This is a genomic window from Ideonella sp. (assembly GCF_041918995.1).
In the GTDB taxonomy this organism is placed as follows: Bacteria; Pseudomonadota; Gammaproteobacteria; order Burkholderiales; family Burkholderiaceae_C; genus Ideonella.
This window is the reverse complement of sequence record NZ_JAYRUN010000008.1, coordinates 1-110,128: the sequence shown is the minus strand read 5'-3', so window position 1 is coordinate 110,128 and position 110,128 is coordinate 1. Positions and strand designations below refer to the sequence as shown.

The 110,128-nt window shown below is 72.9% G+C and carries 100 protein-coding genes, 1 tRNA gene and 2 pseudogenes (1 of these 103 cut by a window edge); 50 read left to right on the top strand and 53 right to left on the bottom strand.

Annotated elements, in window-relative coordinates; genetic code table 11:
• A protein-coding gene (locus ACE3UN_RS09120) for an MgtC/SapB family protein (protein WP_374674616.1) crosses the window boundary here: on the top strand, positions 1–678 show its 3' portion. 21 nt of this gene lie to the left of the window's left edge; 678 of the gene's 699 nt are visible here — the last part of the coding sequence; the start codon falls outside the window, past its left edge; its stop codon occupies positions 676–678.
• Positions 679–701: 23 nt separating this feature from the next.
• Here the strand turns inward: ACE3UN_RS09120 and ACE3UN_RS09115 are convergent, their stop codons facing one another.
• The 6 genes from ACE3UN_RS09115 to hutC are packed head-to-tail and all read right to left on the bottom strand — an operon-like array spanning position 702 to position 6,026.
• On the bottom strand, positions 702–1,109 hold the full coding sequence (locus ACE3UN_RS09115; protein ID WP_374674615.1) for a DUF805 domain-containing protein: 408 nt from the start codon (positions 1,107–1,109) through the stop codon (positions 702–704).
• 55 nt (positions 1,110–1,164) lie between these two features.
• Positions 1,165–2,559 (bottom strand): formimidoylglutamate deiminase, encoded by a 1,395-nt coding sequence (locus ACE3UN_RS09110; RefSeq protein WP_374674614.1) that lies wholly within the window; start codon positions 2,557–2,559, stop codon positions 1,165–1,167.
• Positions 2,556–3,374: an N-formylglutamate deformylase gene (hutG, locus tag ACE3UN_RS09105; protein WP_374674613.1), complete on the bottom strand. Its 819-nt coding sequence runs from the start codon at positions 3,372–3,374 to the stop codon at positions 2,556–2,558. The genes ACE3UN_RS09110 and hutG overlap by 4 nt, the downstream gene beginning before the upstream one ends.
• Before the next feature lie 8 nt (positions 3,375–3,382).
• On the bottom strand, positions 3,383–4,651 hold the full coding sequence (hutI, locus tag ACE3UN_RS09100; protein WP_374674612.1) for an imidazolonepropionase: 1,269 nt from the start codon (positions 4,649–4,651) through the stop codon (positions 3,383–3,385).
• Positions 4,648–5,313, bottom strand: coding sequence for a HutD family protein (locus ACE3UN_RS09095; protein WP_374674611.1), 666 nt, complete (start codon positions 5,311–5,313; stop codon positions 4,648–4,650). Before ACE3UN_RS09095 ends, hutI begins: the two co-directional genes overlap by 4 nt.
• Positions 5,310–6,026: a histidine utilization repressor gene (gene hutC / locus ACE3UN_RS09090; RefSeq protein ID WP_374674610.1), complete on the bottom strand. Its 717-nt coding sequence runs from the start codon at positions 6,024–6,026 to the stop codon at positions 5,310–5,312. Before hutC ends, ACE3UN_RS09095 begins: the two co-directional genes overlap by 4 nt.
• 74 nt (positions 6,027–6,100) lie before the next feature.
• Here hutC and hutU point away from each other — a divergent pair, with 74 nt between their 5' ends.
• Entirely contained in the window at positions 6,101–7,801 is a 1,701-nt protein-coding gene (gene hutU / locus ACE3UN_RS09085) for a urocanate hydratase (protein WP_374674609.1), read from the top strand.
• Between the two features lie 45 nt (positions 7,802–7,846).
• On the opposite strand, the gene ACE3UN_RS09080 is transcribed toward hutU, so the two are convergent.
• Positions 7,847–9,070, bottom strand: a complete 1,224-nt coding sequence (locus tag ACE3UN_RS09080; RefSeq protein ID WP_374674608.1) for a DUF4185 domain-containing protein — start codon at positions 9,068–9,070, stop codon at positions 7,847–7,849.
• A 32-nt stretch (positions 9,071–9,102) separates the two neighbouring features.
• Between ACE3UN_RS09080 and hutH the strand changes: the two genes are divergently transcribed.
• Together hutH and ACE3UN_RS09070 are read left to right on the top strand one after the other, a co-directional pair.
• Positions 9,103–10,728 (top strand): histidine ammonia-lyase, encoded by a 1,626-nt coding sequence (hutH, locus tag ACE3UN_RS09075; RefSeq protein WP_374674607.1) that lies wholly within the window; start codon positions 9,103–9,105, stop codon positions 10,726–10,728.
• Positions 10,729–10,878: 150 nt separating this feature from the next.
• Positions 10,879–12,444 carry a methyl-accepting chemotaxis protein gene (locus ACE3UN_RS09070; RefSeq protein ID WP_374674606.1) on the top strand — a complete coding sequence of 522 codons (1,566 nt, stop codon included), beginning with the start codon at positions 10,879–10,881 and terminating at the stop codon, positions 12,442–12,444.
• 6 nt (positions 12,445–12,450) lie between these two features.
• On the opposite strand, the gene ACE3UN_RS09065 is transcribed toward ACE3UN_RS09070, so the two are convergent.
• On the bottom strand, positions 12,451–13,776 hold the full coding sequence (locus ACE3UN_RS09065; protein WP_374674605.1) for a winged helix-turn-helix domain-containing protein: 1,326 nt from the start codon (positions 13,774–13,776) through the stop codon (positions 12,451–12,453).
• 94 nt (positions 13,777–13,870) lie between these two features.
• Between ACE3UN_RS09065 and ACE3UN_RS09060 the strand changes: the two genes are divergently transcribed.
• The gene (locus ACE3UN_RS09060; protein WP_374674604.1) at positions 13,871–14,500 is read left to right on the top strand and encodes a hypothetical protein; all 630 of its coding nucleotides are present in this window, start codon (positions 13,871–13,873) and stop codon (positions 14,498–14,500) included.
• Between the two features lie 24 nt (positions 14,501–14,524).
• Here the strand turns inward: ACE3UN_RS09060 and ACE3UN_RS09055 are convergent, their stop codons facing one another.
• Positions 14,525–15,571 carry an asparaginase gene (locus tag ACE3UN_RS09055; RefSeq protein WP_374674603.1) on the bottom strand — a complete coding sequence of 349 codons (1,047 nt, stop codon included), beginning with the start codon at positions 15,569–15,571 and terminating at the stop codon, positions 14,525–14,527.
• Between the two features lie 99 nt (positions 15,572–15,670).
• On the opposite strand from ACE3UN_RS09055, the gene ACE3UN_RS09050 reads away from it, so the two are divergent.
• The 5 genes from ACE3UN_RS09050 to ACE3UN_RS09030 all read left to right on the top strand — a co-directional run bounded on the left by ACE3UN_RS09050 (position 15,671) and on the right by ACE3UN_RS09030 (position 19,645).
• Positions 15,671–16,810 (top strand): choice-of-anchor tandem repeat GloVer-containing protein, encoded by a 1,140-nt coding sequence (locus ACE3UN_RS09050; protein WP_374674602.1) that lies wholly within the window; start codon positions 15,671–15,673, stop codon positions 16,808–16,810.
• Positions 16,811–16,956: 146 nt separating this feature from the next.
• The gene (locus ACE3UN_RS09045) at positions 16,957–17,850 is read left to right on the top strand and encodes an EamA family transporter (protein ID WP_374674601.1); all 894 of its coding nucleotides are present in this window, start codon (positions 16,957–16,959) and stop codon (positions 17,848–17,850) included.
• Between the two features lie 110 nt (positions 17,851–17,960).
• The gene (locus tag ACE3UN_RS09040) at positions 17,961–18,599 is read left to right on the top strand and encodes a hypothetical protein (protein ID WP_374674600.1); all 639 of its coding nucleotides are present in this window, start codon (positions 17,961–17,963) and stop codon (positions 18,597–18,599) included.
• A 2-nt stretch (positions 18,600–18,601) separates the two neighbouring features.
• Complete coding sequence (locus tag ACE3UN_RS09035; RefSeq protein ID WP_374674599.1) at positions 18,602–19,246, top strand: glutathione S-transferase family protein; 645 nt, start codon at positions 18,602–18,604, stop codon at positions 19,244–19,246.
• 45 nt (positions 19,247–19,291) lie between these two features.
• Positions 19,292–19,645 (top strand): cupin domain-containing protein, encoded by a 354-nt coding sequence (locus ACE3UN_RS09030; protein ID WP_374674598.1) that lies wholly within the window; start codon positions 19,292–19,294, stop codon positions 19,643–19,645.
• Positions 19,646–19,661: 16 nt separating this feature from the next.
• Here ACE3UN_RS09030 and ACE3UN_RS09025 read toward each other — a convergent pair whose 3' ends face one another.
• Positions 19,662–20,609: a LysR substrate-binding domain-containing protein gene (locus ACE3UN_RS09025; RefSeq protein ID WP_374674597.1), complete on the bottom strand. Its 948-nt coding sequence runs from the start codon at positions 20,607–20,609 to the stop codon at positions 19,662–19,664.
• A 186-nt stretch (positions 20,610–20,795) separates the two neighbouring features.
• Between ACE3UN_RS09025 and ACE3UN_RS09020 the strand changes: the two genes are divergently transcribed.
• Together ACE3UN_RS09020 and ACE3UN_RS09015 are read left to right on the top strand one after the other, a co-directional pair.
• The gene (locus ACE3UN_RS09020; protein WP_374674596.1) at positions 20,796–21,056 is read left to right on the top strand and encodes a DUF2917 domain-containing protein; all 261 of its coding nucleotides are present in this window, start codon (positions 20,796–20,798) and stop codon (positions 21,054–21,056) included.
• Positions 21,053–21,661 (top strand): N-acetyltransferase family protein, encoded by a 609-nt coding sequence (locus ACE3UN_RS09015; protein ID WP_374674595.1) that lies wholly within the window; start codon positions 21,053–21,055, stop codon positions 21,659–21,661. The genes ACE3UN_RS09020 and ACE3UN_RS09015 overlap by 4 nt, the downstream gene beginning before the upstream one ends.
• Positions 21,662–21,687: 26 nt before the next feature.
• Here the strand turns inward: ACE3UN_RS09015 and ACE3UN_RS09010 are convergent, their stop codons facing one another.
• Positions 21,688–24,150, bottom strand: coding sequence for a YgiQ family radical SAM protein (locus tag ACE3UN_RS09010; RefSeq protein ID WP_374674594.1), 2,463 nt, complete (start codon positions 24,148–24,150; stop codon positions 21,688–21,690).
• Positions 24,151–24,350: 200 nt separating this feature from the next.
• On the opposite strand from ACE3UN_RS09010, the gene ACE3UN_RS09005 reads away from it, so the two are divergent.
• Positions 24,351–26,288: a PAS domain S-box protein gene (locus ACE3UN_RS09005; protein ID WP_374674593.1), complete on the top strand. Its 1,938-nt coding sequence runs from the start codon at positions 24,351–24,353 to the stop codon at positions 26,286–26,288.
• Here ACE3UN_RS09005 and ACE3UN_RS09000 read toward each other — a convergent pair.
• The 5 genes from ACE3UN_RS09000 to ACE3UN_RS08980 form a co-directional block, all read right to left on the bottom strand.
• Positions 26,266–27,351 carry a DUF748 domain-containing protein gene (locus tag ACE3UN_RS09000; protein WP_374674592.1) on the bottom strand — a complete coding sequence of 362 codons (1,086 nt, stop codon included), beginning with the start codon at positions 27,349–27,351 and terminating at the stop codon, positions 26,266–26,268. The genes ACE3UN_RS09005 and ACE3UN_RS09000 overlap by 23 nt on opposite strands.
• A gap of 43 nt (positions 27,352–27,394) precedes the next feature.
• Positions 27,395–27,940 carry a DUF4256 domain-containing protein gene (locus ACE3UN_RS08995; protein WP_374674591.1) on the bottom strand — a complete coding sequence of 182 codons (546 nt, stop codon included), beginning with the start codon at positions 27,938–27,940 and terminating at the stop codon, positions 27,395–27,397.
• Positions 27,941–27,949: 9 nt separating this feature from the next.
• Complete coding sequence (locus ACE3UN_RS08990; RefSeq protein ID WP_374674590.1) at positions 27,950–28,990, bottom strand: GNAT family N-acetyltransferase; 1,041 nt, start codon at positions 28,988–28,990, stop codon at positions 27,950–27,952.
• Positions 28,983–29,489: a cupin domain-containing protein gene (locus ACE3UN_RS08985; protein WP_374674589.1), complete on the bottom strand. Its 507-nt coding sequence runs from the start codon at positions 29,487–29,489 to the stop codon at positions 28,983–28,985. The genes ACE3UN_RS08990 and ACE3UN_RS08985 overlap by 8 nt, the downstream gene beginning before the upstream one ends.
• Before the next feature lie 177 nt (positions 29,490–29,666).
• Positions 29,667–30,059: a VOC family protein gene (locus tag ACE3UN_RS08980; RefSeq protein WP_374674588.1), complete on the bottom strand. Its 393-nt coding sequence runs from the start codon at positions 30,057–30,059 to the stop codon at positions 29,667–29,669.
• A gap of 459 nt (positions 30,060–30,518) precedes the next feature.
• Here ACE3UN_RS08980 and ACE3UN_RS08975 point away from each other — a divergent pair, with 459 nt between their 5' ends.
• Both ACE3UN_RS08975 and ACE3UN_RS08970 read left to right on the top strand, forming a co-directional pair.
• Complete coding sequence (locus ACE3UN_RS08975; protein WP_374674587.1) at positions 30,519–30,713, top strand: hypothetical protein; 195 nt, start codon at positions 30,519–30,521, stop codon at positions 30,711–30,713.
• A 43-nt stretch (positions 30,714–30,756) separates the two neighbouring features.
• Positions 30,757–31,167, top strand: coding sequence for a YcxB family protein (locus tag ACE3UN_RS08970; RefSeq protein WP_374674586.1), 411 nt, complete (start codon positions 30,757–30,759; stop codon positions 31,165–31,167).
• Positions 31,168–31,190: 23 nt separating this feature from the next.
• Here ACE3UN_RS08970 and ACE3UN_RS08965 read toward each other — a convergent pair whose 3' ends face one another.
• Together ACE3UN_RS08965 and ACE3UN_RS08960 are read right to left on the bottom strand one after the other, a co-directional pair.
• Entirely contained in the window at positions 31,191–32,732 is a 1,542-nt protein-coding gene (locus ACE3UN_RS08965; protein ID WP_374674585.1) for a methyl-accepting chemotaxis protein, read from the bottom strand.
• Positions 32,733–32,848: 116 nt separating this feature from the next.
• Positions 32,849–34,147, bottom strand: a complete 1,299-nt coding sequence (locus ACE3UN_RS08960; protein WP_374674584.1) for a M20/M25/M40 family metallo-hydrolase — start codon at positions 34,145–34,147, stop codon at positions 32,849–32,851.
• 153 nt (positions 34,148–34,300) lie between these two features.
• Between ACE3UN_RS08960 and ACE3UN_RS08955 the strand changes: the two genes are divergently transcribed.
• The 3 genes and pseudogenes from ACE3UN_RS08955 (at position 34,301) to ACE3UN_RS08945 (ending at position 38,298) form a co-directional block, all read left to right on the top strand.
• Entirely contained in the window at positions 34,301–35,170 is an 870-nt protein-coding gene (locus ACE3UN_RS08955) for a DUF429 domain-containing protein (protein ID WP_374674583.1), read from the top strand.
• Positions 35,167–37,665, top strand: a pseudogene (locus tag ACE3UN_RS08950) (ligase-associated DNA damage response DEXH box helicase); the annotation flags it as partial. The gene ACE3UN_RS08955 and the pseudogene ACE3UN_RS08950, both read left to right, overlap by 4 nt.
• A 42-nt stretch (positions 37,666–37,707) precedes the next feature.
• Complete coding sequence (locus ACE3UN_RS08945; protein ID WP_374674704.1) at positions 37,708–38,298, top strand: thermonuclease family protein; 591 nt, start codon at positions 37,708–37,710, stop codon at positions 38,296–38,298.
• Here the strand turns inward: ACE3UN_RS08945 and ACE3UN_RS08940 are convergent.
• The 7 genes from ACE3UN_RS08940 to ACE3UN_RS08910 form a co-directional block, all read right to left on the bottom strand.
• Positions 38,262–39,230: an alpha/beta hydrolase gene (locus ACE3UN_RS08940; RefSeq protein WP_374674582.1), complete on the bottom strand. Its 969-nt coding sequence runs from the start codon at positions 39,228–39,230 to the stop codon at positions 38,262–38,264. The genes ACE3UN_RS08945 and ACE3UN_RS08940 overlap by 37 nt on opposite strands.
• A gap of 122 nt (positions 39,231–39,352) precedes the next feature.
• Entirely contained in the window at positions 39,353–40,615 is a 1,263-nt protein-coding gene (locus tag ACE3UN_RS08935) for an aspartyl/asparaginyl beta-hydroxylase domain-containing protein (RefSeq protein ID WP_374674581.1), read from the bottom strand.
• Between the two features lie 39 nt (positions 40,616–40,654).
• On the bottom strand, positions 40,655–41,569 hold the full coding sequence (gene rocF, locus ACE3UN_RS08930; RefSeq protein WP_374674580.1) for an arginase: 915 nt from the start codon (positions 41,567–41,569) through the stop codon (positions 40,655–40,657).
• 120 nt (positions 41,570–41,689) lie between these two features.
• Complete coding sequence (locus tag ACE3UN_RS08925; RefSeq protein ID WP_374674579.1) at positions 41,690–42,589, bottom strand: LOG family protein; 900 nt, start codon at positions 42,587–42,589, stop codon at positions 41,690–41,692.
• 75 nt (positions 42,590–42,664) lie between these two features.
• Positions 42,665–43,423, bottom strand: coding sequence for a ThiF family adenylyltransferase (locus tag ACE3UN_RS08920; RefSeq protein WP_374674578.1), 759 nt, complete (start codon positions 43,421–43,423; stop codon positions 42,665–42,667).
• A 46-nt stretch (positions 43,424–43,469) separates the two neighbouring features.
• Positions 43,470–44,918, bottom strand: coding sequence for a S41 family peptidase (locus tag ACE3UN_RS08915; protein WP_374674577.1), 1,449 nt, complete (start codon positions 44,916–44,918; stop codon positions 43,470–43,472).
• 147 nt (positions 44,919–45,065) lie between these two features.
• Complete coding sequence (locus ACE3UN_RS08910) at positions 45,066–46,175, bottom strand: ABC transporter ATP-binding protein (RefSeq protein WP_374674576.1); 1,110 nt, start codon at positions 46,173–46,175, stop codon at positions 45,066–45,068.
• A 43-nt stretch (positions 46,176–46,218) separates the two neighbouring features.
• Here ACE3UN_RS08910 and ACE3UN_RS08905 point away from each other — a divergent pair, with 43 nt between their 5' ends.
• Both ACE3UN_RS08905 and ACE3UN_RS08900 read left to right on the top strand, forming a co-directional pair.
• Entirely contained in the window at positions 46,219–47,898 is a 1,680-nt protein-coding gene (locus tag ACE3UN_RS08905; RefSeq protein WP_374674575.1) for an ABC transporter permease, read from the top strand.
• A gap of 5 nt (positions 47,899–47,903) precedes the next feature.
• Positions 47,904–48,395: a hypothetical protein gene (locus tag ACE3UN_RS08900; RefSeq protein WP_374674574.1), complete on the top strand. Its 492-nt coding sequence runs from the start codon at positions 47,904–47,906 to the stop codon at positions 48,393–48,395.
• A gap of 58 nt (positions 48,396–48,453) precedes the next feature.
• Here the strand turns inward: ACE3UN_RS08900 and ACE3UN_RS08895 are convergent.
• From ACE3UN_RS08895 to ACE3UN_RS08855, 9 genes are all read right to left on the bottom strand, one after another.
• Positions 48,454–48,528: transfer RNA gene (locus ACE3UN_RS08895), tRNA-Arg, on the bottom strand.
• Between the two features lie 45 nt (positions 48,529–48,573).
• Positions 48,574–49,119: a hypothetical protein gene (locus ACE3UN_RS08890; RefSeq protein ID WP_374674573.1), complete on the bottom strand. Its 546-nt coding sequence runs from the start codon at positions 49,117–49,119 to the stop codon at positions 48,574–48,576.
• Between the two features lie 144 nt (positions 49,120–49,263).
• Entirely contained in the window at positions 49,264–49,656 is a 393-nt protein-coding gene (locus ACE3UN_RS08885; RefSeq protein WP_374674572.1) for a SirB2 family protein, read from the bottom strand.
• A gap of 11 nt (positions 49,657–49,667) precedes the next feature.
• On the bottom strand, positions 49,668–50,795 hold the full coding sequence (locus ACE3UN_RS08880; protein WP_374674571.1) for a hypothetical protein: 1,128 nt from the start codon (positions 50,793–50,795) through the stop codon (positions 49,668–49,670).
• Positions 50,792–51,139, bottom strand: coding sequence for a metal-sulfur cluster assembly factor (locus ACE3UN_RS08875; protein ID WP_374674570.1), 348 nt, complete (start codon positions 51,137–51,139; stop codon positions 50,792–50,794). Before ACE3UN_RS08875 ends, ACE3UN_RS08880 begins: the two co-directional genes overlap by 4 nt.
• The gene (locus tag ACE3UN_RS08870; RefSeq protein WP_374674569.1) at positions 51,136–51,615 is read right to left on the bottom strand and encodes an Rrf2 family transcriptional regulator; all 480 of its coding nucleotides are present in this window, start codon (positions 51,613–51,615) and stop codon (positions 51,136–51,138) included. The genes ACE3UN_RS08875 and ACE3UN_RS08870 overlap by 4 nt, the downstream gene beginning before the upstream one ends.
• Before the next feature lie 64 nt (positions 51,616–51,679).
• A complete protein-coding gene (locus ACE3UN_RS08865; protein ID WP_374674568.1) occupies positions 51,680–56,167 on the bottom strand; it encodes a translocation/assembly module TamB domain-containing protein in 4,488 nt (1,495 codons plus the stop codon).
• A 2-nt stretch (positions 56,168–56,169) separates the two neighbouring features.
• The gene (locus ACE3UN_RS08860) at positions 56,170–58,269 is read right to left on the bottom strand and encodes an autotransporter assembly complex family protein (protein WP_374674567.1); all 2,100 of its coding nucleotides are present in this window, start codon (positions 58,267–58,269) and stop codon (positions 56,170–56,172) included.
• The gene (locus ACE3UN_RS08855) at positions 58,266–59,435 is read right to left on the bottom strand and encodes a VWA domain-containing protein (protein ID WP_374674566.1); all 1,170 of its coding nucleotides are present in this window, start codon (positions 59,433–59,435) and stop codon (positions 58,266–58,268) included. The genes ACE3UN_RS08860 and ACE3UN_RS08855 overlap by 4 nt, the downstream gene beginning before the upstream one ends.
• Before the next feature lie 140 nt (positions 59,436–59,575).
• On the opposite strand from ACE3UN_RS08855, the gene ACE3UN_RS08850 reads away from it, so the two are divergent.
• The gene (locus ACE3UN_RS08850; RefSeq protein WP_374674565.1) at positions 59,576–60,757 is read left to right on the top strand and encodes a diguanylate cyclase; all 1,182 of its coding nucleotides are present in this window, start codon (positions 59,576–59,578) and stop codon (positions 60,755–60,757) included.
• A 12-nt stretch (positions 60,758–60,769) separates the two neighbouring features.
• On the opposite strand, the gene ACE3UN_RS08845 is transcribed toward ACE3UN_RS08850, so the two are convergent.
• The 3 genes from ACE3UN_RS08845 to ACE3UN_RS08835 all read right to left on the bottom strand — a co-directional run bounded on the left by ACE3UN_RS08845 (position 60,770) and on the right by ACE3UN_RS08835 (position 64,453).
• Entirely contained in the window at positions 60,770–62,809 is a 2,040-nt protein-coding gene (locus ACE3UN_RS08845) for a prolyl oligopeptidase family serine peptidase (RefSeq protein ID WP_374674564.1), read from the bottom strand.
• A gap of 59 nt (positions 62,810–62,868) precedes the next feature.
• Positions 62,869–63,462 (bottom strand): GNAT family N-acetyltransferase, encoded by a 594-nt coding sequence (locus ACE3UN_RS08840; protein ID WP_374674563.1) that lies wholly within the window; start codon positions 63,460–63,462, stop codon positions 62,869–62,871.
• A gap of 148 nt (positions 63,463–63,610) precedes the next feature.
• Positions 63,611–64,453, bottom strand: coding sequence for an AAA family ATPase (locus ACE3UN_RS08835; protein WP_374674562.1), 843 nt, complete (start codon positions 64,451–64,453; stop codon positions 63,611–63,613).
• Between the two features lie 224 nt (positions 64,454–64,677).
• Here ACE3UN_RS08835 and ACE3UN_RS08830 point away from each other — a divergent pair, with 224 nt between their 5' ends.
• The 3 genes from ACE3UN_RS08830 (at position 64,678) to ACE3UN_RS08820 (ending at position 68,492) form a co-directional block, all read left to right on the top strand.
• Positions 64,678–65,352 carry a cytochrome c gene (locus ACE3UN_RS08830; RefSeq protein WP_374674561.1) on the top strand — a complete coding sequence of 225 codons (675 nt, stop codon included), beginning with the start codon at positions 64,678–64,680 and terminating at the stop codon, positions 65,350–65,352.
• 203 nt (positions 65,353–65,555) lie between these two features.
• Positions 65,556–66,815, top strand: a complete 1,260-nt coding sequence (locus ACE3UN_RS08825) for an HD-GYP domain-containing protein (protein ID WP_374674560.1) — start codon at positions 65,556–65,558, stop codon at positions 66,813–66,815.
• Positions 66,816–66,917: 102 nt separating this feature from the next.
• Entirely contained in the window at positions 66,918–68,492 is a 1,575-nt protein-coding gene (locus ACE3UN_RS08820) for an ABC transporter substrate-binding protein (RefSeq protein WP_374674559.1), read from the top strand.
• Positions 68,493–68,523: 31 nt separating this feature from the next.
• Here ACE3UN_RS08820 and ACE3UN_RS08815 read toward each other — a convergent pair whose 3' ends face one another.
• Positions 68,524–68,958: a DUF1841 family protein gene (locus ACE3UN_RS08815; RefSeq protein WP_374674558.1), complete on the bottom strand. Its 435-nt coding sequence runs from the start codon at positions 68,956–68,958 to the stop codon at positions 68,524–68,526.
• Between the two features lie 191 nt (positions 68,959–69,149).
• Here ACE3UN_RS08815 and ACE3UN_RS08810 point away from each other — a divergent pair, with 191 nt between their 5' ends.
• The gene (locus ACE3UN_RS08810; RefSeq protein ID WP_374674557.1) at positions 69,150–69,878 is read left to right on the top strand and encodes a hypothetical protein; all 729 of its coding nucleotides are present in this window, start codon (positions 69,150–69,152) and stop codon (positions 69,876–69,878) included.
• On the opposite strand, the gene kefC is transcribed toward ACE3UN_RS08810, so the two are convergent.
• Both kefC and ACE3UN_RS08800 read right to left on the bottom strand, forming a co-directional pair.
• Positions 69,761–71,710 carry a glutathione-regulated potassium-efflux system protein KefC gene (gene kefC, locus ACE3UN_RS08805; RefSeq protein ID WP_374674556.1) on the bottom strand — a complete coding sequence of 650 codons (1,950 nt, stop codon included), beginning with the start codon at positions 71,708–71,710 and terminating at the stop codon, positions 69,761–69,763. The two genes, ACE3UN_RS08810 and kefC, sit on opposite strands and share 118 nt — an antisense overlap.
• A gap of 7 nt (positions 71,711–71,717) precedes the next feature.
• Positions 71,718–72,344 (bottom strand): NAD(P)H-dependent oxidoreductase, encoded by a 627-nt coding sequence (locus tag ACE3UN_RS08800; RefSeq protein ID WP_374674555.1) that lies wholly within the window; start codon positions 72,342–72,344, stop codon positions 71,718–71,720.
• A 45-nt stretch (positions 72,345–72,389) separates the two neighbouring features.
• On the opposite strand from ACE3UN_RS08800, the gene ACE3UN_RS08795 reads away from it, so the two are divergent.
• The 10 genes from ACE3UN_RS08795 to ACE3UN_RS08750 all read left to right on the top strand — a co-directional run bounded on the left by ACE3UN_RS08795 (position 72,390) and on the right by ACE3UN_RS08750 (position 80,756).
• Positions 72,390–73,046, top strand: coding sequence for an AAA family ATPase (locus tag ACE3UN_RS08795; protein WP_374674554.1), 657 nt, complete (start codon positions 72,390–72,392; stop codon positions 73,044–73,046).
• Positions 73,047–73,050: 4 nt separating this feature from the next.
• Complete coding sequence (locus ACE3UN_RS08790; RefSeq protein ID WP_374674553.1) at positions 73,051–73,506, top strand: MaoC family dehydratase; 456 nt, start codon at positions 73,051–73,053, stop codon at positions 73,504–73,506.
• A 71-nt stretch (positions 73,507–73,577) separates the two neighbouring features.
• A complete protein-coding gene (locus ACE3UN_RS08785; protein ID WP_374674552.1) occupies positions 73,578–74,255 on the top strand; it encodes a response regulator in 678 nt (225 codons plus the stop codon).
• 141 nt (positions 74,256–74,396) lie between these two features.
• On the top strand, positions 74,397–74,660 hold the full coding sequence (locus ACE3UN_RS08780) for a DUF2249 domain-containing protein (protein WP_374674551.1): 264 nt from the start codon (positions 74,397–74,399) through the stop codon (positions 74,658–74,660).
• Positions 74,661–74,688: 28 nt separating this feature from the next.
• Positions 74,689–75,888, top strand: coding sequence for an NnrS family protein (locus tag ACE3UN_RS08775; RefSeq protein WP_374674550.1), 1,200 nt, complete (start codon positions 74,689–74,691; stop codon positions 75,886–75,888).
• Positions 75,889–75,910: 22 nt separating this feature from the next.
• The gene (ccoG, locus tag ACE3UN_RS08770) at positions 75,911–77,338 is read left to right on the top strand and encodes a cytochrome c oxidase accessory protein CcoG (protein ID WP_374674549.1); all 1,428 of its coding nucleotides are present in this window, start codon (positions 75,911–75,913) and stop codon (positions 77,336–77,338) included.
• Positions 77,339–77,474: 136 nt separating this feature from the next.
• On the top strand, positions 77,475–78,278 hold the full coding sequence (locus ACE3UN_RS08765) for a Crp/Fnr family transcriptional regulator (protein WP_374674548.1): 804 nt from the start codon (positions 77,475–77,477) through the stop codon (positions 78,276–78,278).
• A complete protein-coding gene (locus ACE3UN_RS08760) occupies positions 78,275–79,294 on the top strand; it encodes a peptidase U32 family protein (RefSeq protein WP_374674547.1) in 1,020 nt (339 codons plus the stop codon). The genes ACE3UN_RS08765 and ACE3UN_RS08760 overlap by 4 nt, the downstream gene beginning before the upstream one ends.
• An 11-nt stretch (positions 79,295–79,305) precedes the next feature.
• Positions 79,306–80,259 (top strand): U32 family peptidase, encoded by a 954-nt coding sequence (locus tag ACE3UN_RS08755; RefSeq protein WP_374674546.1) that lies wholly within the window; start codon positions 79,306–79,308, stop codon positions 80,257–80,259.
• A gap of 20 nt (positions 80,260–80,279) precedes the next feature.
• On the top strand, positions 80,280–80,756 hold the full coding sequence (locus ACE3UN_RS08750) for an SCP2 domain-containing protein (RefSeq protein WP_374674545.1): 477 nt from the start codon (positions 80,280–80,282) through the stop codon (positions 80,754–80,756).
• 46 nt (positions 80,757–80,802) lie between these two features.
• On the opposite strand, the gene ACE3UN_RS08745 is transcribed toward ACE3UN_RS08750, so the two are convergent.
• The 4 genes from ACE3UN_RS08745 to metG form a co-directional block, all read right to left on the bottom strand.
• Positions 80,803–81,651, bottom strand: a complete 849-nt coding sequence (locus tag ACE3UN_RS08745; protein WP_374674703.1) for a ScpA family protein — start codon at positions 81,649–81,651, stop codon at positions 80,803–80,805.
• An 11-nt stretch (positions 81,652–81,662) separates the two neighbouring features.
• Positions 81,663–81,866, bottom strand: a complete 204-nt coding sequence (locus ACE3UN_RS08740; protein ID WP_374674544.1) for a DUF3460 family protein — start codon at positions 81,864–81,866, stop codon at positions 81,663–81,665.
• Positions 81,867–81,916: 50 nt separating this feature from the next.
• Positions 81,917–83,587 carry a SulP family inorganic anion transporter gene (locus tag ACE3UN_RS08735; RefSeq protein WP_374674543.1) on the bottom strand — a complete coding sequence of 557 codons (1,671 nt, stop codon included), beginning with the start codon at positions 83,585–83,587 and terminating at the stop codon, positions 81,917–81,919.
• Positions 83,588–83,734: 147 nt separating this feature from the next.
• On the bottom strand, positions 83,735–85,786 hold the full coding sequence (gene metG, locus ACE3UN_RS08730; protein ID WP_374674542.1) for a methionine--tRNA ligase: 2,052 nt from the start codon (positions 85,784–85,786) through the stop codon (positions 83,735–83,737).
• A 129-nt stretch (positions 85,787–85,915) separates the two neighbouring features.
• Here metG and ACE3UN_RS08725 point away from each other — a divergent pair, with 129 nt between their 5' ends.
• From ACE3UN_RS08725 to ACE3UN_RS08710, 4 genes are all read left to right on the top strand, one after another.
• Complete coding sequence (locus tag ACE3UN_RS08725; RefSeq protein WP_374674541.1) at positions 85,916–86,407, top strand: hypothetical protein; 492 nt, start codon at positions 85,916–85,918, stop codon at positions 86,405–86,407.
• On the top strand, positions 86,404–86,790 hold the full coding sequence (locus tag ACE3UN_RS08720) for a Spx/MgsR family RNA polymerase-binding regulatory protein (RefSeq protein WP_374674540.1): 387 nt from the start codon (positions 86,404–86,406) through the stop codon (positions 86,788–86,790). The genes ACE3UN_RS08725 and ACE3UN_RS08720 overlap by 4 nt, the downstream gene beginning before the upstream one ends.
• 346 nt (positions 86,791–87,136) lie before the next feature.
• Positions 87,137–88,717, top strand: a complete 1,581-nt coding sequence (locus ACE3UN_RS08715) for a DUF1800 family protein (RefSeq protein WP_374674539.1) — start codon at positions 87,137–87,139, stop codon at positions 88,715–88,717.
• An 11-nt stretch (positions 88,718–88,728) separates the two neighbouring features.
• Positions 88,729–90,171, top strand: a complete 1,443-nt coding sequence (locus ACE3UN_RS08710) for a DUF1501 domain-containing protein (protein ID WP_374674538.1) — start codon at positions 88,729–88,731, stop codon at positions 90,169–90,171.
• Positions 90,172–90,193: 22 nt separating this feature from the next.
• On the opposite strand, the gene ACE3UN_RS08705 is transcribed toward ACE3UN_RS08710, so the two are convergent.
• The gene (locus ACE3UN_RS08705) at positions 90,194–91,702 is read right to left on the bottom strand and encodes an exopolyphosphatase (RefSeq protein WP_374674537.1); all 1,509 of its coding nucleotides are present in this window, start codon (positions 91,700–91,702) and stop codon (positions 90,194–90,196) included.
• 76 nt (positions 91,703–91,778) lie between these two features.
• Here ACE3UN_RS08705 and ACE3UN_RS08700 point away from each other — a divergent pair, with 76 nt between their 5' ends.
• From ACE3UN_RS08700 to ACE3UN_RS08690, 3 genes are all read left to right on the top strand, one after another.
• Positions 91,779–93,509 (top strand): galactose oxidase-like domain-containing protein, encoded by a 1,731-nt coding sequence (locus ACE3UN_RS08700; RefSeq protein ID WP_374674536.1) that lies wholly within the window; start codon positions 91,779–91,781, stop codon positions 93,507–93,509.
• 118 nt (positions 93,510–93,627) lie between these two features.
• Positions 93,628–94,518, top strand: a complete 891-nt coding sequence (locus ACE3UN_RS08695; RefSeq protein WP_374674535.1) for a dienelactone hydrolase family protein — start codon at positions 93,628–93,630, stop codon at positions 94,516–94,518.
• Between the two features lie 107 nt (positions 94,519–94,625).
• Positions 94,626–95,408 carry a ZIP family metal transporter gene (locus ACE3UN_RS08690; RefSeq protein WP_374674534.1) on the top strand — a complete coding sequence of 261 codons (783 nt, stop codon included), beginning with the start codon at positions 94,626–94,628 and terminating at the stop codon, positions 95,406–95,408.
• Positions 95,409–95,444: 36 nt separating this feature from the next.
• Here the strand turns inward: ACE3UN_RS08690 and ACE3UN_RS08685 are convergent, their stop codons facing one another.
• From ACE3UN_RS08685 to trpS, 4 genes are all read right to left on the bottom strand, one after another.
• Complete coding sequence (locus ACE3UN_RS08685; protein WP_374674533.1) at positions 95,445–95,879, bottom strand: universal stress protein; 435 nt, start codon at positions 95,877–95,879, stop codon at positions 95,445–95,447.
• 116 nt (positions 95,880–95,995) lie between these two features.
• Positions 95,996–96,856: a sulfurtransferase gene (locus ACE3UN_RS08680; protein ID WP_374674532.1), complete on the bottom strand. Its 861-nt coding sequence runs from the start codon at positions 96,854–96,856 to the stop codon at positions 95,996–95,998.
• Positions 96,857–96,873: 17 nt separating this feature from the next.
• On the bottom strand, positions 96,874–97,770 hold the full coding sequence (locus ACE3UN_RS08675) for a DMT family transporter (protein ID WP_374674531.1): 897 nt from the start codon (positions 97,768–97,770) through the stop codon (positions 96,874–96,876).
• 26 nt (positions 97,771–97,796) lie between these two features.
• Entirely contained in the window at positions 97,797–98,798 is a 1,002-nt protein-coding gene (gene trpS, locus ACE3UN_RS08670; protein WP_374674530.1) for a tryptophan--tRNA ligase, read from the bottom strand.
• Positions 98,799–98,869: 71 nt separating this feature from the next.
• Between trpS and purN the strand changes: the two genes are divergently transcribed.
• The 3 genes from purN (at position 98,870) to ACE3UN_RS08655 (ending at position 102,185) form a co-directional block, all read left to right on the top strand.
• Positions 98,870–99,520: a phosphoribosylglycinamide formyltransferase gene (gene purN / locus ACE3UN_RS08665; RefSeq protein WP_374674529.1), complete on the top strand. Its 651-nt coding sequence runs from the start codon at positions 98,870–98,872 to the stop codon at positions 99,518–99,520.
• Positions 99,521–99,555: 35 nt separating this feature from the next.
• Entirely contained in the window at positions 99,556–100,815 is a 1,260-nt protein-coding gene (locus ACE3UN_RS08660) for an RsmB/NOP family class I SAM-dependent RNA methyltransferase (RefSeq protein WP_374674528.1), read from the top strand.
• Positions 100,816–100,961: 146 nt separating this feature from the next.
• Positions 100,962–102,185 carry a fatty acid desaturase gene (locus tag ACE3UN_RS08655; protein WP_374674527.1) on the top strand — a complete coding sequence of 408 codons (1,224 nt, stop codon included), beginning with the start codon at positions 100,962–100,964 and terminating at the stop codon, positions 102,183–102,185.
• A 105-nt stretch (positions 102,186–102,290) separates the two neighbouring features.
• Here ACE3UN_RS08655 and rpmG read toward each other — a convergent pair whose 3' ends face one another.
• From rpmG to trxB, 3 genes are all read right to left on the bottom strand, one after another.
• Positions 102,291–102,461: a 50S ribosomal protein L33 gene (gene rpmG, locus ACE3UN_RS08650; RefSeq protein WP_022979437.1), complete on the bottom strand. Its 171-nt coding sequence runs from the start codon at positions 102,459–102,461 to the stop codon at positions 102,291–102,293.
• Between the two features lie 43 nt (positions 102,462–102,504).
• Positions 102,505–102,738 (bottom strand): 50S ribosomal protein L28, encoded by a 234-nt coding sequence (gene rpmB, locus ACE3UN_RS08645; RefSeq protein WP_022979438.1) that lies wholly within the window; start codon positions 102,736–102,738, stop codon positions 102,505–102,507.
• A 162-nt stretch (positions 102,739–102,900) separates the two neighbouring features.
• Positions 102,901–103,857 carry a thioredoxin-disulfide reductase gene (trxB, locus tag ACE3UN_RS08640; protein WP_374674526.1) on the bottom strand — a complete coding sequence of 319 codons (957 nt, stop codon included), beginning with the start codon at positions 103,855–103,857 and terminating at the stop codon, positions 102,901–102,903.
• A gap of 171 nt (positions 103,858–104,028) precedes the next feature.
• Here trxB and ACE3UN_RS08635 point away from each other — a divergent pair, with 171 nt between their 5' ends.
• The 3 genes from ACE3UN_RS08635 to lolA are packed head-to-tail and all read left to right on the top strand — an operon-like array spanning position 104,029 to position 107,684.
• Positions 104,029–104,694 (top strand): Crp/Fnr family transcriptional regulator, encoded by a 666-nt coding sequence (locus ACE3UN_RS08635; RefSeq protein ID WP_374674525.1) that lies wholly within the window; start codon positions 104,029–104,031, stop codon positions 104,692–104,694.
• 1 nt (position 104,695) lies between these two features.
• The gene (locus ACE3UN_RS08630) at positions 104,696–107,053 is read left to right on the top strand and encodes a DNA translocase FtsK (protein ID WP_374674524.1); all 2,358 of its coding nucleotides are present in this window, start codon (positions 104,696–104,698) and stop codon (positions 107,051–107,053) included.
• Positions 107,046–107,684: an outer membrane lipoprotein chaperone LolA gene (lolA, locus tag ACE3UN_RS08625; protein ID WP_374674523.1), complete on the top strand. Its 639-nt coding sequence runs from the start codon at positions 107,046–107,048 to the stop codon at positions 107,682–107,684. Before ACE3UN_RS08630 ends, lolA begins: the two co-directional genes overlap by 8 nt.
• A gap of 31 nt (positions 107,685–107,715) precedes the next feature.
• Here the strand turns inward: lolA and ACE3UN_RS08620 are convergent, their stop codons facing one another.
• The gene (locus ACE3UN_RS08620) at positions 107,716–108,255 is read right to left on the bottom strand and encodes a chemotaxis protein CheW (protein WP_374674522.1); all 540 of its coding nucleotides are present in this window, start codon (positions 108,253–108,255) and stop codon (positions 107,716–107,718) included.
• Between the two features lie 128 nt (positions 108,256–108,383).
• Here ACE3UN_RS08620 and ACE3UN_RS08615 point away from each other — a divergent pair, with 128 nt between their 5' ends.
• Positions 108,384–109,763, top strand: a complete 1,380-nt coding sequence (locus ACE3UN_RS08615) for a replication-associated recombination protein A (RefSeq protein ID WP_374674521.1) — start codon at positions 108,384–108,386, stop codon at positions 109,761–109,763.
• An 87-nt stretch (positions 109,764–109,850) separates the two neighbouring features.
• A pseudogene (locus ACE3UN_RS08610) lies at positions 109,851–110,128 on the top strand (branched-chain amino acid ABC transporter permease); the annotation flags it as partial.

The following is a 110,128-nucleotide window of genomic DNA, read 5'->3' as shown; positions in this document are numbered from 1 at the left end:
CTTGCCATGCTCGCCCACCTGGGCGGCGCGCTGCTGGCCGGGGGCGTGATCGGCCTGGAGCGCAGCTTCCATGGCCGCCCTGCCGGCTTCCGCACGCACGCCCTGGTGGCGCTGGCCTCGGCCATGCTGATGGTGCTGCCGGTCTACCAGCAGGAGTGGGTGCCTGCGGGCCTGGCCGACGAGTTCCGCACCGACCCCACGCGCATGGCGCAGGGGATCATGACGGGCATCGGTTTCCTCGGCGCGGGCGTCATCTTCCGCGACGGCCTGTCGGTGCGTGGCCTCACCACCGCGGCCTCGATCTGGGCCACCTCGGCCATCGGCATCCTGATCGGCATCGGCTTCTGGGTGCCCGCGGCAGTGGCCACGCTGCTGACCCTGGGCACGCTCTCGGCCTTCCTGTGGGTGGAGCGGCGCCTGCCGTCGCACTGCTACGCCCACCACCAGGTGCGCTTCGCCCGTGACCAGGTGATGCCCGAGCCCGAACTGCGCCATTTCCTGGCAGGCCACGGCTTCAGCGTGGCCAACATGAGCTACCGGGCGTCGTCCGACTCGCAGGAGTTCGAGTACCGCATGGTGCTGCGCACGCTGCACGAGGCCAACCTGGCCCGCCTGGCCACCGCGCTGGCCGCCCGGCCGGACGTGCGCGGCTTCCGGCTCTCACCCACCGGCGAGTGAGCGGGCGGTCTCGGCGCGCGGTCTCAGGGCGCGGGGCCGAAGCGGTTGGGCCCGGCGGTGCCGCGCAGGAAGCCGTTGTCGATCAGCGCCCAGAGCGTGCCGATGAGCGGCACCAGCGCGATCAGCACCCACCAGCCGGAGCGGTCGCGGTCGTGCCAGCGTTTCACCGACACGGCGATGGCCGGCCAGGCGATGAGCAGGTTGGCCACCTCTTCGGCGCGTTCGCCGGACAGGCCGGCGATCTCCAGCAGGGCCATGAAGACGATGCCCATCGCCAGCAGGGCCAGCACCCCCCAGAGCCAGAAGTCGCGCCGGTTCAGGCGCCCGCGCAGGCCGCCGTAGAGCTGCCAGGGCGTCATGCGCTCGGCCCAGGGCGGCGTGGGGGCAGGCGGCACGGCAGGCGGCACGGTGGGCGGCGCAGGCGGGGTCATGCGGCCAGTATTTCACGCAGCGGCCTGCGTGGCGCTGACGCGGCGCAGCCGGTGCTCAGGTGTCGTCGCCCGGCCACAGCCGCTGCATGGCCTGCGCGAAGCGGGCCTGCCGCTCGGCCCGGCCGGCCTGTGCATGCGCCTGCACCACCCAGCGCCCGGCCACCATCACGTCGCGCCAGGGCCGGCCAGGGGCCGAGAACACCAGGGCGTCGAGCCAGTGCCCGCGGGGCACGCCGCACAGTGCGCCATCCGCCGGGTCGGCCACCAGCAGGTCGGCCCGTGCGCCCGGGTGCAGGCCCCAGGCGGCCTGCCCGGCCGCCACCGCGCCGCCGACCAGGGCCGTGGACCACAGCCGGTGGGCGGTGGCCGGCTCGCCGGTCTGCGGCGAAGCGGCCACGTTGCGCCGCCGCAGCGCCAGGCGCTGGCCGTAGTCGAGCCAGCGCAGTTCCTCGCGCCAGTCGCGGGTGACCTGGCTGTCCGAGCCGATGGCCAGCGGCACGCCTGCCTGCAGCCAGGTGGGCAGATCGGTGAGGCCGTCGCCCAGGTTGGCCTCGGTGCCGGGGCAGATCACGGCGGTGCTGCCGCACTCGGCCACGGCCTGGATCTCGGCATGGTTCACGTGGGTCGCATGCACCAGCTGCCAGCGGGGGTCCAGCAGCCCCTCCTCGACCAGCCATTCCACCGGCCGGCGGCCGGTGGCGGCCAGGCAGTCGCGCACCTCGGCGGGCTGCTCCGCCACGTGGATGTGGATGGGCCCGTCGAAGGCGTCGGCCAGCCGCTGCAGCCGGCGGATCGCCGCCGGCGAGGCGGCGCGCAGCGAGTGGATCGCCAGGCCGGCGTTGAGGCGGGCATGGCCTTGTGCCTGCACGGCCCGCGCGGTGTCCCACACGCCATCGGCGTCCAGGCGGAAGCGCGCCTGGTCGGGGCGCAGGGCGGGCTGGTCGAAGCCGGCGCGCTCGTAGAGCACGGGCAGCACCGTCAGGCCGATGCCGGTCTCGGCGGCGGCGTCGATGAGCGCCTGCACCAGCGGCATGGGCGCTTCGTAGGGCTGGCCGTCCGCCTGGTGCTGCAGGTAGTGGAACTCGCACACCTGGGTGTAGCCCCCGGCGAGCAGCTCGTCGTACAGCTGGGCCGCGATGGCGCGCAGCAGCGGCGGGTCGATGGCGCCGGCCACGCGGTACATGCGGTCGCGCCAGCTCCAGAAATCGTCGTCGGCGGCATCGCGCCGCTCGGCCAGGCCGGCGAAGGCGCGCTGGAACGCGTGGCTGTGCGCATTCACCAGGCCCGGCAGCACGGGGCCGGGCAAGGCCTGCGCGTCGTCGGGCAGCGGCGTGTCCGGCTGCACCCGGGCCCAGCGCCCGGCGCCGTCGGTCTCCAGCAGCACGGCGTCGCGCCAGCCGCCGGGCAGCCAGGCGCGCGGCGCCCACAGGCGCAGGGCAGGGGTGCTCATGCGCCGGCCCCCGTGGCCGGCGTACCGTGCGCCAGCATCGCGGCGAGCAGGCCGCGCAGCACCGGCTGCAGCCGGGCCGCGCGCGCGGCGTCCACCTCGTAGGGCGGCTGCTCTGCCATGTAGGTGGACCAGCACATCTCCAGCTGCACGGCCTGCACGCCGTCCGCCGGCCGGCCGTAGTGGCGCGTGATGTGGCCGCCCTTGAAGCGCCCGTCCACCACCTGGCTGAACAGCGTCTGGCCGGCCAGCACCTCGGCCAGCGCCTGGCGCAGGGCGGGCGTGCAGCTCGCGCCGTTCGCGGTGCCCAGGTTCAGGTCGGGCAGCCGGCCCTCGAACAGCCAGGGCAGCTCGCTCCTGATGCTGTGGCCGTCGAACAGCAGCGCGTGGCCGTGCGCGGCGCGCAGCCGGGCCAGCTCGCCGGCCAGGGCGTCGTGGTAGGGCCGCCAGTAGCGGGCGCGGCGCTCGGCCATCTCGTCCGGCGTGGGCGCCATGCCGGGGCGGTACAGCGCGTCGCCGGTGAAGTGGCGCGTGGGGCACAGCTCGGTGTTGTTGGCGCCGGCGTACATGGGCGTGTCGTCGGGCGGGCGGTTCAGGTCCACCACGTAGCGCGAGCAGCGCGGCACCAGCAGGCTGGCGCCGAGCTCCTCGTGGGCGAAGGCGTACAGCGCGTCGAGGTGCCAGTCGGTGTCCTCCACCGCGAGGGCGCGCTCGGTCAGGCGCGGTGCCAGCCAGGCGGGGATGTCGCGGCCGGCGTGCGGCACGCTCACCAGCAGCGGGCGGGTGCCGCGCTTCAGCGTGTAGACGGGGGCTTCCATGGGGCCTTTCAGGATGAGGCGTTGGCGCCCACCGGCTCACCGGCGCGCACCACCCCGCGGCACAGGCGCTCGCCGAAGCGGTAGGCCAGCTCACGCGGGTGGGCGGCGTCCCACAGGGCGAAGTCGGCCACGTGGCCGGCGCGCAGCTGGCCATGGCTGGCGTGCAGGCCCAGCGCGCGGGCGGCGTGGCGCGTGGGCCCGGCCAGGGCCTCCTCGGGCGTCAGGCGGAACAGCGTGCAGGCCATGTTGAGCATCAGCGGCAGCGACAGCGTGGGCGAGGAGCCGGGGTTGTGGTCGGTGGCGATGGCCATGGGCACGCCGGCGCGCCGCAGGGCAGCCACCGGCGGCAGGGTGGAGTCACGCAGGAAATAGTAGGCGCCCGGCAGCAGCAGCGCCACGGTGCCGGCCCGGGCCATCGCCGCGATGCCGTCGTCCGAGAGGTGTTCGAGGTGGTCGCAGCTGAGCGCGCCATGGCGGGCCGCGAGCGCCGCGCCACCGCTGTCGCTGAGCTGCTCGGCATGCAGCTTCACGGGCAAGCCGAGTGCGCGCGCGGCCTGGAACACCCGCTCGGTCTGGGCGGGGCTGAAGGCGATGCGTTCGCAGAACGCGTCCACCGCGTCCACCAGGCCCTCGGCATGCCAGGCCGGCAGCCAGCGGCACACGGCGTCGATGTAGTCGTCGGCGCGGCCTTCGTACTCAGGCGGCAGCGCGTGCGCGGCCAGCGAGGTGGTGCGCACGGTGAGCGGCAGCTCGCGCGCCAGCCGCCGCGCCACGCGCAGGCAGCGGGCTTCGTCGTCGGCCGACAGCCCGTAGCCCGACTTCACCTCCACCGTGGTGACGCCCTCCGCCATGAGCTGCCGCGCCCGGGCCGCGGCCAGCGCGAACAGCGTGTCCTCGCTGGCCGCCCGCGTGGCCGCCACCGTGGAGCGGATGCCGCCGCCCGCGCGGGCGATGTCCTCGTAGCTGGCGCCCTGCAGGCGCAGCTCGAACTCGTGCGCCCGCGAGCCCGCGTAGACGAGGTGGGTGTGCGCGTCGATGAGGCCGGGTGTGACCAGCGCGCCGTACAGGTCCTGCGTGTCGCAGGGCGCGTGCGGTGGCAGCAGCGCGCGGCAGGCCGCGTCGGCCTCGTCGGCCGGGCCCACCCATGCGATGCGGTCGCCGTGGGTGAGGATCTCGCCGTCCGGGATCCAGCCATAGGCGGGGGTGCCCGGGGCGTCGGACAGGGTGGCGAGGCGGCCACCGCGCCAGCGGCGCCAGGCGGGCGAGAGATCGGTCATGCGGTGCTCCGGTCAGGGGGCGGCAGATCAGGGGCAGCGTGCGCGGTGGGCCACCACGCCAGCGCCAGGCCCGCCGGGGCGCCCACCGGCGGGGGCGCCTCGCCGGCCGAGGCGGGCGCCAGGTGCCATGCGGTGTCGTCGTGCGCGCTCCAGGCCAGGGCATGGGCGGGCAGCGCGAAGGGCGCTTCGTCACCGGCCCGTCGCAGGACGAGCGCCTGCCGGGCATAGACGGCGCGCCACGCGGGGCCCGCCGCCAGCGCCAGGCCCTGCCCGGCCACGGGCACCAGGGTGCCGCGCCCGCCGGCACGCCGCACCATGAGGTTCAGGTCGCGGGTGGGGCCGTGCCGCAGCCGGCAGGCCGGTGCGGCCTCGCCGTCGAACGACCACGGGGCATCCGCGGCAGTCAGCAGCCGCTCGCCGCCCGCCTCACCCAGCACCACCCCGGCACCCTCGAGCACGGCGAAATGGCGGTCGATGCCGGGGAAAGCGGAGAACGGCCCGTCGCGGTCGATGTCCGCCACGCTGACGCGCAGCGCCCACTCGGCACCTGCGCCGTCGGGCGACCAGGCCAGCAGCTCGCGCGTCACGCCGCCGCCGTTGCGCCAGGGCTGCGCGAGCACCTCGTCGAGGTGGACGAGGTGGATGGCCGGGGCGGGGCTCATGGGGTGAACTGCCCCTCGATGCCGTAGCGGCTGCCCGGGTGCACCAGGCGCGCGAGGGTGATGGCCGCCTCGGTGCTGAAGGTGCGGCGCACGATGATCAGGCAGGGCTCGTCCGGTGCGATGGCCAGCAGCCGCGCCTCCTCCGCCGTGGGACGGCCCGCCTCGATGGCGTACTGCGCCCGCCACAGGGCGGTGGCCTGGAACAGGTAATGCGTGGGCGTGGTGCGGGAGAAGTCCTGCGCCAGGTAGCCGGGCGCGCAGGCCGGGTTCACGTAGCGGTCCTCGCACTGCAGCGGCACGCCGTTCTCGCGGTGCACGATCAGCGTGTGGAAGACCGGCGACCCCGACGCCACGCCCAGCTGCGCGGCGAGCGCCTCGCTGGCGGCCACCTGCTCCTGCACCACCACGCTGGCCTCGTGCCGGTGGCCGCGCTCGGCGATCTCCTCGTGCAGGTCGCGCAGGGTGAGGGTGGACGACACCTTGTGCAGCGCGGCCGCGAAGGTGCCCACGCCCTGCACCCGGTCCACCAGGCCCTCGGCCTGCAGCTCGCGCAGGGCCCGGTTCACCGTCATGCGGCTGACGCCGAACTGCGCCACCAGCTCGGCCTCGGACGGCATGAGCTGGCCGGGCGGCCAGTCGCCCGTGGCCAGGCGCTGCTTGAGGTACTGCTTGACCTGCGCATAGGGCGCCAGCCGGGGCGGGGACGTCGACATGGGCAAAGATGCTACTTGCCTGTACCTGTCTAGACAAGTAGGATCCGCCCCCACCGCGACTGGAGGATCCCCGCATGAACGCCCCGCTGACTGGTTCTGCCACCCATGGCCCCCGCCCGGTGAAGGCGCCCACGGGCACCACGCTGCACTGCCGCCACTGGCTGGCCGAGGCGGCCTACCGGATGATCCAGAACAACCTGGACCCGGCGGTGGCCGAGAACCCGGACGCGCTCGTGGTCTATGGTGGCATCGGCAAGGCCGCGCGCGACTGGGCCGCGTTCGACGCCATCCTGGCCGCGCTGCGCGAGCTGGGCGAGGACGAGACCCTGCTGGTGCAGAGCGGCAAGCCGGTGGGCGTGTTCCGCACCCAAGTGGACGCGCCGCGCGTGCTGCTGGCCAACTCCAACCTGGTGCCCAAGTGGGCCACCTGGGAGCACTTCCACGCGCTCGACCGCCAGGGCCTGATGATGTACGGCCAGATGACGGCCGGCTCCTGGATCTACATCGGCAGCCAGGGCATCGTGCAGGGCACGTACGAGACCTTCGCCGAAGCCGCGCGCCAGCACTTCGGCGGGCAGGCGGCCGGCAAGTGGATCCTTACCGCGGGCCTGGGCGGCATGGGCGGCGCGCAGCCGCTGGCGGCCAGCTTCGCCGGCTTCTCGTCGCTGAACATCGAGTGCCAGCAAAGCCGCATCGACTTCCGCCTGCGCAGCCGCTATGTGGACGAGCAGGCCGCCGACCTCGACGACGCGCTCGCCCGCCTGGCCCGCTACACCGCCGAGGGGCGCGCGGTGAGCGTCGCGCTGCTGGGCAACGCGGCCGAGATCCTGCCCGAGCTGGTGCGCCGCGCACGCGCCGGCGGCCCGAAGCCCGACCTGGTGACTGACCAGACCTCCGCCCACGACCTGGTGCACGGCTACCTGCCGCCCGGCTGGACGGTGGCGCAGTGGCAGGCCGCGCAGGCCGACGACAGCCAGCATGCGGGGCTGCGGGCCGCCGCGGCCCGGGGCTGCGCGGTGCACGTGCAGGCCATGCTCGATTTCCACGCCATGGGCATCCCCACCGTGGACTACGGCAACAACATCCGCCAGGTGGCGCTGGACGCGGGCGTGAAGAACGCCTTCGACTTCCCCGGCTTCGTGCCGGCCTACATCCGCCCGCTGTTCTGCGAGGGCAAGGGGCCGTTCCGCTGGGTGGCGCTGTCGGGTGACCCGGAGGACATCCGCAAGACCGACGCCAAGATGAAGGAGCTGTTCCCGGACGATGCGCACCTGCACCAGTGGCTGGACATGGCCGGCGAGCGCATCGCGTTCCAGGGCCTGCCGGCGCGCATCTGCTGGATCGGCCTGGGCGAGCGCCACCGCGCCGGCCTGGCGTTCAACGAGATGGTGAAGTCGGGGGAACTGAAGGCGCCCATCGTCATCGGCCGCGACCACCTGGATTCCGGCTCGGTGGCCTCGCCCAACCGCGAGACCGAGGCCATGAAGGACGGCTCCGACGCGGTGTCCGACTGGCCGCTGCTCAACGCGCTGCTCAACACCGCCGGCGGCGCCACCTGGGTGAGCCTGCACCACGGCGGCGGGGTGGGCATGGGCTACTCCCAGCACGCCGGGGTGGTGATCGTCTGCGACGGCACCGACGCGGCGGCCCGCCGCATCGAGCGCGTGCTGTGGAACGACCCGGCCACCGGCGTGATGCGCCACGCCGACGCCGGCTACGAGACCGCGCTGGCCTGCGCCCAGCGCCACGGGCTCAAGCTGCCCATGGTGCGCTGAGGCGGACGGGTGGGCAGGCGACGGCGGGCGGCGCAGGTGCGGGGCTTACTGCGGCAGCGGCACGCGCACGAAGCGCGGGCGGTAGATGTCCGACCCGCCGGCGCGGAAGTTCTCCCAGAAGTCGTTCGTGTTCACGTGGTAGCTGATCAGCAGCTCGCCCGGCGCCGACATGGGGCCGTGCGCCTTCGCGCCGTACACGAAGGTGTTGGGGGTGAGCTGGTTCTCGGTGCTCAGCCACACCGGGATGGCCTTGTCGAACGGCCCCACCGGCGAGTTGCCGTAGCGCACCACCACCTTGGCGCCCAGGGTGTCGAGCTGGTGGGTGACGAGGTAGCGGCCGTCGGGCAGCGGCGTCACGCTCAGCTCGGCGCCCATGCGGTTGGCGATGGGGGCGGACTGCAGCATGTCGGCCACCCACTCGCTGCCGTTCCAGAAGCGGTAGGCGCTGCCGTTGGCCACCTGGCCGGGCTTGACGCGCGCCACGAGCAGCTTCTTGTTCAGGTCGTCGCTGCGCACGCCGTACACGTACAGCCAGCCGTCCGGGTGGGGCGCGCCAGCGGCCACGGTATTGGGCATCGCCGTCACGCCGAAGTAGATGTCGCCCCGCGTGCCGTCGCCCTTGGCGAACAGCGGCATGGCCTTGCGGGTGTACGCGCCGAGGAAGGGCACGGCGTCCGTCGCGGGCGCGCTGAGCAGGTCCACGCCCACCTGGGCGAAGTCGAAGGCGCCGCCGCTGCCGTCGCCGCGCTGCATGCGCGAGGCGAACAGCCGCACCTGGCCGTCGAGCACCACGCCGTCTTGCGGCCAGTACCAGGTGTCCACGCCCTTGGGCACCACCATGGACTGCGCGGCGCCCTTGGCGTCGCGCCGCACCTGGAACGCCAGGCTGCCGGCCAGCGGCTGCGCGCCCGTCTGCAGGGCGGTGGTGTTGTTCACCATCACGGTGCCGCCGATGCGGCTGCCGTCGGCGTTGGTGCCGCCCACGAAGGTGTCGGAGAACCACCAGAGCGTGCGTGCCCCGGGTCGGGCACCCGCGCCCAGCGATTCCACGCCGTCCAGCGGGATGGGATAGAGCCCGTCGGCGCCGGCCCAGCCGTCGGCCGTGCCGTAGGGGGTGTCGAACAGGGCCGTCCACTCCGGCGCGGCGACGCCGCTCCAGGGGACGATGTCGGCCGCGGCGGCGCCGGTGGCGCCCAGGCCGGCCACGCAGGCCACCCCACACGCCGCCACGAGGCGGCGCACCCTGATTGCAAGCAGTTGTTTACGCATCGTCCGATCATAGCCACGGAGGCCTGGAACCCATGACCGCACTGACCCTCACCCCCGGCCAGCTGACGCTGGAGCAGCTCCAGGCCATCCACGCGGGCGGCGTCACCCTGCAGCTCGCCGACGCCGCACGCGGCGCCATCGCCGCCAGCGCCGCCGTGGTGCAGGCCGCCGCCGCGTCCGATCTGCCCGTCTACGGCGTGAACACCGGGTTTGGCAAGCTGGCCAACCAGCGCATCAGCACCGCCGACCTGGCCACGCTGCAGCTCAACCTCATCCGCTCGCACTCGGTGGGCGTGGGCGAGCCGCTGCAGCCGGCGGTGGTGCGGCTCATGCTCGCGCTGAAGGCGGCCAGCCTGGCGCGCGGCGCCTCGGGCGTGCGCCAGGTGGTGGTGGACACGCTGCTGGCGGTGTTCAACGCCGGGCTGGTGCCCTACGTGCCCAGCCAGGGCTCGGTGGGCGCCTCGGGCGACCTGGCGCCGCTGTCGCACATGACGCTGGCGCTGCTGGGCGAGGGCGAGATGTGGGCCGGCGACCGCCGGGTGCCCGCGGCCCATGTGCTGGCCGAGGCCGGCATCCCCCCGCTGACGCTGGAGGCCAAGGAGGGCCTGGCGCTCATCAACGGCACGCAGACCAGCACGGCGCTGGCACTGCACGCCTTCCTCAGCTTCGAGCCGGTGCTCGAATCGGCGCTCGTGGTGGGCGCGCTCACGGTGGACGCGGCGCGCGGCAGCGACGGCCCCTTCGACCCGCGCATCCACGCCCTGCGCGGCCAGCCGGGCCAGATCGACGTGGCGCAGTACTACCGCGCGCTGCTGGCCGGCAGCGCCATCCGCGCCAGCCACGTGCACATGCGCCCCGAGACCGACGCTGCGCGCCGGTCGCCCCCCGGGGGGGATTCCCAGCCCTGGCATAGCCAGATGCTGGACGGCGACGACCGGGTGCAGGACCCGTACTGCCTGCGCTGCCAGCCGCAGGTGGTGGGCGCCTGCCTGGACCAGCTGCGCCATGCCGCGCTGGTGCTGGTGCGCGAGGCCAACGCCGTCACCGACAACCCGCTGGTGTTCGCGGCCGACGGCTCCATGATTTCCGGCGGCAACTTCCACGCCGAGCCCGTGGCCCTGGCGGCCGACGCCATGGCGGTGGCCATCGCGGAGGTGGGCGCCATCGCCGAGCGCCGCATCGCCATGCTCATCGACGCGAGCGTCTCGCGCCTGCCGCCCTTCCTCACCGAGAACGCCGGCCTGAACAGCGGTTTCATGATCGCCCATGTGACGGCCGCCGCCCTGGCCAGCGAGAACAAGAGCCTGGCCCACCCGGCCAGCGTGGACAGCCTGCCCACCAGCGCCAACCAGGAGGACCATGTCTCCATGGCCACCTTCGCGGCGCGGCGCCTGCAGCCCATGATCCAGAACGTCGCGCACATCCTGGGCATCGAGCTGCTGGCTGCGGCCCAGGGGATCGAGTTCCTGCGCCCGCTGGCCAGCTCCCCGGCGCTGGAGCAGGCGCATGCCCTGTTGCGCACGCGCGTGCCCAGCATCCCCACCGACCGCTACCTGGCGCCGGACATCGAGCGCGCGACCGCGCTGGTCACCGGGGGGGCGCTGTCGGCCGTGTTCCGCGCGCTGCCGGACCTGCCGGCCCTGTGGATCCCCGCCTGAGTGCCGCGCCAAGCACAGGATCGGTCGCATTTATTCGCTATCGAGTGGCGTCTTGAGATAGGTCACGCGATTTGTTATTGACCCGATGGGCGAGCGCGCCCGTGCCGAAGATGCGGCCATCACAACAAAGCGGCATCTGTAGTACTTCTTATGAGGGTCAATCTCCCGGTCACCCAGCGCGAGCGCGCGCTCCGCGATGGCCAGACCTTGGTCTCCACCACCGATGCGCAGGGGCGCATCACGCACTGCAACGCTGATTTCATCGAGGTCAGCGGTTTCGCGCTGGACGAGCTGCTGGGCCAGCCGCACAGCATCGTGCGGCACCCTGACATGCCGGCCGAGGCCTTCCGCGACCTGTGGGCCACGGTGGGCCGGGGCCGCCCGTGGTCGGCCGTGGTGAAGAACCGCTGCAAGAACGGCGACCACTACTGGGTGCGCGCCAACGTGACCCCCGTGATGCGCGACGGCAAGCCGGTGGGCTACATGTCGGTGCGCACGCGCCCCACCCGCGACGAGGTGCGCGAGGCCGAGGCGCTGTACGGCCGCCTGGCGGTGCGCGAGCAGTCGCCTGCACTGCGGCTGCATGCGGGCGGCGTGCGCAAGGTGGGCCTGGCCGACTGGCCCTACCGCCTGTTCCGCCTGTCGCTCACCCACCGCCTGGCCGTGGCGCTGACCGCGGTGGGCGCCATGGCGGCGGCGGTGGCGGCCAGTGGCGTGGCCGGTTCGGCGAACGGCTGGGCCACGGGTGGCGTGCTGGCCACGGGCGCGGTGGCTCTGCTGGCGTGGTTCCACCACTCCGTCACCCGACGCGTGGACGCGTGCGCCGCCCTGGCGGCTCAGATCGCCGGCTGCAACCTGGGCGGTCAGGTGCGCTTCGACAACCGCCATCCGCTCGGGCAGCTGATGCGCCTGATCTGGCTGGTGAACCTGAACATGCAGGCCATCGTGGACGACGTGCGGCACGAGGTGCGTGGCGTCAAGCGCGCCGCGGGCGATATCGCCGCCGGCAGCGTGGACCTGTCGCATCGCACCGAGGCCCAGTCCGCCAGCGTGCAGCGCACCGCCAGCGCCATGGAGCAGATCCACCAGGCGGTGCAGAGCACGGCCGCCACGGCCGCGCAGGTCGAGTCCACGGCGCAGCAGGCCTGCCGTGTCGCCACGCGCGGCGGCGACGAGGTACAGGCGCTCGTGGCGGCCATGCAGGCCATCGAGGGATCCAGCCGCCGCGTCGCCGAGGTGATCCAGGTGATCGAACGCATTGCCTTCCAGACCAACATCCTCTCGCTCAACGCGGCGGTCGAGGCCGCGCGGGCGGGCGACCAGGGCCGCGGCTTCGCCGTGGTGGCGGCCGATGTGCGCACGCTGGCCCACCAGTCGGGCAGCTCTGCCCACGAGATCAAGGGGCTGATCACCGACGCCGTGCAGAGCATCCACACCGGCGTCGAGCGGGTCAGCTCAGCGGCCGAGGTGATCCGCGACGTGGTGCGTTCCGTGGAGGACGTGGGCCGCCTGGTGCGCGAGATCTCGCGTGCGACGGCCGAGCAGCACCAGGGCGTGGGCGAGGTCAACGCGTCGGTCAACGGCATCGAGCAGGCCACCCAGCACAACGCCGCGCTCGCCGAGCAGACCTCGGCCGCCTGCGTGTCGCTGCACGGGCGGGCCGATACGCTGGTGCGCGCGGTGCAGATCTTCCGCACCCGCGAGCCGCACGCCTGAGCCGGCTCAGCCGGCCGGGGCGCCGAACACGCGCATCAGCAACGCGCGGCCCACCGGGTGGCCCGGCAGCCAGCCAGCATGGGCCGGATCGCGCAGCACCATGGCCAGCATGCCGCAGCCGTCGTCGGCCGCCTGCTGCAGCAAGGCGGCCGCGCGGTCGGTGTCGCCCAGGCAGGCGAGAGGCGCGGCGTAGAGCGTGGCCTCGCCGCTGCTGGTGCGCGAGCAGATCAGCGCGGCGTCGATGATGTCCAGCGCCGCGTCCCGCCGGTCGAGCCGGGCCAGCACGAAGGACAACACCGTCCACACGAAGGGCGGCGTGTCCGCGCCGTCGGCCAGGCGCCAGGCGGGGGCCTCCAGCTCCGGCCCAGGTGCCGCCATGGCACGTATCGCCAAGGAGAAGGCCGCCAGCAGCAGCTGGCCGGGGTGGTCGTCTCGCGCGGCATCGGCCTCGGCCACCGCCTCGGCGCCCCGGCCGGCCTGCACCAGCGCGCGCGCCAGCGTCATGCGCAGCAGCGGCGTGTGCGGCGACAGGGCGAGCGCCGCGCGCAGTTGGCGCACGGCGTGCTCGGCCTCGCCGCGCATCAGCAGGTGGCGGGCGTGCATGAGCAGGGTGTCCGGGTCGTGCGGCCCGCGCGCCAGGGCGCGCGCATGGGCGGCGGCGGCCTCGTCGAAACGCCAGGCCACGTCCAGCAGCGAGCCGCGCGCGCTGTGCAGGCCGGGCGTGTCGGGGTCGATGGCGGCGGCGCGGTCCAGCACGCCGAGTCCCTCGTCCACCGCCGGCCCCGTGGGCAGCTGGCCCCAGCCGATGGCCGCCCCCAGGGCATCGGCCAGTGCCACGCTGGCCGGCGTGTAGCCGGGCTCCTGGTCGACCAGCGCCCGCAGCAGGCCGATGGCGCGGGCCACCGCCACGGGGGTGCGCTGCTGCGCCAGCTGCCGGGCATGCAGGTAGGCGTCCACGGTGGCCGGGCGGGCCTGCGTGGCAGGGGCCAGGCGCGGGTGGGCGGCCGACGTGCCCGGCGGCGAGTCGGCCGCGACGGGCGCCATGGCGTCCAGCCGATAGCCCGTGCCATACACCGAGGCCACCTGCCAGCCCAGCGGGCCCAGGGCCCGGCGCAGGCGGCTGATGCAGCGCGCCAGGCTCTCGTCGGACATGTCGCCGCCCCAGGCCGCGGCCGCGAAATCATGCTTGCTCACCACCGAGGGGTGGCGACGCAGCAGCAGCGCCAGCACGGCGCGCTCCTTGGGCGGCAGTTCCAGGGGCTGGCCCTCGGCCAGCGGAAATCCGGCGTCGTCCAGGGTCAGGCGGCGCGGTGCCGTGGGGGCAGGGGGCATGGGGGTGGGTTCGTCAGGATCCGATCAAGCTTGCCACAGTCGGCTTCACTAGGATGCGTCGCACCCCATTTCAGGATTCCAGGAGAGCCCGACCATGAACCTGCGCATTCCATCCCTGCTGCTCATCAGCGCCCTGGCGGCGGCCGGCCTGCTGGCCGCTGGTGCCCCTGCCTTCGCTGCCGACAGCGTCCAGACCACCGGCTGGACCAAGACCCAGCCCATCGTCGACACCGCCGGCCCGGGCGGCCTGTTCGGCACCAATGGCTTCGACGTGTTCGCCGAGCAGGCGGTGGGCGCCCGCTTCACCGTGGCCGCCGGCAGCGACATGCGGCTGGCCCGCATCGGCCTCTGGCTCATGAACAACAGCGACACCATGCGCAAGCGCATCCGCGTGACGCTGCAGACCGATGCGCTCGACGAGGGCGGCAGCGAGACGAAACCCAGCGGCGTGGTGCTGGAGCAGTGGGACAGCCGCGTGCAGACGCTGGGCTGGAACCCGGTGGAGCAGCGCTTCGACACCCGCAGCGGCCCGCTGCTGCAGGCCGGCCGGAACTACTGGGTGGTGGCCGAGTCGATGTCACCGCCGTTCGTGGACCCGGTGTGGACCTTTGCCAAGAAGGGCAGCATGGTCACCACCACCACCTCGCAGGGCCAGTGGCAGACGGCCGGCAGCGGCGCGTCGCTCACCCTGCGGGTGGATGCCGCCCCCGTGACGGCCCGCTGAGCCCGGGCCCCGCTTTCCGTTCCCTCAGCCGCGGGGCAGCGCGTCGGTGAGCGCCGGCGCGGGCTGGATCTGCCCCACCTCGATCCCGTTCCAGTTGTTCAGGCGCACGGGCGCCAGGCCGGCGAGCAGCGTCTCGTCGGCCTCGTTTTTTTTCTCCAGCGCGTGCAGCGCCGCGGCCATCACCAGCTCCACGGCACGCGCGTTGTTGCCGTCGTCCATCTTGATGGCCACGCCCAGGCCGTGGGAGGGCAGGGCGGCGCAGTACACCCCTTCGGCCCCCACCTTGCAGAACACCCGCTCGCGGTAGTGGTCCATCACCACCGTGTCGAAGCGGCCGGTGCCGGCCACCATGAACGGCGCCGCGGCCACCGCGCGGCGCAGCCGTGCCGCGGCCTGTGCATGGGCGGGTGAGAGGCCCAGGCCCGTGCCGAAGCGCGCGAAGCCCAGCGCCAGCTGGCGCAGCGGGATGGCGAAGGTGGGGATGGAGCAGCCGTCCGTGCCCACCGGCGATCGCGCCAGGTCGCACCCCGTGGCCGCCTGCAGGGCGGCGCCCACCTCGCGCATCACGGGGTGGTCGGGGCGGACGTAGCCGTGCACGAAGGCGGCCGGATCCTGCCCCTGCGCAGCCGCCATCAGGCAGCCCAGGCAGACGAAGCCGGCGTGCTTGCCCGAGCAGTTGTTGTGCAGTGCGGTGGGCGTGGCGCCAGCGGCCGCCAGCGCGCGGCCGCTGACGTCGTGGTAGGGCCAGTGGGCACCGCATTCCAGCGCCTCGGGCCCCAGCCCGGCGGCCCGCAGCATGCGCGCGGCGGTCGCGGCGTGGGCCGGCTCGCCGTTGTGCGAGGCGCAGGCCAGGGCCAGCGCCTCGTCATCCAGCCCGAAAGCCTCGGCGGCGCCACTGGCCACCAGCGGCAGCGCCTGCAGGCCCTTCACGGCCGAGCGCGGGAACACGGGCCGGTCGATGTCGCCGAGGGCGGTGTGCACGGCGCCATCGGCGTCCACGATGGCCAGCGCGCCGCGATGGAAGGATTCGACCTGGCCGCCGCGCCGCACGTTCACGAGGATGGGGTTCATGCCGGCATGCTAGCGGCCTGCGCCGCGCGGGGTGGGCATGGCGCCGGCCCATCCGCGTCGTTAGCATCGCCATCCTCTTCACGCCACCTTGCACCTGCCATGGCCCACACCCTCGCATCCGACACCCGGCGCCGTCTGCTGCAGGGCGCCGCCGGCGCCGCCCTCGCCGGGGCGGCGCCCTGGGCCGCCGCCCTGCCCCGCCCGGCCGACAAGCGGCCCGCGGTCTACCGCACCTTGCACACGTTCGACCATGCCTCGCCCGACGCCGGCGGCGCGTCGCCCATGTCGCCCCCGGTGCAGATGGCCGACGGGCTGCTGTGGGGCACCACCAATGAAGGCGGCGAGCTGGGCTTCGGCACCATCTACGCGATGACGCCGCAGGGGCGCATCCGCACGATGCACAGCTTCAAGGGCACGAAGGGCGGATTCGGCGACTATGTGAGCGCGACGCCCGGGCACCGCCTGGTGCAGGGGCCCGATGGCGACCTGTGGGGCACGGTCTTCGGCGGCGGCATCGACCAGGGCAACGGCTCCGTGGGCAAGGGAACCCTCTTCCGCTACCGGCGCGGCGGGCGCTTCAGCACGGTCCACCGGTTCGGTGAGGGCTCGGCCACCGGCACCAACCCCGAGGCCGGCCTCATCCTCGCCTCGGACGGCCACTTCTATGGCACCACCGGCTACGGTGGCGTGGGCGGCAACGGCACCGTCTACCGGGTCGCGCCGGACGGGGAGGTCACGGACATGCACGTGTTCCGCCGCGGCCCCGGCGACGGTGCGCGCATCGGCACCGAGCTGGTCCAGGCCAGCGACGGCGGGCTGTGGGGCGTCACGCCCTTTGGAGGCACGGCGGATGACGGCATCGTCTTCCGGCTTGGCCTGGACGGCAGCTTCGCCGTGGTCCATCACTTCGCCGGCGGCGCGCAGGGCGACGTCCCGACCTCTGCCCTCGTGCAGGGCGCCGATGGCGCCTTGTACGGCACCTGCTTCGCCAGCGGGCGATGGGGTACCGGCCTGCTTTACCGCATCACGCTGGATGGCGTCTACACCCAGCTGCACAGCTTCTCAGGCGAGCAGCCGCGCGTCGGCAAGGGGCCGGAGGGCGCCTTGGTGGCCACCTCGGACGGCAGCATCTATGGCGTCACCCGGATCGGCAGCCGTGAGGGCAGCGGCAGCATCTACCGCTACAGCCCCAGTGGCGGCATGCAGCCGGTGCACGCCTTCGCCGCGCATGACCAGTAGGTCTACAAGAGCGGCCTGTCGCAGGGCAGCGATGGGCGGCTCCACGGCACCTTCGATGGCGAGGCGCCGCGCAGTGCCGGTGCCGTCTTCTCGCTGACGCTGCTGCCCGGCTGAACACCACGCGGCGGTGGGCACAATGCCGCCGCATGTCATGGACTGCGCTCGGCCTCGTGCTGCTGGCTGCCCTGTTGCATGCGGCCTGGAACGTGGCCGCCAAGAAGGCGGGCGGCAACCACCACTTCGTGCTCATGGGCGCGGTGCTCATCGTGCTGCTGTGGGCCCCGCTGGGCCTGTGGCTGGCATGGCAGGATGTGCCGCACTGGGGCCTGACCGAGTGGGGCTTCATCCTGGCCAGCGCGCTGGTGCACCTGGTGTACTTCAACGTGCTGCTCAAGGGCTACCGCGAATCGGATCTCACCGTGGTGTACCCCGTCGCACGCGGCACGGGGCCGCTGCTCAGCGCGGTGGGCGCGATGCTGCTGCTGTCGGAGTGGCCCACCGCGGTGGGCCTGGCCGGCCTGGCCGGCATCGTCGGCGGCATCTGGCTGATCGCGGGCGGGCCGTCGCTGTGGCGCAAGGCGCACGATGGCGGGCATGACCCCCATCAGCGCGCCCGTGTGCGCGCCGGCATCGCCTGGGGGGCGCTCACCGGCGTGCTCATCGCAGGCTATACGCTGATCGACGGCTACGCGGTGAAGGTGCTGCTGATGTCGCCCATCCTCATCGACTACCTGGGCAATGCGGCGCGCATCCCCTTCATGCTGCCGGCCGTGTGGCGCGACCGGGACGGCTGGCGCGCCGCCTGGGCGACGCAGTGGCGCCATGCGGTGCTCATGGCGGTGATCAGCCCGCTGGCCTATGTGCTGGTGCTGTATGCCGCGCAGCAGGCGCCGCTGTCGCATGTGGCGCCCGCGCGGGAGGTCTCCATGCTCTTCGCGGCGCTCATCGGCGGCCGGCTGCTGGGCGAGGCGGACCGCGGCTGGCGGCTGGCCGGCGCGGCCCTCATGGCCGCGGGCGTGGTGGCGTTGGCGGCGGGCTGACCCCCCACCTTGACGCGGCGGCTTGACGCGGCTGCCGTGCAGCGGATGATCGACCCGTGTTCCACCCGGGCATGCCAGATGCCTTCCCTGCGATGACACGCGTACTCGCCATGCTGACTTCCGCCACCTTGCTGTGCGCAGGCTGCGCCTCGACGCCGCCCGCGCCGCGCCCCGACGAGGGGGCCCCGCCGAACGAGGCGGCCGCCCGCGCCGTGGCGGTGGGCGACGCTGCGGTGGGCGACGGCGCGGCCGCTCCCCGGGCCGCAGCGGCCGAGCAGGCCGTCACACGCGCCGTCACCTCGCCCCTGGCCGACCTGAACCTGATGCAGACATCCGTGCCGCCCGTGCTCCAGGCGGCGCGCCGGGCGCCCTACGCCCCCGTGCCGCCGGGCTGCGACGGGCTCGCGCAGGAGGTGCTCGCCCTGGACGACGCCCTGGGCCCCGACCTGGATCGCCCCTCCACCGAAGCCGACCCCAGCCTGCTGGAGCGCGGGGCGCAGGAGCTCGGCGGCGCGGCCGCCGGGGCGCTGAAGAGCGCGGCCGAGGGGCTCATTCCGTTTCGCAGCTGGGTGCGCAAGCTCACCGGCGCCGAGCGCCACTCGCGCGAGGTGGCTGCCGCCATCGCCGCGGGGGCGGTGCGACGCGCCTACCTCAAGGGGTTGGGCCAGGCGCGCCACTGTGCGCCGCCCGCCGCCCCGCTGCCGGCAGCGTTGCCGGCGTCTGCCACCCCATCCACTCCGAGGAGCTAGACATGAAACTGATCGGCATGCTGGATTCGCCCTATGTGCGGCGCGTGGCCATCTCGTTGCAGCTCATGGGGCTGCCCTTCGAGCACCGCAGCGTGTCGGTCTTCCGTGGCATGAAGGATTTCAGCGCCATCAACCCCGTGATCAAGGCGCCCACACTGGTGTGCGACGATGGCGAGATCCTGATGGATTCGAGCCTCATCCTGGATTACGCCGAGGCGCTGGCGGCGCCCGAGCGGCGTCTGATGCCGCCGCGCCTGCCCGAGCGCCAGCACGCGCTGCACCGCATCGGCCTGGCGCTGGCGTTGGGCGAGAAGGCGGTGCAGATCGTCTACGAGCGCGGCCTGCGCCCGCCCGAGAAGCAGCACGAACCCTGGCTCGACCGCGTGGCCATGCAGATGCATGCGGCTGCCCGGCTGCTGGACGACGCCGTGGGCCGGCATCCGTTCGACAGCGCCCACATCGACCAGGCCGGCATCACCACGGCCGTGGTGTGGACCTTCGTGCAGCAGGCGCTGCCCCAGTCGCTGGACGCGGCCGCCTTCCCGGCGCTGGGCGCCTGGTGCGACCAGGCCGAGCACCTGCCGGCCTTCCGTGCCGCGCCGCATGGTGAGGCGCCGATGGATCCGGCGGCCTGCCAGCCCGTCTGAGCCCGCGCTGCCCATCCACGCACCCCACCCCACCGCGAGACCGCCATGGCCCTGCCCCACGCCCAGCTCATGGACATCATCAGCGTGCAGCCGCTCGGCGATGCGCTGGTGGACGCCTTCAGCACCAGCCTGATCAAGACCGAACAGATGCAGCTGCTGCACCTGGTGCTGCCGGCCCGCCACGACATGCCCGACCACCACGTGGCGCACGAGTGCTGCATCCACTGCCTCGAGGGCGACGTGGAGGTCACGCTGCCCAGCGGCAGCCGCCGCCTCGCACCGGGCCAGCTGGTGGTGCTGCCCGCCGGGCAACGGCACGGGCTGCGCGCCCGCGCCGATTCGGCCGTGCTGCTCACGCTGCAACTGCGTCAGGGCGACGCCGGCCCGGGGCCTGCCTGAGGCGCGCGGCACGCGCTCAGGCGGAGGGGCCGGGCCCCGTGGCGGCCGCCGGCCTCGCCTGCGCCACCAGCCACTGCACCAGCGCCCGCACGGCCGGCCGCTGCGCCGCGGCCGGGTCGCTCACCAGCACGTAGCCGCGCAACGACTCGGCCTCGGTGCCGAAGGGCGCCACCAGCTGGCCGCTGGCCAGCAGCCCGTCCACCAGCGGGCGCCGGCCCATGGCCACGCCGTGGCCCGCCACCGCCGCGGTGATCGCCTCGGCGTAGTTGGTGAAGCTCAGCCGCGCCACGGGCTCCAGGCCCGCCAGGCCCATGGCGGTGAGCCAGGGCTCCCACTCGATGGGGGCGCCGCCCGGCTCCTGCTCCAGCGCCATGTGCAGCAGCGCATGCCGCGCCAGGTCGGCGGGCGTGCGCAGCGGCGGGTCGCCCGCCGCCAGCAGGCGCGGGCTGCACACTGGCATGAGCGCCTCGCCGAACAGCGGCGTGCCGCGCATGGTGCCCAGCTTGCCGTAGCGGATCGCCACGTCGAAGCCCTCGGCCGCCAGGTTGCGGTTCTCGAAGGTGGCGTCCAGCCGCACGTCGATGCCCGGGTGCTCGCGCGTGAAGCCGGTCAGCCGCGGGATCAGCCACAGGGCCGCCAGGCCGGGCGTGGTGGTGAGCGCCAGCACCTCGCGCTGGCGCGGGTGGCGGATCTCGCGCACCGCGCCCCGCAGGCCGGCCAGGGCGCCGGTGCAGGCCGCGAAGAGGCGCTGGCCGTCCGACGTGAGCGCCAGGCTGCGGTGGCCGCGGGTGAACAGCGGCACGCCCAGGTCGTCCTCCAGCGCCCGCATCTGCCGGCTGATGGCCGACTGGGTGACGAAACGCTCGGCCGCGGCCCGCGTGAAGCTCAGGTGACGCGCGGCCGCCTCGAAGGTGGCCAGCAGGTCCAACGGTGGCAGGCGGTCGGCAGGGGTGGGGGTTGGCATGCGCTGGTGGAATGCGAGATGTTCCAAACCATCGTTTGTCGGCGACGGGGCGGCGGCGGATAGTGGCACCGGTCGGGCAGCGCCGCAAGCGGCGGATCACGGCCCTGTCACGGTCCCGACACCCGCCGGCTGCCATGCCCACGAGGCATGGCAGGCCACCTCACCCTTCACCCGAGGAGCTCCCCCGTGTCCACCCACTGCACCGCCCTGCGCCACCTGCGCCCCGGCCAGAGCGCCCGCATCCAGGCCGACGAGGCCACCCGCCTGGCGGCGGCCCGCGGCACCGTGTGGGTCACGCTGGACCACGACCGCCGTGACCTGCTGCTGGCCCCCGGCGAATCCATGTGGCTGGCCCCCGGCACCGGCGCCGTGGCCGGTGCGCTGCGCCGCGAGGCCACGCTGTGCGTGCGGGCCGGCCTGCACAGCCAGGAGGGAGTGACGGCATGACGGCCCCGAACGACGTGGCGGCCGCCCGGCCGGACACCTTCCACATCCACCGCTACCCCGCCGGCCTGATCGACCGGCTCAACCTGCCCGGTCAGCGCGCGGTGGTGGTCCGCCCGGTGCTGCCGCAGGACGGCCCGGCGGTGCAGCGGTTCGTCTCGGGCCTGTCGCTGGCCAGTCGCCACCGCCGCTTCCACGTGGCGCTGCGCGCGCTGAGCGAGGCCACGCTGCGCCACATGACGCACATCGACTACCGGGACCACCTGGCCGTGGTGGCCCAGGTGCTGGACGAGCGCGCCGGCCCGCAGGACGACCCCGTCATCGTGGCCGATGCGCGCTACGTGCGGGTGGACGGCACGCCGGCCGACGCGCCGGAGGCCGAGTTCGCCGTGGCGGTGGACGATGCCTGGCAGAGCCTGGGACTGGGCCGCGCGCTGATGTCCCGCCTGGCCCGCCACGCCCGCGCCAGCGGCTTCGCCGCCCTGGTGGGCGACGTGCTGCCCGACAACCGGCGCATGCTGGTGCTCACCCAGGGCCTGGGCGCCCGCACCCGCCCCCACCCGGACGGGCCCGGGCTGGTGCAGGTGGTGTTCGGGCTGCGCAACTGACGCCTGCGAAGGCGGTCAGCGCGCCGTCATCGGCCGCGCGGCTTGCGTGCGCCGGCCGGGGCCGGCGCCTTGCCACGGGGGCCTGGCGCACCGGCCGGGCGCTTGCCCGTCTCGCGCGGCGGCAGGCCGGTGTGCTGGGTGAGCAACTGGCCCTTCTTCGGCGCGGCCGGGGCGGCCGCGGTGGCCTTGGCACCCGGTGCGGGGGTGGAATTGGCGCGGCGCGGGCTGCAGTAGCCGCCGGTGGCGGCCGGCTGCCAGGTGGGGATGAGCTGGTGCTTGCCGTTGCCGATGAGGTCGGCCCGGCCCATCTCCTGCAGCGCCTCGCGCAGCAGCGGCCAGTTGGCCGGGTCGTGGTAGCGCAGGAAGGCCTTGTGCAGCCGGCGCCGGCGCTCGCCGCGCACGACGTCCACCTTCTCGGCGCCCCGCGCCGGGTCGCGGTGGATGCCCTTCAGCGGGTTCAGGCCCGTGTGGTACATGGCCGTGGCGGTGGCCATGGGGCTGGGGTAGAAGGTCTGCACCTGGTCGGCGCGAAAGCCGTTGCGCTTGAGCCAGAGCGCCAGGTTCATCATGTCCTCGTCGGTCGTGCCGGGGTGCGCGGCGATGAAGTACGGGATGAGGAACTGCTGCTTGCCGGCCTCGGCGCTGAACTGCTCGAACATGGCCTTGAAGCGGTCGTAGGTGCCGATGCCGGGCTTCATCATCTTCGACAGCGGGCCCGACTCGGTGTGCTCCGGCGCGATCTTGAGGTAGCCGCCCACGTGGTGGGTGACGAGCTCCTTCACGTACTCGGGCGACTGCACCGCCAGGTCGTAGCGCAGCCCGGAGCCGATGAGGATCTTCTTCACCCCGGGCAGGGCGCGCGCACGCCGGTACAGCTTGACCAGCGGGCCGTGGTCGGTGCCCAGGTTGGGGCAGATGCCGGGGTAGACGCAGCTGGGCTTGCGGCAGGCCGCCTCGATCTCGCGGCTCTTGCAGGCCAGGCGGTACATGTTGGCGGTGGGGCCCCCCAGGTCGCTGACCACGCCGGTGAAGCCCTTCACCTTGTCGCGCATGTCCTCGATCTCGCGGATGATCGAGTCCTCCGAGCGGCTCTGGATGATGCGGCCCTCGTGCTCGGTGATGGAGCAGAAGGTGCAGCCGCCGAAGCAGCCACGCATGATGTTCACGCTGAAGCGGATCATCTCCCACGCCGGGATCTTGGTGGCGGCGTCGTGCCTGCCGCGCTCGTCGGCGTAGGCCGGGTGGGGCGCGCGTGCGTAGGGCAGGTCGAACACGTGGTCCATCTCGGCCGTGGTCAGCGGGATGGGCGGCGGGTTGATCCACACCTCGCGCGCCGTCTTGCCCTCGCCGTGCCGCTGCACCAGCGCGCGGGCATTGCCCGGGTTGGTCTCCAGGTGCAGCACGCGGTTGGCGTGGGCGTAGAGCACGGGGTCGCTGCGCACCTGCTCGAAGCTGGGCAGGCGGATCACGGTGCGCTCGCGCGGCGGCAGGGCGATGCGGCCCTCGGCCGGCCGGCGCGTGGGCGTGGGCATGGCCACGACGGCGAGGGCGGTCGGGGCGGGGGCAGCGGGGGAGGCGGTGGAGTGCCCGTCGGCAGGCTCGGGGCGAACGGCTGCCGATTCCGACCTCGCGCATTCCTGGCCGTCGGCCTCCCAGCCATACGGGTTGATGTGGGCGTCGATGCGGCCGGGCCGGTCCACCTCGGTGGAATCGAGCTCGAACCAGCCCTGGGCGCCGGGGTCGCCGGGGCGGCGCACGAAGGCGGTGCCGCGGATGTCGGTCAGGCGGTCCACCGGCTCGCGCGCGGCCAGGCGGTGGGCGATCTCGACGATGGCGCGCTCGGCGTTGCCGTACAGCAGCAGGTCGGCCTTGGCGTCCACCAGCAGGGAGCGCCGCACCTTGTCCTGCCAGTAGTCGTAGTGGGCGATGCGGCGCAGCGAGGCCTCGATGCCGCCCACGACGATGGGCACCTCGTGGAAGGCCTCGCGGCAGCGCTGTGCGTACACCAGGCAGGCGCGGTCCGGCCGCTTGCCGCCAGCGCCGCCGGGCGTGTAGGCGTCGTCGCTGCGGATCTTCCGGTCGGCGGTGTACCGGTTGATCATGGAATCCATGTTCCCGGCGGTGACGCCGAAGAACAGGTTGGGCCGGCCCAGCGCCTTGAAGGGGTCGGCCGACTGCCAGTCGGGCTGGGCGATGATGCCGACGCGGAAGCCCTGCGCCTCCAGCACCCGGCCGATGACGGCCATGCCGAAACTCGGGTGGTCCACGTAGGCGTCGCCCGTCACCAGCACGATGTCGCACGAGTCCCAGCCCAGCGCGTCCATCTCGGCCCGGCTCATGGGCAGGAAGGGGGCGGTGCCGAAGCGCCTGGCCCAGTACGGCCGCCACGCGGTGAGCGCCTTGGTGCCACCGGACGACGACGCGCGCGGCCGGTCCGCCGCGCGGGACGGGGCGCTCGCAGGGGCAGCGGGGGCGTCGGATCGGGTCATGGGCAGGGCGCGGGCAGGCGGGTGGGAAGAGGGGGCGGCAGGCGGCACACGGGCGAACCCGCCATTGTCCCCTGCCGCCGCTTGCCCCGGCGGCGGCGGGGGCTTGGGGGCGGGCCTCGGCACGCGGTTTGCTGGCAGCCCCCACGTGCCTTCGCCGGCGCGGCTGCTGCCCTGCCCGGTCCTGGTTCGAAAGCTCTCTGATGCCTGATTCCGTCGTGCGTGCCCCACCCGCCGTCCACCCCTGGACGGACGAGACCGCCGAATCCTTGCGCCTGCTGGTGGAGAGCATCACCGACTACGCCATCTTCCTGCTGGACCGCGACGGCCGCGTGGCGAGCTGGAACCCGGGGGCCGAGCGCATCAAGGGTTACCGGGCCGAGGAGATCATTGGCCAGTCCTTCGAGCGCTTCTACCCGCCCGACCGCCTGCTGGCCGGCTGGCCACGGGAGGAACTGCGCCGCGCGGCCACGCACGGGCGCTTCGAGGAAGAGGGCTGGCGCCTGCGCAAGGACGGCACGCGCTTCTGGGCCAGCGTGGTGATCACGGCGCTGCGCGACGCCCAGGGCGAGCTGCAGGGCTTCGGCAAGGTCACCCGCGACCTCACCGAGCGGCGCTGGCACGAGGAGCAGCTGCGGCGCAGCGAGGAACAGCTGCGCCTGCTGTTCGAGGCGGTCAAGGACTACGCCCTGTTCATGCTGGACCCGCAGGGCGGCGTGCTGAGCTGGAACGCCGGCGCGGCGGCCATCACCGGCTTCACGGCCGACGCGGTGCTGGGCCGGCACTTCTCGATGTTCTTCACGCCCGCGGACGTGGCCGCCGGCCGGCCGGCCGAGGAGCTGGCCCGTGCCCTGGCGGATGGGCGCGTGGAGGTGGAAGGCCTGCGCCTGCGCGCCGACGGCAGCACCTTCTGGGCCAATGTGGTGATCACGCCGGTGCGCGACGACGACGGCGTGCACCGCGGTTTCGCCAAGGTGACGCGCGACTTGTCGTCGCAACGCCGCCTGCTCGAGCTGGAGCAGACCAGCCGCCGCATGAACGAATTCATCGCCATGCTGGCACACGAGCTGCGCAACCCGCTGGCGCCCATCCGCAACGCCACCAGCCTGCTGCGCCTGCAGCCTGACCTGCCGCCGCTGGTGACCCGGCTGACCGAGATGGTCGACCGCCAGACACGACAGCTCAGCCGCCTGGTGGACGACCTGCTGGACGTGGGTCGCGTGGCCACCGGCAAGATCTCGCTGCAGCGCGAGGACCTGGACTGGCGCGAGGTGGTGCGCGCCACCGCCGAGGCCATCCGCCCGCTGGCCGACGCCAAGCGCCTGCAACTGCACCTGGAGCTGCCCGAGGCCGTGCCCATGCGGGGCGACGGCATCCGGCTGGCCCAGGTGATGCACAACCTGCTGTCCAACGCCGTGCGCTACACGCCCGAAGGCGGCCACGTGTGGGTGAGCGCCCACCGAGACGGCGGCCGGGTGCTCACCCGCGTGCGCGACAACGGGCGCGGCATCGCCCCCGCGGCGCTGGACCGCATCTTCGAGCTCTTCGGCCAGGAGCCGGAGGTGGCGCGCGACCCGGCCGACAGCGGCCTGGGCCTGGGGCTCACGCTGGCCCGCACCCTGGCCGAGCTGCATGGCGGGCGGCTCACCGCGTCCAGCCCCGGCCACGGCCAGGGCGCCACCTTCGAGCTGGTGCTGCCCTGCCTGGCCGGCCCGGCCCCGGTGCCGGCCGCGCCGGCCGTGCCGGGCGCCACGGCCCGGCCCGTGGCCGTGCTGGTCGTGGACGACAACCGCGATTCGGCCGATTCCATGGCCCTGCTGCTGCGGCAGATGGGCCATGCCGCCGAGGCGGCCTACACCGCGCGCGAGGCGGTGGCGCTGGCCAGGCAGAGCTCACCGCAGCTGGTGCTGCTGGACCTGAACATGCCGGGCGAGGACGGCTACCAGGCGATCGGCGCCCTGCGCGCGGCCTGCGAACAGGCCACCTGCATCGTGGCCATGACCGGATACGGCCAGCATGCCGACCGCGAGCGCACGGCACGCGCGGGTTTCGACGACCACCTCACCAAGCCGGTGTCGGGCGTGCCGCTGGCGCGTGTGCTGGCGCGCGCGGCGGCGCTCAGCGACCGAACAGCCCCTTGACCATCTCGCCCACGCCGTCGACCACCCCCGACAGGCTCACACCCAGCGACTCGGCCAGGCCCGCGGCGAAGCGCGTGGCCAGGTCGTCGTTGATGGAGAAGGCAGGGTCGTCCAGCCGGCCGTCCAGCGTGAACGTGATCTCGATGCGCCCGCGGCGCGACAGGCCGGCCAGCACCGCATCGCGCGACAGGCCGGCGAAGCGGTCGCCCAGGCCGGTGCCGCTGGCCAGTGCCACGTCGGTGAGCACCAGCTGCCCCGGCGCATGCAGGCGCTGCGCCGCCACCTTGGCGTGCACCTGCACGTCCAGCGTGCCCCGGCGCACGCCGGCGTCCGCCACGCGCAGCAGGTAGGGCTGCAGGGCCACCAGGTCGGCACCGGTGAGGCTGGCGCGCAGGTCGGCGTCGCGGGTGGTGGGCGTGAGCTGGCCGTCGATGCGCAGCTGCCCGTCACGCGACGGGCCCTTGAACAGGCCCTGCAGCTGCACCTGCACGGGGGTGTCCAGCGCGGGCAACTGCAGTCCCTGCAGCGTGGCGTCGAGCTCGGCCAGGCGCAGGTGGTGCGGCCGCTTGCCGCGCACGCTGGCGTCGTGCAGGTCCACCTGCACCCCGTTCAGCGACATGGTGCCGATGTGCAGCGCCGGTGCCGCGGGCGCCGGGCCGGAGGCCGCATCGCCCGGCGGGGCGGGGCGCTCCAGCAGCCCGGGCAGCACCCGCAGCCGGCCCTCGCGGGTGCGCAGCAGCACGATGCGGGCGTCGTCCACCTCCACCCGCTCGATGCGCCAGGCCCCGCCGAAGGCGCTGCGCCAGGCGGGCTGCACACGCACCCGCCCGGCGTGCAGCTCTTCGTCGGCGGGCCAGCCGGGGGCGGCGGCCACGTGCAGATCGTGCAGCACCACGCCCGACCAGCCCAGCTCCACCGCACCCAGCGTGGCACGCGGACCCAGGGCGTCGCGCACGGCGGCGCCCAGGCGCTGCACGGCCAGGTGGTGGGCCAGGGCCAGGGCGAGCAGGATCAGGGTGGCGCCGAGGGCGGCGCCGGCCAGCAGGCGTCGGGAGCGGTTCATGGCGGCCGGGATTCTCCCCGACGGCCGCGCCGCGGCGCGGGGCTCAGACCCGCAGGAGGCCCCGGAACCCGCGCGCCGCGTAGTACGACTGCACGCCGTTGTGGTAGGTGAACACCCGGCCGTAGCGCCGGTCGCCGAACAGGGCGCCGCCCAGGGCACGCACCTCGTGGGGCGTGGCGAGCCAGCTGGAGGTCTTCAGGTCGAACTCGCCGAGCGCCTGCAGCGCGCGGTACTGCGCCTCGTCCAGCAACTCGATGCCCAGGGTGGCGGCCATGCCCATCGCACTGCCGGCGGGCTTGTTCTCCTTGCGGGCGTGCAGCGCGGCGTCGTCGAAGCACAGGCTGCGCCGTCCGCTGGGCGTCTCGGCGGCGCAGTCGCAGAACAGCAGCTGTCCCTTGGCCTCGTCGCGGCCGATCACGTCCGGCTCGCCGCCCGAGTCCTCCATGGCCTGCAGGGCGCGCAGCGCCGCCGGGCGGGCGTCCAGGCGAGCGGCCACGTCGGCCCACTCGATGCCGGCGTGCCGCTCGGGGTGGCGCTGGAAGCGCTCGGCCAGGGTCTGCAGCAGGGTGTGCTTGTCAGCGGCTTTCATGGGGGTGCCTCACTCCTCACTCAGATGCCCGCGGGCGATGGCCGCGGCGCGGTCCTGGAAGATGGCCATGGCGGTGACCAGGCGCAGGAAACCGAACTTCCGGTAGAAGGGCTCCTTGCCGGGCACCGCGTACAGCAGGATCTTCTTGTGCCCCTGGCAGTCGGCCAGCAGGCGCTGCACGAGCGCCTTGCCCAGCCCGCTGCCCTGGTGGCTGGGCAGCACGGCCAGGTCGCACAGGTAGGCGCAGTCGGCGCCGTCGGCCAGGGCGCGGCCGGCGGCCACCAGCTGGCCCCCGTCCCGCACGAACCAGGCATATCGGCTGTGCGCGAACACCTGGCGCAGGTGGTCCGCGGGCTTGTGGCCCAGCGGCGCGCGGCGGTACAGCGCCTCGAGCTCGTGCCAATCCACGCCGGACAGGCTGCGCGACCATGCCAGCGTGTGGCCGCCGGCTGATGCCGGTGGGGCGGCCGTCGCCAGCCGCACCGCCACCTCGCGGGCCAGCACCCGGTTGCCGTAGGACCGGCCCTGGAAGGTGTAGGTCGTGTCGCCCAGCGTGCGGTAGCCCTGCGCCGCATAAAAGGCGAGCGCGCGGCCGTTGCCCTCCCAGGCCGTGAGCCAGAGTTGGGCGTGCGAGGCCGCCGCGGCCAGGGCCTCGGCCTGGCGCAGCAGCTGTCGGCCGAGCCCGCGGCCCTGGGCGCCGGGCTGCACGTACAGTCGCACCAGCTCGGCCCCCACCGCGTCGCCCGCCGGGGCGGTGGCGGGCGCCAGCGACAGCTCGGCGAACCCCCGGAGACCGCCCGACTGCTCCGCGAGCACGAAGCGCCGCTCGGGCGCCTGCAGCCGCTGCGCGTACGCGCCCGGCGAATACTCGGCCAGCGCCTCGGCGGCCAGGTCCGGCCGCACGCCATCGGTGGCGTAGGTGTCGAGGAACACCTGCACCGACAGCGCCGCGAGCGTGGCGGCATCCGCGGGCGTGCCGGCGCGCAGGTGGTACGCCATGGGCAGCGCCTCGTCGGTCATCGGCACGTCGGGCAGCGACAGCTCAGGCATCGTCGTTGGGCGCGGCCAGCGGCTCGCGGTGGTAGTAGTCGACGGAGGTCTCCGCGGGGAACATCTTGCGCAGGCCGCCGCCGTCCGTGGCCGCGGCCCACACGCCGATCTTCTGCGAATCGGGGTACTCGCACACTTCGGTGGCGGCCAGGGTGGACACGGCCAGGTAGCGCAGCGGTACGCTGCCGGTGTTGATGATCTGGTGCGCCACCTCGGCGCCGCCCGTGGGGCAGGCGATGACATCGTGTGCCCGGATGCGGTGGCGCTGCGTGCCGAAGCGCAATTCGCCTTCGCCCTCGAGGATGAGGAACATCTCCTCCTCCGCGCGGTGCGAGTGGAACGGGCACTGGGCGCTGCCTGGGGGCAGCTCGGTGAGGTTGTAGCCCAGCTGGCGGGCCCCGATGCCCGCGCTGAACAGGGCGCGTCGCGAGCGGTAGTAGCCGTTGTCCTCCACGTCGTCGAACACGACGTCGGCCAGGTTGACGAAGGGCTGGGTCATGGGGGATCCCTTTCGAGGTGCCGTTGGAGCGGGGGAAACAGGGGCGGTGAACTGCATGGATCTCCCGTTTCCAGCGCAAGCGCCCTGCGCCTGGCGGCCTCGGCCTCGAAGCGCCGCCTGCACGGCGAGTGTCGGCCGCCGCCCCTTGCACCTGGAACCCGGGGTTCCCTCACATCGCTACGTGGGCCGGTACAGCGCGCAGAGCTTGTGGCCGTCCGGGTCGCGCACATAGGCCAGGTACATGGCCCCGAGCCGGCCTTCCCGCAGGCCGGGCGGCTCCTCGATGGACGTGCCGCCGTGCGCGACCGCCGTGTCGTGGAACCGCTGCACCTGCTCCGCCGAGCTGCACTTGAAGCCAATGGTGCCGCCGTTGGCGCCCGTGGCGGGTTCGCCATTGATCGGCTCGGTCACGCAGAAGGAGCTGCCGCCGTGCCGATAGAACAGGCGGGCCTGGCCGGTGGCGTTGTGGTTGCGATGCGGCTCGCCGGCGCCCAGCACGGCCAGCACGGCGTCATAGAAGCGTTTGGCGCGCTCCATGTCGTTGGTTCCCACCATCACGTGGCTGAACATTCACGGGTCTCCTTGGCAAACGGTTGGTGGAGCCGGGGTGCTGCCGCGGACGTGCGGCCATTGCCCGGATGCACGCGGACACGGCACGGATGGTACGTGGCGACCGAGGTCGGTGACGGATGGACATCCGCAGCGCAGGGCGTTGTGACCCACAGGCCCCGTGCGCGCCCCGGCGGGTGCCAGCCAGGCGGCGCAGGCGGCCAGCACGGCCACCCCCACCGCCGCCGCGGTGCGGCCCTTGCGCGCCCCCTGCCACGCCAGGGGCACCCACAGCACGAACAGCCAGGCCGCTCCGGTGAACGGCGCGACGCACAGCAGCGTTGACGCGGCGGCCAGCGCCACGTTGAGCCAAGCCACGACGCCCCAGCATCGGTGCCCGCGGGTCATGCAGGAATGAATGGCTGGCATGCGCCGACGCCGGCTTGTCGCGGGACGCTGGCGGGACCGAGACTGCGCGCCATGCGGAATGACGTGATCATGTGGATGGCGCTCGGGCTGGCGCTCGGGCTGGCCGCCGCCTGCGGGGCAGGCGAATGCGGGCTCGGTGCGGCGGTGGGCTCGGTACTTGGCGCCGCGTTCGGCCTGGCCACGCGCCTGAGCAAGGGGCGTGGGCGGCCCATCGGCCGGGATCGCGGGCGCCATGGCTCGCACTGACACACTCCCGCGCCCGAGGGGCCACCGCGTCCTGCGAGTGAGCGTGGACAGCCGCTTGACCGAGATGCGCGCGATCGCCATCGAATCGGTCCTGCAACAGCTCGAAGCCGCCCGTCGCAGCGAGGACCGCCCGCCACTGCTGTCGCCCGGCGTGCACCGCCGGATCCTGGCGCTGGTCTTTCCGCTGATGTTCTGGCTGAAACGGGTGCGCGGCGGGCGGGTGGATTTCGTCTTCGATGCCCACGGGCTGCTGCGCACCTGCCGCGGCCGCTCCGCCTTCCGCCGCTGGTCCGAGGTGGCCGAGATCGCCGTGTTCAGCACGGGCATCCTCATCGAACTGCACGAGGGCGCGGCGATTCCCATTCCCTACCGTGTGCTCAGCCTGGCCGACCGGGCCACCTTGCTCGAGCTGTTCCACGACGGCAGGGACCGCAGCCACTGGCCACGGCCGTGAGGCTCCGCGGGCGCCGCCGCGCATCAGGGCGCGGCGAGCCGGAACCCCGCCACGATGTCGGCCAGCTCCCGCGCCTGGTCCTGCAGCCGATCCGCTGCATCGGATCCTGTCTGTACCAGGGCCGCGTTCTGCTGGGTGACCTGGTCCAGCTGCGACATGGCCGCACCGATCTGCGAGACGCCCTGGCTCTGCTGGATGCTGGCGGCACTGATGGCGGCGATGAGTTCGCGCGCCTGCTCCACCTGAGTCACCAGCGCTTCCATGGTCGAGCCCGCGCTGGACACCAGGCGGGCACCGGCATCGACGTGGCCGGTGCCGGATTCGATCAGTTGCTTGATGTGCCGTGCCGCCTCGCTGCTGCGCTGAGCCAGTGAGCGCACCTCGCCGGCGACGACCGCGAACCCGCGTCCCTGTTCGCCGGCGCGCGCGGCCTCCACCGCGGCGTTCAGCGCCAGGATGTTGGTCTGGAAGGCGATGCCGTCGATGACGCCGATGATCTCCGCGATCTCTCGAGACGAGGCGCTGATGAGGTCCATCGTGGACACCACCTGCCGGACCACGACCCCGCCCTCGGTGGCGATGGCGGCCGCGTGCGTGACGCGCTCGGCCGCGGCGCGTGCGGCCTGCGCGTTGTGCTGGACGGTGGCCCCGAGCTGCTCCATGGCGGCGGCGGTCTCCTCCAGGCTGCCGGCCTGCGCTTCGGTGCGATGTGACAGGTCGGCGTGCCCTTGCGCGAGCTGCACTGCACCGGCCGCCACCGCGTCGCTGCCGGCCTGCACGCGTCCCAGCACCTCCGCCAGGCCCGCGCGCATGCGCTGCAAGGCCGCCAGCAGGCGGGCCGTCTCCTGTGGGCCTTGTGGTGCCACCTCCATGCGCAGGTCGCCGGCCGCCACGGTGTCCGCGATGTGCACCGCGCTGCCCAGCGGGGCCGTGATGGACCGCACCGTGGTCCGGGCCAGCAGGCCCGCCAGTGCCACCGTCAGCAGCAGGCCGACGCCGGTCTGCCACTGCAGCCTGGCGTAGTCGTCGGTGGCCGCCCGGTGCGCCTGCGCTGCCACGTCCAGCTGGATCTCGACCAGCGGGTCCAGCACCTGCCGCACGGCGTCGACGGCGGGCAGCAGGCGGGTGGTCGCACCGTCGCGCACGCCCACCATGTCGTGCGCCTGAAGCCGCTCGGCCACCTCGTCCGCCGCGGCGTCGGCGCGGGCCATCAAGGGTTCCGCGCGAGCGATCAGCTGCTTTTCGGATTCGACGAGGTAGGTGCGGGTGTACGCCTGCCACTCGGCGCGGATGCGGGTGCGCGATTCCCTGAGGCCCTGCAGCGCCTGCTCCTGGGTGATCGCGCCGGCCATCACCTTCTGGACGGCGCCTGCCGTGCCGATGGCGTAGCTGTCGGCCACTGCCTTGATCTGCTTGAGCGGCACGATCCGATCCAGGTAGAGCGTCTGCAACACGGCGTTGGACGCCTGCACGCGGAGCAGTCCCGTGACGGCCACCCCGGTGAGCAGCAGCAGCAGGGCGCCGATGAGCAGCCAGAGCCTGGCTTGGATACTGAGGTTCTGCATGGAACGCCTGGGCAAGGGACAGGGGTCCCGAGCCTAGGCGGCCGTGCGGCGAGCGTCCAATTGCGTTTTGCGAGGGGGTGGCGCGGCCGGGTGGAGGCCCGACCGCACCGTGGCACTCAGCGCGCGGGTGCGTCGCTGCCCAGTTCCACCGCGTACGCCAACGCCAGCTTGGCGAACTTCAGGGCGTGGCTGGCGGTGTTGCCGAACTGGTCGGTCTTGTCCTTGGGCGTGTGGATGTGCGGGTTGTCCTCGCCGAACGACGCCTCGAAGGGGAAGGACGCCGCATAGCCCTGGGCGGTCCACGAGGCGTGGTCGGAGCAGGCGTAGCCGCAGACGTCGCGCGTCACGGTCAGTTCGGGCAGGTAGTGGCTGGCGAGTGCGGCCACGAAGTCGTCCTGCGCGCCGTCGGTGTAGTCACTGATCAGGGTGATGTCGCTGGCGGAGCCTTCGTAGGCGGTCATGTCCAGCTGCAGCACGCCCACGACCTGTTTGCCCTCGCTGGCGTAGCGGGCGGCAATGTCCTTGGATCCGAGCAGGCCGGCCTCTTCGCCCGCGTAGCCGATGAACTGCAGCGTGCGCGCGGGCTTCCACTGGCTGGCCAGGACGACGCGCATCACTTCCTGCAGCGTGGCGATGCCCGAGGCGTCGTCGTCGGCGCCGGGGGCGCGGCCCTTGGCGCGCAGCATGGCCTGTGGGCTGATGGAGTCCAGGTGGCCGCCGATGACGATGATCTCGTCCGGCGCGGTGGTGCCGCGCACGGTGAGCATCACCGATTGCTGCGGGAAGCCGGGGTGGCTGAAGCGGCTCACGCTGGCGTCGCTGCGGCCAGCCGCCATGTCCGACCAGCTCTGGGCCAGGTCGTCGGCGGCCTTCACGCCGGTCTGGCTGCGGTAGTAGCGGTTGGCGTAGCCCTGCAGGCGGGTGATGGTGTCGAGGATGCGGCTGTCCTGCAGCCGGGGCAGCAGGTTCTGCACCTTGGCTTCGTCGTCGATGGTGTAGGCCGGCGCGGTGGCCGCCTGGGCGCGTGCAGCCCGGCCTTCGCCGCGCGCCTGCAGGCGCTGGATGGTGCGCAGCGCGTCGTCGCGCGTGGCATGGGCCATGAAGCCGCCGCAACGGTGCAGCGCGTCGTGCGCCGCCAGGGACAGGCGGGGCAGGTCGGCGTCGTCGGCCACCCGCAGCAGCACCAGCGTGTCCTGTCGGGGGCTGCGCTGCGTCGTGCCGCGCTCGATGGCCGGGGTGCGCACGACATGGCGCTCCACGGCGTCGTGGGCCAGGCCCTGCTGTTGCAGCACGCGCCAGGCCGCTTCGTCCAGGGTCAGCCAGGCGGGCGCGGCCGCGGCGGGCAGGGCGGCAGAGGCCAGCGTGGCGGCCAGGGCGGCGCCGCCGGCCAGGCGGGCCAGGGTGGTTCGTGGCATGGGGTCTCCGTGGGGGTAGGAATGGGAAGTGCGCACCGTAGCAGCGGCCTTCGCGCCTCTGGCACACGTGGGCTTCAAGAATGGTCACGCGCGACAGAAGGCCGCCGGGCCGCAGGCGGGCGGCGTGCGGCGCAGGCGCGCCAGAATCGGCCCATGCCTGCGCCCTCTTCCGTGTCGCCTGCCGCGTCGGTGCCAGCCGCTGACGGCTGGGCCCTGATGGGCGTGGATTTCTCCAGCGCGCCGCGGCGTGCCAAGCCCATCGTCGTGGCGCATGGCCGGCGCGCCGGGGCCGTCGTGCGGCTGGACGCGCTGGAGGCCGTGCCCGAGCTGGCGGGTTTCGACACGCTGCTGCGGCGCCCCGGCCCCTGGGCGGCCGGCTTCGACCTGCCCTTCGGCCTGCCGCGCGAGCTGGTGGAGTCGCTCGGCTGGCCCACGCAGTGGCCGGCGCTCATCGGCCACTATGCCGGCCTGACACGGGCGCAGGTCCGCGATGCGTTCGCGGCGTTCTGCGCCGCCCGCCCGGCCGGCCGCAAGTTCGCGCACCGCGCGTGTGACGGCCCGGCCGGCTCGTCGCCCAGCATGAAATGGGTGAACCCGCCCGTGGCCTACATGCTGCATGCGGCCGCGCCGCGCCTGCTGTCGGCGGGCGTGCACCTGCCCAGCGTGCACCCGGGCGACCCCGCGCGGGTGGCGCTCGAGGCCTACCCCGGCCTGCTCGCCCGCGAGCTGATCGGCCGCCGTTCGTACAAGAGCGACGATCGGGCGCGGCAGACGCCGGACCGGCTCATCGCCCGCAAGGACCTGGTGGACGCGCTGGAACAGGGGCGCTCGCGCCTGGGGCTGCGCCTGAAGCTCAGCCATGCGCAGCGCGACGCCCTGGTGGCCGACGCCAGCGGCGACAGCCTGGACGCCACGCTGTGCCTGCTGCAGGCGGCCTGGGCGCTGGGCCGGCCGGGCTGGGGGCTGCCCCCGGACGTGGACCCGCTGGAAGGCTGGATCGTCACCGCGGAGCCCCCGGCATGAGCGGCGCGCCGGCCGCCGAGGCCGCCGCCTGGTTCGCTGCGCGCGGCTGGCAGCCCTTCGATTTCCAGCGCCAGGTGTGGGCCGACATGGCCGCGGGTGCGAGCGGCCTGGTGCATGCCACCACCGGCTCGGGCAAGACCTACGCCGTGGGGCTGGGCGCCATCGGCCGCATGCCCGCCGGCGGCCGCGGCGCGCCGCCGCTGTCGCTGCTGTGGGTGACGCCCATGCGCGCGCTCGCGGCCGACACGCTGCGTGCGCTGACGCTGCCCCTGTCGGACCTGCGCCCTGCGGCCACGGCCGGCCTGCGCAGCGGCGACACGCCTGCGGCCGAGCGGGCGCGGCAGGACAGGCGCTGGCCCAGCGTGCTCGTCACCACGCCCGAATCGCTCAGCCTCCTGCTCACCCGCGAGGGCGCGGCGCAGGAGCTGGCCACGGTGGCCACGGTGGTGGTGGACGAGTGGCACGAGCTCATCGGCAGCAAGCGGGGGGTGCAGGTGCAGCTGGCGCTGGCGCGGCTGCGGCGCTGGAACCCCGGCCTGGTGGTGTGGGGCCTGTCCGCCACCCTGGGCAACCTCGACGAGGCCATGGCCGCGCTGCTGGGCCATGGGCCCGCCGGCCCGCTGGCCGGCCGGCTGGTGCAGGGCCGGCTGGACAAGCAGCTCGTCATCGACACCCTGCTGCCCGACGACCCGGGCCGCTTCACCTGGGGTGGCCACCTGGGCGCGCAGATGCAGCCGGCGGTGGTGCGCGAGATCGAGGCCAACGCGGGCACCACGCTGGTGTTCACCAACGTGCGCTCGCAGGCCGAGATCTGGTACCAGCTGCTGCTGGACGCGCGGCCGGACTGGGCCGGACAGATCGCCCTGCACCATGGCTCGCTCGACCTCGACACGCGCCGCTGGGTGGAGGCGGGCCTGAAGGACGGCCGCCTGCGCGCCGTGGTGGCGACCTCGTCGCTCGACCTCGGCGTGGATTTCCTCCCCGTGGACCGCGTGCTGCAGATCGGTTCGCCCAAGGGCATCGCCCGGCTGCTGCAGCGCGCGGGCCGGTCCGGCCATGCGCCCGGGCGCCCGAGCCGCGTCACGCTGGTGCCCACCCACACGCTGGAGATCGTGGAGGCGGCGGCCGCGCGCGAGGCGGCGTTCGCCGGTCGGGTGGAGCAGCGCTGCTCGCCGGACAGGCCGCTGGACGTGCTGGTGCAGCACCTGGTCACGGTGGCCCTGGGCGGTGGCTTCACGCCGGACGAGCTGTTCGACGAGGTGCGCCAGGCGCATGCCTACCGTGGCCTCACGCGCGACGAGTTCGATTGGGCGCTCGCCTTCGTGGAACGCGGCGGCGAGAGCCTGCATGCCTACCCGGAGTACCACCGCGTGCAGTGGGTACCCGGCGAGGCGGGCGCGCGCGGCCGCTACCGCGTCACCGACCGCGGCATCGCGTTGCGCCACAAGCTGCAGGTGGGCACGATCGTGGGCGACACGGCGATGAAGGTGGCCTGGCTCAGCGGCGGCACGCTGGGCACCATCGAGGAGAGCTTCATCTCGCGCCTGTCGCCCGGCGACGCCTTCGTGTTCGCCGGCCGCGTGCTGGAGTTCGTCCGCTCGCGCGAGATGACGGCCTATGTGCGGGCGGCGAAGTCCGCCTCTGGCCGGGTGGTGGTGTGGAACGGGGCGCGCATGGCGTTCTCCAGCGAGCTCGGCGACGCGGTGCGCAGCGTGCTGGAGCGGGCGGCCGGGCCGTCGGACGCGCACGCGCCGGGTGCGGCCGACGCGGTGCTGGCCACGCCCGAGCTGGTGGCCGCCGCGCCCATGCTGCAGGCGCAGCGCCGGCTGTCGCAGCTGCCCACGCCGGGCCACCTGCTGATCGAGCGCTACCGCTCGCGCGAGGGCCACCACCTCTTCGTCTACCCCTTTGCCGGCCGGCATGTGCACCTGGGCCTGGCGGGGCTGCTCGCCTGGCGGCTGGCGCGCGAGGCGCCCAACACCTTCTCGCTCGCCTGCAACGACCTGGGCTTCGAGCTGCTGGCGGCGCAGCCGGTGGACACGGCGCCGCTGGACGACGGCCGCGCGCTGCGCGAGGACGGTTTGCTCGATGACGTGCTGGCCAGCCTCAATGCACGCGAGCTCGCGCAGTGCCGCTTCCGCGAGATCGCGCGGGTGGCCGGGCTGGTGTTCACCGGCTACCCCGGGGCGCCCAAGGGGCTGCGCCAGCTCCAGGCGTCCTCGTCGCTGTTCTACGAGGTGTTCCGCAAGTACGACGCCGGCAACCGGCTGCTGGGCCAGGCCGAGCAGGAGGCGCTGTCGCAGGAGCTGGAGATCGGCCGCCTGCGCCAGGCGCTGCGCGACATGGCCGGCCGCCGCATCGCCTGGGTGGACCTGCGCGCGCCCAGCCCCTTCGCCTTGCCGCTGATGGTGGAGCGCATGCGCGAGCGCCTGAGCAACGAGAAGATGAAGGACCGCCTGGCGCGGCTGCTGGCCGACGCCGAACGCCGGCTGGATGGCGCCGGCCGAGCCGCTGCGCGCGCCGTGGGCGGCCTGTCCATGCTGGCCACGCTGGTGGCGGGCGCGCTGATGGGCGCACCGCAGCCGCTGCAGGCGGCCGAGCCTGCGGCGCCGGCGGCGATGGGACAGGCCGCGCCCCAGCCGGTGGCGCTGGCCTGGGTGACGGACGGCGACACCCTGTGGGTGCGGCCCGGGGGCCAGGGCGCGCCGGTCCCCGTGCGCCTGCTCGGCCTGGACGCGCCGGAGCGCTGTCAGCCCGGCGGCGCGGCCTCACGCCAGGCGCTGGAGCGGGCCGTGCGCGGGCAGGCCATGGCGCTGTCCGTGCGAACGGAGGACAGCTGGGGCCGCTGGCTCGGCCGCATCCAGGTCGGTGGCGAGGACCTGGGCGCCCGTCTGGTGCGCGAGGGCCATGCGTGGGACGACCGCTTCCGCGGACGGCCCGGGCCCTATCCCCGCGAAGAGGCAGAGGCCCGCGCGGCGCGCCGTGGCGTGCATGCCGATGCTGGCGCCATGCGGCCGCGCGTGTTCCGCGAGTTCCATGGGCCATGTGACCCGCCCGATCCCCGGCGCGGGCGCACGAGCCTCGGACAGGCTCAGGCCGGCAGGGCGGCCAGCGCCAGCTCGCGGTAGAGGAAGTCGCGGATGGTGGGCCAGTGGTTGCTGCCCACGCTGACCTTGATGGTGTGCTCCACTTCGGGCGTCGGCACGGCCTCGCAGGTGTTGCCGGACGCGTCGATCCGCGCCTTGGTGGGCAGCACATTGGCTTCCCAGGTGGCACCGGTGGCCGAATCGGGCTTGCCCGACACATGGAACAGCAGCACCGGCGCATCCGCCGCGTCATAGTTCAGCAGCGGGTCGGAATCGAACAGCGGATCGATGAGGGTGGCGCCGGTGGACACCACGGCGCCCACGTGCGAGGACACGCCGTCGTAGTCGCTCTCCGTGCCTTCCAGCGCGTCGGGGTCGCCCATCACGGCGGCCGTCAGGGCCAGGGCACCACCGGCCGAGGTGCCGACGATGGCCACGCGGTTGACGTCGATGGACCAGCGAGCGGCATTCGCCTTGAGGTAGCGCACGGCGTTCTGCAGGTCTTCGGTGGCGTGCGTGATGGCCGTCTGGCGCAGCACCGGGTTGGTGTCGTTGTCGGGCGTGAGCCGGTAGTTCACGGTGGCCGTCACGTAGCCGAGCCGGGCATACGACACCGCCTCGTCGGCCCGCTCGCCCTTGTCACCCGCCTGGAAGCCGCCGCCATGCACGAACACCACCAAGGGCCGGTTGCCCTGGCCGGGCTTCAGCGGCGGCTCGAACACGTCCAGCCGCATGGTCAGCGTGGGCAGGTCCCGCTCGGCGTCGCGCGTGAGGCTGGAGGTGTACTGCATGCCGCCCATGTTCGGGCGCGTGGAATAGGCCAGGTCGGACTCCTGGGCCACGTCCGAGCTGGCGTACACATAACTGCGGTAGCGGGTGCCCGTGTCCGGCTCGCTGGCGGACTCGTTGCCGCCCCCGCAGGACGACAGCAGGCCGAGGGTGACGAAGGCGAAGGCGGAGAGGAGGGTGCGCATGGTGCGTGGCTTCCGGACTGGCGGATTCTCGCCAGCCAGGGCAACGCAAATGCCTGCTCAACCGTTGTCTATGGTGTGCAGGTGTTACCTGCGTTCACACCGTCGCACCGATGGAGCCGCCTTCAGGGCTCCGCCTGCTCGAAGCGGCTGATCGACTCCACCAGGGCCTTGACGGCGATGCGCTCCTCCGGCGTGAGGTGCGGGTTCCAGCAGTCCATGAGCAGGATGACGCGCACCCGGTCCGACCGGTTCCACGCCTCGTGCTGGAAGGTGTCGTCGAACATCATCGGCTCACCCTCGCGCCAGGCATGCTCGCCGGCGTCGATGACGTGCAGCGCGCAGTCGGGCGGCACCACCAGCGGCAGGTGGAAGACCAGCCGCGTGTTCGTCACCCCGTAGTGCGGCTTGATGTGCGAGCCGGGGGCCAGCACCGAGTAGCAGACCTCGGGGGCCTGGCCCTCGATGCGACAGAGCTCGATGCTGTCCAGCAAGGCGCTGGTGCGCGGGCAGCGTGCATGGTGGGCGTCGTAGCGCTGTCCATGGCGGTAGAAGAAGTAGGCGTCCCAAGCGGGCGCCGGCCCCGCGCCTCCCACGTAGTCGTCCACCTTGGCGCCGGCGGGGAAATCGAGAAAGGCGCTGAGCTGCCCCGGCTCGGCCAGCACGGCCAGCGCCTCGTCGCGGATGGCCTGCCAGTGCGCCTGGAGCGTGGCCGCCCAGGGCTGCAGGAAGGGGTCGTGGTAGGGCGGGCTGGGCAGCTCCGGGAAGTAGAAGAACTTGGGGCGCTGGCGCCGGTCGGGTGGGGTGGCGTCCCACTCGCGCAGGTAGCCGGAGACCGCCCGCTCCACCCGCCGCAGCGCCTGGGGCCCGACGAGGGTGCGCTGCTCGTCCAGCACCCGGTGCAGCAGGGCGCGCCGGGCCGCGAACGCCTGCTGCATGGCCTGGGAGACCAGCGGCCGCAGATGGGCTGGCGTGGTGCCGGCGCTGCGCCACTGGCCGGCAGCGCGGGCGCGCTGCAGCCCCCGCTCCCAGGCGGGCACGGCCCGCTGCGGCTCGCCGGTGGCCGCCAGCGCATGGCCCAGCAGCAGCCAGGTGGTGGCGCTGGAACGGCTGGCCGCGTGGCGTTGGTCCAGCAGCATGCGCGCCCGCAGCGGCTGTCCATGGCGCAGCCAGGCGTAGGCCAGGTCCTCCGCCCAGCCCAGCCGGTCCGGCGCCAGGCCGCAGGCTTGCTCGAGCAGCTCGCACATGCCCGCCAGGTCGCCCCGGACGAAGGCCTCTTCCGCGCGGCGGCGGGCGTCGAGGGCGGCCGCGTCAGCCGCCCGTGCAGGCGCGGGGGTGGGGTCAGGGGCCGACGCGTCGGAGGGGCTGTCGGCGCAGGCAGCGTTCATGGCGGGTGGGCCCGGGCAGCCGGGCGTGTCACAACCCCGTCATTTACGCATCAAAGTGCTCTTGCCGAACAGGCTTTCGATCAGGTCGACGGCAATCTGGGCGGTCTTGTTGCGCACATCCAGCGCCGGATTCAGCTCCATCACGTCCAGGCTGGCCATCCGGCCGGTGTCCGCGATCATCTCCATGCAGAGCTGGGCCTCCCGGTAGGTGGGGCCGCCCGGCACCGTGGTGCCCACGCCGGGCGCCACGTCGGGGTCGAGGAAATCCACGTCGAAGCTCACGTGCAGGTGGGTCTGGGCGTCCAGGGTCGCCAGCGCGAGCTCCATCGTGTGGCGCATGCCCATCTCGTCGATGTAGCGCATGTCGAACACCTCCAGGCCCACCTCATGCACGAAGCGCTTTTCGCCGGCGTCCACGGACCGGATGCCGATCTGGCGCACCCACTTGGGGTTGATGGCCGGCACCTGCCCGCCGATCTCGATGAGCTCCTTCGGGCCGTGGCCGCACAGGCAGGCCACCGGCATGCCGTGGATGTTGCCGCTGGGCGTCAGCTCATGGGTGTTGAAGTCGGCGTGGGCGTCCAGCCACAGGATGCGCAGCTTCTTGCCCGCCTCGCGGCAGTGGCGCGCCACGGCGCTGATGGAGCCCAGGCCCAGGCAATGGTCGCCGCCCAGAAGGATGGGCATGCGTCCGCCCTGCAGCTCGGCGTACACGGCGTCGTGCACCAGCTGGTTCCAGGTCACCACCTCCTGCAGGTGGCGGTAGCCGCCCACGGGGGCCTGCCAGGGGTTGGGTGGGCCGTTCAGGTTGCCGCGGTCCAGCACCTCCAGGCCGTGGCTTTCCAGGATGGGGCCGAGGTTGGCCACGCGCAGGGCCTCCGGGCCCATGCTGGCGCCGCGTGCGCCGGCGCCGATGTCGGTCGGCGCGCCGATGAGGGTGACTTGCTTGACCATGGTGGGCTGCTCGATGAGGTGGCCGCGATTGTGGCGGCAGTGGCTCCGTGAATCATGCGCCGCGAGGGGGCCACGACGGGATAATCCTCGCCCGTCCGCGGCGTGCCGGGGCCAGCGGGCTCACAGCCCCTCGATGCCGCCGCTGCCGTTCTCGCCGTCGTCCAGGCCGTAGTCCTCGGCCAGCAGCGACCACGCCTCCTCGGCCGTCTCGACGAAGCGGAACAGCTGCTCGTCGCCGGGGCTGACCATGCCCGTCTCGATGAGGTGGTCGAAATCGATCAGCCGCGTCCAGAACTCGCGGCCGAACATCAGGATGGGGCGGCGTCGGCACTTGCCCGTCTGCATGAGCGTGAGCGCCTCGAACAGCTCGTCCAGCGTGCCGAAGCCGCCGGGGAAGCACACCAGCGCCACCGAGCGCATGAGGAAGTGCATCTTGCGCAGCGCGAAGTAGTGGAACTGGAAGCACAGCTCGGGCGTGATGTACGGGTTGGGCGCCTGCTCGTGCGGCAGCACGATGTTCAGGCCGATGCTCTTGCCGCCGGTCTCGTGCGCGCCGCGGTTGCCTGCCTCCATGATGCCGGGCCCGCCGCCCGTGCACACGACGATGGGCCGCGCCATGGCGCGCGATCGCTCGGTGACGATGGCCGCGAATCGGCGCGCTTCCTCGTAGAAGCCGCTCATGCGCAGCTGCGTCTCGGCGCGCGCCACCGCCGCGGCGTCGCCCACCGCGCGGGCGTCGGTCACGCGCTGCTCGGCCACCTCGCGCGGCGGGATGCGGGCACTGCCGAAGATCACCACGGTGGCGCGGATGCCCTGCTCCTGCTGGATCAGCTCGGGCTTGAGCAGCTCCAGCTGCATGCGCACCGGGCGCAGTTCCTGGCGCAGCAGGAACGCCTCGTCGGTGAAGGCCAGGCGGTAGCTGCTCTCGGGGCCGTCGTAGCGCGGTGGCGCGACGACCGCCTGCGCGTCCTCTTCGGCGCTGGGAAAGTTGCGGGCGGTGAGATCGATCGGCTGGTTCATCCGGCAGCTTCTGCACTTCGGCAAGCGGGGCGGCGAGCTTACCCCCAGGCGCCCCAGTGCGGGGCGCGGGCCGGGTCAACCCTTCGCCCGCGTGCGGCAGACGGGGCAATCGGCCTGCCGGCCCAGGCGGATCTCGTCCCAGCGCATGGCGCGCGCATCCAGCATCAGCAGGCGGCCGGCGAGCGACTCGCCCACACCGGCCATGAGCTTGAGCGCCTCGGCCGCCTGCATGGTGCCCACGATGCCCACCAGCGGCGCGAACACGCCCATCAGGGCGCAGCGCGTTTCCTCCACCGTCGTGTGCGGCGGGAACAGGCACGCATAGCAGGGCGTGTCGGCCTGGCGCGTGTCGTAGACCGACACCTGGCCATCGAAGCCGATCGCCGCGCCTGCCACCAGCGGGCGGCCGTGGACGACGCAGGCCGCATTCACCGCGTGGCGGGTGGCGAAGTTGTCGCAGCAGTCGATGACCACGCTGGCCTCGGCGACCAGGCGGTCGAGCAGGGCGGCGTCGGCGCGCTGGCACACGGTGCGCACGTCGAGCGTGGGGTTGATGGCACGCATCGCCTCGCGCGCGGATTCGGCCTTGGGCTGGCCCACGCGGCCCTGCGTGTGGGCGATCTGCCGCTGCAGGTTGGTGAGGTCCACGTGGTCGTGGTCCACCAGCGTGATGCGGCCCACGCCGGCGGTGCCCAGGTACAGCGCCACCGGCGAGCCCAGGCCGCCCGCGCCGATCACGAGGGCATGCGCGCCGAGCAAGCGCTCCTGCCCCTCGATGCCGATGTCATCGAGCAGGATGTGGCGCGAGTAGCGCAGCAGGTCGTCGTCGGTCACGGGCGCCCCTCGCCGGGGACGCCCGGTGCGCGCGGGCAGAGCAGGGTCACTGCTCGGTCTTGTCCTCGACGGAGCGCTCGGTCATGGTCTTGCTCACCATGACGGGGCGGTTCTTCAGCCGGTTGAGCGCCTGGGCGAGCTGGAAGTCCTCGCCACTGCCGAACTCGGGTAGCGGCTTGAGGGTGCCGTCCTTGATCTTGGCCGCCTGCTCCTCGAGCCGCTTGCGCGCGTCCACGCGCGCCGTTTCGCGGGCCGCGTCCTTGGCCTCGGCCTGGCCGCTGCCGTCGGCCAGGTGCTTTTCGAGATCGGCCTCGCGCATGCGCAGGGCGGCGAACACGTTGCCTTCCGCGGTCTCGTCCAGCCAGACGTCCGGCACGATGCCCTTGGCCTGGATGGACCGGCCGTTGGGCGTGTAGTAGCGGGCCGTGGTGATCTTCAGCGCCGTCTCGGCGGAGAGCTGGCGGATGGTCTGCACCGAGCCCTTGCCGAAGGTCTGCGCGCCCATGACGACGGCACGCTTGTGGTCCTGCAACGCGCCGGCCACGATCTCGCTGGCCGAGGCCGAGCCCTCGTTGACCAGCACCACCACGGGCACGGTCTTGATGGACGCCGGCAGGCGCTTGAGCGGATCCGCCCCGCCACGGCGCAGGTAGTTGTCGGGCGTGGCCACGTAGGTGAACTTGGATTCCGGCAGCTGGCCGTTGGTGCTCACCACCACCGCGTTCTCGGGCAGGAAGGCGGCCGACAGGGCCACGGCGCCTTCGAGCAGGCCGCCCGGGTCGTTGCGCAGGTCCAGCACCAGGCCCTTGAGCTGCGGCTCCTGCTTGTAGATGTCCTCGAGCTTGCGCACGAAGTCGTCCACCGTGCGCTCCTGGAACTGGCTCACGCGCAGCCACGCGTAGCCGGGCTCCACCACCTTGGCGCGCACGCTCTGCACGCGGATCTCCTCGCGCACGATGGTGACGGGGAAGGTGCGGTTCTCGTCCTTGCGGAAGAGGGTGAGCGTGACCTTGGTGTTCGGCTCGCCGCGCATGCGCTTGACGGCCTGCTCCATGCCCAGGCCCTTGACGGGCGCGTCGTCGATGCGGGTGATCAGGTCGCCGGACTTGATGCCGGCGCGGAAGGCCGGCGAGCCCTCGATGGGAGAGACCACCTTGACCAGGCCGTCCTCCATGCCGATCTCGATGCCCACGCCGACGAACCTGCCGGTGGTGGACTCGCGGAATTCCTTGAAGCTCTTCTTGTCGAAGAACTGCGAGTGCGGGTCCAGCCCGGCGGCCATGCCGGCCAGGGCGTCGCTGATGAGCTTCTTTTCGTCGACCGGCTCGACGTAGTCGTTCTTCAGGATCTCGAACGCACGCGTGAACTGCTGGATCTCCTCCAGCGGCAACGGCCCGTAGCTGCTGCGGGCGATCGCCGTGAGCTGCATGGTCGTCAGTGCGCCGGCCACCGCGCCCAGGGCCAGCAGGCCCGCCACCTTCAATTTCGCACCCATCGCTCGTCGCCTTCCACCGCTGCGCGGACACCTCGCGCGCATGCGGATCAAGTATAGGGCGCTGGCCTCTTTTTCACAGGGCTCCAGCATGCAAAGTTGCGTTTCTCCGCGGGTCGGCGGGCGAGCGGCCGCTCACCCTGGCCCGTCTCAGGCGATCGGCGTGCCTGCGCTGTCGTGCGCCGCGTCGCGGGCGAAGGTGACCACATGGTCCACCTGGGGCCGGATCCCGATCCACTCGCCCACCTGGTGGTCGTGGTGGGAGGGCACATGCGCCAGCACCCGCTCGCCGCTGGCCAGGCGCAGGGTGTAGAGGAACTCGGAGCCGCGGAAGGCCTTGCGCTCGATCTGTGCCTTCACGGCGGCCGTGTCGTCGTGGACGATGTCGTCCGCCCGCAGCAGCACGTCGCACTCGTCCTGCGGGTACGCCCCGGGCAGCAGGCACTCGTCGGCGTCGGCCAGCTCGCCCAGCGGCGTGCACACCCGCACGCCGGCCGGCGTGGCCACGATCCGGCCCGGGGTGAACACGCCGTGGCCGATGAACTGCGCCACGAAACGGCTGGCCGGGCGGTGGTACAGCGCGTAGGCGTCGTCCCACTGGTGCAGGGTGCCGCGCTCCATCACGCCGATGCGGTCGCCGATGGCGAAGGCCTCCAGCTGGTCGTGCGTGACGAACAGCGCGGTGGCGCCGAGCTGCTTGAGGATGGCCCGCACGTCCTGGGCCAGGCGCTCGCGCAGGTCCACGTCCAGGCTGGAGAAGGGCTCGTCCAGCAACAGCAGGCGCGGCCGCCGTGCCAGGGCGCGGGCCAGGGCGATGCGCTGCTGCTGGCCGCCGGACAGCTGGTGCGGCGCCCGCCGGGCGGCGTGGGCCAGGCCCACCAGGTCCAGCATCTCGGCCACGCGGGCGGCCCGTTCGGGCTTGGGCAGGTCGGCCAGGCCGAAGGCGATGTTGTCCGCCACGCTGAGGTGGGGGAAGAGGGCGTAGTCCTGGAACACCATGCCGATGCCGCGGTCCTCGGGCGCCCGGTGGACGCCCGCCGCCGCGTCGCCCAGCACCTGGCCGTCGAGCCGCACCGTGCCGGCCGCCAGGCGCTCCAGCCCGGCCACCGCCCGCAGCAGCGAGGTCTTGCCGCAGCCCGACGGGCCGATCAGCACGCCGATCTCGCCGCGGGCGAGCGACAAGGTGGCACTGTCGACGGCCGGTTTGCCGGCCCCGGCGCGGCCATACGCCACGCTCACCCGGTCAAGCTGCAGGAACATCCGCCTATGATAGCGATGCAATGAAAATGAGCATTGTTCGTATTTGCTCGATATCAAGAGTGACCGCGCGGTGAGGGCCGTGCTGCTGGCCATCGCACTGGCGCTTGCCCTGCCGGTGCTCGGCGTGCTGGGGGCGTGGTTCGCCGTGGACGCGGGCAGCTGGGAACTGCTGCGCCACCAGGCCGGCACGGTGCTGCCCGGCTATGCCTGGCAGTCGTTCTGGCTCGTCGCGTGGGTGGCGCTGGGCGTGGTGGGCGTGGGCGGCGCCACGGCGGCGGCGGTCACCCTGTTCGAGTTCCCCGGCCGCCGCATCTTCGAGTGGGCGCTGCTGCTGCCGCTGGCCATGCCGGCCTACGTGCTGGCCTATGCCTACACCGACGCACTGCAGTACAGCGGCCCCTTGCAGGTGATGCTGCGCGAGCTGACCGGGGCACGGGGCGCGCTGTGGCCCGACGTGCGCAGCCTGGGCGGCGCGGTGGGGCTGTTCGTCGCCTGCCTCTACCCCTACGTGTACCTGCTGGCGCGCACCGCGCTGGCCGAGCAGGCGGCGCCCATGATGGAGGCGGCGCGGCTGCTGGGCGCGCCGCTGCGCCGGCGGGTGCTGGAAGTGGCGCTGCCCATGGCGCGGCCGGCGCTGGCCGCGGGCATGGCGCTGGCGCTGATGGAGACCCTGGCCGACTACGGCGTGGGGGCGTACTTCGGCCTCACCACCTTCACCACCGGCATCTACAAGGCCTGGCTGGTGATGGACGACCCGCTGGCGGCCGCCCAGTTGGCCAGCCTGCTGCTGGTGCTGGTGGCCGGGCTGTTGTGGGCCGAGCAGCGGGCCCAGGCCCGCCTACGCTTCGCGGGCGGGCGCACGGCAGCCAGCGGCTCGGGCACCGAGGCGCGCCCGGTGGTGCTGCGCGGCGCGGGCCGGCTGGCGGCGTGGCTGGTCTGCGGCCTGCCGGTGCTGCTGGGCTTCGTGCTGCCGGTGGCCTGGCTGCTGCGCCTGCTCGGCCAGCAGACGGGCGGCGGTGACGACGGTGGCGAGGCCGCCTCGGTGCTGTCGGCCAGCTACCTGGGCCGCTTCGTCGAGTGGTCGTTCACCAGCTTCCGCCTGGCGGCGATCGCTGCGGTGCTGGCGGTGGGCTTCGCGCTGCTGCTGGCCTTCGCCCTGCGCCGCGCGCGCGGCCCGGGCGACGCCCCGGTGCGGGCGGCGGCGCACATCGTCTCGCTGGGCTACGCCGTGCCCGGCGCGGTGGTGGCGGTGGGCATCCTGCTGTGGAGCGGTGCCATGCAGGCCCGGGCGCCCGGGCTCGGCGTGACAGGCCTGATCACCGGCTCGGTGTTCGGCCTGCTGTATGCGTATCTGGTGCGCTTCTCGGCCGTGGCGCTGCAGTCCGTGCAGGCGGGTTATGCGCGTCTGCCCGTGTCCATCGACGAATCGGCGCGCCTGCTGGGGGCCGGGCGGCGGCGCATCTTCCTGCGCCTGCACCTGCCGCTGCTGGCGCGCACGGCGGTGGCCGCGGCGCTGCTGGTGTTCGTGGACACCATGAAGGAGCTGCCCGCCACGCTGGTGCTGCGGCCGTTCGGCAGCGACACGCTGGCGGTGGTGGCCTACCAGTTCGCGCGCGACGAGCGCCTGGCCGAGGCGGCGCTGCCCTCGCTGGCCATCGTGGCGGTGGGCCTGCTGCCGGTCATCCTGCTGTCGCGCGCGCTGCGGGCACACCGGGCACACTGAGCGCCATGAAATGGGTCCTGCTGGCGGTGCTGCTGTGGGTGGCGTGGCGCATGCTCGTCGCCGGGCGGCAGCCGCCGCGCCCGGTGCCCGGTGCGGGCGACCGCCCGGTGGTCGTGATCGACGCCGAGCCGCCGCTGCCCGGGCGGCGCTGGCTGCTGGGCGCCACGCTGGTGGGCGCGGCGAGCGTGTTCCCGCTGGCGGCGCACCTGCTGCTGTTCACCCATGGCGCGAGCCAGGTCGTGACGCTGGCCGTGGCCATCGGCTGGGCCGTGCCGGCGCTGGCGGCGCTGATGCGGCGCGTGCTGGTGCTTCCGGTGGCAGGGGTGTGCGCCGTGCTGGTGCTGGCGGGGGCGGGCGGCCTGCAGTGGCTGGCGTGGAGCGGGACCGTGGACCTGGGCGACCGCCTGCCCGCGGCGGCCCGGTGGCTGTTCACCGCCGCGGCGGTGGTGCAGGCGGTGGCGGTGCTGCGCTACGCGGGCTGGGGAGCCCGGCGCTGACGACGCGCGAGCGGCGCAGCGCGCCGGGGTGGCGCGGCGCACGCGCAGGTGACGCCGCTGGCGCCCCCGGCAGGAATCGAACCTGCATCTGAGACTTAGGAGGTCCCCGTTCTATCCATTGAACTACGGCGGCGGCAAGCGTGGGATTCTCGCATGGCCACCGCCGGGGACACGGGCCTCACCAACGCTCGTGGTAGCGGGCCTTGGCCGAGGCGGTGCACACGTCCTTCTGCTCGCCGGCCAGGGTGTTGCAGCGCTCGGCGGCGAGCTTGTAGTCGGCCTTCATGCGGGCCTTCTCGGCGTCGTCGGCGGCCTCGGCCACTTCCTTGCGCAGCTTGGTGTCGGCCTTGGCCTTGTCGCGAGCGGTCTGGGCTTCGCGCTGGCACAGGTCCTTGCGCTCGCCCGCGAAGTCGTCGCAGCGCTCCTTGGCCAGGTCGTGGCGCGCTTCGTAGATGGCCTCGTTGAGCTTCTCTTCGTGCTTGGCGTCACCGGCGCGGTTGTAGTCCAGCCAGGCCAGCGCGACCTTCTCGCGGCCCTCGGCCTCCTTCTGGCACACGTCGCGCGCGTTGCCGCTCATGCGGTCGCAGGCGTCCTTGGCGGCCTTGTAGTGCGCCTTCACGTCGTCGCGGGCGCCCTCGTGCACCTTGGCGGAGTAGTTCTCGGCGTGGGCGGCGCCCAGGCCGCAGGCCAGCATGGCGGCCACCAGGAGGGAAGTGCGGGTCATCGGAAAGCTCCTTCGCAAGCAGTTGGAATGGTCCCGCCGGCGTGGGCCGTGCCACGCGGCAGGTGCTGCGAATGGTCGGCACCGGCGGCCGCGCGCGGTACCGGTGGGGGCCGTGGCTGCGTGTAGGCCGGGGCCTACGGGCGATCAGGCCAGCACACGCAGCCAGCCCAGCGGGTGCTTGCTCAGGGCCACGGACACGATCCAGCCCATCACCATCAGGGCGCCCACCCACGCCGCCGCGCGCACCGCCCAAGGGCGGCCGGGACGCAGGGCCACCACGCCCAGGCCGATGTAGACCAGCAGGCCGATGAGCTTGGCCAGCAGCCACGGCGCGCCCAGCGGGTTCAGGCGCAGCATCCATGCCATGGCGAGCGCCGACAGCAGCAGCACCGAATCGACGACGTGGGGCCAGGTGCGGGCGGGCCGGCGGCGCACCCAGGCGGCGCCGGCCAGCGCCGCCCCGCCGCGCACGAGGAACCCGGTGGCCGACAGCACCACGGCGGTCTGGTGCACGAGTTTGACGGTGGCGTAGTCCATGGAGGCAGGCGTCAGGCCCGGCGCGGGGCCGGGCGGGTGGGTCGGCCGCGCCAGGCGGCTGCGGCCAGCGTGGCGGCGAAGGTGGCGAGTGCGAGGGCGTGGGCGAGTGCGCTGGCGGACCACATCCCCCTCTCGGCCGCCCAGGCGGGGCCACTGACCACACGCACCACGAGGCTGGCATGCAGCAGGCCCAGCGGCAGGTAGAACGCCGGCGTGTAGGCCAGCTTCACCTTCAGCAGCGCGGGCAGGATGACCGGGGCATGGCCCATGACCATGCTCAGCACGAAGCCCAGGCCCAGCGCGTGCAGCGCGGTGTCGCGCCAGGCGACGGCACCCAGGCTGGTGGCCACCCACGCCAGGCCCGCTGCCCCCAGCCAGGCGTAGCCACCGAGCAGGCACACCGCCATGTAGCGCGACAGGCCCTGGGTGGTGACGGTGCGCCGGGCGATGTCGAACGCGGCCAGCCAGGCCGCCAGCGCCAGCAGCGAGGCGCCGAAAAGCACGCCACCCGGGCCCGGCCAGCGCAGGCTGAGCGGCCAGGCCAGCACCATGGCGGCCACGGTCGCCCAGAAGGCCCGGAGCGCCGCGGGTCGACGGCGCATCAGCCGGGTCATTTCCAGGCGTTCGGCCGCGATGGTGAGCACCAGGAAGCCGAAGCCGGCGGCCACGGCGGCCGCGGGCCACGCGGCGGCCGCGCTGCCCCTGGCCGCCAGCCACCACGCGGCTTGCGCCCCCAGCCAGGCGGCGGCGGCCACCGCCAGCAACGCCGTGTGGCCCGCCCGCTGGCGCTGCCACAGCACGAGGTTGACGGCGACGAACCCCGCCGCTGCCAGCGTGAGCAGGGCATGGCCGGCCGGGGCGGCACCGGCCAGCAGCAGCGCGGCACCGAGGCTGGCGGCTGCCGGCACGCCGAACGCCGCCGGGTGGCGCAGCGCGACCGCGCGCTCCAGGGCCACCACGCTGCCGAAGAAGCCGCCGATCATCAGCACGGCATGCTGGGCCAGGGCCTGGCCCATCCAGGGCGAGGACACCGGCAGCGCGCCGGCCCGGGCCAGCCCGCCCGCCAGGCCGTGCACGAGCGCGAGCACCACGCCGGCCGCGAAGGCCAGGACCACGCAGCGGCGTGCGGCTGCGCTCACCAGCCCATGAAGGCCCGGGCGCGCGCGCTCATGCGCTGCGGCGTCCATGCCGGCTCCCACACCAGGTCCACCTGCACGCGCCAGTCCGGCGGCACGGTGGCTTCCAGTTCGGCCTGCGCCTCGCCCAGCACCACGTCCGTCACCGGGCAGGCGGCGGAGGTCATGGTCATGGTCACCCGCACGAGCGGCGGGGCGACGTGCACCGCGTACACCAGGCCGATCTCGACGACGTCCATGGCCACTTCGGGGTCGACCACCGTCTTCAGCGCCGCGGTGACCGGACCGCGCCATTCGGCGGGGCCCTCGTAGGCGAAGCGCTCGGTGGCGTCGGGCACAGGGCTCACGGGGTGTCCTCGGCCAGCGGGACGGGCGCCGCCGCGCCCACCGGCATGAACTGCATCACCTGGACCAGCTCGTCCCGGTTGTGCACCAGGTCGGCCAGGGTGTAGCCGTCGAGCACCCGGTAGAACGCCTGCACCGCCTCGTGCAGCACGCCGCGCAGCCGGCACAGCCGGGCGATCCCGCAGTGGCCGCCATCGGCCGCGAAGCACTCGGCGGGCATCGCCGCCCCTTCGGTCTGGCGCACCACCTGGCCGATGACGATGCGCTCGGGCGGCAGCGCGAGGTCGAGCCCGCCTCCCTTGCCGCGCACATTGGCCAGCAGGCCCTGCTTGCCCAGGAAGTGAACCACCTTGGTCAGATGGTTCTCCTTCAGCGCGAAGCGGCGGGCGATCTCGCCCACGGTGGCGCGGCGCCCGGGGTGCGCGGCCAGGTAGATGAGCACGCGCAGGCTGTAGTCGGTGAAGGCGGTCAGGCGCATGCGGGCATCATCGGCGAGCCGAAGATGCATTTCAAGTGCCTTTTTGGTCGGATTTGATCCGGGATCAATCCCAGCGCCACGACCAGATGAGGTCGAGCGCGCTGTCCTCGCCCGACTGGGCGCGCAGGGTGAAGCGCTGGGCGATGCGGTAGATGAGCTGCCAGGTGCCGGCCTGGGCGTTGATGCTGCGCTCATAGCCCACGTACCAGCGCCGCGACAGCTGCTTGCCGAGGGAGACCACCGTGGTCTGGTCGCTGCCCTCGCCGGCCTGGCGCACGCCGAAGTCCGACAGGCCGATGCTGGACAGGAACGCGTCGGTGGGCGCCTCCCCCTCGCCGGCCAGCAGCGCGAAGGCCGCACGCTGCAGCAGGGCCGTGTCGGCCCGGCCCAGGCCCTCGGGCTCGCGGCCCAGCACCAGCCAGCTGAGCTTGTCGGTGTCGCTCATCTCCGGCTCGCTGTAGAGCTTGACGCGCGGGTTCAGCGCGCTGCCGGTCACCGCCACGCCCACCTGCACGTCCAGGTTGGGCCGCAAGGCCAGGATGTCCAGACGCGGGTCTTCCAGCGGGCCGGTGAAATCGAGCAGGCCACGCGAGATCTCCAGCTTCTGGCCATAGGCGGCGTAGGTGCCGCGTTCGGTGCGGATGTCGCCGCGCGCGGCGAGCTGGCGGTTCGGGTTGGTGATCTGCAGGGTGCCGCGCAGGAAGGTGTCCAGCCCGCGGCCCTTGACCCGCAGCGCCGGCCCGAGGTCCAGCGCCAGGGACAGGCGGCTGTCGAAGCGGGTGGCGGTGCCGTTGCCGTTGCTGTTGCTGTTGCTGTTGCTGCCCGCATTGCCGTTCGTGCCGGCCTGGCGCTGCGCCTGGGCGGTGGCCGCGGCGCCGGGGTCGCCGGGCTGGGGGCCGCTGGCGCCGGCGCCCACCACCCGCACGTCCTCGTCCAGCGCCGGGGCGCCGCCGCGGGTGAGGTCGAACAGGCCTTCGTCGATCCTGACATCGCCCGTGACCTCGGCCGATCGGGGGCGCAGTGCCAGCTGCACCTGGCCGCTGGCCACCACCCGGCGGTCCAGCCGGCCCAGCACACGCAGCCGCTCGGCGCGCAGCGTGATGTCGGCGCGCGCCTCGTCGCCCAGCGACGCATCCCCCGCCACGCGCAGCCAGCCCTCGCCGCCGCGCCAGTCGAAGCGCTCGATGCGCGCGCGGTCGCCGGCGAAGGCGATGTCCACCGTGCCCTCCGACAGGTGCACGCCCTCCAGGCCGTTGCGCACCTCCAGGCCGCGGGCGGCGAGGCGGCCGCTCACCTCGGGCGCCCCCCAGCGGCCGCCCAGGAAAGCGGCGCTCTGCAGGTCACCGCCCAGGCGCCAGCCCGGTGGCACCCAGCCGCCCCAGGCGGCCAGGCGAGACACGTGCAGCTGGAACACGCCGTCCAGCGGGTCGGCGGGGCGCGGCCAGCGGGCCGCGGGGTCGGTGCGCACGCTGGCCACGCCCGCCATCTCGCCGAGCTGCCGGCCGGCCAGCGCGACGGTGAAGTGCCAGGTGCCGCCGTGGGCGGCCAGGCCCAGGCGCAGGTCGGACAGGCCGAGCGCGCGGTGCAGCGTGGCCGGGTCGCGCACGTCGTCGGCCACGCTGAGGTCGCCGCCGCGGCGCTCGAACACCACGTCGGCGTCGAAACGGTCCCCGGCGCGCACCTGCAGCTCGCCGGCGAGTTCCAGGTCGCCCCGCCACCCCAGCTCGGGCTGGGCGCGCGCCAGCAGCGGGGCCAGCTGGAACGGCTCGATGCGCGCCTGCAGCGCGAGTTCGTCGGGCGCGCCGGCCTGCCAGCGGGCGGCTTCCCAGCGCAGGGCCGTGCCGGGCAGTTCCAGGCGGCCCGGCTCCACGGACACAGCCTGCCAGGCCAGGCCGTCGCCCCAGGCGGCGGCCAGCCCGAGGTGGCGGCCGGCCAGCCAGGGCTGGCCGCTGCCGTCGCTGGCCCGGCCTTGCAGCTCGATGAGGCGACCGCTCCACCGGCCGGCCTGCAGCGGCGTGTGGCCCTCGGCGGCCGGCTGCCAGCGCCCGGTGGCCGACAAGGTGAGGCGGCTGCCGCTGCCCGTGCGCGCGCCCAGCAGCTGCTCGAACCAGGCCGGCGGCCGCACGGGGCTGTCCGCCTGCACGCTCAGCTGGTGCTCGCGCAGGCTGCCGCCGAGTTCGGCCCGCAGGCTGTGCACGCGGGCCTGCTGCCAGGCCAGGCCGTCACCGGTGGCCGACAGCGACAGGGCGTCCTCGCCCCATCCGCGGCCGCTGGCCTGCGCCTGCAGGCGGCCGACCTGCCACTGCGGGTGCACGAGCCGGCCCGCCTGCGCCTGCACCTGCCACTGGGCCGCGCGCGGCGTGCCGGCCTGCCACCGGGCCAGCACGCGCGCCTGCAGGGTGCCGCTGCGCGGCGCCCAGGCGAGGGCGTCCCCGGCCGGCAGGCTGGCCAGCCAGGGGGCGAGCCGGGCGACCTCGGGCGCGTCCACCGTGGCCTCCAGCGAGAGGTCCGGCCGGGCGCTGCCGCCCGTGGCCACGTCCTGCAGGCGGGCGTCCAGGTGCTGCCCGGCGACGGCGAGCCGGGCCTCCACGCGCGGACTGCCGGCGGCGCTGCGCTCGGCCTGCAGGCTGCCATCCAGCGGCAGGCCGGCCCATTGGCTGGGCGCGAGCGCCACGTTCAGCCGGCCTTCCAGGCGGTCCAGCACCGCGCCCGCCGGCGCCGGGCCGCCCGTGCGCCACGCGCCTTCGGAAGCCAGCGTCGCATTCAGGCGGTGGGCGCCACGGCGGGCGGCGGCCGGGGCGTCGCGCCACCACTGGGTGGGGTCGAATTCCTGCAGCTCGCCTTCGGCCTGCCAGCGCCAGCGGGCCCCGGCGTCGGCGGCCGGCCAGGCCAGGCGCCCGCTGAGCCGGGCGCTCGCCCCCCCCACGCGCGCCAGGGCCTGCTCCAGCTGCAGCTCGGCCGCGTCGGCACGGCCGCGCAGGGCCAGGGTGACGTCGGCCGGGCCCGACGGGGTGCCCTCCAACCGGCCCTGCAGCTCGGCCCGCAACGCGGCGCGCCAGGCCGGCGCGGCGGCGGGGCCGGCGCCGGAGGCCGGTGAGGCAGGTGTCCCGGCGGCCGCGGGTGCCGCAGATGTCGCAGGTGCCGCAGCTGCCGCAGGTGCCGCAGGTGCCGCAGGTGCCGCAGGTGCCGTGGGCCAGCCGTCGAGCGTGAGGGCCAGCGGGCCGCTCAGGCGCATGGCCGGCAGCCGCGCGTCCAGGCTGGCGGGCCGCCCGCCGTCCAGCGTCAGGTCCAGCCGCCCGCCGGCCTGCGGCCCGGTGGCCTGCAGCGTGCCCTGGCCCGCCAGGCGGCCGCCAGGCTCGTCGCCGCCCAGGTCGAGCGTGAAGCCTTCCAGGCGCAGGCTGGCGAGCTGGTCCGGGCGCGCCTGGGCGCGCAGGCGCAGGCCGCGGACGGGCAGGGCACCCTGGTCCCAGCGCCCCGGGGCGACGTTGTCGATGCGGGCATCGATCTCGGCGGGCACGTCGGCGGCGCGGGTGCGGATCTCGGCCGTGCCCTGCAGCCGGGTGCGCGGCGCGGCCGGGTGCAGGGCGGCCAGGTCCAGGTGCTCGGTGCGCAGCGACAGGTCGCCGAGCGGCCAGGCCGCGAAGGGCAGCAGCGTGGCCCGGGCGTCGAGCGAGGGGGCGGGCACCGCGACTGGCGCGCTGGGCGCCGCGCGGGAGGACGCGCCGGAAGACGGTGGGGCCGCCGCGGGCGCCGACCCGGTCGCCACCGGCGTCCCCGCGAGCTGGGCCTCGGCCTGCAGGCGCGCCAGCGGCCCGGCCAGGCGCACGCCCGCCTGCCACGCAGGCGACACGCCGGCGGCGCTGTGCAGCCGGACCTGGGCCTGCACGGGCATCGGCGCGTCCGCGCCGACCTGCAGCGCCCCTTCGGCACGCCAGCGCGGGCTGCGCAGGCGCAGGTCGTCGAGCCGGTGCACCGGCCCGCCCACCGGCTGCGCGGCGTTCAGGGCGACGCGGGCGGCGAGGTCCTCCAGCACCATGCCTTCGTCCACCTGCAGCCGGCCGACGCGGGCCTGGTCCACCGTGAGTGCGAAGGGCAGGCGCAGGTCGGTCGGCGGCGGCGAGGCGGGCGGCGGGGTGGCCGGCGCCGGGGCGGACGTCCAGCGGGCCTGGCCCGCCTGCAGGCCCGCCAGACGCAGGCGCAGCCACGGCTCGCCCTCGGCCGGCCAGAGGTGCCACTCGCGCTGCAGCCCGTCCAGGCGCACGTCCTGCAGCTCCAGCACGCCCGCATCCAGGGTGTAGCGCAGGCGCTGCGCCCGCAGCGTGTCGCCGAACAGCGCACCGCCCGGGCCCTGCACCTCCAGGCCGGGCACCTGCTGCAGCAGCCAGGCGCTGCCCCGCTCGCTGCGCACCAGCCAGCCGCTGCCGACCCCGGCCGCGCCCACCAGCACCGCCAGGCTGCCGGCCAGTGCCCACGCCCAGGCCCGGCGACGCGGGCGCGCCGCGGCGCCGGACGTGGGCGGGCCGGGCGGCGTGGGGGCGGGCGTGGTGGCCATGCTCAGAAGGCGATGCCCACGCTCAGGTGCAGCCGCCATTGCTGCAGCTCGTGGCCGTAGGCGATGTCCAGCTTCAGGGGGCCCACGGGGCTGCGCCAGCGCGCGCCCACGCCGTAGCCCACGGCCGGGTCGCCGATGCCGGGCAGCGTGCGCTGGCGCTCGGGGTCGGTGGGGTCCAGCGTGCGGCCCACGCTGTCGGCGGCGCGGCCGGCATCGACGAAGGCGGCCCACCAGACGCTGGGCAGCTCCCGCGAGACGGGCCGGGCGATCTCGGCGCTGGCGGTGAACAGCAGCTTGCCGCCGGTGACGCCGCCGTCGGGCGTGGTGGGGGCCAGGGTGCGGTAGTCGTAGCCGCGCACGGAATCGTCGCCGCCGGCGCGGAAGCGCTGCGAATCGGGCACCACCACGCCGTTCTTCACCAGCACGCCGCCCAGCTCCAGCCGCGCTTCGCTGAAGAAGTTGTTCGGCAGGGGCCAGTAGCCCGTGGCGCGCGCGTAGGCGCGGCCGTAGGGCCCGGTGGCCGGGCGCTCGCCGGGCTCGCGCGTGGGGGCCTCGCCCCAGGCCCAGCCGGCGCCCGTCTGCAGGCTCAGCGTGTAGCCGCGCGTGGGCAGCACCGCGTTGTCCAGGCGGCGCCAGGTGTGGTTGACGTGCGCCGAGCCGGCCTTGAGCGTGAGCTCGTCGGTGCAGGCCGAACCCGCATAGGTGCATTCGCGGCTGCGCTCGAACTCGGTGTAGGCCAGCCGGTCCAGGCCCGGCAGGTCCTCCGCCCGGCCCGCGCGCACGCGCTGCGAGATCACGCGGTCCTCGTCGGTGCGCAGCAGCTCGTAGGTGGCGCCGACGAGCCAGCGCTGCATCTTCTCGTTGGGATGCGTGGACAGTTCACCGTCGAAGGCCCGCTGGTCGCGGCCGAGGGCGACGCGGTTGCGTGCCGTGAGCGCCCGGCCGAACAGGCGCCGGTGGGTGTACTCCCCCGTCACCCGCGGGCCGGTGGAGGTGCCGTAGCCGATGCCCAGCGTGGCGTTCTGCAGCGGCGCTTCCTTCACCTGCACGCGCACCACCGATTGCCCGGCGGCGGCCGCCTCGGCGTCCAGGCTCACGGCGGCCTGGTCGAACAGGCCGGTGCGCAGCAGGCGCTCCTGGTAGTCCAGCAGGCGGGTCTCGGTGAGTGGCAGGCCTTCGCGCAGGCCCGACAGGGCGCGCACCCGCTCGGCCTCGTGGTGCACGGTGCCCTCCACCACCACGCCGGCGGGGCCGCCGGCCAGGAAGCGCGGGCCGCTGTCGGCCACGGCGAAGATGTGCACGCGCGGCGCCTCGCCCGGCGCCACCTCGTCGCCGGCCAGCACCTCGGCGCTGGTGCCGCTCCAGGTGGCGGCGGCGTAGCCCTCGGCACGCAGCCGGGCCATCACCCCGCTCTTGGCGGACGACCAGTCGGCCTGGCGGAAGGCCTCGCCTTCCTTCAGCGGCCAGGCGTCGAGCAGGTCGCCGTGCAGGTCCACGGCATCGCGTTCGCGCCGCTGCAGCGCCTCGCCCAGGTCGCCCTGGATGTCGATGACCAGCCGGTCCACGCGCGCCACGGGCCCCGGCTCCAGCGTCAGGCGCACCAGGTCGCCGTCGCGTTGCACGCGGGCCTGGGCGGCGAAGTAGCCGGCCGTCTGCACCAGGCTGCGCGCCTGGGCAGGGGCGGCGGCGATCAGCCGCGACCACTCGACCTCGCTGATCTCGATGGTGGATTCCCGGGCCGGCGCGCTGGCCGGCACGGGCGGCAGGGGCGCCGAGGCGCCGAGCGCGGCCGGCGGCGGCGCCGCGCCGGCCTGTGGCGCCGTGGGCGGCTTCTCGGCGTTGGCGGCCAGCTGGTCGCCGATGGCGCGGGCCAGGTCCAGATGGCGGCGCAGCAGCTCGCGCAGCTCGCCGGGCGCGTCGATCTCCAGGCGCGGCACCCGGCCGCTGGGCGCGGCCGGCACCGGCACCGCCTCGGCCGGCACGGCCGGTGCGTCCTGGGCCCACGCGGGCCGGCCCGCGCCCAGGCCCGCCAGGCCGAGGCTGACGGCGAGCGCGCACAGGGCCGCGGCCCCGCCGCGGCGCAGGAGCAGGCCCTGGCTCATTTGCTGAGCAGGCGCATCGCTCCTTCCAGCCCCGCCAGCGTGAGCGGGAACATGCGCTGCTGCACCAGCTGCTGCATGATCGAGATGCTCTGGCGGTAGCCCCACACGCCCTGCGGTTCCGGGTTGACCCAGGCGTATTTCGGGAAGGCGTGGGTCAGGCGCTGCACCCATTCGGCGCCCGGCTCCTCGTTGTGGTACTCGACGCTGCCGCCGGGCTGGAGGATCTCGTAGGGGCTCATGGTGGCGTCGCCCACGAAGATCAGCCGCCAGTCCTTGTTGTACTTGCGGATCACGTCCCAGGTCGGCGTCTTCTCGCTGTAGCGGCGCCGGTTGTTCTTCCACATGAAGTCGTAGACGCAGTTGTGGAAGTAGTAGAACTCGAGGTGCTTGAACTCGCTCTTGGCGGCGGAGAACAGCTCCTCCACGCGCTGGATGTGCTCGTCCATCGTGCCGCCCACGTCCATGAGCAGCAGCACCTTCACCTTGTTGTGCCGCTCGGGCACCATCTTGATGTCCAGCAGGCCGGCGTTGGCGGCCGTGGCGTGGATGGTGTCGTCCAGGTCCAGCTCCATCTCGGAGCCCTCGCGCGCGAAGCGCCGCAGGCGCCGCAGGGCCACCTTGATGTTGCGCGTGCCCAGCTCGAGCGAATCGTCGTAGTCGCGGTAGGCGCGCTGCTCCCACACCTTCACCGCGCTGCGGTTGCGCCCGGGGCCGCCGATGCGCACGCCCTGCGGGTTGTAGCCGCCGTGGCCGAAGGGGCTGGTGCCGCCGGTGCCGATCCACTTGTTGCCACCCTCGTGGCGTTCCTTCTGCTCCTCGAGCCGCTTCTTCAGCGTGTCCATCAGCTCGTCCCAGCCCATCTTCCCGATGGCGGCCTTCTCCTCGGGGCTGAGCTCGCGCTCCAGCACCTTCTGCAGCCACTCCAGCGGAATCTCCTTGCCGAAGTCGGTCAGCATCTCGACGCCCTTGAAGTAGGCGCCGAAGGCCCGGTCGAACTTGTCGAACAGCGCCTCGTCCTTGACCAGCGTGGTGCGGGCGAGGAAATAGAAGTCGTCGATGGACGGGCCGATCACGCCTTCCTTCAGCGCCTCGAGCAGCGTCAGGTACTCCTTGACGGAGACGGGCAGCCGGGCGGCGCGCAGGGTGTAGAAGAAGTCGATCAGCATGGCGGGCGGGCGAGCGGGCGGGGCACTGCGGCAAACGGCGCGCCCTGGGGCCGGCGGGTCGATGGTGCCACATCATGCGCGGTCCCCCGCGCCGCGCGGCTAACATGCCCGCAGGCCGCACCCCGCCTGCCCCGCCCACCATGGACGCTGCCCAGACCCTGCTGCTCGTGCTGGCCATCCAGCTGATGCTGGCGGCCGCCGGCTGGCTGATCGCCGGCACCGTGCTCGGCCTGCCGCGCGGGCCGGCCCTGCACTGGGCGGCCTTCTGCGTGCTGGGCACGGCCGCCACGCTGCCCGGGCTGCTGGGGCAGCCGCCGTTGTCCGTGCCGGTGGTGGCGGCCGGCAACCTCACGCTCATGGGGGCCTACGTGGCCCTCACCCGCGGGGTGGTCCAGTTCCTGCGGCTGCCCGACCGCGCGGCCTGGGACGCCGCCGCCCTGGCCGGTGTGCTGGCCACCAGCGCCTGGGACCTCCTCGCGGGGTGGGCGCCCGGGCACCGCGCGGCGGCGGTGGGGGCCGTGCTGGCCACCTACAGTGCGCTCAGCGCCTGGCGCCTCGCCGCGCCCATCCACCGCGGCTACGGCGTGCTGGCGGCGGCCTTCATCTGCGGGCCGCTGGCGCTCACCACGCTGCTGTTCGGCTGGCGTGCGCTGCGCCTGCTGGCAGGCGGGGTGCCGGCGGCGCAGGTGCCCATGAGCGCCGCGTCGGCGCTCAACGTGGTGGTGCTGCTGGTGCTGGCCACGATCACCCTGCTGGTCAACCTGTCGCTGTCGTACCTGGTGGTGGTGCGCCTGGTGCGCCGGCTGCAGCACCTGTCCTCCCACGACAGCCTGACCGGGCTGCTCAACCGCCGGGCGTTCCTGGCCCAGCTGGACGGCGAACTGGCGCGGCTGCGCCGCGGAGGCGCCGGCTGCGCCCTGCTGCTGCTCGACCTGGACCACTTCAAGCAGGTGAACGACCGCCACGGCCACGCCATGGGCGACGCCGTGCTGGTGCGGGCGGCCGACGCGCTGCGCGAGTCCGCACGGTCGACCGACATCGTGGCTCGCACCGGCGGCGAGGAGTTCTGCGTGCTCGCCCCCATGACCGACGCCGAGGGCGCGCGCATGCTGGCCCAGCGGCTGCGGTCGGCGCTGCGCGCGCACACGGCGCTCGCCGGGCAGGGGGTGCAGGTCAGCGCCAGCGTGGGGGTGGCACTGGCGCCGTCGGGCTCGCGCGAGCCGGCCGACGGCCTGCTGGCGCGGGCCGACGCGGCGTTGTACCGGGCCAAGGCGGCCGGGCGCGACCGGGCCGAGGTGGACGCCTCGGCCGGTGGGGGCTGACCGGCGCGCGCCTCAGGCCGCCGGCCGCCGCCGCGCCGGGCGCGGCCCGGGGTCGTGCGCGGCCAGCCAGCCGAAGAACTCCTCGTGCCACAGGCGCGAGTTGCGCGGCTTGAGGATCCAGTGGTTCTCGTCCGGGAACCACAGCAGCCGGGCTTCCACACCGCGTGCCTTCAGGGTGTTGTAGTAGGCCAGGCCCTGCTGGTCGGGCACCCGGTAGTCCAGCGCGCCGTGGATGACCAGCGTGGGCGTGGCCATGGCGCCCGCGAAGGCATGCGGGCTCTGCGCGGCCACGCGGGCCGGGTCGTCCCAGTACCAGCTGCCCAGCTCCTTGGCGTGCCACGCGTAGGCGTCGTCGGCGAACATGGCCGTCCAGTCGAAGCAGCCGGCATGGCAGACGTAGGCGGCGTAGCGCCCGGCCGGCACATGGCCGTTCATCCACGCCACCATGAAGCCGCCGTAGCTGCCACCCGTGGCGAACACGCGCCGCTTGTCGGCCCAAGGCTGGCTGAGCATCCAGTCGGTGGCGGCCTCCACGTCCTGCAGCTCCAGCTCGCCCCAGCGGTGGGTGATGCTGTCCAGGAAAGCGTGGCCGAAGCCCGACGAGCCGTGGTAGTTCACGTTCACCACCACGTAGCCCTGGGCGGCGAAGAGCTTCCAGTTCCAGCGGTAGTGCCAGAGGTCGCCCGGGCCGGTGTGCGGGCCGCCGTGGATGGTGTGCAGGATGGGGTACTTCTTCTTGCGGTCGAAGCCGGGCGGGTAGAACACCCACATCTGCACCTTGTCGCCCAGCGCGCCGGTGAACCACACCTCCTCGTGCTGGCCCAGCGCCAGCGGGGCGAGCAGCGTGTCGTTGAAGCGCTCCAGGCGCTGCGGCGCCTCGCCCGCCAGGTGGGCGTGGATGCGGCCCGGGTGGCCGGCGGTGTCGGCCAGGGTCACCAGCGTGCCGGCCTGCTTGTCGAAGCCGCCCACCGTGCCGCCGGGCACCAGCACCTCGGCGCGGCGGTCGGCCAGGTCGAAGCGCCACACCGGCGTGCGCCCCTTGTCCTCGGCGGTGAACAGCACGGCCAGGCCGTCCTCCTCCCAGCGCAGCGGCGCATTCAGCTCGTGGTCCCACTGCGCGCTCACCACCTCCCAGTCGCGCGCCCAGCGGGCGGCCGGGCCGGCCTCGCGCGCCAGCACGGCCAGCTGCCGCGGCATGGTGTGCTTGCGGCCCTGGTGCGAGGCGAGGAAGGCCAGGCGGTCGCCCTCGGGGCTGTAGGCGGGCGCGGACAGGTCCCAGGCGGCGTCACGCACCAGCTCGCTCACCTTGCGGGTGCGCACGTCGACCTCGGCGATGGCCTGGCGGCCATCGACCTGCTTGACCGGCGCCGGGTCGTGCGCGAAGGCAATCGAGCGGCCGTCCGGCGAGATGTCGAACGCGTTGGCGTCCGGGTCCATGCGGGTCAGCTCCAGGCCCGTGCCCTCGAACAGGTCCACGGTGCGGCCGGTGGCCACGTCCATCACCAGCAGGTGCGGCACCCGGCCCTCCGGGATGAAGTGGTCCCAGTAGCGGTAGGTGGCCTCGCTGGTGGCGTAGCCGGTCACCTTGCGCGCCTTGTATTCCTTCAGGGCCTTGGCCTGGGCGGCCGCGCCGCGCAGCGTGGGCCAGACCCACGACACCAGCGCGATGCGCTTGCCGTCGGGGAACCACTTGAAGGCCGTGACGCCCGTGGCGACCTCGCCCACGCGCCGCGCCTCGCCGCCGTCGGGCGGGATGACGTAGAACTGCGGCTCCTCGTCCTTGTGGCCCTCCTGCTCGCGCTTGGCGACGAAGCCGATCAGGTCGCCCCGCGGCGAGAAGCGCGGCTGGCCGTCCTTGTCGCCGCAGTGGGTGAGCTGGCGCGGCTGCCCGCCCAGCGTGGACAGCAGCCAGAGCGACACGCGGCCCTTGTTCTCCTCCATGTCGTAGCGGCTGAGCGTGCACACCGCCTGCGCGCCGTCCGGCGACAGGTGCGGCGCGCCCAGGCGCTCGATCTTCCAGAGGGTGTCGACATCCAGGTGCTTCTGTGCCATCAGGGCTGTCCTCGGGCGGGGTTGGCAGTGGGGCGCTCGTGGCGCATGTCAGGGGCGGCTCAGCGGGGTCGCGCGAGCTGCCATTCGAGGTGGGCCTTCACCTCCGGCCATTCACCGGCGGCCAGGCTGTACATCACGGTGTCGCGCACGGTGCCGTCGCGGCGCAGCGCGTGGTGGCGCAGCACACCGTCCCGGCGGGCCCCCAGGCGCTCGATGGCGCGCTGCGAGGCGAAGTTGTAGTTGTCGGTGCGCCAGCCCACCAGCTTCGCGCCCAGCGTCTCGAAGGCGTGCTGCATGAGCAGCAGCTTGGCGGTGGTGTTGACGGCGGTGCGCTGCACGCGCCGGGCGTACCAGGTCCAGCCGATCTCCAGGCGGTCGATGGCCGGCACGATGTCGTGGTAGCTGGTGGAGCCCAGCACGCTGCCGGTGCTGCTGCACAGCACGGCGAAGGGCAGGCGGTGTCCCGCCTCGCGGTGCGCCAGCGCCTGCTCGATGTAGGCGCGCGTCTGCGCGGGCTCCGGCACGGACGTGACCCGCAGGTTCCACAGCTCGCCGTCGGCGGCCGCGGCGCGCAGGCCGTCTTCGTGCGACAGCGCGAGCGGCACCAGCCGCACCGGCGCGCGTTGGAGTTCGACAGGAGCGACAACCAGCATCGATTCGGAACCTCTCGGACGCGCCGCGCGCCGTCCCGGTCAAGTGGCGTGCGCGGATCCGGCTTTGCCGGTCCGCTGCGCGAGCCCCCGAGCCCGAAGGGATCCGTTCCGGAACCCCGGGGGCAGCCCCCGCCAGGGGGCGTGGGGGTCAACGGTTATTGCGTTGCATGAAGACGAGCTTCTCGAACAGGGTGACGTCCTGCTCGTTCTTGAGCAGCGCGCCCACCAGCGGCGGCAGCACCACCTTGTCGTCGCCGCTGCGCAGCGCCTCGGGCGGGATGTCCTCGGCCACCAGCAGCTTCAGCCAGTCCAGCAGCTCGGAGGTGCTGGGCTTCTTCTTCAGCCCGGGCAGCCCGCGCACGTCGTAGAAGCTCTTCAGCGCGGCGGCCAGCAGCTCCTTCTTCAGGTGGGGGAAGTGCACCTCGACGATGCGGCGCATCGTCTCGGCCTCGGGGAACTTGATGTAGTGGAAGAAGCAGCGGCGCAGGAAGGCGTCGGGCAGCTCCTTCTCGTTGTTCGAGGTGATGAACACCAGCGGGCGGTGCTTCGCGCGGATGGTCTGGCGTGTCTCGTAGCAGTGGAACTCCATGCGGTCGAGCTCGCGCAGCAGGTCGTTCGGGAACTCGATGTCGGCCTTGTCGATCTCGTCGATCAGCAGCGCCACCGGCTCGTCCGATTCGAAGGCCTGCCACAGCACGCCCTTGACGATGTAGTTCTGGATGTCGCGGACCTTCTCGTCGCCCAGCTGGCTGTCGCGCAGGCGGCTGACGGCGTCGTACTCGTACAGGCCCTGGTGCGCCTTGGTGGTGCTCTTCACGTGCCACTCGAGCAGCCGCAGCCCGAGCGCGCCGGAGGCTTCCTCGGCGAGCATGGTCTTGCCCGTGCCGGGCTCGCCCTTGACCAGCAGCGGGCGCTTGAGCGTGATGGCGGCGTTCACCGCGAGCATCAGGTCCGGGGTGGCGACGTACTGGTCGGTACCTTGGAATTTCATGGGCAGGCGAGGGCGCGTGGGAGGCAGCGTGGCAGGGGCCCGGCAGGTGCGCCGGACAGGGGGTTCGACCCAGTATATGCGTCGGGTGCGGTGCCTATAATCTTTGATCGACCGCAAAGGCGGCCGCTGCCGTGTGCGCTAGGCGCACGGCGGCCGCGGCGCCAGGCGGCCAGGCATTCGATCACTCTGTACCACCCACCCGCGCGAGCGAGAACGACCCGGCGATGAAGCACAGCATCCAGGCAATTTCGGTGAAGGCAACCTTCGTGTCGTTGGCGCTGGCCGGCATGGTGGCCGGTGCCCAGGCCCAGGGCCTGCAGGGCGACGCGAAGGCCGGCGAGAAGAAGAACGCCATGTGCATCGGCTGCCACGGCATCCCCGGCTACCAGGCCAGCTTCCCGCAGGTGTACAAGGTGCCCAAGATCTCGGGCCAGAACGGCAAGTACATCGCCGCCGCGCTCGATGCCTACCGCAAGGGCGACCGCAAGCACCCGTCCATGAACGGCGTGGCCGGCTCGCTCACCGACCAGGACATCGCCGACCTGGCCGCCTACTACGAAGGCCACGGCAAGGCCGAAGCGGCCGCCGCCGCGCCCGCCCAGGCCGCCCTGCCCGATGGCCTGAAGGACAAGCTGGCGGCCTGCGTGGCCTGCCACGGCACCAACTTCAACAACACCACCGACCCGGCGAACCCGCGCCTGGCCGGCCAGCATGCCGACTACCTGGCCGTGTCCCTGCGCGCCTACCAGGCCGAGGGCAAGCACGTGGTGGGCCGCAACAACGCCACCATGGTGGCCATGGCCAAGCCGCTGAGCGCCACCGAGGTCAAGCAGATCGCCGACTACCTGGCCGGCCTGCCGGGCGAGCTGAAGACCATTCCCCAGGGCCGCACCCGCTGAGGCCCGCGCCGGCACACGCCGGCGCCCGCCGGCGCCCGCCCTAGGTCCGCCGGCGCACGCCGGCGCCGCCCCCCGGTCCGCCGGCGCACGCCGCTGCCTGCAGCGGCGGTTCTTTTTGGGGATGAGGTCTCAGGTTCGGCGTTAGAGTGACGATAGCCCGGGGTCGGCACCGCCATCGCGGGCGGCCGCCACGCGCTTCGTCCATGCTCAAGAAGATCACCGTCGACCAGGTCCGCATCGGCATGCACCTGCATGCCCTGGACGGCCCGTGGATGGACCACCCGTTCTGGAAGACGCGCTTCGTGATCCGCGACGAAGGCGACCTGGCCAAGCTGCGGGCGAGCGGCCTGCCGGGCGTGTGGATCGACATCAGCAAGGGGCTGGACGTGGCGCCGCCCGAGCCGCCGGCCGCGGCCGAGGCGACCCCCGCCGCGGCGGCTGCCAGCGTGCCGATGGCGGCGCGCGGCGGCGCGCCGGCCGCCGAGCCGCCTGCTGCCACGCCGCCCGTCACCCCCTTGAGCCTGCAGGACGAACTGCGCGAGGCCGCGGCGGTGTGCAAGCGCGGCCATGACCAGGTGCTGTCCATGTTCGGCGAGGCGCGCATGGGCCGCGCGGTGTGCGCGGACCAGTGCCTGCCGCTGGTCAACGACATCGCCGACTCGGTGTTCCGCAATCCCGGCGCCTTGGTCAGCCTGGCGCGCCTGAAGACGCAGGACGACTACACCTACATGCATTCGGTGGCCGTGTGCGCGCTGATGGTGGCGCTGGGCCGGGAGCTGGGCCTGTCCACCGAAGCCTGCCGCGAGGCCGGGCTGGCGGGCCTGCTGCACGACCTGGGCAAGGCGGCGATGCCGCTGCAGGTGCTGAACAAGCCCGGCAAGCTCACGGACACCGAGTACGGCGTGATGAAGCTGCATCCGGTGCGTGGCCACGAGATGCTGGTCGAGGGCCGCGGGGCCACCGAGCTGGTGCTCGACGTGTGCCTGCACCACCACGAGAAGCTGGACGGCAGCGGCTACCCGCACGGACTGGCGGGCGAGGCGATCGGCCTGCATGCCCGCATGGGCGCGGTGTGCGACGTGTACGACGCGATCACGTCCAACCGCCCCTACAAGGCCGGCTGGGACCCCGCCGGGTCCATCGCGGCCATGGCCTCGTGGAGGGGCCACTTCGACCCGGCCATCTTCAAGGCCTTCGTCAAGAGCCTGGGCATCTACCCCGTGGGTTCGCTGGTGCGGCTGGAGTCGCAGCGCCTGGCCGTGGTGACCGAGCAGAACCCGCAGAACCTGGTGGCGCCGCAGGTGCGCGTGTTCTTCTCCACCCGGTCCAACATGCCCATCACGGTGCAGACGGTGGACCTGTCCCGGGCGAACGACCGCATCCTCTCGCGCGAGGACCCGAAGGCCTGGGGCTTCCCGCACATCGAGGAGCTGTGGGCGGGCGAGGCCGGGGCCGGGCGCTAGGCCCGCAAGACCCCGGGGACGCCCCCGCGCCGCGCGCCTGCCTACACTCGGCCCTCGTTGTCGATGCACCGCCGCCGCGGTGCCCCACGAAGGAGAGCCCCGATGCGCCGTTCCCTGCTCACCGCGCTGGCCGCGCTGGCCCTGGCCGCCGGCACCGCCACGCACGCCCAGACCCTGCGCTGGGCCAGCCAGGGCGACGCCCAGACGCTGGACCCGCACGCGCAGAACGAGCTGTTCACCAACGCGATGAACGCGCAGATCTACGAGTTCCTGGTGGCGCGCGACAAGCAGCTGAAGATCGTGCCGTCGCTGGCCACGGCATGGAAGCAGGACGGCCCGCTGAAGTGGACCTTCCAGCTGCGCCGGGGCGTGAAGTTCCACGAAGGCGAGCCCTTCACGGCCGACGACGTGGTGTTCTCGGTGCAGCGGGCCAGGGAGAAGACCTCGCAGATCAGCGCCTACGCCAATGCGCTGGGCGAGGTGCGCAAGGTGGACGATTTCACCGTCGAGTTCCGCCTGGCCGAGCCCAACCCGATCTTCCTGGAGCACCTGAACACGGTCTACATCATGAGCCGGGCGTGGAGCGAGAAGAACAAGGTCACGCGCCCGCAGGACTACACCAACAAGGAAGAGACCTACGCGGCCATGCACGCCAATGGCACCGGCCCCTGGCAGCTGGTGTCGCGCGCGCCGGACGTGAAGACCGTGTTCAAGCGCCACGCCGGCTGGTGGGGCACCCACGAGGGCAATGTGCAGGAGGTGGTCTACACCCCGATCAAGAGCGACGCCACGCGCGTGGCCGCGCTCATCTCGGGCGAGGTGGATTTCGTGCTGGACCCGCCGCCGCGCGACGTGCAGCGCCTGCGCGGCACGCCGGCCGTGAAGGTGATCGAAGGGCCGGAGAACCGGGTGCTGTTCATCGGCATGGACCAGGCGCGCGACCAGCTGCTCTACAGCAGCGTCAAGGGCAGGAACCCGTTCAAGGACGTGCGCGTGCGGCGCGCGCTCTACCAGGCCATCGACATCGAGGCCATCCGCACCAAGCTGATGAACGGCCAGGCCGCGCCCACGGGGGCGGTGGTGCCCTCGCCGCTGGGCACGGGCAACGACCCCGACGTGGAGAAGCGCCTGCCGTTCGACCTGGCGGCGGCGCGCAAGCTGATGGCCGAGGCCGGCTACCCGCAGGGCTTCGAGGTCACGCTGGACTGCCCCAACAACCGCTACGTCAACGACGAGCGGCTGTGCGTGGCGCTCGCCGGCATGTGGCAGAAGATCAACGTGACGGTGCGCGTGAACGCCATGCCCAAGGCCACCTATTTCCCCAAGCAGGAGAAGCTCGACACCTCGATGTACCTGCTGGGCTGGGGCGGCTCCATCACCGACCCGGAAACCATCATCACGCCCATCTACCGCAACCGTGCGCAGAAGGGCGTGGGCGAGTACAACCGCGGCAACTTCCGCGACGACGAGCTCGATGCCATGGCCGCGGCGTCCAGCCGCGAGGCCGACCCCGACAAGCGCCGCGCGCTGCTCAAGCGCATCTTCCTGCGCCACAACGAGCAGGTCTACCACATCCCCCTGCACCGCCAGTTCATCCCGTGGGCCGCACGGCAGAACGTGACGGTGGTGCACCGCCCGGACAACTGGCTGGAGTGGCGCTGGGTGAGCCTGAAGTGACCGGCCGCTGACGCGGCCCCGGCCGCGCGCGTCAGTCGCGCGTGGCGCGCTGGCGCACCCGGTCCAGGTAGGCCAGGCCGTCGGGCGGGCGGCCGCTGCGCTGCGACTCCCAGATCATCTCGCCCAGGCATTCCATCACCTCGTGGTGGGCCTGGTGCAGCGAGCCGCGGCGTGCGGCCAGCAGCTCCACCGCCTGGCGGATGCCACGGGGCTGGTCGATGGACACCTGCTCACTGACCGTGAGGTGCATCGCCAGGTGCAGGAACGGGTTGGTGCGACCGCCTTCGACGGTGTACGACGCGGCCAGGGCAGCGTCGAGGTCGGCCAGGTCGCCGGCGTATTCGGGGTGCTCGTCGATCCAGCCACCGGCCAGCACCTCGATGGCCTCGAGCGGCGCGCCGCGTTGCTGCTTGGCGGCCACGTCGCAGAAGAAGCGCCGCACATCGTGCTGGGAAGGCTGGAACATGGGCCGATTGTCGCCGCGGCGCGGCACCGCCACGGCCGCAGCGCCGCATGTCCCCAGCCGGCGCCGGTGCTGGCCCGGGGGCGCGGGGGGCGCGGGGCGCTACATCCCGTCACGGCCCGTAGGACCGGGCCGACACACGAAGCCGCGCCTGTTCCCTGGTGCGTGGGTGCCCCCGGGGGCATCCTGCACCCATGAACACGCCCCACACCCCCCTGCCTGGTGCCGACGCGCGCCACGAGATCCGCGCCGGCGGTGAGCCCGCAGACGTGCTGATCACCCCTGTCGCCACCGAGGCGCCGCTGGCCGGCGCCCCGCGCAACGCCTGGGAGGCGCCTCCCGGACGCCGCCGCTGGTTGCCGGTGGCGGTGGTGGGCGTGGCGGCGCTCGGCATCGTGCTGGCCATGAACGCCGCCTTCGACGAGCCACGCGGCGTGGAGGTGGCCATGGCGCCCACGGCGGGTGCCGCGGTGGAGGCGCCGCTGGCCACGCCGCCCGACCCCGCCGGGGAGCCCGCCGTGGACGCCGCGGCGGCCGAGGCGACCGCGCCGGACGCGGCCGCTGCGCCCGCGGCCGCCACGGCGCCCACGGCGTCCGAGCGGGCGCCGGCCACCCAGGCCGCACCCGCCGAGCCGGCCCCCGCCGCACGCCGTGCCCCCGGGCGCGTCGCGCCGGACGTCGCGCCCGCGGGCCCGGCCGCGCCGGTGAGCCCGGTGGAGCGAAGCGCACCGGTGCCTGCACCCGAGCCGAGCCTGCCGCCGGCACCCGCGCTGCCGGCCGCGCCGGAGCCGGTGAGCCCGGCGCCTCAGCCCCTGCCGCTGCCCCCCGTGCCGTCGGCGGACGAGGTGCCCGCGCTGCCTGCGCCCGCCCCGGCACCCGAGGGGGACGGCTCCGCAGCGTCGGACGGCACCCGCGTCGACTGATCGACCGGGTCGTCGGCCACCCAGCCCGCCGCATCGTGGTGGGCGGTGGCACGCCCGCGCTCCTGCGCCAGCATCTGCTCCAGCTGCTGGCGCCCGGCGTGGGCCAGGGCGATCAGGCGCGCCTCGTCGCCCTGGTGCGGCGCCAGGGCGTGCAGCTGCTGCAGGTTGTGGCGGCGGAAGGTGAGCGCCAGGTGCCGCGCCTCGTGCGGCGGCGTGCCCAGTGCCTCCAGCACGCTGCGGCCCGAGCGCAGCGCCGATTCGAAGGTCTCCCGTTCCAGGTGGCCCACGCCGCGCCGGTGCAGGGCATACCAGTGCTGGGCATTGCGCGCCCGCGCCACCACCGCCAGGTGCGGGAAGTGCTCGCGCGCCAGGTCCACGATGCGCAGGCTCTGCTCGACATCGTCCACCGCCACCACCAGCACGCGTGCCCGTTCGGCCCCGGCGGTGCGCAGGAGGTCGAGCCGCGTCGCGTCGCCGTAGAACACGCGCCAGCCCCAGCGGCGCAGGCTCTCCACCTGGGCCGCGTCGTGCTCCAGCACCGTCGCCCGCAGCCGGTTGGCAAACAGCAGCCGCCCCACGATCTGCCCGTAGCGGCCGAAGCCGGCGATGATCACCGGCGCGTCCTGCGGTTCGGCCAGCGGGTCCACGCCCGGCGGCGGCGCGGCGGGGCCGGCACGGCGACGGGCGTGGGCGTCGCTGGCCAGCAGCAGCAGCGGGCTGAGCAGCATGGACAGCGCCACGGCCGCCACCAGCACCGAACTCACCGCCCCCGGCATCACCCCGGCCTGCGCCGCGGCCTGGAACACCACGAAGCCGAACTCGCCCCCCTGCGCCAGCAGGATCACGAAGACCGGGCGCTCGACGGCGGGGATCCCCATGGCGCGCGCCATGCCCACGAGCACCGCCGCCTTCACCGCGAGGAAGCCCAGCACCAGGCCCGCCACCACCAGCGGCTGCGCCGCCACGGCATCGAAATCGATGGTCATGCCCACCGCGATGAAGAACAGCCCCAGCAGCAGGCCCTTGAAGGGCTCGAGGTCGGTCTCCAGCTCACGGCGGTATTCGCTCTCGGCCAGCAGCACGCCGGCCAGGAAGGCGCCCAGCGCCATCGACAGCCCCACCGCCTGCATGAGCGCGGCCGTGGCCACCACCAGCAGCAGCGCCGCGGCGGTGAAGATCTCCGGCGTGCGGCTGCCGGCGATCCAGCGCAGGGCCGGCCGCAGCAGCAGCCGGCCGCCGCCAATGATGAGCGCGATCACGGCCGCGGCCTTCAGCGCCGCCCAGGCGCCCCCGCCGCCGCCCTGGCTGCCGGCCAGCAGCGGGATGGCGGCCAGGATGGGGATTGCGGCGACGTCCTGGAACAGCGCCACGCCCAGCACCCCCCGGCCGGCCGTGGTGCCCATGAGGTTGCGTTCGGCGAGCACGCCCAGGCCGATCGCCGTGGACGACAGCGCCAGGCCGAGCGCCGCCACCACCGCCAGCGCGGGCGCCACGCCGAGGGCGACGCCCGCGCCCGCCAGTAGCGCGGCCGAGCCCACGGTCTGCACGCTGCCCCAGCCGAAGATCGGCCGGCGCATGGCCCACAACCGGCGCGGCTCCAGCTCCAGGCCGACGAGGAACAGCATCAGCACCACGCCGAACTCGGCGACGTGCAACATGGCCTGCGGGTCGCTCACCAGGCGCAGGCCGAAGGGCCCGATCACGATGCCGGCGGCCAGGTAGCCCACGATGGCGCTGAGGCCGGCCAGCCGCGCCAGGGGCACGGCCAGCACGGCGGCGGCCAGGTAGATGAGGCTGGCGGTCAGCCAGCCGCCGGAGGGGGCGTGTTCCATGGTGTGCTCAGCCCGCGTCGCCGGGCCGTTCGTCGGCGGGCACCTGGCAGCCGGTGTCGGCCTCCAGGTCGGCCAGCTCCGGCCACGCGGGCCACTGCTGCAGGCGCGCGGCGAACACGGCGGCATGGGCCGCGATCTCGTCCGCCGTGGCGCGGTGGGCGGCATGCATCACCAGCGGCGGCAGGAAGCGCATGCCGGCCAGGGCGGCGGTCTGCTCGAAGGGTGGCCAGAAGGCGTCGATGAAGTGGCGGTGGTGGCCGGCCGGGTGGTAGGCCGAGGCACCGCTGCCGGTGCTGACGGCCAGCCAGAGGTCCTTGCCGCGCAGGGCGGTGCCGCCCGGGCCGTAGGCCCAGGCGAAGCCGAACACCTCGTCCAGCCACAGCTTCAGCAAGGGGGGCAGGCCGTACCACTGCAGCGGAAACTGCCAGACGACGAGGCGGGCCCGGGCCAGCGCCGCACGCTCGGCGGCCACGTCGATGTCGTAGTCGGGGTAGAGCGCGTACAGGTCGCGCAGCACCAGCCGGCCCGCGCCGGCCAGCGGCAAGGCGGCCCGGTGCAGCGCGGCGTTCACGCGCGAATGGGCCAGCCGCGGGTGGGCCAGCAGCACCAGGACGTCGGTAGGGGAGGGCGGCATGGGGCGTTACCATACCCTTGAACTGACCACCACGGAGGCCGCCGCATGCCCGTCATCGCGATCGCGAACCCCAAGGGGGGCGTGGGCAAGAGCACCCTGGCCACCAACCTGGCCGGCGCGCTGGCCGCCCGGGGCCACGCCGTCATGCTGGGCGACCTCGACCGCCAGCAGTCGGCGCGCCAGTGGCTGGGCCTGCGCCCCGCCGTGGCGCCGCACATCGCCACCTGGGAGATCCGCGGCGCCACGGGGCAGGTGCGCCCGCCCAAGGGCGTCAGCCATGTGGTCATCGACGCACCCGCCGGCCTGCACGGCAAGAAGCTCGACGCCCTGCTGCAGGTGAGCGACCACGTCCTCATTCCCTTGCAGCCCAGCCTGTTCGACATCCAGGCCACGCACGCCTTCGTCAACGAGCTGCGTGCCCACCGGCGCGCCGACAAGCTGCGGGTGGGGCTGGTGGGCATGCGCGTGAAGGACCACACCATCGCCCAGGATCGCCTGCAGCAGTACGTGGCCACGCTGCCCGCGCCCATGGTGGCCACCCTGCGCGACACCCAGAACTACGTGCACCTCGCCGCCCACGGCCTGACGCTGTGGGACGTGGCACCAAGCCGCGTCGAGCGCGACCTCACCCAATGGCAGCCGCTGCTGGCCTGGCTGGATGCGCCGGCCGGCGCCGCCCCCCTTGCCCCCAAGACCGCATGACCGCATGACCGTCCACATCCCCCACCTGGCCGACCTGGCCGCCCGCGTCGGCCAGGAGATCGCCGTCAGCGACTGGCTCACCATCGACCAGGACCGCATCGACCGCTTCGCCGACGCCACCGGCGACCACCAGTGGATCCACGTCGATCCCGCGCGGGCCGCCCGGGGGCCCTTCGGCGCCACCGTGGCGCACGGCTTCCTCACCCTGTCGCTGCTGTCGTGGTTCTTCGAGCACGGCTTCGTGATCGACGACGTGCGCATGGGCCTGAACTACGGCCTGAACAAGGTGCGCTTCCCGGCCCCCGTGCCGGTGGGCAGCCGGCTGCGCGCGCGTTTCACCCTGCTGGCCTACGAGCCGGTGGACGGTGGCGCGCAGCTGGAGGTGGAGGCCACCATCGAGCGCGACGGCTCCGCCAAGCCCGTGTGCGTGGCGCAGTCACTCACCCGGCGCTTCGTCTGACGTCCCAGTCGCCCGGTACGATCGGCCCCTCGCGCGATGGCGCTGATGCAGTTTCCTGCCTGTCCTGGCCCATGAAAGTCCTGCTGGTCGACGACCACCCGCTGATCCTCTCGGCCCTGAAGGCCATGATCGAGAACCTCGTGCCCGGGGTGGTCGTCAATGCCGTGTCCTGCGCGCGCGAGGCGCGCTTCACGCTGCAGGTGCAGCCCGACCACGACCTCATGCTGCTCGACCTGCAACTGGGCGATGCCAACGGATTCGACCTGCTCACCGAGGTGCGCCAGAGCGATCCGGACCTGTCCGTGGTGGTGCTCAGCTCGTCCGACCGGGCCAGCGACGTCATCCGCGCCATCGACCTGGGCGCCATGGGTTTCCTGCCCAAGCGCATGACCACCGAGGAACTGGCCGAGGCGTTGCGCCTGGTGATGGCCGGTGGCATCTTCGTGCCCACCATGACCGTGCACGCGGCCCGCACCGAGGAAGAGGTCGCGTCGCGACCGGCCACGTCCGGGCCCGCGGCGGACACCCTGCCCTCGTTCGAGGAGCTGGGCATCACCCCGCGGCAGGCGGACGTGCTCACCCTGCTGCTGCAGGGCAAGTCCAACAAGGACATCGCGCGGCGCCTGGGGCTGTCGGTGGAGACCATCAAGGACCACGTGCAGGCGGTGCTGCGCGCGCTGGGCGTGAGCTCGCGCACCCAGGCCGTGCTGGCCGTGGGGCAGATGACGCAGCGGCGCCAGGCGCGCTGACCCCGCCCGCGCGGCCGGCCGGCCGCTTGATCGCCGTCAAGCCGCGGCCCGGCGAGGACGCAAAAGCTGCATTTTCCATGTTGCTTCACCCGGGGGTGCTCGCCATAATTGATGCATCTCGAACGCATCTTTTGGAACACCATGTCGGACACCGTCATCGACGTGCGGCGCCTGCCGCCCCCTGAGCGCCACGCCACCATCTTCTCGGCCTTCCAGGCGCTGACGCCGGGCCAGGCCATCGAATTGCACAACGACCACGACCCGCGCCCCCTGCACGGCCAGTTCCTCGCCCAGTGGCCCAACCAGTTCGACTGGGCCTACGTGGAGGCCGGCCCGGATCTGTGGCGCGTGCGCATCCAGCGCAAGGCCGCCGGCAAGAGCTGCTGCGGCTGCTGCGGCGGCTGACCGTCCGTCGTCACCCGAGGGCCGTCCCATGGGCACCGTGTACCTGTCGCTGGAAGAGCCCATTGCCCGCGCGCCGCGTGGCCGGCGCTGGGCGCTGTGGGACCTGGGTTTCCGCCCGTTCTACCTGTTGGCGGCGGCGCTGGCGGCCCTGTCGGTGCCGCTGTGGGCCCTGCAGTTCAGCGGCTGGCTCGGCGCGGCCTACCTGCGTGGCGCCGCCTGGCACGCGCATGAGATGGTCTTCGGCTACGCGCTGGCGATCATCATCGGCTTTCTCTTCACCGCGGGACGCAACTGGTCCGGCCAGCGCACACCCACCGGCCGGCCCCTGATGGCGCTGGCCGCGCTGTGGGTGGCGGCGCGGCTGGCACTGCTGTCACCCTGGGGTGAGCTGGCGGCGCTGCTCAACGTGGCCGTGCCCTGGTTCGCGGCCTGGGGGCTGTGGCGGGCCCTGCACCGCGGCGGCAACCGCCGCAACTATTTCTTCGTGGCCCTGCTGGTGATGATGGGTGGCGCGGCCGGCGTGCTGCATGCCGGCTGGCTGGGCTGGGTCACGCTGCCCGCCGGCCTGGGCATGCCGCTGGCGCTGGACGTGGTGCTGTTCATGATCGCCGTGATGGCCGGTCGCGTGGTGCCCATGTTCTCCAACAACGGTGTGCCGGGGATGCAGGCGGTGCGGGACGAGCGTGTCGAGCGCTCGGCGCTCGCCACCGTGCTGCTGCTGATGGCGCTGGACGCTCTGCAGGCGCCCGCGCCGGTGCTGGCCGCCGGCGCCGCCGCCGCGGCGGTGGTCCACACCTGGCGCTGGTGGCTGTGGCAGCCCTGGAAGAGCCTGGCCAACCCGCTGGTGGCGGTGCTGCACGTGGCCTATGCCTGGCTGCCGGTGCACCTGGTGCTGCGCGCCGGGTCGGCACTCGGCGCGTGGCCCGCGGGCCCCGCCACCCATGCGCTCACCGTGGGTGTGATCGGCATGGTCACGCTCGGCATGATCACCCGCACGGCGCTGGGCCACACCGGCCGGCCGCTGCGCGCCGGCCGTGTGGAGCAGGCCGCCTACCTGGCGCTGTTCCTGGCCGCCGTGGTGCGCGTGCTCACGCCGCTGGTCTGGCCGCCCGGCCTGGCCGCGGCGACGCTCGTCTCCGCCGGCCTGTGGACGCTGGCCTTCGTGCTCTACCTGTGGCGCTACACGCCCTGGCTGCTGCGGCCACGCGCCGACGGCCAGCCCGGCTGACGCACCCCCTCACCGACCCGCCATGAACCGCCCCGACGCCCCCGCGGCCGGCGCGGCGGCCACGCCGCTGTACGCCGCCGAGATCAAGGTCTATCCCCGCTCCGTCACCGGCCGCTACACGAACTGGCGCTGGGTGATGGTGTGGCTCACCCAGCTGTTCTTCTACGGCGTGCCCTGGCTGCAGTGGAACGGCCGCCAGGCGCTGCTGTTCGACCTGGAGAGCCGCCGCTTCTTCGTGGGCGGCCTGGTGCTCTACCCGCAGGACTTCATCTACCTGGCCGCGCTGCTGGTGATCAGCGCGCTGGGCCTGTTCTTCTTCACGGCCGTGGCCGGCCGCCTGTGGTGCGGCTACGCGTGCCCGCAGACGGTCTACACGGAGATGTTCATGTGGATCGAGCGGCGCCTGGAAGGCGACCGCGGCGCCCGCATGCGCCTGGACCGTGCGCCCTGGGGGGTCGAGAAGCTCTGGCGCAAGGGCGGCAAGCACACCGGCTGGGTGCTGCTGTCGCTGCTCACCGGCTTCACCTTCGTCGGCTACTTCACGCCCATTCGCGAGCTGACCGCCGCGCTCGCCTCGTTCAGCCTGTCGGGCTGGGAGGTCTTCTGGGTGCTCTTCTACGGCGGCTTCACCTACGGCAATGCGGGCTGGATGCGCGAGCAGATGTGCAAGTACATGTGCCCGTACGCCCGCTTCCAGAGCGCGCTGATCGACAAGGACTCGCTGATCATCACCTACGACACCGCCCGCGGCGAGCCGCGCGGCTCGCGCAAGCGCGGCAGCGACGCCCGCGCGCTGAGCCAGGGCGACTGCGTGGACTGCACCCTGTGCGTGCAGGTCTGCCCCACCGGCATCGACATCCGCAAGGGCCTGCAGAACGAGTGCATCGGCTGTGCGGCGTGCATCGATGTGTGCGACGACGTCATGGACAAGCTGCAGGCGCCGCGCGGGCTGATCCGCTATGCCACGGCCAACGGCGTGGCCAAGGGCTGGACACCGGCGCAGATGTGGCGCCGCGTGCTGCGCCCGCGCGTGCTCATCTACGGTGCCGTGCTGGCCCTGCTGTGCGGGGGCTTCGTGGCGTCCATCGCGGGCCGCGACCCGCTGCTCGTGGACGTGATCAAGGACCGCGCCGCGCTGGCCCGGCTGAGCGAGGGCGGCACCGTGGAGAACCTCTACCGCGTGCAGCTGGCCAACCGCACCGAGCGGCCGCTGCGCGTGCGGCTGCGGGCGCAGGGCCTGCCCGGCCTCGCCGTGGAGCCGCAGCGGGCGATCGACATCGAGCCGGCCGCGATCGTGTCCACGCCCCTGCAGCTGCACCTGCCCATGGAGCAGGCGGCCGCGGCAGGACGCGGGTCGCATCCGGTCACCCTCGTCGTGGTCGTCGACGCGCAGGCAGGCAGCGACGCCACCACGGTGGAATCGGCCGCGAGCTTCTACGTGCCGGACTGACCTGCGCGTCTACCCGTGGGGGTTTCCCTCGGGAGGGCCCCCAAGTCGCCACAACGCTTGTGTTGGCGCAAATCCACGTCGGCGACGCGTCGCCAAAGTGCCGGGCATCGACCACTGCCTCTTCCGGGAGACCGTCATGCACGACACCGCCCGCTCGCATCGCGCCGCGCTGCCCCGCCATGCCCCTCGTCCCTGGCTGGCCGCGGCCAAGCCCACCGCCCCCGACCTGGAGCTGCTGCGCCGCGGCTTCGAGCCGCACCTGCCGGGCGACACCGCCTTGCAGCACCTGCTCGACGCATCGCGGCTGGTGCGCTGCCCCGCGGGCGCCTTCACCCTCGATTCCCCGCGCCGCCCCGAGCCGTCGTGGTGGCTGCTGCGCCAGGGCGTGATGGCGCTGGGCGTGCGCACGCCCGGCGGGCAGTTCGCCGACAAGCGACTCATCGGCCCCGGCGACTGGCTGGAGACGGCCGGTGCCATGGACTGCCCCGGCACCTGGTCGGAGGCCGCCGAGTGCCGCACCGCCGTGGAGCTGCTGGCCATCCCCGTGAGTGCGCTGGACGAGGCGTGCTCGCTCGATCGGCGCTTCCCGCGCGCCTACGCCGGCGTGCTGGCCCAGCGCGTGCGTGACCTGCAGGACAGCCTGCGGGACATGGCCGGCACGGACGTCGCCGGCCGCCTGGCGCGCTGGCTGCTGCGCCAACAGCCGGCCAGCACCGGCGACAACGAGGCGCTGGTGCTGCTCAACGAGCGCAAGCAGGTCATCGCCCGTCACCTGGGGACCACCTCCGAATCGCTCTCGCGCGCCTTGCGGCGCCTGTCCGACGACGGCCTGATCGAGGTGCGCGGCTACGAGCTGCGCCTGTGCGACGTGGAGGGCCTGCAGCGGCTGGCGGGCTCGCACCCGGTGGCCGGCCTGCCCCGGCAGGTGTCCGCCGGATGACCGCGGCCGCCCTGCGACGGCCGGACCTGGTGTGTCCGGCCGGGTCCCTGCGCGCGCTGCAATGTGCGGTCGACGCCGGTGCCGACGCCGTGTACCTCGGCCTGAAGGACGCGACCAACGCGCGCAACTTCGCCGGCCTCAACTTCGACGACGCCCAGGTGCGCGACGGCGTGGCCTATGCCCATGCCCGAGGTGCCCAGGCGCTGATGGCGCTGAACACCTTCGCCGATGCCCGCGACCCGTCGCCGTGGTTCCGGGCGGCGGACAAGGCGGTGGCGCTCGGGGCCGACGCGCTGATCGTGGCCGACGTCGCCGTGATGGACTGGTGCCGCCGCCAGCATCCGCAACTGCGGCTGCACCTGTCGGTGCAGGCCTCGGCCACCACGCACGCGGCCATCGAGTTCTACCGCCAGCGCTATGGCATCCAGCGGGCCGTGCTGCCGCGCGTGCTCACCATCGAGCAGGTGGCGCAGGTGATGGCGCGCACACCGGTGGACATCGAGGTGTTCGGTTTCGGCAGCCTGTGCGTCATGGTCGAAGGCCGCTGCACGCTGTCGTCCTGGGCCACGGGCTGCTCGCCGAACAACGCCGGCGTCTGCTCGCCCGCCAGCGCCGTGCGCTGGAGCCAGGCGGCCGACGGCGTGCAGGCGCGGCTCAACGACGTGCTGATCGACACCTACGCGCCCCACGAGCCGCGCGGCTACCCCACGCTGTGCAAGGGCCGCTTCCTGGTGGACGAGCAGCGCGAGTACGCGCTGGAATCGCCCACCAGCCTCAACACGCTGGCCGTGCTGCCCCGGCTGCTGGCCCTCGGGGTGGCGGCCATCAAGATCGAAGGCCGGCAGCGCAGCGCGTCCTACGTCGAGCAGGTGACGCGGGTGTGGCGCGCCGCCATCGACCTCGCGCTGGCCGACAGCGCCGCCTACCAGGTGGCCCCCGACTGGGCCGAGACCCTCACCCACCACGCCGAAGGCCAGCAGCAGACGCTCGGGGCCTACGAGCGGCCCTGGCGATGACGATGCCGCCGATGACGACCCTGCCGATGACGACGTTCACGCCCGAGCGGCCCGGCCTCACGGTGGGCCCGCTGCTGTATTTCTGGCCGCGCACCTCGGTGCTCGAGTTCTACGCCGAGATGGCCGACAGCCGTGCCGACACGGTGGTGATCGGCGAGGTGGTGTGCGCCCGGCGGCGCCAGCTGCGCCTGCCTGACTGGCTGGCCCTGGGGCGCGAGCTGGCGCAGGCCGGCAAGACGGTGGTGCTGGCGGCGCAGGCCCTGGTGGAGACCGAGGCCGACCTGCGCCTCATCGAGCGCATGGGGGACCAGGCCGAGTTCGCGGTGGAGGCGGCCGATGCCTCCGCGCTGCAGCTGCTGGCCGGCCGCGTGCCGCTGGTCCTCGGCCCGCACCTCAACATCTACAGCCGGGCCGCGCTGGCCCAGTACGCCGACCTGGGCGCCACGCGATGGGTCGCCCCCATCGAGCTGCCGCTGGACGCCCTGGCGGCCATCAACCCGCCCGATTCACCGGTGTGCACGCCCGCGGGTGAGCCCCTGCAGACCGAGGCCTGGGTGTTCGGCCGCGTGCCGCTGTCGTTCTCGGCGCGCTGCTTCACCGCCCGCCACCATGGCCTGCCCAAGGACGCCTGCGAGTACCGCTGCCTGGCGCACCCCGACGGGCTGCCCATGACCACCACCGAGCGCCAGCCCTTCCTGGTGCTCAACGGCACGCAGACGCAGTCCGCCGCCGTGCAGTGCCTGCTGGCCGACGGCGAGGTGCTGCAGGCGTCGGGCGTGTCGCGGCTGCGCCTGTCGCCCTGCGCCCAGGGCTTCGCGCAGGTGCTGCGCGACGTGGCAGCCGTGTTCCACGACGGCGAGCCCGCGGCGGGCCGCGCCGAGGCCTGGGCGACCGCCGGCGTTCCCGGCCCGCTCAGCAACGGCTACGCGCGGCGTCTGCCGGGCATGCAGTGGGCCGCCTCCTGATCCCCGACCCCTTGCACCCCATGACCCCAGCGCTCAGCCCCCACCCGACCCCCGACCTGCCCCTGCCCCCGGGCATGCCCGCCTGGATGGCCCCGCTGCACCGGCGTGTGGCCGCCACGGTCGGGCGCCTGCCCAGCCACCCGCCGTCCTGGCTGGCCGCGCAGGCCCTGAACCGCTGGCTGCTGCCGCAGCTGCCGGGCGACGCGCGTGCCGCGCTGCGTGACCGCGTCGTGGCACTGCGCGTGCGCGACCTGGGACTGCGCCTGCACCTGCGGCTGGACGGCGGCCGCTTCGTGCCGGCGGGCGACCAGGCCGAGCCCGCGCTGTGGATCGAGGCGAGCTCCGCCGCCTACGCGGCGCTTGCCCGTGGCGAGGAGGACCCGGACCGCCTGTTCTTCGACCGGCGTCTGGTGATGGAGGGCGACACCGAGCTGGGCCTGGTGCTGAAGAACACGCTGGACGCCATCGGCCCGGCCTGGCTGCCCTGGCGGCGCTAGCGGCGCTAGCGGCCCGACGACGGGCCGCGGACGCGTCCGGCGTGCGTCAGGCCGGCGTGTAGGCCAGCCGCACGTAGATGGGCGCGAAGGCCTCGGCCTGCGTGATCTCGAGCAGCCGCTCGCGGGCCAGCTCCAGCATGGCGATGAAGGTGACGACCATGACCGGCGCACCGCGCGTCACGTCGAACAGGTCCTGGAACTCGACGAAACGCTGGCCCTGCAGGCGCTTGAGCACCACCGTCATGTACTCGCGCACCGAGAGCTGCTCGCGCGAGATCTTGTGGTGCTGGTGCAGGCGTGCGCGCTTGAGGATGTCGGCCCAGGCCTCTCGCAACTCGTCCACCGAGACATCGGGAAAGCGCATGGCCACCGCCTGTTCCACCGCCACCTGGGCGCGCCAGAAGTCGCGCCCCATCTGGGGCAGGGTGTCCAGCCGCGCGGCGGCCAGCTTCATCTGCTCGTACTCGAGCAGGCGCCGCACCAGCTCGGCGCGCGGGTCCTCCGGTTCGCTGCCATCGTCCGTCTTCTTGGGCGGCAGCAGCATGCGCGACTTGATCTCGATGAGCATCGCGGCCATCAGCAGGTAGTCGGCCGCGAGCTCGAGGTTGTGCGTGCGGATCTGCTCGACGTAGGTGAGGTACTGCCGCGTGACATCCGCCATCGGGATGTCGAGGATGTTGAAGTTCTGCTTGCGGATGAGGTAGAGCAGCAGGTCCAGCGGCCCCTGGAAGGCCTCCAGGAACACCTGCAGCGCATCCGGCGGGATGTACAGGTCGGTGGGCAGCGTGAACAGCGGCGCGCCATACAGGCGCGCCACGGCCAGGCCGTCGACCTCGTCAGGGCCGGCCACTTCGGGCGCGGCGGGCGGGGGCAGCTCCGCCTCGGCCGTGGGCAGCCCCGCCGGCCTCACTTCGGGCCGGTGAAGTAGACGTAGGCCTTCTGCGCCACGCGGGCCTGCGAGAACTGGGCCTCGGCCTCACGGTCCTGCGGGCGGTCCCACAGCAGGGCGCGGCCGGCGCGTTGCTCGGATTCCAGCGTGGGGCGCTTGGCCTTGAGCTCGTCGACGAACTGGGTGATGTCGGACTTGTAGGGCTTCCAGAACAGCGGCATGGCGGCAACAGGGCAGGCGGTGCGCCGTCGCGGCGCGGGAAAGGCGCATTTTAGCCCGGGGGGGCCTGCGGGATCCGGGCGTCCTCCACGCGGGCCACCAGCCCGTGCGGCCCGAGCGCCGCGTCGAAGCCGGTGCGCTGGACCAGCCCGCGCGGCTGCTCGTTGAGCGCCGCCAGCACCAGCCCCACGCCGCGCCGGTGCAGGCTGGCATGCAACTGCTCCAGGGCATCCAGCCCCGAGGTGTCCAGCGAGACCAGGCGGTGCATGTCCAGCACCACCTGACGGGTGGTCGGCGCCACCTGGCTGACGATGGCCTCGACCTTGGTCACCGCGCCGAAGAACAGCGAGCCGTACAGCTCGAAGACCTGGCGCCCGGCCGGCGCCCCTGCCAGCTCGGTGACCCGGAACAGCGTGCCCATGCGGTAGATGAAGAAGCCGCACGCCGCCAGCAGGCCCACCTCCACCGCCACCGTGAGATCGAACACGACGGTGAGGATGAACGTGCCCACCAGCACGGTGCGGTAGGGCAGGAGGAACTGCCGCAGGCGGGCGAACTCGCGCCACTCGCCCATGTTCCAGGCCACGAACAGCAGGATGCCGGCCAGCGCGGCCAGCGGCACATGCACGGCCAGCGGGGCGGCCGCCAGCATGGTCACCAGCAGGGTCAGCGCATGCACGATGCCGGACACGGGCGTGCGGGCGCCCGCGCGCACGTTGGTGACCGTGCGCGCGATGGTGCCGGTGGCCGGGATGCCGCCGAACAGGGGCGTGACGAGGTTGGCGACGCCCTGGGCCATCAGCTCCTGGTTCGGGTCGTGACGGGGGCGGTCGCTGGCGTTGTCCGCCACGCGCGCGCACAGCAGCGACTCGATGGCGCCCAGCAGCGCGATGGTGACGGTGGGAATCACCAGCTGCTTGGCGGTGGCCCACTCGAAGTGCGGCAGCTGCGGCAGGGGCAGCGACGACGGGATGCCGCCGAAGCGCGAGCCGATCGTGTCCACCGGCAACTGCAGCGCACGCGCCGCGAGCGTGGCCGCCAGCAGGGCGACGAGGGTGCCGGGCACCTGGGCCGCCACACGCCGCAGGCGCTGGCCCGCCGTGGCCGGGGCCACGGGCATGGCATAGGTCTTGGGCCACAGCACCACGATGGCCAGGCTGGCCGCCCCCAGGGCGAATGCCCAGGGGTTCCACTGCCCGAGGTGGGCGCCCAGCGCCGCGAGCTGGCCGAAGAAGTCGGCTGGCAGCTTGGCCACGGGCAGCCCGAGCAGATCCTTCACCTGCGACAGGGCGATCAGCACCGCGATGCCGTTCGTGAAGCCGATGACGATGCTCACCGGGATGTAGCGCACCAGGGCGCCCAGTCGCAGCAGCCCCATCAGGAACAGCAGCACGCCGGCCATCGAGGTGGCGATGAGCAGGTTGGCCAGGCCATGCCGCTCCAGGATGCCGTAGACCACCACGATGAAGGCGCCGGCCGGCCCGCCGATCTGCACGTTCGAGCCGCCCAGCAGCGAGATGAGCAGCCCGGCCACGATGGCGGTGACCAGGCCTTGCGCCGGGTCCACGCCCGACGCGATGGCGAAGGCCATGGCCAGGGGCAGGGCGACCACGCCCACGGTGAGGCCGGCGCCGAGGTCGGCGAAGAAGTCGGCGCGGCGGTAGCCCGCCAGCGCGTCAAGCAGGCGGGGGCGAAAGGGGTGCAGCGGGATGGGCAGCGGCATGGGTCCTCCAGGAACGGGCAGGGGCGGCGACATGTCGCTCGCCCGGAGGACCACAGTGGTGCAGGCGCGTGTCGAAGCGCCGGCGGCGCGACGGCCCGGCCACCAGCGACGCGTGTCGCTGGGCCACGGCGCGGCGCGCGGGGTGCATCAGCGCACCCGCATGCCCGGCTGCGCGCCGGGGAAGGGCTCCAGCACGAAGATGCCGGGGTGGGCCTTCTCGTCGGCGTGGCTGGCGGCCAGCACCATGCCTTCGGACACCCCGAACTTCATCTTGCGCGGCGCCAGGTTGGCCACCATCACGGTGAGCTTGCCCACCAGGTCCTCCGGCCGGTAGGCGCTGCGGATGCCCGAGAACACGTTGCGATGGCGACCCTCGCCCACGTCCAGCGTGAGGCGCAGCAGCTTGTCCGAGCCGTCCACCGTCTGGGCGTCCACGATCTTCGCGATGCGCAGGTCCACGGCGGAGAACGCATCGATCTTGATCTCGGCCGCGATGGGCTCGCCACCGGGCGTGGGCGCCGGGGCGGCGGGGGCGGCCGGCGGCTCGAACAGGGCGTCGAGCAGCTTCTCGTCCACGCGCTGCAGCAGGTGCTGGTAGGCGCCGATGGTGTGCGCGCCCAGGGCGCCGGCGGCGTCGTCGAACCCCAGCGGCGGCACGCGCAGGAAGGCCTCCACCTGGGCCGCGAGCGCCGGCAGCACCGGCTTGAGGTAGAGGGTCAGCAGGCGGAAGGCCTCGATGCAGGTGCTGCACACGTCGTGCAGCGCGGCCGCGTGCTCGGGCTGCTTCGCCAGCTCCCAGGGCTTGTGCTGATCGACGTATTCGTTGACCTTGTCGGCCAGCGCCATCACCTCGCGCATCGCCTTGCCGAACTCGCGCTCCTCGTAGAGCTGCTCGATGGTGGCGCGGTGCGCGCGCAGCGTGTCCAGCAGGCTCGTGCCCTCCACGCCGAGGTCGGCCGAGAGCGTGCCGCCGAAGCGCTTGGCCAGGAAGCCGGCGGCGCGGCTGGCGATGTTGATGTACTTGCCCACCAGGTCGGCATTGACGCGCGCGACGAAGTCCTCGGGGTTGAAGTCGATGTCCTCCACGCGGGCGTTGAGCTTGGCGGCCAGGTAGTAGCGCAGCCATTCCGGGTGCATGCCGAGCTCGAGGTAGCGCAGCGGCGAGATGCCGGTGCCGCGGCTCTTGCTCATCTTCTCGCCGCTGACCGTGATGAAGCCATGCACGAACACGCGGTCGGGCACCTTGCGGCCCGAGAAATGCAGCATGGCCGGCCAGAACAGCGTGTGGAAGGTGGTGATGTCCTTGCCGATGAAGTGCACCTGCTCCACGGCCGGGTCGGCCAGCAGGGCGTCCATGTCCAGGCCGCGGCGGGCGCAGTAGTTGGCCAGCGAGGCCAGGTAGCCGATGGGCGCGTCCAGCCAGACGTAGAAATACTTGCCCGGTGCGTCCGGGATCTCGATGCCGAAGTACGGCGCGTCGCGCGAGATGTCCCAGTCGCCCAGCGAGATCTTGCCGTCCTCGTCGGGCACGAACCACTCGCGGATCTTGTTCAGCACCTCGGGCTGCAGGCGGCCGGTGTCGTTCATCCAGCCCTGCAGGAAGGCCACGCAGCGCGGGTCGGACAGGCGGAAGAAGTAGTGCTCGCTGGTCCTGAGCACCGGGGTGGCGCCCGACAGGGCCGAGTAGGGGTTCCGGAGCTCGGTGGGGCTGTAGACCGCGCCGCACACCTCGCAGTTGTCGCCGTACTGGTCCTTGGCGCCGCACTTGGGGCACTCGCCCTTGATGAAGCGGTCGGGCAGGAACATGCCCTTGTCCGGGTCGAAGAACTGCTCGATCGTGCGCACGTCGATCAGCTCGTTCTTGCGCAGGGCGAGGTAGATCTCTTTCGCCAGGGCGTGGTTGGCCGGGGAGTCGGTCGAATCCCAGTGGTCGAAGCCGATGTGGAAGCCGTCGAGGTAACGCGAGCGGCCCGCGGCCACCTCGGCCACGTAGGCCTGCGGCGTCTTGCCGGCCTTTTCGGCCGCGATCATGATCGGCGCGCCGTGGGTGTCGTCGGCGCACACGAAGTGCACGTCGTGCCCCCGCATGCGCTGGAACCGCACCCAGATGTCCGCCTGGATGTACTCCATCATGTGCCCGATGTGGAAGGGCGCATTGGCGTAGGGCAGGGCGGTGGTGACGAAGAGCTGGCGGGTCATGGGCGGGGCGACAGGGCCGGTGGGGCCGGAATGAACCGCGGCGGCGCGGGCGCGCGCAGTGGCTGCGTGGCCCGGCGATTCGCCGGGGCGGAGCCAGGCATTTTAGGCCGGTGGTAGATTGGTCCGACCATGCGTCCCGCGCTGATTCCGACCCTGGCGATGGCCCTCGTGGCCTGTGCCTGCACCAGCTATGGGCCGGGAGGCCTGCAGCCGGGCCAGGGCCGCGCCGCCGTGGAGGCCGACATGGGGCCGCCCACGGGCCGGCATGCGCTGGCCGGCGGCGGTGAGCGGCTCGAGTTCGCACGCGGCCCGTTCGGCCGGCACACCTACATGCTGGATTTCGACGCCCAGGGCCGGCTGCTGCGCCAGGAGCAGGTGCTGCGCGACGATGTCTTCGACCGTGTGCAGCCGGGCATGCGGGCGGACGCGGTGCGTGCCCTGCTGGGCCGGCCGGGCCATGTGGCGGGCATCTGGCGTGGCGCGACCGTCTGGTCCTGGCGCTATGAATCCCCGTTTTGCCAGTGGTTCCAGGTCACCCTGGAGCCCGACGGCACCGTGCGGGACGCCGGCCGCGGCCCGGACCCCCTGTGCGAAACCAACGACAAGGACAACCTGCCATGACCGTGGCGCCGACCCACGCCGCCCCGCGCGTGCATGGCATTCCCCACTGCGACACCGTGAAGCGGGCGCGCGCCTGGCTGGCCGCCCAGGGCGTGGCCCATGAGTTCGTCGACTTCAAGAAGGCCGGCGTGTCGGCCGGGCAACTGCAGCGCTGGGCCGCTGCCCTGGGCTGGGAACGCCTGCTGAACCGCCAGGGCACCACCTGGCGCCGGCTGGACCCGGCCGCGCAGCAGTCCGCCGCTGACGCCGGCGGGGCGCTGGCGCTGATGCAGGCCCAGCCCAGCCTGGTGAAGCGGCCGGTGGTGGAGTGGCCCGATGGCTCCGTCACCGTGGGCTTTTCGCCTGCCGAGTGGGCCGAGCGCGCCGGCGTGAGCGCTGACTGACGCGACATTTGGGATCATTTGTGTCTCTTCATTTCCGGGGAGCGCGCCAAGCGCATCCCGCGTCACATCCCGTGACGTAACGGCCCACTGGGGCGCCGCCGGCTCGCCATCATGCGCGGCTGCGGTTGGACGGGGCCCGCCGGGCCCGCCCGCGCGACGGAAAAGCATGAAGCAGACACCTGACGGGAGGAGCCGCCTGGCCTGGCATCGCCACGCTGTGCGGGCGCTGTGGGCATGGCCCTGCGTCGCCATGCTGGCGGCCTGCAGCGGCAGCGGCGAGGACCCCACGGCCGCCCGGGTTGCGGCTGGGGATCGGGCAGGTCGCGCCGAGGCGCCGGTGACGCAGATGGACGCCGTTCGCCTGGCCCATCAGGCGACCTTCGGGCCCACCGAGAAGCTCGTCACCGACATCCAGGCGCAGGGGGCGCGCGCCTGGGTGGTGGCCCAGCTCGGCATGGCCCAGCAGTCGCGCTACCGCTCCGGTGGCGACGACTCGCCGGACCAGAACACCTCCCGCACGGGCTTCTGCGCCTTGCCGGCGCAGTCCAAGAACCCCAACTGCTGGCGCGATTTCTATTCCAGCGAGCCGCTGCTCTGGGACTTCTACCGCAATGCGGTGCACAAGGACGACCAGCTGCGCCAGCGGGTGGCCCTGGCCCTCATGCAGGTGCTGGTCGTCAGCAACATGGAGGTGGACGGCACCTACGGCCTGCGCCGGTTCTACAACGACCTCACCGCCACCGCGCTCGGCAACTACCGCGATGTGCTGCGCAAGGTGGCCCTGTCGCCCATGATGGGCGAGTACCTGAACCACGTGAACAACGACGCGGCCGCGCCGAACGAGAACTTCGCCCGCGAACTGCTGCAGCTGTTCAGCATCGGCCCCTGCCACCTCAATGCCGACGGCTCGCTCGCCGGCGGCCGTTGCCGGCCCACCTACGGCAACGAGACGGTGCGCGAGTACGCCTATGCGCTCACCGGCTGGACCTACCCGGCGGGGGGCGCCAACCGCTGGGGCTGCCACCCGGCCGGCGCCAACTGCCACTACCTGGGTGGCGACATGGTGCCCGCCAGCGGCAGCCTGCGTGACACCGGGGCGCGCAAGCTGCTGTCCAACGTGGTGGTGCCGGCCGGTACCCCCGCGCCCGCGGCGCTGGAGAAGGTGCTCGACAGCGTGATGGCCCACCCCAACATGGGGCCCTTCCTGGCGCGCCACCTCATCCAGCACCTGGTGACCAGCAACCCCACCCCGGCCTACGTGGCGCGCGTCGCGTCGGCCTTCGACCGCGGCAGCCACGATGGCATCGGCAGCGGGCGCCGGGGTGACCTGTCGGCCACCGTGGCGGCCGTGCTGCTCGACAGCGAGGCCCGGGCCGCTTCCCCGGCGCGGCGCGCCGGGCGCCTGCGTGAGCCGATCCAGCTGTTCGTCGGCGTGATCCGTGCGATGGGCGGCGACACCGACGGCGTGGCGCTGGGCTTCTGGCAGGGCGGCAACCTGGCTCAGCACGCCTTCCGCCCGCCCTCGGTCTTCAACTTCTACCCGCCGGATTTCCCCGTCAGTGGCACCGGCCTCGTCGGCCCCGCGTTCGGCATCCACAACGCCAGCACCGCGCTGGAACGGCTGAACTTCCTGACGATGCTGTTCGACAAGGGCGGCGCGGCGCCCGATCGCAGCGTGCCCAACGCGGTGGGCACCCACCTGAAGCTCAGCGCATGGACGCGCGACGCGGCCGACGTGCCCGCATTGGTGGACCGCATGAGCCGGCTCGTGATCGGCGCGCCCTTGCCCGAGCCCGCCCGCAGCCGCGTCATCGAGGCGGCCGCGCACTACGACGAGCGCAACGCGCCCGACAACTGGCGCGAGATGCGCGTGGCCCGCGCCGGCTGGCTGGTGATGGCCTCGCCGCAGTACCAGATCGTGCCTTGAGGAACCGCCCGATGGACAAGACTTCCACCCCCCTCCTGCGGCGACGCGACTGGCTGCGGCTTGCCGCCGGCGGCACCGGCCTGGCGGCACTGGCGGGCGCCGGCTCGCTGCTCGGCGCCCGGCCGGCGCAGGCCAACGACTACCGTGCGCTGGTCTGCATCTACCTCTTCGGCGGCAACGACGGCTTCAATGTGCTGGTCCCCACCGACACCGCACGCCACGAGCAGTACCGCAGCGCGCGTGGTGTGCTGGCACTGCCCAAGTCGGCGCTCCTGCCTCTGGGACGCAGCGCCTACGGCCTGCACCCCGCCATGGAAAGCCTGCTGCCGGCCTGGTCGGCACGGCGCCTGGCGCCCATCATCAACGTCGGCCCGTTGGCGGCGCCGCTCACCAAGGCGCAGTACCTGTCCGAGCCGGACGACTCGCCGCTGATCCCGCCCAGCCTGTTCTCGCATTCCGACCAGCAGCGCGCCTGGGAAAGCGCCAGCATGGATCCCACGGCGCGCACCGGCTGGGGCGCGCGCACCTGCGAGCTGCTGGCCACCGGCTCGCCCGTGATCTCCGTGGGCGGCACCAGCCGCTTCGGCACGGGCGACGGCGCCATGGCACTCGCCCTGCCGGGGCCGGGCGGCGGCTTCGCGGCGATGGGGCTGCGGCCCGACGAGGTGATCTACCCGGCCAACCAGAAGCGGCAGCTGGCGGTCGACGCCCTGTACGCCGAGGGGCAGGACCGGGACCTGGCGGAGGCTTTCGCCCGCATGCAGCGCGAGGCCTTCGACACGTCCGGGCGGCTCGAGTCCCTCGTGGCCGGCAAGCCGGGCGACGGCACCGTGCCCGCCGCGATCGACCGTGCCTTCGCGGGGCTGATCGACGGCGACACCCTGTCCACCCCGCTGGCGGCGCAGCTTTACCAGATCGCCAAGCTCATCGCCGGGCGGCGTCAGCTGCAGGGGGACCGCCACATCTACTTCGCCAGCCTGACCGGCTTCGACACCCACGCGGCGCAGGTGCTGGCTGGCGACGCCACCCAGGGCGCGCACGCCGGCCTGGTGCGCCAGCTCGCCGACGCCCTGGCGGCTTTCGACAACGCCATGCAGGGGTTGGGCATGGGGCGGCAGGTCACGGCCTTCACCCACAGCGACTTCGGCCGCACCTTGGTGCCCAACCAGAGTGGCGGCAGCGACCATGGCTGGGGCAACATCCAGCTGGTGATGGGCGGCAGCGTGCTGGGCGGCGCCACCTACGGCCGCTACCCGGAGCTGGTGCCAGGCGGGCCGGACGACGTGGGCGTGGCCGACTGGGAGCGGCACGGCCGGTGGATCCCAAGCTGCAGCGTCGACCAGTTCGCCGCCACGCTGCTGGAGTGGTTTGGCGCGAACGACAGCCAGATCGACAACATCCTGCCCAATCTCAAGGCCTTCGGCCGCGACCGCTCGCTGGGCTTCATGGCCTGACGGGCGCCGGCCCCGGCCGCGGTCACGCGGCGGGCAACTCCACGGCCAGCATCCCGCTGCGCGACCACGCTTCGGCTTCCTCGCGCAGCAGGTGAAGGGTGCGGGGGTGGCTGGCTGGCCAGTCGGGTTGCCATGACAGCTTGGCGATCTGCCCCTGCCGCGTCAGGTGGATGGCCTGCAGGTTCACCGGGCCGCGCGCGTGCGCCTTGATGACGGCCAGTCGCAAGCACAGCAGTTGCCAGGCCATGTCGTGGCGGGCCAGGGCCTCGTCCATCTTGCGCAGCCCGCCGCGCTGGCCCAGGACCAGGTCCGCCACGCGGCGCTGCTGGCTCTGTGAAAAGCCGGCCGCGTCCACGTGGGCCACGAGGTAGGCGCTGTGCCGGTGGTGGTCGTGGTGCGACACCACCTGGCCCACCTCATGCAGCTCTGCGGCCCACCGCAGCTCGTTGCGGCGTTCGGCGTCGGCGTCCGGCTCCACCTGGGCATGCCAGCGCAACGCCAGGTCGCGCACGCGGTGGGCCTGGGCGGTGTCCACCGTGAACCGGCGCTGCAGGCGCTGCACCGAGTCGTCGCGCAGGTCGTGGCCGTGGGCGCGGTGGCGCGCCATGAGGCGGTCGTGCAGGTCCACGATCACCCCTTGGCGCAGGGCCCCCTTGGCTGGCAGCAGTTCGTCGATGCGGAAATGCGTGGCGAGCGTGTAGAGGATGGCGAGCCCGCCTCCCACGACGGCACGGCGTTCCGGCTTCAGGCCCGGCAGGTCGAGCTGGTCCGCCGAGCCAGCGGCGATGCACTCGCTGATCAGCCAGCGCAGCGCGTCGGGGGTGATGCGGCCATCGGTGCGGCCCGTGGCGGCCAGCACCTCCGACACGGCGCCCGCCGTGCCCGAGGAGCCCAGGGCCTCCTGCCAGCGGCCGGGGCGGAAGGCGGCCAGGGCCTCCTCCAGCTCCGCACCGGCGGCAATTTGTGCCGCACGGAAGGCGGCCGGGGTGAAACGGCCGTCGCCGAAGTAGCGCATCGACAGGCTGACGCTGCCCACCTGGAAGGACTCCGCCTCGTCCGGCACGCGGCCCTGGCCCAGGATCATCTCGGTGGACCGGCCGCCGATGTCGACCACGAGGCGGGGCTGCCGGGACGGCTGCAGATGCGACACGCCGGCGTAGATCAGCCGTGCCTCCTCGCGCCCGGAGATCACCTCGATGGGCGACCCGAGTGCGGCCGTGGCGCGCGTCAGGAACGCATCGCGGTTGCGCGCTTCGCGCAGTGTCTGGGTGGCCACCGCGCGCACCTGCGAGGGCGCCACGCCGTCCAGGCTGCGCCGGAATCGTTCCAGGCAGGCCAGGCCACGCAACGTGGCTTCCTCGGTCAGCATGCCCTCGTCGTCGAGTCCCGCGCCGAGCCGGACGGTCTCCTTCAGGTACAGGTGACGGCGGTAGCGGCCACCGTGGATTTGACCGATCTCAAGGCGGAAGCTGTTGGACCCCATGTCGATGGCCGCCAGCAGGCCGGTGGGGGAGGGCAAAGTTAGGGGCATGGGCGCGAATTGTGCAGGCGACCCGTGACACACCTCGGCAAAATTGTGTCCAAACCACCGTCAAGGAGGGCGCCCCATGTCGCGCTTGACCCCCATCCATCCCCCTGTGCACCGCCCCTGGAACCACCCCGTGCGGCGCCATGCCCTGAAGATCATTGCGCTCGCCGTGCTGGCGGGCTGCGGCGGTGGCGCCAGCTCGCCCGACGAAGCCGCCATGGTCGAGGAGGACCGGCTGGGCGTGTTCGGCAACGCGCCCATCGACCACGGGGCGGGCCCCGGCGTGGCCGCCGGCGGCGATGCGGGCCGCTCCTCGGCGCAGTCGGTGTCGGCCCAGGCGGTCAGCGTGCCGACGGGACCGGCCGATGCCCATGTGAAGGGCGTGTTCGGTGCAGCGTTCTCGTGGCCCATCATCCCGCTGCACACGGTGCTGCTGGCCGACGGCCGAGTGCTGAGCTATGGCAGCAAGCCCAGCGGCCTGCAGGGCGCCCAGCTGCACTACGCGGTGTGGGACCCCTCCGTCGGCACGGGCAGCGATGCGCACCTGCTGCTGTCCAACACCACCGGCACCGACATCTTCTGCGCCGGCCAGGTGCTGATGCCCGCCACCGGCGAAGTGCTGCTTGTCGGGGGTGACCGCATCGTCAACGGCAAGCGCAACTACGCCAACGCGGATGTCAACGTGTTCACGCCCGCGGACAACAAGCTGACCAAGCAGGCGCAGTCGATGGCCTACCAGCGCTGGTATGCCACCTTGGTCACGGCGCCGAGCGGCGAGGTGGCGGTGCTCGGCGGGCGGATCGACCGCTTCTACGAAGGCGACGCGCTGTACCCGCCGACGGACGACACCTATGCCAGCACGCCGGAGGTGTTCAGCCCCACCACGGGCTGGCGCACGCTGACCACGGCCACGAGCGAGGAGGCCTATGGCGGCCGCGTGCAGGCCTGGAACTACCCGCGCGCCTGGTGGTCGCCGCAGGGCAAGGTGGTCACGCTCAACGTGCTGGGCGAGATGCACGCCCTGGACATTACCGGCACCGGCCAGGTGGTCAAGCTGCCGGGCACGCTGCCGCGCGGCGCCTACATGCTGCCCGCGGCCATGTACCAGCCCGGCAAGATCCTGTCGGTGCGTTCGGGCGGCCTGGCCTCGCTGGTGGACCTGAACAGCGAAACGCCCACCGTGTCCGCGGCGGCGCCGCTGTCCGGCGACCGGCAGTTCGGCAATGCCACCGTGCTGGCGGACGGCACGGTGTGGGCCAACGGAGGCTCGTCCACCGGCAACGACCTCGTCGGCGCCTACTACCACTCCGAACTGTGGAGCCCCGCGACGGGCACCTGGACGACCACCGCCACCGCCGCCAAGCCGCGGCTGTACCACAGCATCTCCATGCTCATGCCCGACGGCACGGTGCTCACCGGCGGGGGCGGTGCGCCGGGCCCGGTGGCCAACATGAACGCCGAGATCTACTTCCCGCCGTACCTGTACGCCAAGGACGGCTCGGGGCTGCCGGCCGTGCGGCCGCAGATCGCCACGGCCCCGGCCGCGGCCACCTGGGGACAGACCATTCCGGTGACCATGGCCAACAAGCGCGTGGTGTCCAAGGTCTCGCTGATCCGCTTCGGTGCCGTGACGCACGCCTTCAGCAACGAGCAGCGTTTCGAGAACCTGGCCTTCACCCAGACGGGCAAGGCCCTGTCGGTGAATCTGCCGGCCTCGGCGAACAACGCCCCGCCGGGCTACTACATGCTGTTCGCGCTGGACAAGGCGGGCGTGCCGTCCATCGCCAAGATCATCCGGCTGGGCGCCTGAGGCCCCCGGCGATCGGCCCCGGGCCGAACCCTGGTGCCTGAAGGGGCATCGCCCACCCGGCGATGCCCCTTGCCGTTTCTAGAATCCGCGGCCTCGTTCACCTCTTGTGGAGATCCCCATGCCGACCCCTCCTGACACGGCGGATGACGTCAACGCGCTGGTGCCCGGCCGAGCGTTCTCGCGGCGCGACTTCGTGGCCACCTCCCTGGGCACCGGCTTCGCGGCGGCCACCTTGCCGGTGACGGCGCAGACCGTCATCAAGACCGACACGGCGGGGCTGACCGCCGGCCCGGTCACCATCCCGGTGGGCGACTTCCGCATGCCCGCGTACCGCGCCATGCCCGAAGGCCGCAGCGGCCTGCCGGTGGTGCTGGTGGTCAGCGAGATCTTCGGCGTGCACGAGCACATCGCCGACGTGGCCCGGCGCTTCGCCCGCCTGGGCTATTGCGCCATCGCGCCGGACCTGTTCGTGCGCCAGGGCGACGCGACGGCCTACACGGAGATCGCCAAGCTGATGTCGGAGGTGATCGCCCGCGTGCCCGACGTCCAGGTCATGGGCGACCTGGACGCCACGGTCGCCTGGGCCAAGGCGCAGGGCATGGCCACCGACCGGCTGGGCGTCACGGGCTTCTGCTGGGGCGGGCGCATCACCTGGCTGTATGCGGCGCACCACCCCGGCGTGAAGGCCGGTGTGGCGTGGTATGGCCGCCTGGTGGGCACGGCCACGGAGCCGCAGCCGCGCCACCCTGTGGAACTGACGGGCCAGCTGAAGGCACCGGTGCTGGGCCTGTACGGCGGCCAGGACCAAGGCATTCCGCTTGACACCGTTGATAAGATGAAGGCAGCGTTGGCCCAAGGCAGCCCGGCCGCGCGCCGCAGCGAGTTCGTGGTGTTCCCGGACGCGCCGCATGCCTTCCATGCCGACTACCGCCCCAGCTACCGCCAGGGGCCGGCGGAAGAGGGCTGGAAGCGCTGCCTGGCCTGGTTCCAGGCCCACGGCGCCGCCTGAATCCAGGGCTGCTGACGCCGCGCCGGCTGCCCTGCCGGCTCCCCTCGGCTGCACCGCGCCGGCCTGCGCAGGCAGGCGGCACGGTGTGGCCTTCTCGTGCCCAGAACATGACCCTCCTGTACATCGTCGCCGCCACGCTGATCGGGGGGGTCTTGTCCGTGGTGATCGCGGCGTCCATGACCTTCGCCGCCATGGGGCGGCTGGTCAAGCACCTGGTGAGCCTGTCCACGGGCGTGCTGCTGGCCACGTCGCTGCTGCACGTGCTGCCCGAGGCGTTCGAATCGGGCCAGGCCGACACGCACCGCCTGTTCGCCACCCTGCTGGGCGGGCTGCTGTTCTTCTTCCTGCTGGAGAAGGCCGAGCTGTACCGGCATGCCCACCACCACGAGGGCGACGGGCATGGGCACCACCACCATTTCGATGCCGAGCAGGCGGGCCGGGGCGGGGTGAGCGTGCTGGTGGGCGACAGCATCCACAACTTCTGCGACGGCCTGATCATCGCCGCCGCGTTCCTGGTGAGCCCGGAACTGGGCGTGACCACGTCGCTGGCCGTCATCCTGCACGAGATTCCGCAGGAGGTGGGCGACACGATCGTGCTGATCAACGCGGGCTTCAGCCGCCGGCGGGCGCTGGCCTACAACGCGCTGTCCGGCCTGACGGCCGTGGTCGGCGGCGTGCTGGGCTACTACCTGGTGGGCGCCTGGCAGGAGGTCTTCCCCTACCTGCTGGTGGTGGCCTCGTCCAGCTTCATCTACGTGGCCGTGGCCGACCTCATCCCGCAGATGCAGCGGCACCTGCCCTGGCGGGAGATCCTGGCGCAACTGGCCTGGATCGCCGCCGGGCTGGGCGTGGTGATGCTGGCCACGGGGCTGATGCACGGCGCCCACTGACGCGGGCCGTGCCGGCGGGCCGCGTGGCCGCCTGCATCACTTGATGACGAGCACCGGGATCGCGCAGTGCGTGAGCACCTTCTGGGTCTCGCTGCCCAGCAGCAGCGCGCTCACGCCACGCCGCCCGTGCGAGGCCATGACGATGAGGTCGCAGCCCTGGGTCTTGGCATGGTCGGTGATGGCCTCCCACGGGTGCAGCGCTTCCACCGTGTGCGCCGCGCATTGCAGGCCGGCGGCAGTGGCAGCGTCCACCACGGCCTTCACCCGCGTGGAGGCGATGCGCTCCTGCGCGTCGTAGAACTCCTGCGGCGGCACCGGCTGCATCTCGGAGATGGCGCTGTACGGGAAGGGTTCCTTCACGCTGATGACCGAGAGGCGGGCGCCCACGGTCTTGGCCAGGGTGATGGCGGTCTGCACGGCCTTGGCCGTGATGTCGGAGCCGTCGGTGGGCACCAGGATGTTGCGGTACATGGCGTACTCCTTTCACACGGGTCGCCGGGAACGGCCCGGCCCATGCATGAAGTGTTGCGCGTTTGGGCCGCGTTGTCTTGAGCAGCGTCAAGACCGGCGAGTGGCCGCCGGTCGCGTCAGCCGCGCGCCACGGGCCGCGCGGGGTCGGCCGACCATTCGCTCCAGGAGCCGGGGTACAGCGCCGCACCGTGCAGGCCGGCGGCTTCCATGGCCAGCAGGTTGTGGCAGGCCGTGACGCCCGAGCCGCACTGGTGCACCACCTGCGTGGGCGCCACGCCATGGCGTCCGAAGGCCGCGCGCAGCGCCTCGGGCGGCAGGAAGCGGCCGTCGGGCGCCAGGTTGTCCTTGAAGAACCGGTGCCGCGCACCGGGGATGTGGCCCGCCCGGGCATCCAGCGGCTCCACCTCGCCGCGAAAGCGCTCCCCGGCGCGGGCGTCGACGACGACCAGGTCGCCCGCCCCCTGCAGCAGGCGCTGGGCGTTCACCGTGGGCATGGCAGGCCCACTGGCCGGGTAGGGCGGCCGCACCGGCGTGGTGGGCGCGGCCGACTCCAGCGGCCCACCCGCCGCCTGCCATGCCGCCAGGCCCCCATCGAGCACGGCCACCGCACGGTGGCCCATCCACCGCAGCAGCCACCAGGCCCGTGCGGCAAAGGGGCCGCCCTGGGCGTCGTATGCCACCACGGGGGTGTCCGGCCCGATGCCCCAGCGGCCGAGCGTGGCCGCCAGCGTGTCGCGGTCGGGCAGCGGGTGCCGCCCGCCGTCCAGGGCGCCGCGTGCCGTCTTGGGGCCGCTCAGGTCGCGGTCGAGGTGGGCGCAGTGGGCGCCGGGCAGGTGCTGCATGGCCCAGGCGCGTTCGCCGGCGGCGGTGTCCATCAGGTCGAAGCTGCAGTCCAGCAGCACCGGCCAGGCGTCGGTGCCCAGGCGCGCCCGCAGCGCCTCGGCGGAGATCAGGGGGGTGGGCAACACGGCGGCCATGCGGTGGTCTTTCGGTGTCAAGTTTCCAGGGTGGAGGACGTCGCGTCGGGGCGCACCGCCGCACTGCGCTGGCGCAGCACGCTGGCGGCCACCCCGGCCACGATGATGAGCGCCATGCCGGCGAGCGCCATGGCGGTGACCGGGTCGTCGAACAGCAGCACGCCGAAGACGAACGAGAACACGATGCCCAGGTACTGCAGGCTGGCGTTGGCCAGCGGCCGCCCGATGGCATAGGCGCGCGTCATCAGCACCTGGGCCACCGTGGCCAGCACCCCCGTGGCGAGCAGCAGGCCGAGCCCCGCCGGCGTGTGGGCGTGCACACCGGTGGCCAGCGTGAGCAGCGCACCGGCCACGGTGCCGCCGAGCGAGAAGTAGAAGACCACCCGGTACTCCGGCTCGCCGGCCCGCCCCAGGGCCGTGACCTGCAGGTAGGCCATGGCGGCGCACAGGCCGGAGGCCAGGCCGGCGGCCGCGCCCAGCGCCTGGTCACGCTCCAGCGTGGGCTGCAGCACCAGCGCCACGCCGGCGAACCCGGTGAGCACCGCGGCGATGAGCCGGCCGTCCACGCGGGCCGCACCGAACAGCACCGCGCCGCCCAGCAGGAACAGGGCCATCCACACCGAGCTCATGTAGTTCAGCGTGATGGCCGTGGCCAGCGGCAGGGCGCCGATGGCGTAGAACCACAGCACCAGCGAGCACACGCCCGTGAGGCTGCGCCAGAAGTGCATGCCGGGCACGGCGGTGCGCAGGCTGCCCCCCCGCACGGCCACTACACCGGCCAGGAACAGCGCGCCCACCAGGCTGCGGTAGAGCACGATCTCCGCGGCGCTGTAGTGGGCCGACGCGAGCTTCACGCACACGCCCATGGTGGCGAACAGCAGCGTCGCCAGCAGCATCAACCAGGGGGCCGACATGCGCGCCGCCTTCCCGCCTGCGGGGCTCAGTAGCTCAGGCCCATGGCGTCACGCACCTCGCGCATGGTCTGGCGCGCGATGGTGCGCGCCCGCTCCGTGCCCATCTCGACCATCCAGTGCACCTGCTTGGGATTGGCCAGGTAGGTCTCGGCCCGCTCGTGCCACACGCGCTGCTGCGCCTGCACCGCCTCGATCAGCGGCTGCTTGCAATCCAGGCAGCCGATGCCTGCGGTGCGGCAACCCGTGGCCAGTTCGGCACGCGTGGCCTCGTCGGTATAGACCGCGTGCAGCGGCCACACGGGGCAGCGCTCGGGCTGGCCGGGGTCGCCGCGGTGCACGCGCTGCGGGTCGGTGGGCATGCGCCGGATCTTGGTGGCGGTGTCCTCGGGCGACTCCCGCATGGCGATGGTGTTGCCGGCGCTCTTGCTCATCTTCTCGCCGTCCAGCCCGGGCAGGCGGGCGGTCTCGGTGAACAGCGCCTGGGGCTCGGGCAGCACGGGCTCGCCGGCGCCCGGTCCGTAGAGGTGGTTGAAGCGCCGGGCCACCTCCCGCGTCACCTCCACATGCGCCGCCTGGTCCTCGCCCACCGGCACGTAGCGCGCACGGTAGATCAGGATGTCGGCCGCCTGCAGCAGCGGATAGCCGAGAAAGCCGAAGGTGGCCAGTTCGGCGCCTGCCGCCTGCGCCATGGTGTGCTTGTAGCTCGGCACGCGTTCCAGCCATGCCAGGGGCGTGCCCATCGCGAGCAGGGCGAACAGCTCGGCGTGCTCCGGCAGGCGGCTCTGGATGAACAGGGTGGTGCGGTCCGGGTCGATGCCCGCGGCCAGCCAGTCGACGACCATGTCGTACACGCTGCGCTCCAGGCCCGAGCGGTCGGTGTAGTGGGTGGTCAGCGCGTGCCAGTCGGCCACGAAGAAGAAGCAGTCGTGCTGCGCCTGCAGCTGCACCCAGTTCTTCAGGGCGCCATGGTAGTGGCCGAGGTGCAGGGCGCCGGTGGGGCGCATGCCGGAGACGACGCGCTCGCGCATGGCAGTGCAGGTCCGAAGAGGAGCAGGGGAGGGGGCTGCGATTCTCGCAGACGCATACACTCTCGCGCCTGATGAAGCGAATCGTGATCCTGCTGTCCGGCCGGGGCAGCAACATGCAGGCCATCGTCGAACGCTGCGCCGACGAGGGCTGGCCGGCCCAGGTGGTGGCCGTGGTGAGCAACCGCCCCGGCGCGGGCGGCCTGGCGTATGCCGCCGGGCGCGGCATCGCCACCGCCGTGGTCGATCACCGGGCCTTCGCCGATCGCGGCGAGTTCGACGCCGAGCTGGCCCGCACCATCGACCACTGGCAGCCCGACCTGGTGGTGCTGGCCGGGTTCATGCGCGTGCTGGGGGCGGCGTTCACCCGCCGCTACGAAGGCCGCCTGCTCAACGTCCACCCGTCGCTGCTGCCCGCCTTCACGGGGCTGCACACCCATCGCCGTGCCATCGAGGCAGGCTGCAAGGTGGCCGGCGCCACCGTGCACGTCGTCACCGCCGAGCTCGACCATGGGCCCATCGTGGCCCAGGCGGTGGTGCCGGTGATGCCCGACGACGACGAACACACGCTCGCCGAGCGCGTGCTGGCACAGGAACACCGGCTCTACCCGATGGCGGTGCGCTGGTTCGTCGAAGGCCGCCTGGTGATCGAGCAGGGCCGGGTGCGGCACCTGGACCGGGCACCCCAGTGGGTGCTGGCGGCGCCGGGCCACGAAACCGCCTGACCGGCGGCCCGGCGCCGTGGCCGGATAATCCGCGGATGCACCCCAATGCCCTGCTGGACCTGGCGACCGACCTGTTGCGCCAGGTGCTCAAGTTCGACCAACCCGCCGATGCGGTGGTTTCCGCGTTCTTCCGCAAGCACCGCGCGCTCGGCCAGCGCGAGCGCCATGCCCTAGCGGAGACCACCTACGCCGTGCTGCGCCGGCGCCTGCGCTACGCCCACCTGGCCCAGAGCGGCTCCGGTGCGCTGGAGCGCCGCCTGGCCGCGCTCGGCTGGCAGGGTGGCGAGGCCATGCTGCGCTCGGCGCTGGGCGCCAACGAGCGCACCTGGCTCGCCGAGGTGCAGGCGGTGGACGTGGCCGGCCTGCCCGAGAAGCTGCGCCACAACCTGCCCGACTGGCTGGCTGCGCCGCTGAAGGCCGAGCTGGGCGAGGACTTCTGGCCGCTGGTGGAGGCCATCGAGCAGCCCGCGCCGCTGGACCTGCGCACCAACATCCTGAAGACGCGCCGCGAGGACGCGGCGGCCGCGCTGGCCGCCGCGGGCATCGAGGCGGTCCCGACGCCCTATTCGCCCTGGGGCATGCGCGTGCAGGGCAAACCGGCGCTGCAGAAGGCGGAGGCCTTCGTGCGCGGGGACATCGAGGTGCAGGACGAGGGCAGCCAGCTGCTCGCGCTGCTGCTGGCCCCGCGGCGTGGAGAGATGGTGGTCGACTTCTGCGCCGGCGCCGGCGGCAAGACGCTGGCCCTGGGCGCCATGATGCGCAATACCGGCCGCTTGTACGCGTTCGATGTCTCCGGCCATCGGCTGGACGCCCTCAAGCCGCGGCTGGCACGCAGCGGCCTGTCCAACGTGTACCCGGCGCAGATCGCGCATGAGCGGGACGACCGGATCAAGCGCCTGGCGGGCAAGATCGACCGCGTGCTGGTGGACGCGCCCTGCTCCGGCCTGGGAACCTTACGCCGCAATCCGGATCTGAAATGGCGCCAGTCGCCGCAGGCACTGGCCGAACTCGGCGCCAAGCAGCGCGCGATTCTCGCGTCGGCGGCCCGGCTGGTGAAGCCGGGTGGCCGGCTGGTCTATGCCACCTGCAGCGTGCTTCGCAGCGAGAACGAAGCGGTTGCCGAGGAGTTCGCCCAGGCGCATCCCGACTTCCAAGCCGTGCCGGCCGCCGAGGCACTGGCGGCCGTGCAGGTGCCCGATGCCGAGTCGCTGGACCGCGGCGGCTTCCTGCGCCTGTGGCCGCACCGCCACCAGACGGACGGCTTCTTCGCCGCCGTCTGGCAGCGGCAGGGCTGAGCCGGCGGCGGGTCCCCCGCGGCCCGGGCGGGCGGCAGCGCCAACTGCCGGGCTTTTCCTACCCACTTGCGCGGCCGTCCGCGGCACCATCGTTCCTACAATGAATGCGCCCGGGCGCCCCCCCCGCCCCCCCTCAGCTTCCGCCCATGACCGACCTGTCTTCCCTGTTCTCCACCGCCATCGACTGGGCGGCCCATGGCCTGCTGGGCGCCACCTTGTGGCAGATCGTCCTGTTCACCCTGGTGACGACGCACATCACGATCGCGTCGGTCACCATCTTCCTGCACCGGGCGCAGGCGCACCGCGCGCTGGACCTGCACGCCATTCCCTCGCACTTCTTCCGCTTCTGGCTCTGGCTGACCACCGGCATGGTCACCAAGGAGTGGGTGGCGATCCATCGCAAGCACCACGCCAAGTGCGAGACGCCGGACGACCCGCACAGCCCGGTCACCCATGGCATCAAGACTGTGCTGCTCACGGGCAGCGAGCTGTACCGCGCCGAGGCCAAGGTCACCGAGACGCTGGCCAAGTACGGCCACCACACCCCGGACGACTGGATCGAGAAGCACCTGTACACCCGCTACTCCGCCCTCGGTGTGAGCCTGCTGCTGATCCTGGACGTGCTGCTGTTCGGCGCCGTCGGGCTCACGGTGTGGGCGGTGCAGATGCTGTGGATCCCCGTCACGGCCGCCGGCATCATCAACGGCCTGGGCCACTGGTGGGGCTATCGCAACTTCGAGGCGGTGGATGCCTCGACCAACATCTCGCCCATCGGCCTGATCATCGGTGGCGAGGAGCTGCACAACAACCACCACACCTACCCGACCAGCGCCAAGCTCTCGGTGAAGAAGTACGAGTTCGACATCGGCTGGGGCTATATCCGCACGCTCGAGGTGCTGGGCCTGGCCAAGGTGCGCAAGACACCGCCGCAGCTCGTGCTGGGCGAGGTGAAGCCGGTGGCCGACTCCCAGACCCTGGAAGCCATCATCGCCAACCGCTACGAGGTGATGGCCAACTACGCGCAGCAGCTGCGCCGAGCGTGCGCGAGCGAGGTGGCCCGTCTGAAGGCCCAGGGCGCGGCGGCCTCCGGCAACGCCTGGACGAACCTGCGCGTGGCCGAGCGCTGGCTGCACCGCGACGCGGAGAAGATCCCCAGCAACCTGCGCGGCGCGCTGGACGGTGCGTTGCAGGCCTCGCCGGCGCTGGCCAAGCTCGTGGCCATGCGCGAGGAGCTGCGCCAGCTGTGGACCCGCACCAACGTGTCCGCCGAGCAGCTGGTGGCCGACTTGCAGGACTGGTGCCGCCGGGCCGAGGAAAGCGGCATTGCCACGCTGCGCGAGTTCTCGCTGCAGTTGCGCGCGGCCCGCTGACGCGGCCTTTGCCCCTCACCCGCCCCTCGCCCCGGCGTGGGGGAAGGCATGAAAAAAGCCCACCGAGTGGTGGGCTTTTTGTCGTGGGGCGGAAGTGCCAGGGGCTTACTTCAGCTTCACTTCCTTGTACAGCACGTGCTTGCGCGCCTTCGGGTCGAACTTCATGAATTCGAGCTTCTCGGGCGTGGTCTTCTTGTTCTTGTTCGTGGTGTAGAAGTGGCCGGTGCCCGCGGTGGACTCCAGCTTGATCTTCTCGCGGCCGCCTTTGCTTGCCATGGTGTGGCTCCTTGTTCAGTCAGTCGGGGTCGGACGGGCCGGATCAGGCCTGGCCGCGGGCACGCAGATCGGCCAGCACGGCGTCGATGCCCTTCTTGTCGATCAGGCGCAGGGCGGCGTTGCTGATGCGCAGGCGCACCCAGCGGTTCTCGCTCTCGACCCAGAAACGACGGTACTGCAGGTTGGGCAGGAACCGACGCTTGGTCTTGTTGTTGGCGTGGGACACATTGTTCCCGACCATGGGCTTCTTGCCCGTCACTTCGCAGACGCGTGCCATCAGGACACTCCGTTCTTTTCATCCGGCGAAGCAGCCAGTGCCTGGTGACCGTCTCTCGACAGCCCACCCGGCCCGGCCACCCGGCCTCACCTCGCCAAAGGGTGGCGGTAACCCGTTCTTCCCTGCGGTCTGCGCAAGGAAAACCCGGCATTGTAGCGAAGTTCAGGCTTCCTGTTCGAGGAATCGTTGCGCGTCCAGCGCCGCCATGCAGCCCGTGCCGGCCGAGGTGATGGCCTGGCGGTACACATGGTCCTGCACGTCGCCGGCGGCGAACACGCCCGGCACGCTGGTCATGGTGGCGAAGCCGTTCTGGCCCGCGCGGGTGATGAGGTAGCCGTCCTTCATCTCCAGCTGGCCCTGGAAGATCGCGGTGTTGGGGGAGTGGCCGATGGCGATGAAGCAGCCCTTGAGCGCCAGCTCGGTGGCGGGGCCGCCGTGCAGGTCCTTCAGCCGCACGCCGGTGACGCCGCTGGCGTCGCCCAGCACTTCCTCCAGCGTCTTGAACAGGTGCAGCTCGATCTTGCCGGCAGCGACCTTTTCCATGAGCTTGTCGACCATGATCGGCTCGGCGCGGAACTTGTCGCGGCGGTGGATGAGGTGCACCTTCTCGGCGATGTTCGACAGGTACAGCGCCTCCTCGACCGCGGTGTTGCCGCCGCCGACCACGCACACGGTGTCGCCCCGGTAGAAGAAGCCGTCGCAGGTGGCGCAGCCACTGACGCCACGTCCCATGAAGGCTTCCTCGCTGGGCAGGCCCAGGTACTTGGCCGAGGCACCCGTGGCGATGATCAGGCTGTCGCAGGTGTAGGCGCCGGAGTCGCCCTTCAGGCGGAAGGGGCGTTGCGACAGGTCGACCTCGTTGACGTGATCGAACACGATCTGCGTCTGGAAGCGCTCGGCGTGCTGCAGGAAGCGCTGCATGAGCTCCGGGCCCTGCACGCCCATCACATCGGCCGGCCAGTTGTCCACCTCGGTGGTGGTCATGAGCTGGCCGCCTTGCGCCATGCCGGTCACCAGCAGGGGCTTGAGGTTGGCGCGGGCCGCGTAGATGGCGGCGGTGTAGCCGGCGGGGCCGGAGCCCAGGATGAGGACTTGGGCGTGGGTGGTGGTGATGCTCATGGCTCGGGCCCGCAGGCTGCGACGGAGTTCACACGGAACCCGCTATGCTCGGTCCTGCGTCAGAATACGGTGCCCCGCATTCTAATGACCCGTGGGTGTCGATAGCCGGGGTGTGGGAATAGAACATGCCGGAGCGCGTGCCGCGTGAACGGCCCAAACAGAGGGGATGCGATGTCGATGCTGTCGAACCTGGACCTGATCCGCCGGGTGCCGCTTTTCTCCATGCTCACCAACGAGCAGGCGCGTGCGGTGGCCGACGGGGTGGTCAAGCGCCGCTACCGCCGGGGCGAGATCGTCGTGGAACAGGGCAAGAAGAGCAACGCACTGTTCATCCTGCTCAACGGGCGCGCGCGCGTGCTGACCTCCGATTCCCGCGGCCGCGAGGTCATCCTGGCGGTGCTCGAGGCTGGCGACTACGTCGGCGAGATGAGCCTCATCGACAACCAGCCGCATTCGGCCACCGTGCGCTGCGAGGTGCAGAGCGACATGCTCATCCTGGGCCGCCCGGAGTTCGCCCGCTGCCTGCCCGAGAACTCCAGCCTGTCCTACGCCATCATGCGCGGCCTCGTCTCCCGCCTGCGCAGTGCCGACCGCCAGATCGAGTCGCTCGCCCTGCTGGACGTATACGGCCGCGTGGCCCGCACCCTGCTCGACATGGCGGAGGACGTGGACGGGCAGAAGATCATCCGCGGCAAGGTCTCGCGCCAGGACATGGCCAAGATCGTCGGCGCGTCGCGCGAGATGGTCAGCCGGGTCATGAAGGACCTGGAGGAGCGCGGCGTCATCGAAACCCAGGAGAACGGCTCGGTCATCCTCAAGAACCGCCTGCCGGAGTGATTTGCTGAAGTCGTTGAACTCCCTGCCGGGGGCCGCCACGTGGTGGCGGCGGCCGGCCCCCGCCCCCGGCCGCACCGGCCCGTACGACCTGCCCGACCCGCCCGCCGCGCAGCCGGCGCGTCCGGTGCGCGACCGCCTGCGCCTGCTGGCCGGGGCGGCGCTGTGGCTGGCCGTGGCGCTGGCGCTGGCCAGCCGACGCGCCGAAGACCCGGGCTTCTCCACCAGCGGCCAGGGCGGCCCGGTGATGAACTGGCTGGGCCTGCCCGGTGCCTGGGTGGCCGATGTGCTGCTGGTGCTGTTCGGCTTCTCCGCCTGGTGGCTGCTGGTCGTGGGCGGGCGCCAGCTGCTTGCGCGCTGGGGGGCACTGAACCGGGGCGAAGCCCCGCCGATGGCCGGGCGCCTGCGCCGCTGGGCGGGTGCGGGCCTGCTGATGGCGTCGAGCTGCGCCCTGGAATGGACCCGCCTGTACGGCTGGGAGGACCGCCTGCCCGGGCACGCCGGTGGCGTGCTGGGCTGGGTGCTCGGCCCGTGGTCCATGCAGCAGCTGGGCTTCGTGGCCTCCGGCGTGCTGTGGATCGCCGGCGGGGTGCTGGCGCTGTCGCTGGCGCTGCGCTTTTCCTGGGTGCGGGTGGCCGACGCCCTGGGCGACTGGGTGGAAGGCGTGCGCGAGCGCCGCAGCCACCAGCGCGAGATCGCCGAGGACGTGCGCCTGGGTGAGTTGGCCCAGCGCGAGCGCGAGATCGAGGTCGAGGAAGAGCGCGAGGAATTCGCCGAGCAGCATGTGCCGCTGGTGATCGAGCCGCCGGTGCTGGAGGTGCCCAAGTCCGAGCGCGTGGCGCGCGAGCGCCAGAAGCCGCTGTTCACCGAGCTGGCCGACACCAAGCTGCCGCAGATCGACCTGCTGGACAAGGCGCCCGGCCGCGTGGAGACGGTGACTCCCGAGTCGCTGGAGATGACCAGCCGGCTGATCGAGAAGAAGCTCTCCGACTTCGGTGTGGAGGTGCGTGTCGTCGCGGCGCAGCCCGGGCCGGTGATCACGCGCTACGAGATCGAGCCGGCCACCGGGGTGAAGGGCTCGCAGGTCGTCAACCTGGCCAAGGACCTGGCGCGTTCACTGTCGCTGGTGTCCATCCGGGTGGTCGAGACGATCCCCGGCAAGAACCTGATGGCCCTGGAGCTGCCCAACGCCAAGCGGCAGACGATCCGCCTGGCGGAGATCCTCGGCTCGCAGGTCTACAACGACGCGTCCTCGCTGCTCACCATCGGCCTGGGCAAGGACATCGTCGGTGCGCCGGTGGTGGCCGATCTGGCGAAGATGCCGCACTGCCTGGTGGCCGGCACCACCGGCTCGGGCAAGTCGGTGGGCATCAACGGCATGATCCTCAGCCTGCTGTACAAGGCCGAGCCGCGCGACGTCCGCCTCATCCTGATCGACCCCAAGATGCTCGAGATGAGCGTCTACGAGGGCATCGGCCACCTGCTGTGCCCGGTGGTGACGGACATGAAGCAGGCCGCCAACGCGCTGACCTGGTGCGTGGCCGAGATGGAGCGACGCTACAAGCTCATGAGCAAGCTGGGCGTGCGCAACCTGGCCGGCTACAACAAGAAGATCGACGACGCGGCCGCGCGCGGCGAGTTCATCCCCAACCCGTTCAGCCTCACGCCCGAGGCACCGGAGCCGCTGGACCGGCTGCCCTTCATCGTCATCGTCATCGACGAGCTGGCCGACCTCATGATGGTGGTGGGCAAGAAGATCGAGGAGCTCATCGCCCGCCTGGCCCAGAAGGCGCGCGCTGCCGGCGTGCACCTGGTGCTGGCCACGCAGCGTCCCAGCGTGGACGTCATCACCGGCCTGATCAAGGCCAACATCCCCACCCGCCTGTCCTTCCAGGTGTCCAGCAAGATCGACAGCCGCACCATCCTCGACCAGATGGGGGCCGAGGCCCTGCTGGGCATGGGCGACATGCTGTACCTGGCCCCGGGCAGCGGGCTGCCGGTGCGCGTGCACGGCGCCTTCGTGTCGGACGAGGAAGTGCACCGGGTGGTCGAGGCGCTCAAGCTCAAGGGCCCGCCCGACTACGTGGAGGGCATCCTGGAGGGCGGCACGCTGGACGGCGAGGGCGGCGAGGCGCCCGAAGGCGGGGCGGCGGGCGGCACCGAAGCCGACCCCATGTACGACCAGGCCGTGGCCGTGGTGCTCCAGTACCGCAAGGCCTCCATCTCGCTGGTGCAGCGGCATCTGCGCATCGGCTACAACCGGGCCGCGCGCCTGCTGGAACAAATGGAGCAATCCGGGCTCGTATCCAGCATGTCCACCAACGGCAACCGCGACATCCTGGTGCCCAAGCGTGATGAATAGTCTCCGTCGGGCCGTTGCGGCGGCCGGCTCCGTGGCCGTGTGTGTGCTCGGCGCGTCCTTCGCGCCCGCGGCGCAGGCCGATGCGGCCGAGTCGCTGCGCGCCTTCGTGCGTGACGTCAAGAGCGGCCGGGCGGCCTTCACCCAGACCGTCACCTCACCCGATGGCGCCCGCCAGAAGGTGTCGTCGGGCCAGTTCAGCTTCGCCCGGCCCGACCGCTTCCGCTTCGAATACGCCAAGCCCTACCCGCAGACCATCGTCGGCGACGGGCAGAAGGTGTGGGTGCACGACCCGGACCTGGCGCAGGTGACGGTGCGTCCGCTGGGCCAGGCCCTGGGCAACACGCCGGCGGCGCTGCTCACCGGCGCGTCGATCGACAAGGGCTTCGAGCTGAAGAACCAGCCCGACCGCGACGGGCTGGAATGGGTGCGCGCCACGCCGCGCGACAGCGGCGGCACGGTGCAATGGATGCAGGCCGGCTTCCGCGGCCGCGCGCTCGTGGCGGTGGAGATCGCCGACAGCTTCGGCCAGCGCTCCCTGCTGCGCTTCGAGCAGATGGCTACCGACGTGACGCTGCCCGCCGAGACGTTCCGCTTCACGCCGCCGCCGGGCGCGGACGTGTCCGGCGGCTAGCGGAACGGGCCGGCGTGGGCGGGTGGGGCCGTCAGTGGACAGCCACGTCGTCGTCCATCAGCCCCATGTCCGGTGCGGTCATCATCTGCTCGATGTCCATCAGGATGAGCATGCGCTCGACCTCGCCGCTCTTGAGCGTGCCCAGGCCGGTGATGTAGGCCGCGTCGATCGCGCCGTGGAATTCCGGCGCCGGCTTGATCTGGCCGGGGGCGAGCTCCAGCACGTCGCTCACCGAATCCACGACCATGCCCACCGTCCGATGGCCGATGTTCAGGATGATGACCACCGTGAAGCTGTTGTACTGCACGTCCGGCAGGCCGAAGCGCAGGCGCATGTCGACGATCGGCACGATGACGCCGCGCAGGTTCACGACGCCCTTGATGAAGTGCGGCGCGTTGGCGATGCGCGTGGGGGACTCGTAGCCGCGGATCTCCTGGACACGCAGGATGTCGATGCCGTACTCCTCGCTGCCCAGCTTGAAGGACAGGTACTCGCGGGTCGTGCCGGCGGGGGCGGCGTCGGCGGCCGCGGAGGCGGCACGTTGGTCGGCAGCGGTCGTCATGGCGGTCATGGGCAGGGCTCCTCGCAGGACATCGGATCTGCGCACAGTGTGGGCCGGCGCCCGGCGCCGGCAAGCCGCGAAAAGTGGGGCTCCGGGCAGCCATTTCGCCGGCTGGCCCGCGCTGCGACAATGCCCGGATGGCCCGGCAAGACGCCCTGTTCGACGACGCCGCCGACCCGGCTGGCCCCGGTGCGGGCGGCACGGCCCCCGCGGCGCCGGCCGGCGCGCCATTGGCCGAGCGCCTGCGGCCCCGCCACCTGGACGAGGTGATCGGCCAGTCGCACCTGCTCGGACCGGGCAAGCCACTGCGCGTGGCGTTCGAGCAGCGCCGGCTGCATTCGATGATCCTGTGGGGCCCGCCCGGGGTGGGCAAGACCACGCTGGCCCGCCTGCTGGCCGGCGCCATGGACGCCCAGTTCAGCGTGCTGTCGGCGGTGCTGTCCGGCGTCAAGGACATCCGCGACGCCGTGGCCCAGGCAGAGCTCGCGCGGGCCCAGGGCCGGCGCAGCATCGTGTTCGTCGACGAGGTGCACCGCTTCAACAAGTCGCAGCAGGATGCCTTCCTGCCGCACGTGGAATCGGGCCTGTTCACCTTCATCGGCGCGACGACCGAGAACCCGTCGTTCGAGGTGAACTCCGCGCTGCTGTCGCGCGCCACCGTGCACGTGCTCAAGGCGCTGGACGACGACGAGCAGCGGGCCCTGCTGGCCCGGGCGCAGGCGGCGCTGCAGGCGCCGGCCATGGACGCGGCGGCGGCCGCGCGGCTGGTGGGCTATGCCGACGGCGACGCCCGCCGCCTGCTCAACGCCTACGAGAACCTGGTGTCGCAGCTGCCTGCCGGCACCGCCGTCATCGACGAGTCGCTGCTGGAGCGCTCGCTCGGTGAGCAGCTGCGCCGCTACGACAAGGGCGGCGACCAGTTCTACGACAGCATCTCGGCGCTGCACAAGTCGGTGCGCGGCTCGGACCCGGACGCGTCGCTGTACTGGTTCGCCCGCATGCTGGACGGCGGCGCCGACCCGCGCTATCTCGCGCGACGGCTGATCCGCATGGCCAACGAGGACGTGGGCAACGCCGACCCGCGCGCCCTGCGCCTGGCGCTGGACGCCGCCGAGACCTACGAACGCCTGGGCTCGCCGGAAGGCGAGCTGGCGCTGGCGCAGGCGGTGGTCTACCTGGCGGTGGCACCCAAGTCCAACGCCGTGTACGCGGCCTGGAAGGCCGTGCGCGCCTTCGTCAAGCAGGACGCCACGAGGCCGGTGCCGGCGCACCTGCGCAATGCGCCCACGAAGCTCATGAAATCGCTCGGCCATGGCGAGGGCTACCGCTACGCGCACGACGAGCCGGGCGGCTTCGCGGCCGGCGAGCGCTACTGGCCCGAGGGCCTGGACCCGGCGCCGCGCTTCTACGAGCCGGTGCCGCGCGGGCTGGAACTGCGCATCGGCGAGAAGCTGGCCGAGTTGCGCCGGCTGAACGACGAGGCCGCCGGCGCGTCCGGGACCGCCGGCGGCGGGTAAGCCCGCCCCGGCGGGTGGGTAACCACTTCCTACAATCCCCGCCGGATCAACCGGGGCCACCGGGCCGTCACGGCCCGCGGAACACGCATGGACATCTTCATCCAACAAATCATCAACGGCCTGGTGCTGGGCAGCATGTATGCCCTGGTGGCGCTGGGCTACACGATGGTCTACGGGATCATCTCGTTGATCAACTTCGCGCACGGCGAGATCCTGATGGTGGGGGCGCTGACCAGCTGGACGGTGGTCACGCTGCTGGCCGACACGGGCTGGCCGGGCTGGGTGCTGCTGCTGATCTCGCTGGTGGTGGCGGTGGTGGTGTGCTCGGTGCTGAACTACGCGGTGGAGAAGATCGCGTACCGGCC

What these genes read in the sequence shown, in the direction of transcription:
- ACE3UN_RS09115 (WP_374674615.1), bottom strand. Translation starts at nt 1,109, where the DNA reads ATGACCCCGCCTGCGCCGCCCACCGTGCCGCCTGCCGTGCCGCCTGCC.
- ACE3UN_RS09110 (WP_374674614.1), bottom strand. Translation starts at nt 2,559, where the DNA reads ATGAGCACCCCTGCCCTGCGCCTGTGGGCGCCGCGCGCCTGGCTGCCC.
- hutG (WP_374674613.1), bottom strand. Translation starts at nt 3,374, where the DNA reads ATGGAAGCCCCCGTCTACACGCTGAAGCGCGGCACCCGCCCGCTGCTG.
- hutI (WP_374674612.1), bottom strand. Translation starts at nt 4,651, where the DNA reads ATGACCGATCTCTCGCCCGCCTGGCGCCGCTGGCGCGGTGGCCGCCTC.
- ACE3UN_RS09095 (WP_374674611.1), bottom strand. Translation starts at nt 5,313, where the DNA reads ATGAGCCCCGCCCCGGCCATCCACCTCGTCCACCTCGACGAGGTGCTC.
- hutC (WP_374674610.1), bottom strand. Translation starts at nt 6,026, where the DNA reads ATGTCGACGTCCCCGCCCCGGCTGGCGCCCTATGCGCAGGTCAAGCAG.
- hutU (WP_374674609.1), top strand. Translation starts at nt 6,101, where the DNA reads ATGAACGCCCCGCTGACTGGTTCTGCCACCCATGGCCCCCGCCCGGTG.
- ACE3UN_RS09080 (WP_374674608.1), bottom strand. Translation starts at nt 9,070, where the DNA reads ATGCGTAAACAACTGCTTGCAATCAGGGTGCGCCGCCTCGTGGCGGCG.
- hutH (WP_374674607.1), top strand. Translation starts at nt 9,103, where the DNA reads ATGACCGCACTGACCCTCACCCCCGGCCAGCTGACGCTGGAGCAGCTC.
- ACE3UN_RS09070 (WP_374674606.1), top strand. Translation starts at nt 10,879, where the DNA reads ATGAGGGTCAATCTCCCGGTCACCCAGCGCGAGCGCGCGCTCCGCGAT.
- ACE3UN_RS09065 (WP_374674605.1), bottom strand. Translation starts at nt 13,776, where the DNA reads ATGCCCCCTGCCCCCACGGCACCGCGCCGCCTGACCCTGGACGACGCC.
- ACE3UN_RS09060 (WP_374674604.1), top strand. Translation starts at nt 13,871, where the DNA reads ATGAACCTGCGCATTCCATCCCTGCTGCTCATCAGCGCCCTGGCGGCG.
- ACE3UN_RS09055 (WP_374674603.1), bottom strand. Translation starts at nt 15,571, where the DNA reads ATGAACCCCATCCTCGTGAACGTGCGGCGCGGCGGCCAGGTCGAATCC.
- ACE3UN_RS09050 (WP_374674602.1), top strand. Translation starts at nt 15,671, where the DNA reads ATGGCCCACACCCTCGCATCCGACACCCGGCGCCGTCTGCTGCAGGGC.
- ACE3UN_RS09045 (WP_374674601.1), top strand. Translation starts at nt 16,957, where the DNA reads ATGTCATGGACTGCGCTCGGCCTCGTGCTGCTGGCTGCCCTGTTGCAT.
- ACE3UN_RS09040 (WP_374674600.1), top strand. Translation starts at nt 17,961, where the DNA reads ATGCTGACTTCCGCCACCTTGCTGTGCGCAGGCTGCGCCTCGACGCCG.
- ACE3UN_RS09035 (WP_374674599.1), top strand. Translation starts at nt 18,602, where the DNA reads ATGAAACTGATCGGCATGCTGGATTCGCCCTATGTGCGGCGCGTGGCC.
- ACE3UN_RS09030 (WP_374674598.1), top strand. Translation starts at nt 19,292, where the DNA reads ATGGCCCTGCCCCACGCCCAGCTCATGGACATCATCAGCGTGCAGCCG.
- ACE3UN_RS09025 (WP_374674597.1), bottom strand. Translation starts at nt 20,609, where the DNA reads ATGCCAACCCCCACCCCTGCCGACCGCCTGCCACCGTTGGACCTGCTG.
- ACE3UN_RS09015 (WP_374674595.1), top strand. Translation starts at nt 21,053, where the DNA reads ATGACGGCCCCGAACGACGTGGCGGCCGCCCGGCCGGACACCTTCCAC.
- ACE3UN_RS09010 (WP_374674594.1), bottom strand. Translation starts at nt 24,150, where the DNA reads ATGACCCGATCCGACGCCCCCGCTGCCCCTGCGAGCGCCCCGTCCCGC.
- ACE3UN_RS09005 (WP_374674593.1), top strand. Translation starts at nt 24,351, where the DNA reads ATGCCTGATTCCGTCGTGCGTGCCCCACCCGCCGTCCACCCCTGGACG.
- ACE3UN_RS09000 (WP_374674592.1), bottom strand. Translation starts at nt 27,351, where the DNA reads ATGAACCGCTCCCGACGCCTGCTGGCCGGCGCCGCCCTCGGCGCCACC.
- ACE3UN_RS08995 (WP_374674591.1), bottom strand. Translation starts at nt 27,940, where the DNA reads ATGAAAGCCGCTGACAAGCACACCCTGCTGCAGACCCTGGCCGAGCGC.
- ACE3UN_RS08990 (WP_374674590.1), bottom strand. Translation starts at nt 28,990, where the DNA reads ATGCCTGAGCTGTCGCTGCCCGACGTGCCGATGACCGACGAGGCGCTG.
- ACE3UN_RS08985 (WP_374674589.1), bottom strand. Translation starts at nt 29,489, where the DNA reads ATGACCCAGCCCTTCGTCAACCTGGCCGACGTCGTGTTCGACGACGTG.
- ACE3UN_RS08980 (WP_374674588.1), bottom strand. Translation starts at nt 30,059, where the DNA reads ATGTTCAGCCACGTGATGGTGGGAACCAACGACATGGAGCGCGCCAAA.
- ACE3UN_RS08975 (WP_374674587.1), top strand. Translation starts at nt 30,519, where the DNA reads ATGCGGAATGACGTGATCATGTGGATGGCGCTCGGGCTGGCGCTCGGG.
- ACE3UN_RS08965 (WP_374674585.1), bottom strand. Translation starts at nt 32,732, where the DNA reads ATGCAGAACCTCAGTATCCAAGCCAGGCTCTGGCTGCTCATCGGCGCC.
- ACE3UN_RS08960 (WP_374674584.1), bottom strand. Translation starts at nt 34,147, where the DNA reads ATGCCACGAACCACCCTGGCCCGCCTGGCCGGCGGCGCCGCCCTGGCC.
- ACE3UN_RS08955 (WP_374674583.1), top strand. Translation starts at nt 34,301, where the DNA reads ATGCCTGCGCCCTCTTCCGTGTCGCCTGCCGCGTCGGTGCCAGCCGCT.
- ACE3UN_RS08945 (WP_374674704.1), top strand. Translation starts at nt 37,708, where the DNA reads ATGCTGGCCACGCTGGTGGCGGGCGCGCTGATGGGCGCACCGCAGCCG.
- ACE3UN_RS08940 (WP_374674582.1), bottom strand. Translation starts at nt 39,230, where the DNA reads ATGCGCACCCTCCTCTCCGCCTTCGCCTTCGTCACCCTCGGCCTGCTG.
- ACE3UN_RS08935 (WP_374674581.1), bottom strand. Translation starts at nt 40,615, where the DNA reads ATGAACGCTGCCTGCGCCGACAGCCCCTCCGACGCGTCGGCCCCTGAC.
- rocF (WP_374674580.1), bottom strand. Translation starts at nt 41,569, where the DNA reads ATGGTCAAGCAAGTCACCCTCATCGGCGCGCCGACCGACATCGGCGCC.
- ACE3UN_RS08925 (WP_374674579.1), bottom strand. Translation starts at nt 42,589, where the DNA reads ATGAACCAGCCGATCGATCTCACCGCCCGCAACTTTCCCAGCGCCGAA.
- ACE3UN_RS08915 (WP_374674577.1), bottom strand. Translation starts at nt 44,918, where the DNA reads ATGGGTGCGAAATTGAAGGTGGCGGGCCTGCTGGCCCTGGGCGCGGTG.
- ACE3UN_RS08910 (WP_374674576.1), bottom strand. Translation starts at nt 46,175, where the DNA reads ATGTTCCTGCAGCTTGACCGGGTGAGCGTGGCGTATGGCCGCGCCGGG.
- ACE3UN_RS08900 (WP_374674574.1), top strand. Translation starts at nt 47,904, where the DNA reads ATGAAATGGGTCCTGCTGGCGGTGCTGCTGTGGGTGGCGTGGCGCATG.
- ACE3UN_RS08890 (WP_374674573.1), bottom strand. Translation starts at nt 49,119, where the DNA reads ATGACCCGCACTTCCCTCCTGGTGGCCGCCATGCTGGCCTGCGGCCTG.
- ACE3UN_RS08885 (WP_374674572.1), bottom strand. Translation starts at nt 49,656, where the DNA reads ATGGACTACGCCACCGTCAAACTCGTGCACCAGACCGCCGTGGTGCTG.
- ACE3UN_RS08870 (WP_374674569.1), bottom strand. Translation starts at nt 51,615, where the DNA reads ATGCGCCTGACCGCCTTCACCGACTACAGCCTGCGCGTGCTCATCTAC.
- ACE3UN_RS08865 (WP_374674568.1), bottom strand. Translation starts at nt 56,167, where the DNA reads ATGGCCACCACGCCCGCCCCCACGCCGCCCGGCCCGCCCACGTCCGGC.
- ACE3UN_RS08860 (WP_374674567.1), bottom strand. Translation starts at nt 58,269, where the DNA reads ATGAGCCAGGGCCTGCTCCTGCGCCGCGGCGGGGCCGCGGCCCTGTGC.
- ACE3UN_RS08855 (WP_374674566.1), bottom strand. Translation starts at nt 59,435, where the DNA reads ATGCTGATCGACTTCTTCTACACCCTGCGCGCCGCCCGGCTGCCCGTC.
- ACE3UN_RS08850 (WP_374674565.1), top strand. Translation starts at nt 59,576, where the DNA reads ATGGACGCTGCCCAGACCCTGCTGCTCGTGCTGGCCATCCAGCTGATG.
- ACE3UN_RS08845 (WP_374674564.1), bottom strand. Translation starts at nt 62,809, where the DNA reads ATGGCACAGAAGCACCTGGATGTCGACACCCTCTGGAAGATCGAGCGC.
- ACE3UN_RS08840 (WP_374674563.1), bottom strand. Translation starts at nt 63,462, where the DNA reads ATGCTGGTTGTCGCTCCTGTCGAACTCCAACGCGCGCCGGTGCGGCTG.
- ACE3UN_RS08835 (WP_374674562.1), bottom strand. Translation starts at nt 64,453, where the DNA reads ATGAAATTCCAAGGTACCGACCAGTACGTCGCCACCCCGGACCTGATG.
- ACE3UN_RS08830 (WP_374674561.1), top strand. Translation starts at nt 64,678, where the DNA reads ATGAAGCACAGCATCCAGGCAATTTCGGTGAAGGCAACCTTCGTGTCG.
- ACE3UN_RS08825 (WP_374674560.1), top strand. Translation starts at nt 65,556, where the DNA reads ATGCTCAAGAAGATCACCGTCGACCAGGTCCGCATCGGCATGCACCTG.
- ACE3UN_RS08820 (WP_374674559.1), top strand. Translation starts at nt 66,918, where the DNA reads ATGCGCCGTTCCCTGCTCACCGCGCTGGCCGCGCTGGCCCTGGCCGCC.
- ACE3UN_RS08815 (WP_374674558.1), bottom strand. Translation starts at nt 68,958, where the DNA reads ATGTTCCAGCCTTCCCAGCACGATGTGCGGCGCTTCTTCTGCGACGTG.
- ACE3UN_RS08810 (WP_374674557.1), top strand. Translation starts at nt 69,150, where the DNA reads ATGAACACGCCCCACACCCCCCTGCCTGGTGCCGACGCGCGCCACGAG.
- kefC (WP_374674556.1), bottom strand. Translation starts at nt 71,710, where the DNA reads ATGGAACACGCCCCCTCCGGCGGCTGGCTGACCGCCAGCCTCATCTAC.
- ACE3UN_RS08800 (WP_374674555.1), bottom strand. Translation starts at nt 72,344, where the DNA reads ATGCCGCCCTCCCCTACCGACGTCCTGGTGCTGCTGGCCCACCCGCGG.
- ACE3UN_RS08795 (WP_374674554.1), top strand. Translation starts at nt 72,390, where the DNA reads ATGCCCGTCATCGCGATCGCGAACCCCAAGGGGGGCGTGGGCAAGAGC.
- ACE3UN_RS08790 (WP_374674553.1), top strand. Translation starts at nt 73,051, where the DNA reads ATGACCGTCCACATCCCCCACCTGGCCGACCTGGCCGCCCGCGTCGGC.
- ACE3UN_RS08785 (WP_374674552.1), top strand. Translation starts at nt 73,578, where the DNA reads ATGAAAGTCCTGCTGGTCGACGACCACCCGCTGATCCTCTCGGCCCTG.
- ACE3UN_RS08780 (WP_374674551.1), top strand. Translation starts at nt 74,397, where the DNA reads ATGTCGGACACCGTCATCGACGTGCGGCGCCTGCCGCCCCCTGAGCGC.
- ACE3UN_RS08775 (WP_374674550.1), top strand. Translation starts at nt 74,689, where the DNA reads ATGGGCACCGTGTACCTGTCGCTGGAAGAGCCCATTGCCCGCGCGCCG.
- ccoG (WP_374674549.1), top strand. Translation starts at nt 75,911, where the DNA reads ATGAACCGCCCCGACGCCCCCGCGGCCGGCGCGGCGGCCACGCCGCTG.
- ACE3UN_RS08765 (WP_374674548.1), top strand. Translation starts at nt 77,475, where the DNA reads ATGCACGACACCGCCCGCTCGCATCGCGCCGCGCTGCCCCGCCATGCC.
- ACE3UN_RS08760 (WP_374674547.1), top strand. Translation starts at nt 78,275, where the DNA reads ATGACCGCGGCCGCCCTGCGACGGCCGGACCTGGTGTGTCCGGCCGGG.
- ACE3UN_RS08755 (WP_374674546.1), top strand. Translation starts at nt 79,306, where the DNA reads ATGACGACCCTGCCGATGACGACGTTCACGCCCGAGCGGCCCGGCCTC.
- ACE3UN_RS08750 (WP_374674545.1), top strand. Translation starts at nt 80,280, where the DNA reads ATGACCCCAGCGCTCAGCCCCCACCCGACCCCCGACCTGCCCCTGCCC.
- ACE3UN_RS08740 (WP_374674544.1), bottom strand. Translation starts at nt 81,866, where the DNA reads ATGCCGCTGTTCTGGAAGCCCTACAAGTCCGACATCACCCAGTTCGTC.
- ACE3UN_RS08735 (WP_374674543.1), bottom strand. Translation starts at nt 83,587, where the DNA reads ATGCCGCTGCCCATCCCGCTGCACCCCTTTCGCCCCCGCCTGCTTGAC.
- metG (WP_374674542.1), bottom strand. Translation starts at nt 85,786, where the DNA reads ATGACCCGCCAGCTCTTCGTCACCACCGCCCTGCCCTACGCCAATGCG.
- ACE3UN_RS08725 (WP_374674541.1), top strand. Translation starts at nt 85,916, where the DNA reads ATGCGTCCCGCGCTGATTCCGACCCTGGCGATGGCCCTCGTGGCCTGT.
- ACE3UN_RS08720 (WP_374674540.1), top strand. Translation starts at nt 86,404, where the DNA reads ATGACCGTGGCGCCGACCCACGCCGCCCCGCGCGTGCATGGCATTCCC.
- ACE3UN_RS08715 (WP_374674539.1), top strand. Translation starts at nt 87,137, where the DNA reads ATGGACGCCGTTCGCCTGGCCCATCAGGCGACCTTCGGGCCCACCGAG.
- ACE3UN_RS08710 (WP_374674538.1), top strand. Translation starts at nt 88,729, where the DNA reads ATGGACAAGACTTCCACCCCCCTCCTGCGGCGACGCGACTGGCTGCGG.
- ACE3UN_RS08705 (WP_374674537.1), bottom strand. Translation starts at nt 91,702, where the DNA reads ATGCCCCTAACTTTGCCCTCCCCCACCGGCCTGCTGGCGGCCATCGAC.
- ACE3UN_RS08700 (WP_374674536.1), top strand. Translation starts at nt 91,779, where the DNA reads ATGTCGCGCTTGACCCCCATCCATCCCCCTGTGCACCGCCCCTGGAAC.
- ACE3UN_RS08695 (WP_374674535.1), top strand. Translation starts at nt 93,628, where the DNA reads ATGCCGACCCCTCCTGACACGGCGGATGACGTCAACGCGCTGGTGCCC.
- ACE3UN_RS08690 (WP_374674534.1), top strand. Translation starts at nt 94,626, where the DNA reads ATGACCCTCCTGTACATCGTCGCCGCCACGCTGATCGGGGGGGTCTTG.
- ACE3UN_RS08685 (WP_374674533.1), bottom strand. Translation starts at nt 95,879, where the DNA reads ATGTACCGCAACATCCTGGTGCCCACCGACGGCTCCGACATCACGGCC.
- ACE3UN_RS08680 (WP_374674532.1), bottom strand. Translation starts at nt 96,856, where the DNA reads ATGGCCGCCGTGTTGCCCACCCCCCTGATCTCCGCCGAGGCGCTGCGG.
- ACE3UN_RS08675 (WP_374674531.1), bottom strand. Translation starts at nt 97,770, where the DNA reads ATGTCGGCCCCCTGGTTGATGCTGCTGGCGACGCTGCTGTTCGCCACC.
- trpS (WP_374674530.1), bottom strand. Translation starts at nt 98,798, where the DNA reads ATGCGCGAGCGCGTCGTCTCCGGCATGCGCCCCACCGGCGCCCTGCAC.
- purN (WP_374674529.1), top strand. Translation starts at nt 98,870, where the DNA reads ATGAAGCGAATCGTGATCCTGCTGTCCGGCCGGGGCAGCAACATGCAG.
- ACE3UN_RS08660 (WP_374674528.1), top strand. Translation starts at nt 99,556, where the DNA reads ATGCACCCCAATGCCCTGCTGGACCTGGCGACCGACCTGTTGCGCCAG.
- ACE3UN_RS08655 (WP_374674527.1), top strand. Translation starts at nt 100,962, where the DNA reads ATGACCGACCTGTCTTCCCTGTTCTCCACCGCCATCGACTGGGCGGCC.
- rpmG (WP_022979437.1), bottom strand. Translation starts at nt 102,461, where the DNA reads ATGGCAAGCAAAGGCGGCCGCGAGAAGATCAAGCTGGAGTCCACCGCG.
- rpmB (WP_022979438.1), bottom strand. Translation starts at nt 102,738, where the DNA reads ATGGCACGCGTCTGCGAAGTGACGGGCAAGAAGCCCATGGTCGGGAAC.
- trxB (WP_374674526.1), bottom strand. Translation starts at nt 103,857, where the DNA reads ATGAGCATCACCACCACCCACGCCCAAGTCCTCATCCTGGGCTCCGGC.
- ACE3UN_RS08635 (WP_374674525.1), top strand. Translation starts at nt 104,029, where the DNA reads ATGTCGATGCTGTCGAACCTGGACCTGATCCGCCGGGTGCCGCTTTTC.
- lolA (WP_374674523.1), top strand. Translation starts at nt 107,046, where the DNA reads ATGAATAGTCTCCGTCGGGCCGTTGCGGCGGCCGGCTCCGTGGCCGTG.
- ACE3UN_RS08620 (WP_374674522.1), bottom strand. Translation starts at nt 108,255, where the DNA reads ATGACCGCCATGACGACCGCTGCCGACCAACGTGCCGCCTCCGCGGCC.
- ACE3UN_RS08615 (WP_374674521.1), top strand. Translation starts at nt 108,384, where the DNA reads ATGGCCCGGCAAGACGCCCTGTTCGACGACGCCGCCGACCCGGCTGGC.